This is a genomic window from Streptomyces sp. H27-D2 (assembly GCF_035828615.1).
Taxonomy (GTDB): Bacteria; Actinomycetota; Actinomycetes; order Streptomycetales; family Streptomycetaceae; genus Streptomyces.
This window is the reverse complement of record NZ_JAYMZR010000017.1, coordinates 1-88,380: the sequence shown is the minus strand read 5'-3', so window position 1 is coordinate 88,380 and position 88,380 is coordinate 1. Positions and strand designations below refer to the sequence as shown.

Here is an 88,380-nt window from a genome sequence, read left to right as displayed (position 1 = left end):
GCCGGTGAGCCGGTCGCGGTGGCCGGCGACCGCGCGCGGCATCAGGACGTCCGCGTAGGCGGAGCCCGCCCCGACGCTCGCCGCGGCGGCCGGCGGCTCGGAGATCTCCGGCTCGGTCGACGGCTGGTCGGGCTCGCTGGACGGCGGGTTCGGCGGCAGCGGCGGCTTGACCATGTCCGGGACGATCATGTCGCCCCGGAAGCTGGGCACCGCCTCCAGCAGGCTGGTGAGCGAGTCGCGCTCCTCGTTCTCGGCGGAGCGCGACGGGCCGTCGAGCTCGGGCACCCGGTTCGTGGAGCGGTCGGGCAGGCCCGCGCGGTCCATCGGACGGTCGCGGGGCAGCCGGGCGATGCGCGGCACGAACGGGAAGCTGGGCTCGGGCGCGTCGTCGGTCTCGCCGATGAGGGATCGCGCCTCGTCGTCGACGGCCTGGACCAGCCGCCGCGGCGGGTCGTAGGTCCAGCTCGCCGCGTGCGGCTCGCCGGCCACGCGGTAGACGAGCAGCACTTCCCAGGTGCCGTCGTCGCGACGCCAGGAGTCCCACTGGGCGGTCTCCTTCTCGGCGCCGCGCAGCATCATCCGCTCGGCGACGACATCGCCGAGCTGTGGTCCGGTGGTCTCGCCGGGGCGGCGGACGGGCGTCTTGCGGGCGCGCTCGGCCATGAAGGCGCGCTCCGCGAGCACCGGGCCCTCGAAGCGTCGTACGCGATCGACGGGGATGCCGGCCTGCTGGGCGACTTCCTCCGCGGAGGCGCCGGAACGTATCCGGGCCTGGATGTCGCGGGGGCGGAGGTGGCTCTCCACCTCGATCTCGATCTGGCCGAGCCGGGCGCGGTCGTTGCGGACCGCGGCGCGCAGCCGCTCATCGATGGGGAGGGTGTACTCCGTGCTGTCGGCAGCCTTGAGCACCAGCCGTGTGCCGTCGTTGCTGACGGCCACGACACGCAGTTCGGGCATGGGGACCTCCCGTGTGGTGCCTGCCGACGTCACGTGCGTCGCTGCTTCCGCTAGACGAGTGTGGCCTGTCCGGATGCGGCCCGCCACAACATTGCCGTGTTGCCTGGCGTGTCGGGCTTCGGCCCTGACTCACCGTTATGACACGGTTACCCATTGGCAACGCAAAGTGACCGTATCGGTTGCCCTGCGCAGCGGCTGCCCGTACTGAGGGACGGCGCTCTTGGGGTGAGTGCCATGTCCGCCTCTCCCGCAAGTCCGGGCGGCCGGACGGGATACCGGTGCCAGGGCTCGCCACAGTACTCCATTTGGGCCACCCGGGTGGCCCGCCGCGCCGCCGAAGTTCTCGTGGCGCAAGGGAGTTGAATCCGTTTCGCGCCCGCGCGCGGCCCGCCCCGCGTGGCGTTCTTCACAGAATCGCCAGATCTGGAACTATCCGCTCCGCCCAATGGTCTCTTCCTAGTGCAAGTGGATGGAAAGGGCTATCAAGGGCTGGAGATGCGCGTCAGAGGCGAAAGCGAGACAAATCAGCAGACCAAGCGCCTCGAACTGAGCGTCGCGCAGGTCGCCGGGAGTGCGTTGGCGGCTGTGGCGGCAGCGGTGCTTGCCTCCAAGCTCGGGGTCTACGGGACCATCATCGGCGCCGGTGTGGTGAGCGTGGTGGCCACCGCGGGCGGCACGATCTTCCAGCATCTGTTCAAGCGCACGGGCGAGCAGATACGCGAAGTCACGGTCCAGGTGCACACCCGGCCCAGACCGGACGAGGCGTCCGGGGCCGGGCCCCGCCGGGACACCGGCCAGTCGGCCCGCGCCTCGCCGCTCCTCGACCCACGCCATGACGCGACCACGGTGCTCCCCGCCGTCAGCCGCGATCCGGCCGCGACGCGGATCCCTCCGGCGGGCGGGGACGCGACGCAGATGCTGCCGCGGGCCGGTGACGCGACGCAGCTGATCCCGCAGGCCGGGGAGCACACCCGGCCGCTGGGCCGGGCCGGCGACAAGACGCAGCTGTTGGGCCAGGTCGGGCCGATGCCCGGCGCCGGGCCCGCCGCGTCGGCGTCCACATTCGGTACGGGTCCGGATCTCGGCCCCGAATCCGGCTCCGGTTCTGTCGCCGCCTCCGGTTCCCAAGACGGTCCGGACGAGTTCACCGACGGCACCCGGCACGGCACCCGGATGCGCGGCTGGAAGCGGCCGGCGCTCGGGGCGGCGGCCGTGTTCGCCCTCGCGATGGGCGCGGTCACCGGAGTCGAGTGGCTCTCCGACGGACCGGTGTCGAACGTGTGGGGCGGCGACGACCGCGGCACGACGTTGAGCAACTCGGTCTCTCCCCGGTCGGCCCCCCGGCCCGACCCCGCGCCCTCGACCTCGCCGTCCCCGGACGGCTCGACCGGCGACGGATCGACGGACGGCTCCGCCACCCCCGACCCGGACGATTCCGGATCGGGCGGCACTGGGGAGCCGACGCCCGGTACGAGCGAGCCGGGCTCGACCGGCGGCGACAAGAAGCCCACCCCGACGCCGACGCCGACCCCGACGAAGAGCGGCACCGGCAGCCCCGACCCGGGCAGCACCGGTGGCGCCGGCGACGAGGGCGACAGCGGCACGGGCGCCGAGGACCTGGGCGGCGCCGGACAGAACGGCGCCGGGGCCACCCCGTGACCCGCGCTCAGTCGCCGAGCACGCGCCGCAGGTAGTCGTTGGCGAAGAGGCGCTGCGGGTCCAACCGGTCCCGCAGCGCCGTGAACTCGCCGAACCGCGGATACACCCCGGCCAGATAGTCCGCGTCGCGGCTGTGCAGCTTGCCCCAGTGCGGGCGTCCGCCGTGCGCGGTCATGATCTGCTCGGCGGCGCTGAAGTACGCCTCGTGCGGCGTCCCCCGGTACATGTGCACGGCGATGTACGCGGTGTCCCGGCCGGAGGCGGTGGAGAGGCAGACGTCGTCGGCGGGCGCGGTCCGCACCTCGACCGGGAAGCTGACCCGGAACGCCGAGCGCTCGACCATGCTCTTCAGCTCGCGCAGCGCCTCGACGGCAGCGGCGCGCGGCAGCGCGTACTCCATCTCCAGGAAGCGGACCCGGCGCGGGCTGGTGAAGACCTTGTAGGGGATGTCCGTATAGGTGCGCGCGGACAGGGCGCGGCTGGAGACCTTGGCGATGCCCGGAATGGTGGCGGGAGCCGCCCGGCCCAGCGCGCAGACCGTCTGGAAGAGGCCGTTGGACATCAACTCGTCCTCGATCCAGCCGCTCACGCGGCCGACCGGGGCGGCGGGGCCCGCGCTGCGGTTGTTGCGCTTGGTGTTGCAGTTGCCGGTGTGCGGGAACCAATAGAACTCGAAGTGCTCATTCTCGGCCACGAGTTGATCGAAGTCGGCAGTGACGCGGTCGAAGCTCATCGGCTCCTCGCGCGCGGTCAGCAGGAACTCCGGCTCGACCGCGAAGGTGATCGCGGTGATCACGCCCAGCGCGCCGAGGCCCAGCCGGGCGGCGGCGAAGATCTCCGGGTTCTCCTCGCGCGAGCAGTTCAGCACCGAGCCGTCCGCCGTGACCAGCTCCAGGCCCTGGATCTGGGCGGCGGTCGAGCCGGAGTCCCGGCCGGTGCCATGGGTGCCGGTGCTGGTCGCCCCCGCGACGGTCTGCTCCATGATGTCGCCCATGTTGGTCAGCGACAGGCCGTGGGCGGCGAGGGTCTGATTCAGCCGCCGCAAGGGGGTGCCCGAGGCGACGGTCACCGTGCCGGCCGCGCGGTCGATCGCATGGATGCCGACGAGCCGGTCCGGCCGTATCGACAGGCCGTCGGTGGCTGCCGCCGCGGTGAAGGAGTGACCGGTGCCGACGGCCTTCACCCGCAACCCCGCCCCGGCGGCGGACTTCACCGCCGCGGCCAGCTCCGCGGCGGACGACGGAGCCACTACCCGGGCGGGCCGGGCGGCCACGTTGCCCGCCCAGTTACGCCAGGTGCTGCTGCTCTTTACGGTCATGTGCGCCAGACCCCTCCCGCTGCGGCGCCGGCCGGAGCCGGCGGTAGCCCAGGAACGCGACCGCCGCCGCGACCGCTCCGGCCACCGTCGGCACCGCGTACCCCGCTGCGGCGCCGGAGGCGTCGACCACCCAACCGGCGGCCGACGAGCCGAGCGCCACCCCGACCGACAGTCCGGTGCTCGTCCAGGTCATGCCTTCGGTCAGCTTCGCGCGCGGTACGTGTTGCTCGACGAGGGCCATGGTGGTGACCATCGTCGGTGCGACGGACAGGCCCGCGACAAAGAGCGCCACGGCCAGAAACGGCAGGTTCCCGACCAGTTGGAGAGGGATCATACTCAGGGCCATCGCACACACGCCCAGCAGGAAGCGGCGCGAGGCGGCCCCCTTGAGATGCAGCAGTCCGAAGACCGCGCCCGCCAGGCAGGACCCCGACGCGTACACGGCCAGCACCAGGCTCGCGAGGGCCTGATGGCCCCGCTCCTCGGCGAAGGCGACCGTCACCACGTCGATCGAGCCGAAGATCGCGCCGGTCGCGGCGAACGTGACGACCAGCACCTGGAGCCCGGGGGAGCGGAGCGCGGAGCCCGCGCTGTGGTGCTCGCGCGGGTGCGGCACGGGCTCGGTCGCGCGTTGCGCGGTGAGCCAGAAGACACCGACCGCCAGGAAGCCCGCGGCGAGCAGCGGCCCCGCCTCCGGGAACCAGGCGGTGGACAGGCCGATGGAGATGATCGGCCCGAAGATGAAACACACCTCGTCGATGACGGATTCAAAGGAATAGGCGGTGTGCAGCTCGCGCGGCGCGTCACGGTAGATCGCCGCCCAGCGGGCCCGGATCATCGAGCCGACGCTCGGCACACTCCCCGCCGCGGCAGTGAAGACGAACAGGGTCCAGTCCGGCCACCCCTTCTGCGCGCACAGCAGCAGCCCCGCGACGGCGGCGATCGCGACCAGCGTGGCGGGCCGCAGCACCCGGCGCTGCCCGTGCCGGTCGACCAGCCGCGAGATCTGCGGGCCGAGCACGGCGGCGGACAGCGCGAGCGTGGCGGCGAGCGCGCCGGCCAGCCCGTACCGCCCGGTGAGCTGAGAGACCATCGTGACGATGCCGATGCCCATCATGGACAGCGGCATCCGGCCGAGAAAACCGGCCGTGGAGAACCCTTTGGAGCCGGGTGCGGCGAAAATCTCGCGGTAGGGACTGGGCAAGGAGAGCGCTCCGCCGGTAAGGAATGTAAGTGGCCGGTACAGCTTACGGGCGCTGCGGTCAGCTCTTCATCCTGGTTTCCGGCGTGCGGAGGGCGGATGGCAGGATCAAAAGCATGTCCGATGCTCCGAACCCCGGTCCGTACGACGCCCTGCTGCTGCTCTCCTTCGGAGGGCCCGAGGGCCCGGACGAGGTGGTGCCGTTCCTGGAGAACGTCACACGCGGCCGCGGCATCCCCCGCGAACGCCTCCAGGAGGTGGGACAGCACTACTTCCTGTTCGACGGGGTCAGCCCGATCAACGCGCAGAACCGCGAGTTGCTCGACGCGCTGCGCGAGGACTTCGCCGAGTCCGGGCTGGAGCTGCCGGTCTACTGGGGCAACCGCAACTGGGCGCCGTATCTGACCGACGTGCTGCGGGAGGCGGCCGTGGACGGCCGTCGTCGCGTCCTGGTGCTGGCCACCAGCGCCTACGCCTCCTACTCCGGCTGCCGGCAGTACCGGGAGAACCTCGCGGAGGCGCTCGCCGTGCTGGAGGGCGAGGGGCTGCGTCCGCCGCGCGTCGACAAGCTGCGGCACTACTTCAACCACCCGGGTTTCATCGGGCCCATGGTCGACGGGGTGCTCGCCTCGCTCGCGGAGCTGCCGCGGGACGTACGGGACGGCGCGCACCTGGCGTTCACCACGCACTCCATCCCGACCGCCGCCGCCGATGCCTCCGGTCCGGCCGACGGGCACGGGGACGGCGGCGCGTATGTCGCGCAGCACCTGGACGTCGCGCGGGTGATCGCGGACGCGGTGCGCGAGCAGACCGGCGTCGAGCACCCGTGGCGGCTCGTCTACCAGTCGCGCAGCGGCGCCCCGCACATCCCGTGGCTGGAGCCCGACATCTGCGAGCACCTGGAGACGCTGCACGCCGAGGGCGTCCCGGCCGCGGTGATGGTCCCGATCGGCTTCGTGTCGGACCATATGGAGGTCAAGTTCGACCTCGACACCGAGGCGGCGGCGAAGGCGGCCGAGCTGGGGATGCCGGTGGCCCGTTCCTCGACCGTCGGGGCCGATCCGCGCTTCGCGGCGGCCGTACGGGATCTCGTGCTGGAGCGCGCGGCGGCCGAGCGGGGGCGCGCGCCGGAGCGCTGCGCGCTGGGGGCGCTCGGTCCGAGCCATGACCTGTGCCCGGTCGGCTGCTGCCCGGCCCGGGCGCCCAAGCCCGCGGCCGCGGGCGCCGACAGCGCGTACGCGTGATCCGTACGGCGGCAGCCGACGGCCCGTATCCGGAGCCCGTACGCACCCGTACGCACCCGTATGCAGACGACGAGCAAGGAGCACCATGACCGACCCGCTCAACGCCCGACTGCTCGACATAGCTCTGGAAGCGGCCAGGACGGCGGGGGCGATGCTGCGTGAGCGGCGCCCCGCCGACCTGGGGGTGTCCGCCACCAAGTCCAGCCCGATCGACGTCGTCACCGAGATGGACATCGCCGCCGAGAAGCTGATCACCGGCTTCCTCGCCGAACAGCGTCCGGACGACGGCCTGCTGGGCGAGGAGGGGGCCGACGTGCGGGGCACGAGCGGGGTGCGCTGGGTGATCGACCCGATCGACGGCACCGTCAATTACCTCTACGGGCTGCCCTCCTGGGCCGTCAGCATCGCGGCCGAGCGGGACGGCGAGACCGTCGTCGGCGTCGTCGAGGCGCCGATGCGGCGTGAGACGTATCACGCGCTGCTCGGCTCGGGCGCGTACGCGAACGGGGAGCGCGTGCACTGCCGCCCCACGCCCCCCTTCGAGCAGGCGCTGCTGGGGACCGGCTTCGGCTACCTCACCGAGCGCCGCGCCGCCCAGGCCGACGTGGTCCGCACGCTGCTGCCGAGAGTGCGGGACATCCGGCGCTCCGGCTCCGCCGCGATCGACCTCTGCGACGTGGGCTGCGGCCGGCTCGACGGCTACTACGAGCGCGGGCTCAACCCCTGGGACTACGCGGCCGGCGCGCTGGTGGCCCGCGAGGCGGGCGCCCGCACCGGGGGGCGGCCGGGCCTCGACGCCTCCAACGAGCTGACCGTCGCCGCCTCACCCGGCCTCTTCGCGCAGCTCCAGCCGCTGCTCGACGAACTGGGCGCCTGGCACGACTGACCCGCTGGCTTGCCGGCCCGCTGACCTGCCGGGACGCGCTCCGCAGGGGCGTACAGCAGGGCTTCGGGCGCACGAAAAGGCCCCGGTACCGTGGTGCCGGGGCTTTCGCTCGTGTTCACCAGATCTTCAGCCTGTGCTTCTGGATCAGCCGATGATCCGGATCGGAAAGGGTCAGCCGACCGAAGCTCCGACCTGGACGCCATGATCGGCGGCCAGTCGACGCAGGTCGTCCAGTTCTGCCTGCTCCACCTCGGCGAGGAAGTCATCCCCACTCTCGCGGGCGCGGGCCAGATCGTTCTCGGTGCTCTGTATGCGGTGCAGAATTCCTGCGGTGAACGCGTCCATGGTGCGTGCGCCCCCTCGTCGTGGGTCGAATGGCACATGGGGGTGTGCCGACGGCGGGGCGATCACGTGCGTGGCCCCTGTGAACGGCGGTAAGGCGTGGCGTGCCGTCGACAAGGCGTGATCGCGGGTGTGCATTGGTCGTCCCCAGCCCGCGCGGAGCGGAAACCTCGCTACTCCAGGAAATCTCCGGAATCCCGATCCGGGCGGGCGCCGGCCCCCCTTACCGCCGGTTTATGGCTCGTCGAGGCAGGATGGTGGTCTCATCACCTGCCCGTAAGGGCTCACTGGAAGGACAGCGACGTGCGCGTACTCGTCGTCGAGGACGAGCAACTGCTCGCCGATGCCGTGGCAACCGGACTGCGCCGCGAGGCCATGGCCGTCGACGTCGTCTACGACGGGGCGGCCGCCCTGGAGCGCATCGAGGTGAACGATTACGACGTCGTGGTGCTGGACCGCGACCTCCCGCTGGTCCACGGCGACGACGTCTGCCGCAAGGTCGTCGAGCTGGGTCTGCCCACCCGGGTGCTGATGCTCACCGCCTCCGGTGACGTCAGCGACCGCGTCGAGGGCCTGGAGATCGGCGCGGACGACTACCTCCCCAAGCCCTTCGCGTTCACCGAGCTGACCGCCCGCGTGCGCGCCCTGGGCCGCCGCACCACGGTCGCGCTGCCGCCCGTACTGGAGCGCGCGGGCATCAAGCTCGACCCCAACCGGCGCGAGGTCTTCCGCGACGGCAAGGAGGTCCAGCTCGCCCCGAAGGAGTTCGCCGTCCTGGAGGTGCTCATGCGCAGTGAGGGCACCGTGGTCTCCGCCGAGCAGTTGCTGGAGAAGGCCTGGGACGAGAACACCGACCCGTTCACCAATGTGGTCCGGGTGACCGTGATGACGCTGCGCCGCAAGCTCGGAGAGCCGGCCGTGATCGTCACGGTGCCCGGCTCCGGCTACCGGATCTGATCGCCCATGGCCTCGTCCCCGACGTCGGCCGCCCCGCCGCGGCCCACCCCGCCCAAGCCCACCTGGGACCCCCGCCCCGTCGAGTCGCTGCCCTGGCTGCGGCCGACCATCCGGATACGGCTCACCCTGCTGTACGGCGGGATGTTCCTGATGGCCGGCATGGTGCTGCTGACGATCATCTATCTGCTGGCGGCGGACGCCCTGCACAAGGGCAATGAGCTGCCGTTCCGGATCCTCAACGCGCAGGTGCAGTTCACCAGCGACATCTGTCCCGATCTGAGCGGCAGCAGCAAGAGCAACGAGTTCATGCAGGGGCTCGCCCAGTGCATGCAGGACCAGCGCCGGGTCGCGTTGGAGTCGCTGCTGCGGCGTTCGCTGCTCGCCCTGCTCGGGCTGAGCGTGGTCGCGTTCGCCTTCGGCTACGCGATGGCCGGCCGGGTGCTCTCGCCGCTGGGGCGGATCACCCGTACGGCCCGCCAGGTGGCGGGCTCCGACCTGTCCCGGCGGATCGAACTGGGCGGTCCCGACGACGAGTTCAAGGAGCTCGCCGACACCTTCGACGAGATGCTGGAGCGGCTCGACCGGGCCTTCACCTCGCAGCAGCGGTTCGTGGCCAACGCCTCGCACGAGCTGCGCACCCCGCTGGCGATCAACCGGACGCTGCTGGAAGTGCAGATGGCGGACCCGCAGGCGTCGCCGGAGCTGGCGCAGCTGGGCAAGACGCTGCTGGCCACCAATGAGCGCAGCGAGCAGCTCGTCGAGGGCCTGCTGCTGTTGGCCCGCAGCGAGAACCAGATCGTCGAGCGCAAGCCGGTGGACTTGGCCGAGGTCGCCTCGCAGGCGATGGACCAGGCGCGGGCGGAGGCGCAGAGTAAGGGCGTGGAGCTGCGGGGGGTGCGGCAGCCCGCCTATGTGCAGGGCAATGGCGTGCTGCTGGAGCGGATCGCGCTGAATCTGGTGCAGAACGCGGTGCGCTACAACGTCCCGGAGGACGGCTGGGTGGAGGTCACCACGGCGGCGCAGTCCGGCCAGGCGCTGCTGGTGGTCGCGAACACCGGTCCGGTGGTCCCGGCGTACGAGGTGGACAACCTCTTCGAGCCCTTCCGCAGGCTCCGTACCGAGCGAACGGGCAGCGACAAGGGTGTCGGGCTCGGGCTGTCGATCGCGCGCTCTGTCGCGCGCGCTCACGGCGGCCGGATCACCGCCGAGCCGCGTGAGGGCGGTGGGCTGGTGATGCGGGTGGCCCTCCCGGTCTGAGATGCCGTACATAACGGGTATGCCGGATACAGCTTGGTCACGACGCTCGACCTGTTCGCTTTGGGCGGAATTTTTGTGGTCCGTGCACGCTTCACCCCTGTGTGATCGATCACTAGGGCAAATTTCAGGCCATCAACTCTCCGTAACGGCCAAACTCGCCGAAAAGCCGGGAAGATCCGGGTTTCCGTGAGCCTTGATCACGGGAAGTACACGTGATGGTGCGCGTGAAGTGCGACATTCGGACCGTGTATGGTCCCGATCGCCATCCAAGCCGATCACCTTTCGGGGGTGCGGTTGGGTGTCGATTGAGTAACAGACCTTGATGTGAGGCAAAATCTCCGCCTCAGGTCGGGCACAAGTCCGGCCTCTCACGCGTTACGCGCTGGAGACACCGCACACACCCACGAGGGGGAGAGCGACATGGCCACGGATTACGACACCCCACGCAAGACCGACGACGATCTCAACGAGGACAGCCTCGAAGAGCTCAAGGCGCGTCGGAACGACAAGTCCACGTCGACGGTCGACGTTGACGAGTTCGAGGCCTCAGAAGGCCTGGAACTGCCCGGAGCGGACCTCTCCAACGAGGAGCTGTCCGTCCGGGTGCTGCCCCGCCAGGACGACGAATTCACCTGCATGAGCTGCTTCCTGGTGCACCACCGCAGCCAGCTGGCCGCAGAGAACAAGCTCGGGCAGCCGATCTGCCGCGACTGCGCGGCCTGAGGCACGGGTCGGCCGTGACAGGCTCGGCACCGTTCCGGGGAAAGAAGAACCGCAAGGGCGGCACAGGCCGGGCGGACGGCGCACACTCACCTACTGAGGCGCCCGCCGACCTCGCCGCCCTGTCGGGGAAACGACACGCGACGGACGAGACGCAAGGACCTGCGACCGTCTCTCCGGCGCGGATCGAAGCGAACGTCGAGCGAGGCCGTACGGCCTCGCTCGCGGCCGCGCTCGGCAGAGGGGCCAGAAAAGGCGGCGCGGGCGCGCGAGCGGGACTCGGCGCTGTCGCCGACCGGATCATGGAGAACGCCCCGCGCATCCCGGTCCGCGACCTCGCGACACTGCGGGGGCAGTTCCCGGGCCTCGGCCCGGAACAGATCGCCGACAAGCTGGTCGCCGGCGCCTCCAAGAGCAGCGCGACCGTCGGAGCGGGCATCGGCGCCGCCGCGATGCTGCCCGTACCGCCCGCCATGCCGGCCGAGATGGCCGCCGAGATCGTGGGCGTGGCCTCCATCGAGTTCAAACTCATCGCCGAACTGCACGAGGTCTACGGCATCCGCGCGCCCGGCACCGTCCGGCAGCGCGCCGCCGCGTATCTGGGCGCGTGGGCCGACGAGCGCGGCATCCAGGTGACCAAGCCGGCCAGCGTCAACGCCGCGCTCGGCGGACAGATGAAGCGCGAGCTGCGGCAGCAGATCCTCAAGCGCACGTTCCGCAACCTGCCGATGCTGACGCCGTTCATGGTCGGCGCGGCGGTCGGCGCGGCGATGAACCGCAGGGACACCAAGCGGATCGCGGAAAAGGTCCGTAAAGACTTGCGCGCCCGCCAGGTCCCCTGGGACGCGCTCGACATCACTGTGGAGCGGGCCGACGCCGGGGCCGCCGAGATCGAGAAGAAGACCGGGAAGAAGTCCGAACACAAGTCCGGCAAGCACTTCGGGACGAAGCCCGGGGAGATCGGGGACTGAGCGCCCGCCGGACACCGGGCCGACACGGCCGGGAGCATCAGCCCGCACGGCCGGGAGCGTCAGCCCCGCACGGTCGGGAGCCTCAGGCCCGCACGGCCGAGAGCGCCGCGATCAGCGCCTTCGGGTCGCGCGTCGACAGGTACAGGTACGGCGTCGGGTCCGCCGGATCCACCACTTTCACCCGTACGGCGGTCGGGATGTAGCTGCGCAGTAGCATGAAGGCCCGAGGATCAGCCTTGTAGCTGCGCCAGGCGACCGCCTCCGTGGCGTCCAGCGCGTCGGCGTCCCCGAGCGCCTCCAGGGGGACGCGGGCCTCTCCAGCGACCAGCGAGCCCGCCACCACCCGGATGCGCACCGAGCCGTACGAGCTCACGCCCGCGCCGGCCAGCACCGTGCCGCCGGCCAGTCCGCCGAGCAGCGCCAGCGGCCCGAAGGGCAGCAGCATGAGCGCCACCGCGACTCCGGCGAGCAGGGCGATGAGCCACCAGGAGCGCGGCGCGGTGAGGCGTTCTTCGTAGGGCTGCATGGTCTCCACCATGGCACGGCAGCGACCGGTGGCTACCCGCGCGGGTAGGGTCTCCGGCGTGAGTGGACGAACTACATCGCTGACGCCTCCGGCGGACGCCAAGCCGCCGGTGCGGCACCCCGACGCCCCCGCGCCCGGAGAACTTCTCGGCGCGCACTACGACCAGTGTTTCGGCTGCGGTGAGGGCCAGGCGCACGGACTGCATCTCGCGTCGCGGGCCGGCGAGGGGGTGAGCGTCACCGCCGAGTTCACCGTCAAACCGGCCCATCAGGGCGCCCCCGGCCTCGCCCACGGCGGCGTGCTGGCGACGGCGCTCGACGAGACGCTCGGCGCGCTGAGCTGGCTGCTGCGGGTGATCGCGGTGACCGGGCGGCTGGAGACCGACTTCCTGCGGCCGGTGCCGGTGGACACCGTGCTGCACCTCGACGCGGAGGTCACCGCCGTGCACGGACGCAAGATCTACGGCAGCGCGGTCGGCCGGATCGGCGCTCCCGACGGACCCGTCGCGGTGCGCGCGCAAGCCGTCTTCATCGAGGTGAAGGTCGACCACTTCATCGAGAACGGCCGCCCCGAGGACATCAGCGCGGCACTGGCCGACCCGGACCGCGACAGGGCCAAGCGCGCCTTCGAGGTGAACCCGTGAGCAGAGCTCCCGTCGACGTGCTGATCCGCCGCCTGGACCCGGAGGTGCCGCTGCCCGCCTACGGGCACCCCGGCGACGCGGGCGCGGACCTGATGACCACCGAGGCCGCCGAACTCGCGCCGGGGGAGCGGACCGTGCTGCCCACCGGGGTGTCCATCGCGCTCCCCGACGGGTACGCGGCCTTCGTGCACCCGCGTTCGGGCCTCGCTGCCCGGTGCGGGGTCTCCATCGTGAATACCCCCGGAACGGTCGACGCCGGGTACCGTGGAGAGATCAAGGTGATCGTGGTCAACCTCGACCCCCGGGAGACCGTCCGGTTCGAGCGATTCGACCGGATTGCCCAACTGGTCGTCCAGCAGGTCGAGAAGGTGCGCTTCCACGAGGTGACTGAGCTGCCCGGCTCCGCGAGGGGCCAGGGGCGCCACGGATCCACCGGAGGCCATGCCTCGCTGGACGGACCCGTCGGGGGAAATGAACTCACTTCGGTCGTTGCCGACCGGGAAGGACAGTGACGTGTTCGGTCGTCGCAAGAAGAGCGGTGCCCCCGAGGACGCGGAGGGCAAGGATGAGCTGCTCGCCGACGGTGTGGACTCGGACGAGGCCGCCAAGGACTCGGCGGCGGACACCGAGCAGCGCCGGGTGAACCTGCCGCCTGCCGCGCGGCCCGACGGCCCGTGGGACTCCACCGAGGTCAAGAACCCCGGCGAGGGCCGGGTGGACCTGGGCGGCATGTACGTGCCCGGGGTCGAGGGCATGGAGCTGCGGGTGGAGGTCGCGGGTGACGCGATCGTCGCCGCGACCGTCGTGCTGCGCGACAGCGCCGTGCAGCTCCAGGCGTTCGCCGCGCCCCGCAAGGAAGGCATCTGGGGCGAGGTGCGTGACGAGATCGCGACCGGCATCACCCAGCAGGGCGGTGTCGTCGACGAGGTCGAGGGCCCGCTCGGCTGGGAGCTGCGCGCCCAGGTGCCCGTCACGCTGCCGGACGGCAAGAGCGGTGTGCAGGTCGTGCGCTTCGTCGGCGTCGACGGACCGCGCTGGTTCCTGCGCGGCGTCATCTCCGGCCAGGGCGCGGTGCAGCCCGAGGCCGCGGGGCTGCTGGAGCAGATCTTCAAGGACGCGGTCGTCGTCCGCGGCGACTCCCCGATGGCGCCGCGCGACCCGATCGTGCTCAAGCTGCCGGAGGACGCCCAGATGGTGCCGGAAGGCGTCCAGCAGGAAGAGGCCGAGGGCTCGCGGTTCGCGGGCGGCGTCGACCGGCTGACCCGTGGTCCGGAGATCACCGAGATCCGCTGAACCAGACTGCGGCCGCAAAGGTCCGCAGCGCGTGCGCCGGTGGGCCGTACCCCGTTCGAGGGGTCCGGCCCACCGGCGTTTTCGCTGGTCGGGTGGGGTGCGGGTAAGGAATCGGCCGGGGTGCGCGTAAGGAAGTCGTCAAGGCGGCGGCGCGGGCCGTATGGGAGGCGTCAACGAAACGCTTAAGCCGCCTTGGGCGAGGTTTGCTCCAGAGGTCAGACACATCCGTACCTCTGCTAGGAGCACACGATGGCCGACCTGGCCTTCGTCGTCACCACGATCGCGGTATTCGCGCTGGTGGCTCTCATCGCCAAGGGGGTGGCGAAGCTATGACGGTCGAAAACATCGTCGGTCTCGTCGTAGCCGCCGCCCTGCTGGGCTACCTGGTCCTCGCCCTCGTTTTCCCGGAGAGGTTCTGAGCCACCTCATGAGCCCCATACTCTCCGGCGTGCTCCAAGTGCTCGCGCTGGTCGCGGCACTCGCCCTGGCGTACCGGCCGCTCGGCGACTACATGGCCGCCGTGTACAGCTCCAAGAAACACCTGCGGGTGGAGCGCTGGATCTACCGCTGCGTCGGCGCGAACCCCGACTCCGAGATGCGCTGGCCCGCGTATCTGCGCGGTGTGCTGGCCTTCTCCGCGGCCGGCGTGCTCTTCCTCTACCTGCTCCAGCGGGTCCAGGGCGGCCTGCCGCTCTCGCTCGGGTTCTCCGGCATCAGCCCGGACCAGGCGTTCAACACCGCCGCGTCGTTCGTGTCCAACACCAACTGGCAGTCCTACTCCGGCGAGCAGGCCATGGGCCACGTCGTGCAGACCGGCGGCCTCGCGGTGCAGAACTTCGTGTCGGCGGCCGTCGGCATCGCGGTCGCCGTCGCGCTGGTACGGGGCTTCGTACGCTCCAGGACCGGCGACCTCGGCAACTTCTGGGCCGACCTGGTGCGCGGCACCGTACGCATCCTGATCCCGATCTCGGTGATCGGCGCGATCGTGCTGGTGGCCTGCGGCGCGATCCAGAACTTCGCCGGCATCCACGAGGTGGGCACGCTCACCGGCGGCACGCAGCGGCTCAACGGCGGCGCGGTCGCCTCACAAGAGGTCATCAAGCTGACGGGCACCAACGGCGGCGGCGTCTTCAACGCCAACTCCGCGCACCCCTTCGAGAACCCGAACGCGTTCAGCAACCTCTTCCAGATCTTCCTGATCCTGCTGATCCCGTTCTCGATCACCCGCACCTTCGGCAAGCTCGTCGGCAACGTCAAGCAGGGCTACGCGATCCTCGGCGCGATGGGCGTCATCTGGCTGGGCTTCACGGCGCTGATGATGTGGACCGAGTTCCACCACGGCGGCCAGGCGCTCCAGGCGGCGGGCGGCGCGATGGAGGGCAAGGAGACCCGGTTCGGGGTCGCCTCCTCCTCGATCTTCGCGGTCAGCACCACGCTCACCTCGACCGGCGCGGTCGACTCCTTCCACTCCTCGTTCACCGGCTTCGGCGGCGGGCTCACCCTGCTGGGGATGATGCTCGGCGAGATCGCGCCCGGCGGCGTGGGCTCGGGGCTCTACGGGATGCTCGTCATGGCGATCATCGCGGTGTTCATCGCGGGCCTGATGGTGGGGCGTACGCCGGAGTACCTGGGCAAGAAGATCGGCACCCGCGAGATCAAGCTCGCGGCCTGCTACATCCTCATCACCCCGACCCTGGTGCTCGGCTTCACCGCCCTGTCGATGGCGCTGCCGACCCCGCCGGACTCGATGACCAACACCGGCGCGCACGGCTTCTCCGAAGTGCTCTACGCCTTCACCTCGGGCGCCAACAACAACGGCTCCGCGTTCGGCGGGCTCGCGGCGAACACTCAGTGGTACAACACCACGATCGGGCTCGCGATGCTGCTCGGCCGGTTCCTGCCGATGGTGTTCGTACTCGCCCTGGCCGGCTCGCTGGCCCAGCAGAAACCGGTGCCCGAGACCGCGGGCACCCTGCGTACCGAGAAGCCGCTCTTCGCCGGACTGCTGGTCGGCGCGATCCTCATCATCACCGGCCTGACCTACTTCCCGTCGCTGGCGCTCGGCCCGATGGCGGAGGGACTCTCCTCATGAGCACTACCACCCCCCTACGCCCAGCGGCGCGCGACGAGCGCCCGCCGGAGCAGGAGAGCGCGGGCCGGGTCTCCGGCGGCCTCTTCGACCCGGCCCAGCTGCTCAAGGTGCTGCCGGAGGCGCTCAAGAAGCTGCACCCGCGGGTGATGGTCAAGTCCCCGGTGATGTTCGTGGTCGAGATCGGCTCGGTGGGCACCACCGTCCTGGCGGTCAAGGACCCGGGGGACTGGTTCGGCTGGGCGATCACCGGCTGGCTCTGGCTGACCGTCGTCTTCGCCAACCTCGCGGAGGCGGTCGCCGAGGGCCGCGGCAAGGCCCAGGCCGACAGTCTGCGCAAGGCCAAGACCGACACCGTCGCGCGGCGGCTGAACGGCTCCGCCGAGGAGCGGGTGCCCGGCGCCGAGCTGTGCGTCGGCGACCTGGTGGTCTGCGAGGCGGGTGACGTCATCCCGGGCGACGGGGACGTCGTCGAGGGCGTCGCCTCCGTCGACGAGTCCGCCATCACCGGCGAGTCCGCGCCGGTGATCCGCGAGTCCGGCGGCGACCGGTCCGCGGTGACCGGCGGTACGAAGGTGCTGTCCGACCGCGTCGTCATCAAGATCACGACACGGCCCGGCGAGACCTTCATCGACCGCATGATCGCCCTGGTCGAGGGCGCCGCCCGGCAGAAGACCCCGAACGAGATCGCGCTCAACATCCTGCTCGCCTCGCTCACCATCGTCTTCCTGCTCGCCGTCGTCACCCTGCAGCCCTTCGCGATCTACGCCGGGGCCCCGCAGCCGATGATCGTGCTGGCCGCGCTGCTCGTCTGCCTCATCCCGACCACCATCGGCGCGCTGCTCTCCGCGATCGGCATCGCCGGCATGGACCGGCTCGTGCAGCGCAATGTGCTGGCGATGTCCGGCCGCGCGGTGGAAGCCGCGGGAGACGTGTCCACGCTGCTGCTGGACAAGACCGGCACCATCACGCTGGGCAACCGGCAGGCGGCCGAGTTCGTACCGGTGGCCGGGGCGGGCGAGGAGGAGCTGGCGGACGCCGCGCAGCTGTCCTCGCTGGCCGACGAGACGCCCGAGGGCCGCTCGATCGTCGTACTCGCCAAGGAGCGCTACAGCCTGCGGGCCCGCGAAGAAGGCGAATTGGAGCACGCCGAGTTCATCGCCTTCACCGCGCAGACCCGGATGTCGGGCGTGGATCTGACGACGCCCGACGGGCTCCCGGCCAAGGTCCGCAAGGGCGCGGCGGCGGCCGTCGTCAGCTGGGTCTCGGAGCGCGGCGGCGCCGTGCCGGCCGACGCCGACCGGGCCGTGAGCGACATCTCCGGGGCGGGCGGCACCCCGCTGCTGGTCGCGGTCGAGGACGCCGCCGGCGCGCGGATTCTGGGCGTCATCCACCTCAAGGACGTCGTCAAGGACGGCATGCGGGAGCGGTTCGACGAACTGCGCCGGATGGGCATCAAGACCGTCATGATCACGGGTGACAACCCGCTGACCGCCAAGGCGATAGCCGAGGAGGCGGGGGTCGACGACTTCCTCGCGGAGGCCACCCCCGAGGACAAGATGGCCCTCATCAAGCGCGAGCAGGCCGGCGGCAAGCTCGTCGCGATGACCGGCGACGGCACCAACGACGCCCCCGCGCTGGCCCAGGCGGACGTCGGGGTGGCCATGAACACCGGCACCTCGGCCGCCAAGGAGGCCGGGAACATGGTCGACCTGGACTCGGACCCGACCAAGCTGATCGAGATCGTCGGGATCGGCAAGCAGCTCCTGATCACCCGCGGCGCGCTGACCACCTTCTCCATCGCCAACGACGTCGCGAAGTACTTCGCGATCATCCCGGCGATGTTCACGGTGGCCTACCCGGGCCTCGACAAGCTCAACATCATGGATCTGTCCTCACCGCAGTCGGCGATCCTGTCGGCCGTCATCTTCAACGCGCTGATCATCCTCGTGCTGGTGCCGCTGGCCCTCAAGGGCGTGCGCTACCGGCCGATGAGCGCCGACCGGATGCTGCGCCGCAACCTCGGCGTCTACGGGCTGGGCGGGCTCATCGCGCCGTTCATCGGCATCAAGATCATTGACCTGGCCATCTCCCTCATCCCCGGGCTGCACTGAATCAGGAGCGTGCTGATCACCATGAACAACTCCGTACGCAACACCGCCCGGTTGATCGGGGCAGGGCTCCGCGCGCTGCTTGTGCTGACCGTCGTCTGCGGCGTGATCTATCCGCTGCTCGTCACCGGAATCGCCCAGGCGGCCTTCAGCGGCAAGGCCAACGGCTCCGAGGTCAAGCAGGGCGACAAGGTCGTCGGCTCCGAGCTCTACGGGCAGACCTACGACCTCGCCAAGAAGGACAAGGCGGGGCTCCCGCTGCCGGACCCCAAGTGGTTCCAGCCGCGGCCCTCCGCGGCCGGCTTCGACGACAAGCTGGGCATCGTCATCTCCGGCGCGTCCAACCTCTCGGCGGACGACAAGGACCTGCTCAAGGCGGTGCGGGAGCGCCGCGCGCAGGTCGCGAAGTTCAACGAGGTGACCCCGGCCAAGGTCCCGGTGGACGCCGTCACCGCCTCCGCCTCCGGCATCGACCCGGACATCTCGCCGGCCTACGCACGCCTCCAGGCCGCCCGGGTCGCCGAGGCCAACGGCCTCGACAAGGGCCTGGTCGCCAAGCTGGTCTCGCAGCACACCGAGGGTCGCCTCGCCGGCTTCATGGGCGAGCCGCGCGTCAACGTGCTGCGGCTCAACGCGGCGCTCGGGGAGCTGAAGTGAGCTGACCGGAAGCGCGCCGGGCCGTCCCGGCCCGGCTGCCGCCCGGAAATCGGCGAGTCGCCCTGATCCGCTTCCGCCCGGAAGCGGATCAGGGCTCAGCCGCGCGTCACCACACATCCCCGTCCCGCCAGTCACAGACCAGAGCGCCGGCCGGATCCAGCGGCACTCCGGACGAGGTCACCAGCGCACCGGCGGCCACCCCGGCGTACGCGGCACCGGACGCGCCCCCCGCCGGCAGCACGAACGTGCTCCCGTCGTCCTCCTCGGTGCGCCGCAGGCCGTCCGGGGCGAGCACCGACGTCGGACCCCGCCAGCGCTGCCAGCCGCGCGCCGCGTAGAACTCCGCCGCGCCCTGTGACGCGGACAGCGCGCCCAGCTCGTACGCCCCGCGCAGCACCCGCTCCAGCGCGTCCATCACCGCCGCGCCATGCCCCCGGCCGCGCCGGTCGGCCCGTACCGCCACGCCCTCCACATAGCCGGTGCGCAGCGCCCGCCCGCCGTGCAGCAGCCGCCGCTGCACCACCGAGCCGTGCCCGATCAGCTCGCCGCCCTCGCGCAGCACGGCGTGCACGCCGCCCACGGTGTGATCCCAGTCGGCCTCGTCGAAGTCCCCTTCGAAAGCGGCGGTCAGCAGCGCTCTGATCGCTTCCAGCTCGGCGGGGGCCAGGTCGGCGGTGTGCGCGGTATGGAGCGTGTGCGGGGTGCGTACGTCGGTCATACGGCCCATGGTGCGCGGCCCGGGCGTCGGGCCGGTACGGGTTTTGTGCTGGGGCGGGGGCGTCAGGGCCGCGTCAAGACGCGTCCTGACCCCGCCTCCTGTCCCATTCGCCCTATTCGCTGGCCGTAAGGTCGTCAGTGCGTACGTGGAGTGCATTCGCGATTCGCGTACGGATCCACGGAGCGCGAGGGTGCTCCGCGACGGAAACTTGGGGTCATGGGACGCGGGAAGCTTCGGATCTACCTCGGCGCGGCGCCGGGCGTCGGCAAGACGTACGCGATGCTCTCGGAGGCGCACCGCCGCGTCGAGCGCGGCACCGACGCCGTCGTCGCCTTCGTGGAGCACCACGGCCGGCCGCGCACCGAGGTGATGCTGCACGGCCTCGAACAGATCCACCGCCGCGAGCTCGACTACCGCGGCGGCGTCTTCACCGAGATGGACGTGGACGCGGTCCTGGAGCGCCGGCCCGCCGTCGCCCTCGTGGACGAGCTCGCGCACACCAACATCCCCGGCTCGCGCAACGCCAAGCGCTGGCAGGACGTCGAGGAACTGCTGAAAGCGGGCATCGACGTCGTCTCGACCGTCAACATCCAGCACCTCGAATCACTCGGCGACGTCGTCGAGTCGATAACCGGCGTACGGCAGCGCGAGACCGTCCCCGACGAAGTCGTCCGGCGCGCCGACCAGATCGAGCTGGTCGACATGTCGCCACAGGCGCTGCGCCGCCGGATGGCGCACGGCAACATATACGCCTCCGACAAGGTCGACGCGGCGCTGTCCAACTACTTCCGGCCCGGCAACCTCACGGCCCTGCGCGAACTGGCGCTGCTCTGGACCGCCGACCGGGTCGACGAATACCTCCAGCAGTACCGCAGCGACCACAGCATCCGCTCCACCTGGCAGGCCCGCGAGCGCATCGTCGTCGGCCTCACCGGCGGCCCCGAGGGCCGTACGCTCATCCGCCGCGCCTCCCGGATGGCGGCCAAGGGCTCCGGCAGCGAGATCCTCGCCGTCTACATCGCCCGCAGCGACGGGCTGACCTCCGCCTCGCCCAAGGAACTGGCCGTACAGCGCACGCTCGTCGAGGACCTGGGCGGCACCTTCCACCATGTCATCGGCGAGGACATCCCCGACTCGCTGCTCGACTTCGCGCGCGGCGTCAACGCCACCCAGATCGTGCTCGGCTCCAGCCGCCGCAAGACCTGGCAGTACATCCTGGGCCCCGGCGTCGGCCAGACCGTCGCCCGCGACTCGGGACCCGACCTCGACGTGCACATCGTCACCCACGAGGAGGCCGCGAAGGGCCGCGGGCTGCCCGTCGCCCGCGGCGCGCGGCTCGGCCGCTCCCGGATCATCGGGGGCTGGCTGACCGGGGTCGCGGGCCCGGTGCTGCTCTCGCTGCTGCTGACCGGCCTCGACCCCGGCCCGGGGCTCGCCAACGACGTCCTGCTGTTCCTCTTCCTGACCGTCCTGGCGGCGCTGCTCGGCGGTCTGCTGCCGGCCCTCGCCTCGGCGGCCGTCGGCTCGCTGCTGCTCAACTACTACTTCACGCCGCCCACCCACACCCTGACCGTCAGCGACCCCGAGAACATCGTCGCCATCGCGGTCTTCTTCGCGGTCGCCGTCTCGGTCGCCTCCGTCGTGGACCTCGCGGCCAGACGCACCCACCAGGCCGCCCGGCTGCGCGCCGAGTCCGAGATCCTCTCCTTCCTCGCGGGCAGCGTGCTGCGCGGCGAGACCACCCTCGACGCGCTGCTGGAGCGGGTCAGGGAGACCTTCGCCATGGAGTCGGTGGCGCTGCTGGAGCGGGAGAGCGACGTCGACCCGTGGACCTGCGCGGGCAGCGTCGGCCCCCGGTCGCTGCTGCGCCCCGACGAAGCCGACGTGGACATGCCCGTCGGCGACCACCTGGCGCTCGCCCTGTCCGGCCGGGTGCTGCCCGCCGAGGACCGCCGGGTGCTGGCCGCCTTCGCCGCCCAGGCCGCCGTCGTACTGGACCGGCAGCGGCTGGTCGGCGAGGCCGAACGGGCCCAGGAGCTGGCCGAGGGCAACCGCATCCGCACCGCCCTGCTGGCCGCCGTCAGCCACGACCTGCGCACCCCGCTCGCGAGCATCAAGGCCTCGGTCAGCTCGCTGCGCTCGGACGACGTCGCGTGGTCCGAGGAGGACGAGGCCGAGCTGCTCGCGGGCATCGAGGACGGCGCGGACCGGCTCGACCACCTGGTCGGCAACCTGCTCGACATGTCCCGGCTGCAGACCGGCACCGTCACCCCGCTGATCCGCGAGATCGACCTCGACGAGGTGGTCCCGATGGCGCTCGGCGGGGTCCCCGAGGACAGCGTCACGCTGGACATCCCCGAGACGCTGCCGATGGTCGCTGTGGACCCCGGGCTGCTGGAGCGCGCCGTAGCCAACCTGGTCGAGAACGCGGTCAAGTACAGCCCCGAGGGCGCCCCGGTGCTGGCCGCCGCGAGCGCGCTGGGCGAGCGCGTCGAGCTGCGCGTCGTGGACCGCGGCCCCGGCGTCCCGGACACCGCGAAGGACCGTATCTTCGCGCCCTTCCAGCGCTACGGCGACGCCCCGCGCGGCGCCGGCGTCGGGCTCGGCCTCGCGGTCGCCCGCGGCTTCGCCGAGGCGATGGGCGGCACGCTCACCGCCGAGGACACCCCCGGCGGCGGCATGACCATGGTGCTCAGCCTCAGGGCGGCGGCGGGCCGCCCGCCGGTCCGCGCGGAACTGCCCGACCGGGCCACCACATGAACCCACCCCTGACCAGAACCGCTCGAACCGCTCGAACCGCACGACCAGAGGAAAGGCAGGCCGGGTGATGAACCGGGTGCTCGTGGTGGACGACGAGCCGCAGATCGTACGCGCCCTCGTGATCAACCTGAAGGCACGCAAGTACGAGGTGGACGCGGCCCCGGACGGCGCCACCGCCCTGCGGCTGGCCGCCGCCCGCCACCCCGACGTGATCCTGCTGGACCTCGGTCTGCCGGACATGGACGGCGTGGACGTGATCCGCGGCCTGCGCGGCTGGACCCGGGTGCCGATCCTGGTGCTCTCCGCCCGCCAGACCTCCGACGAGAAGGTCGAGGCGCTCGACGCCGGCGCCGACGACTACGTGACCAAGCCCTTCGGCATGGACGAACTGCTGGCCCGGCTGCGCGCCGCCGTCCGCAGGGCCGAGCCCGCCGGCGCGGGCAGCGCGGGCGACGACGCGCTCATCGCGACCCAGGGCTTCACCGTCGACCTGGCGGCGAAGAGGGTCAACCGCGAGGGGCGCGACGTCCGGCTGACTCCGACCGAGTGGCACCTGCTCGAAGTGCTGGTCCGCAATACGGGTCGTCTCGTCAGTCAGAAGCAGCTGCTCAAGGAGGTCTGGGGGCCGTCCTACGGCACCGAGACCAACTATCTGCGGGTCTACATGGCGCAGCTGCGCCGCAAGCTGGAGGCCGATCCCTCGCATCCCCGGCACTTCGTGACCGAGCCCGGCATGGGATACCGGTTCGAGCTGTGATCCCTCGGGACACCGCGCCGGTACGCTTGCCGGTATGAGTGCCGTACCCCGTTCCGAGAAGCCGACCGGCGGCCGCTTCCGCCGGATGATCGACCGGCTGTCGACCTCGCAGGAGGACCTGCAGGCCGCAGAACTGCAGCAGGACGCCCAGGCGGCGGGGTGCACCCGGATCTGCGACTGCGCCGACCGGCAGGTCGTCACGGTCACCGGCACACTCCGCACCGTCACGCTGCGCCCCCGGGCCGGCGTGCCCGCGCTGGAGGCGGAGCTTTTCGACGGCTCCGCGCCACTCGATGTGGTGTGGCTGGGCCGGCGTTCGATCGTCGGCATAGAACCGGGCCGCATGCTCATCGCCTCGGGCCGGGTCTCCATGAGCCACGGCCGCCGGGTTCTCTTCAATCCCAAGTACGAACTCCGACCACTCGGACAGGAGTAGCCGGTGACGTCTCTCGACAAACCGACCGCCACCGATCAGGACAGCGCCGCGAACAGCGACCCGGACCATGACGCTCAGCGCGAAGCGAAAGCCGTCACCGAGGCCGCCCTGTTCGCCGCCTTCGGCGGAGTACGGGGCATGGTGGAGACTGTTCTCCCCGGCCTGTTGTTCGTCACCATCTTCACGCTCAACAAGGACCTCCACCTCTCGGCCATCGCGGCCCTGGCGGTCTCCTTGCTGCTCGTCGCCGTACGGCTGATCTCCAGGGCCACCGTCAAGCACGCCTTCGGCGGCGTCTTCGGGGTCGCCTTCGGCGTCGTCTTCGCGATGATGACCGGCAACGCCAAGGACTTCTACCTGCCGGGCATGATCTACACCCTCGGCCTCGCAGCCGCCTACATCGGCACCACGCTCGCGGGCGTCCCGCTGATCGGGCTGATGCTCGGCCCGGTGTTCAAGGAGAACCTCTCCTGGCGCACCAGGAACCCCGGACGCAAGAAGGCGTACGCCAAGGCCAGTTGGGCCTGGGGGCTGATCCTGCTCGCCAAGTGCGCGATCCTCTTCCCGCTGTACTGGTGGGCGGACACCGCTCAGCTCGGCTGGGTGCTGGTGGCCCTGAAGATCCCGCCGTTCCTGCTCTGCGTCTACCTCACCTGGGTCTTCCTCGCGAAGGCTCCGCCGCCGATCGACGTGTTCGCGGAGATGGAGGCGGAGGAGGAGACGGAGCGCCGGCGGAAGAAAACCTGAGCCCCGGTGGACGGGTGTCCTCAATCGCCTGGGGGAGGGCTGAATTTAGCCCGTTGGGGGCACCTCCCGGACGAAGTCTGGGGGAGATTGGGGACAGCGTGGCCGTAAGGACGCGTGAAGGCCCCTCCGGCGCTAGCCGGTAACGTCCTCCCGGCGTACCGAAAGCAGGTCCTCCAGCTGTTCCTCCCGCGCCTGCGCAGCGACGAACAGCAGCTCGTCCCCGGCCTCCAGGACGTCGTCCTTGCTCGGCGTGAGCACCCGCGTGCCGCGGATGATCGTGACCAGCGAGGTGTCCTCGGGCCAGTCCACATCGCCGACCCGGGTGCCGGCCAGCGCCGCCTCGGGGGGCAGCGTCAGCTCTACGAGGTTGGCGTCTCCGTGGCTGAAGCGCAGCAGCCGCACCAGGTCGCCGACGCTCACCGCCTCCTCGACCAGGGCCGACATCAGCCGCGGGGTGGACACCGCGACATCGACGCCCCAGGCCTCGTTGAACAGCCATTCGTTCTTGGGGTTGTTGACGCGGGCGACGACCCGCGGCACTCCGTACTCGGTCTTCGCGAGCAGCGAGACGACGAGGTTGACCTTGTCGTCCCCGGTCGCCGCGATGACGACGTTGCAGCGTTGCAGCGCGGCCTCGTCCAGCGAGGTGATCTCGCAGGCGTCGGCGAGCAGCCACTCGGCCTGCGGCACCCGCTCCACCGAGATGGCGGTCGGCGCCTTGTCGATCAGCAGCACCTCGTGCCCGTTCTCCAGCAGCTCCGCCGCGATGGAACGACCCACCGCGCCGGCTCCGGCGATGGCGACTCTCATGAGCGCGTCTCCTCGGGGCCCTTGGCGCAGGCCGCCTCGACCTGTTGCAGTTCGTCGGTGCGCATCATCACGTGCACCAGGTCACCCTCTTGCAGCACGGTCTGGGAGGTCGGCAGCATCGCCTCGCCCAGTCGGGTCAGGAACGCGACCCGTACGCCGGTCTCCTCCTGGATCCTGCTCACCTTGTGGCCCACCCACGCGGGGGAGGTGTGGACCTCGGCGAGCTGGACACCGCCACTCGGGTCACGCCACAGCGGCTCGGCGCCGGACGGCAGCAGCCGCCGCAGCATCTGGTCGGCCGTCCAGCGGACGGTGGCCACGGTCGGGATGCCCAGCCGCTGGTAGACCTCGGCGCGCCGCGGGTCGTAGATCCTGGCGGCCACGTTCTCGACGCCGAACATCTCGCGGGCCACCCGGGCCGCGATGATGTTGGAGTTGTCGCCGCTGCTCACCGCGGCGAAGGCGCCGGCTTCCTCGATACCCGCTTCGCGCAGGGTGTCCTGGTCGAAGCCGACGCCGGTCACCCGGCGACCGCCGAATCCGGAGCCGAGCCGGCGGAAGGCCGTCGGGTCCTGGTCGACGACGGCGACCGTGTGGCCCTGCTGTTCCAGGGTCTGTGCGAGGGCCGAACCGACGCGCCCGCAGCCCATGATGACGATGTGCATCGCGCCCTTACCCCGCACTCTCCGCTAGCGCCATGACCTGCACAAACATCCTGCTCTCAACATCCTTCGATCGCTACGGGGCTCCATCGGGGCGCCAGGCCCCGGATTCGAGGCTACGCGGCACCATGAGTGTTGCCTGCGCGGGCATCGGGGGCAACCGTAGCCGCAGCACCGAACCCGCCGCAGGTCGCGCGCCCCAGGGGGCGCCGGGCGCGCCCCCAGGCGGCTCGGCGTGCCCCGCTACCCCTCGGCGCGCGGCCCCGTTTCGTCCGCCTCCGTTTCGGCCGCCTGCGCTTCGCGCGCCCCCGTTTCGCCCGCCTCCGCTCCGGCCGCCTCCGCGATCCGCCGGGCCATGCCGCCGAACACCACGGCGTGGAACGGCGAGACGCTCCACCAGTAGGCGTGCCCCGCCAGCCCGTGCGGGTGGAACAGCGCGCGCTGCCGGTAGCGGCTGCGCCCCGCGCCGTCCCGCTCGACGGTCAGCTCCAGCCAGGCGAGCCCCGGCAGCCGCATCTCCGCCCGCAGCCGCAGCAGCCGGCCGGGTTCGATCTCCTCCACCCGCCAGAAGTCGAGGGAGTCGCCGACCCGCAGCCGCGCCGCGTCCCGCCGGCCGCGGCGCAGGCCCACGCCGCCGACCAGCCGGTCCAGCCAGCCGCGGACGGCCCAGGCGAGTGGGAAGGAGTACCAGCCGTTCTCGCCGCCGATCCCCTCCACCACCCGCCACAGTGCCTCGGGCGAAGCGTCGACGGCCCGCTGGCGGCGGTCGGTGTAGAGGCTGCCACCCGCCCAGTCCGGGTCGGTGGGCAGCGGGTCGCTCGGTGCTCCGGGCACGGCCGCCGAGGACCAGCGGGTCGCCACGTCCGCCTCCCGGATGCGCTGCAGGGCCAGCTCCAGCGCCCGGTCGATGCCCAGCAGACCGCCGGGCGGGTCCGGTACGTAGCGCGCGATGTCGTGCTCGGCGCAGACCACCTCGTGCCGCAGCGACTCGGCGAGCGGCCGGGCGATCGAGTGGGGCACCGGGGTGACCAGCCCGACCCAGTGGCTGGACAGCCGGGGGGTGAGCACCGGCACCGGCAGGATGATCCGCCTGGGCAGCGCGGCGACCGCCGCGTACCGCTGCATCATGTCCCGGTAGCTGAGCACGTCGGGGCCGCCGAGGTCGAAGGCCCGGTTCACGTCCGGGGGCAGCCCGGCGCAGCCCACCAGGGTGCGCAGCACGTCGCGGACGGCCGTGGGCTGCATCCGGGTGCGCACCCAACTGGGGGTCACCATCAGTGGCAGCCGCTCGGTGAGATAGCGCAGCATCTCGAACGAGGCCGAGCCCGACCCGATGATCACGGCGGCCCGCAGCACCGCGGTCGGCACCCCGGAGCCGAGCAGCAGCCGGCCCACCTCGGCGCGCGAGCGCAGATGCGGCGACAGCTCGCGCTCCGGTACGCCGGCCGGGGTCAGTCCGCCCAGGTAGACGATCCGGCGGACGCCGGCGGCGCGCGCCTGCTCCCCGAAGATCCGGGCCGCGCGGCGGTCGGTCTCCTCGAACCCGGAGCCGGTGCCCAGCGCGTGCACCAGGTAGTACGCGACATCGACGCCGTCCATGGCGGCCCGTACGGAGTCCGCGTCGGTCACATCGCCGCGGACCGTCTCGGCCCGATCGGCCCAGGGATGGTCGCGCAGCTTCTCCGGTGAGCGGGCCAGAGCGCGCACCGAGTGCCCGGCCTCGATCAGTTCCGGGACGAGCCTGCCGCCGATGTAGCCGGTGGCTCCGGTGACCAGGCAGCGCAGGGGTGAGGTGCCGGATGTCATGGCGGTCTCCCGGGTCGGGGCGGGTGGCGGAACGCGGGGGTGAACAGGCGGGGCACGGGCGGTGATTCCCGTCCCGTCCAGTTTGTGTCCACCGCCGGACACCGCAACCGCGGGCTCCGCCGGCGGGCGTTTTCCGGATGACCACGGGTGGCGGGTGAGCGCTGGTCATATGGAACGCTTACGATCCTCTGCGTGTCCAAACTGACCGACGTGCCGAAACGGATCCTGATCGGCCGCGCGCTGCACAGCGACAAGCTGGGGGAAACACTCCTCCCCAAACGCATCGCGCTCCCCGTCTTCGCATCCGACCCGCTCTCGTCCGTGGCGTACGCGCCGGGCGAGGTGCTCCTCGTGCTCTCCGTGGCAGGGGTCTCGGCCTATCACTTCAGCCCATGGATCGCGGTCGCGGTCGTGGTGCTGATGTTCACGGTCGTGGCCTCCTACCGGCAGAACGTGCACGCCTATCCGAGCGGCGGCGGCGACTACGAGGTCGCTACCACCAACCTCGGCCCCAAGGCGGGACTCACCGTCGCCAGCGCGCTGCTCGTGGACTACGTCCTCACAGTGGCCGTGTCGATCTCCTCCGGCGTCGAGAACCTCGGCTCCGCGATCCCGTTCGTCGTCGAGCACAAGACGAGCGTGGCGGTCGGCGTGATCGTGCTGCTGACCCTGATGAACCTGCGCGGTGTCCGGGAGTCCGGAAAGCTCTTCGCCATCCCGACCTATGTCTTCGTCGCGGGCGTGTTCCTGCTGATCCTCTGGGGCGCCTTCCGCGGTCTGGTGCTCGGCGAGAGCATGCACGCCCCCACATCCGACTACACCATCCACGCGGAGCGGGGCGGCCTGGCCGGTCTGGCGCTGGTCTTCCTGCTGCTGCGCGCCTTCTCCTCCGGCTGCGCGGCGCTCACCGGCGTCGAGGCGATCAGCAACGGCGTGCCCGCCTTCCGCAAGCCGAAGAGCAAGAACGCCGCCAGCACGCTCGCCCTGATGGGCGGCCTGGCCGTCGTCATGTTCTGCGGCATCATCGGCCTGGCCATGGCGACCGACGTCAAGATGGCCGAGAACCCGGCGAAGGACCTGCTGCACAAGGGCGTGGCGGTCGGCGCGGGCTACACCCAGGACCCGGTCATCTCACAGGTCGCGGCCGCGGTCTTCGGCGACGGCTCGTTCCTGTTCATAGTCCTCGCCGCGGCCACCGCGCTGGTCCTCTTCCTGGCCGCCAACACCGCGTACAACGGCTTCCCGCTGCTCGGCTCGATCCTCGCCCAGGACCGCTACCTGCCGCGCCAGCTGCACACCCGCGGCGACCGGCTCGCGTTCTCCAACGGCATCGTGCTGCTCGCCGGGGCCGCCGCGATACTCGTCGTGATCTACGACGCCGACTCCACCCGGCTGATCCAGCTCTACATCGTCGGCGTCTTCGTGTCGTTCACGCTGAGCCAGACCGGCATGGTGCGGCACTGGAACCGCCACCTGCGCAGCGAGCGGGACCCGGTCAAGCGGCGCCGGATGCACCGCTCCCGGGCGATCAACACCTTCGGCGCCTTCTTCACCGGTCTGGTGCTGGTCGTCGTCCTGCTCACCAAGTTCACCCACGGCGCCTGGGTCGCCCTGCTCGGCATGGTCATCTTCTACGCGACGATGACCGCGATCCGGCGGCACTACGACCGCGTCGCCGACGAGATCGCCGCCGAGGACGATCCGAGCGACGACGTCGTACGCCCGTCCCGGGTGCACTCGATCGTCCTGGTCTCGAAGGTGCACAAGCCGACGCTGCGGGCGCTGTCCTACGCCAAGCTGATGCGCTCCGACACGCTGGAGGCGCTCAGCATCAGCGTCGACCCGGCCGAGACGAAGGCGTTGAAGGAGGACTGGGAGCGGCGCGGCGTCGACGTTCCGCTCAAGGTCCTCGACTCGCCCTATCGCGAGATCACCCGGCCGATCATCGAATACGTCAAGGGACTGCGCCGGGAGAGCCCGCGCGACGTGGTCAGCGTCTACATCCCGGAATATGTCGTCGGTCACTGGTACGAGCACCTGCTGCACAACCAGAGCGCGCTGCGGCTCAAGGGCCGGCTGCTGTTCACGCCCGGCGTGATGGTCACCTCGGTGCCCTGGCAGCTCGACTCCTCCGAGGCGGCGAAGAAGCGGGCGCGCAGGCGCGCGGACTGGAACGCGCCCGGCGCGGTGCGCCGCGGGCCGGTCACGCTGCCGAAGCGGGACAAGGCGTCGAACAGCAAGAAGTAGCTGCACACAGAGCCGCACACCAGCGGTAGCCGCCGGTGGCCGACCGGAAAGAAGCGGCCAGCCACCGGCGGCGGCCGAGCGACGAGACACGGCCGAGACGCGTCCGAGACACGGCCGAACAACAAGAAGTCATGGGCTGCTGCGGCGGGCCGTACACTGAATGGTTGTCGTCCCGCCGTACCCCCACACCCTCAGGAGCTCGCCCACCGTGCAGACAGAACCCCCCAAGGCAGCATCCCTGGTCGGCGAGGAGTACGAGGTCGAGGTCGGCTCCGTCGCGCACGGCGGGCACTGCGTCGCCCGCACGTCCGAGGGCCGGGTGCTGTTCGTACGCCATACGCTGCCCGGCGAGCGGATCGTGGCCCGGATCACCGACGGTGACGAGGACTCCCGCTTCCTGCGCGCCGACGCCGTACGCGTCCTGCAGGCATCCCCGGACCGGGTCGAGGCGCCCTGCCCGTTCTCCGGCCCCGGCAAGTGCGGCGGCTGCGACTGGCAGCACGTCACCCCCGGCGTGCAGCGCCGCCTCAAGGTCGACGTCATCACCGAGCAGCTCAGCCGGCTGGCCGGGCTCACCCCGGAAGAGGCACGCTGGGACGGCACCGTCGAGCCCGCCCCCGGCGACAAGCTCCCCAAGGGCGAGGTCCCGGCCTGGCGCACGCGCGTCCAGTACGCGGTCGACGCCGAGGGCCACGCGGGCCTGCGCCGGCACCGCTCGCACGACATCGAGCGGGTCGACAAGTGCCTGATCGCCGCCCCCGGCGTCACCGAGCTGGGCATCGAAGGCCGTGAATGGCCGGACATCGCGGGCATCGAGGCCATCGCCTCCTCCGGCTCCAACGACCGGCAGGTCATCGTCGAGCCGGTGGCGGGCGGCCGGCTGCCGATCATCGAGCTGGACAAGCCGGTCTCGGTGCTGCGCATCGACGAGAAGGACGGCGGCACGCACCGCGTGCACGGCCGCGGCTTCGTCCGCGAGCGCGCCGCGGGCCGCACCTGGCGGATCGGCTCCGGCGGCTTCTGGCAGGTTCACCCGCAGGCCCCTGACCTGCTGGTCCAGGTCGTGATGCAGGGCCTGATGCCGCGCAAGGGCGAGATGGCCCTCGACCTCTACTGCGGCGTCGGCCTGTTCGCGGGCGCGCTCGCCGAGCGGGTCGGCGACACCGGCGCGGTGCTCGGCATCGAGTCGAACAAGCGAGCCGTCGAGGACGCCCGGCACAACCTCGAAGACCTCGCGCGGGTGCGCGTCGAGCACGGCAAGGTCGAGACCGTCCTGCCCCGCACGAAGATCACCGAAGCGGACCTGATCGTCCTGGACCCGCCGCGCGCGGGCGCCGGCAAGCAGACCGTCGTCCGCCTCGCGGCCCTGGGCGCACGGCGCATCGCCTACGTCGCCTGCGACCCGGCGGCGCTGGCGCGCGACCTCAAGTACTTCAGCGAGGCGGGCTACTCGCTGCGCCGGCTGCGGGCGTTCGACCTCTTCCCGATGACGCATCACGTGGAGTGCGTGGCGATTCTGGAGCCGACGAAGGTCGAGGCTCTGGAGCCGGTCCAGGCCGAGGTCGGGGCCTGACCTGCGGGTTTCCGGTGTGCGTGATGTGCCCTATGGGTGCTGAGGGCGATATCGCGGCGTTGATTTGACGCTCGTTTGACGCTCATCGATGGGTAGTTGGACAGTGCGAAACCGCCTGTCGGCCGAGCTGTGAAGCTCGGCCGACAGGCGGTTTGCGTCGGAGATGGGTATGCGGGCCGTTGGCGATGATCTGCGCTTGCCGGTCGCTGCCGTGGCGCTGCAACGTGAGCGGCGCTCTGGTCCTGGACAGCGAGGGGCTGGCGAAGGCCGTACGGCGCGATCGAGAGGTTCACGAGTGGCTGACGGCGGCTCGCGACGCGGGCCTCCCGGTGGTGACGTCGGCCGCGGTGCCGGTCGAGGTGATCCACCCGAGGATCAATGACGCCGCGCTGAAGTGGACCCTGTCCCGCCTGCGCGTGGAGCCGGTCACCCAGGCTCTCGCCCAGTCCGCTGCCGCTCTGCTGCGGGGCGCGGGGCTGCACGGTCACAAGTACGCCATCGACGCCATGTCGTGTGCGACTGCTCTGGCGCAGCAGGGTCGGGTGACCATCCTGACCTCCGACGTGGGGGACGTCGGGATGCTCACCGCCGAGCATCCTCGGGTGGTGGCCGAGAAGGTCTGATGCGCGGCATCCCGCTCCGGCGGCACCGTTTGAATGATCAAAGTGGCGAGGGGTTAGCATATGAGCACCGCCTAGCTCGAAAGATAAACCTGTGACTCGCAACGAGGACTCGTTCACCAACTGGAAGAACCGCGAGGAAATCGCGGAGTCGATGATCCCGATCATCGGGAAGCTGCACCGGGAGCGGGACGTCACGGTCCTGCTGCACAGCCGCTCCTTGGTGAACAAGTCGGTGGTCAGCATCCTCAAGACCCACCGATTCGCCCGGCAGATCGCCGGTGCGGAACTCTCGGTCACCGAGACGCTGCCGTTCCTGCGGGCTCTCACCACGCTCGATCTCGGCCCTTCCCAGATCGACATCGGCATGCTCGCCGCGACGTACAAGACCGATGACCGGGGTCTCTCGGTGGAGGAGTTCACCGCCGAGGTCGTCGCCGGCGCCACGGGGGCCAACAAGATCGAGCGCCGCGAGCCGCGCGACGTCGTCCTCTACGGATTCGGCCGTATCGGTCGCCTGATCGCCCGCCTGCTCATCGAGAAGGCCGGCTCCGGCAACGGCCTGCGGCTGCGCGCCATCGTCGTTCGCAAGGGCGCCGGCCAGGACATCGTCAAGCGCGCCTCGCTGCTGCGCCGTGACTCCATCCACGGCCAGTTCCAGGGCACGATCACCGTCGACGAGGCGAACAGCACGATCATCGCCAACGGCAACGAGATCAGGGTGATCTACTCCGACGACCCGACGTCGGTGGACTACACGGCCTACGGCGTCAAGGACGCCATCCTCATCGACAACACCGGCAAGTGGCGTGACCGCGAGGGCCTGTCGAAGCACCTCCGCCCCGGCATCGCCAAGGTCGTCCTGACCGCGCCGGGCAAGGGCGACGTCCCCAACGTCGTCCATGGCGTCAACCACGACATGATCAAGCCGGACGAGCAGATCCTGTCCTGCGCGTCCTGCACCACCAACGCGATCGTCCCGCCGCTGAAGGCGATGGCGGACGAGTACGGCGTCCTGCGCGGCCACGTGGAGACCATTCACTCGTTCACCAACGACCAGAACCTGCTGGACAACTACCACGAGGGCGACCGCCGCGGCCGCTCGGCGCCGCTCAACATGGTCATCACCGAGACCGGTGCCGCCTCCGCCGTCGCCAAGGCGCTGCCCGACCTCAAGGCAACGATCACCGGGAGTTCGATCCGCGTCCCGGTGCCGAACGTCTCGATCGCGATCCTCAGCCTGCGTCTCGCCCGCGAGACCACCCGCGAGGAGGTCCTCGACTACCTGCGCGACGTGTCGCTGGCCTCGCCGCTCAAGCGCCAGATCGACTTCATCAGCGCCCCCGACGCGGTCTCCAGCGACTTCGTCGGCTCGCGCCACGCCTCGATCGTCGACGCCGGCGCTACCAAGGTCGAGGGCGACAACGCGATCCTCTACCTGTGGTACGACAACGAGTTCGGCTACTCCTGCCAGGTCATCCGCGTCGTCCAGCACGTCTCCGGGGTGGAGTACCCGACCTACCCGGCCGCGGTGGTCTGATCCGGGTGGACTGTCCGACGGCCTGGTTGGGAACGCCACTCCGGCGACCGACTCCGGGATGCGCTCCAGCGCGCCGTTGAACGCGAGCAGGTACTCGACGTAGCCCCGCACCTGACCGGGCAGGCGGCAGAACTGCTGAAGCGTCAGATGTCCTGCCGGCTGCGGGCATTCACCTCGGCGAGCTGAGCGCTCAGCAGCTCCGCCCGGCTGACGGGCCTCACGAGCGCCGGGTCCGCGTCCCACCCACGGCCACCGCCGAGCGGGCGGAGCTGGAGGTACGGGCCCTGGTGGCCCATCACCAGCCCCACCCGCTCGCGCCCGCTGTCGAGGACGGCCGCCCCGACGCGGGGGACACCGTCCTCCGTCACCGAGCAGCCCCCTTCATGATCACGGTCGCGAGCTCGTGGGCCACGGGCGCGGAGCAGACGCCGAGATGGACGAGCGCGTACCGGATCTCGCCCGCGCGGTCGACCTCGCGCCGCTCGCCGCGCGTGGCGGCCGGGTTGTGGTCCTGCACCGCATCGGCCCAAGGGGTACGGACGTCCATCGCGGGGAGCTGGATGCCGGCCCGGGTGAGGGCGGTGGCGAGGGCGTCCCGGGCGTCCAGCGCCTCCTTGATCTTGGCGGTCCCGGCCCGTCCGGCCGTGGCGGCGGGAGCGGTGGTCGTACGGGTCCCGTCGTCGTGATGCGTCCTGCGCGGTCCGGTCGTCATGAGTGCCTGCCTTCGGTCGTTCTTTCGCGGATTCCCCGCCCTGGCCACACGCCGTGAACTACCGTGCGTGATGGGCTCATTACGAGAATGGCCCGGTCAGGGGCGCGACACACCGACGGCGGGTGCTGCTTCCCCTGCGGGCGAAGCAAGTTCCACACCTTCCACGGAGGGCGCGATGCCGACGAGGCGAGCGGTCACGGGCCGCAGCAGAGAACCACGCGCGCGATTCGCGGAGGAGTTACGACTCCTGCGCACAGCGCGCGGCCACAGCCTGCGGCAGCTCGGCGAACGGCTGGGCTGGGACTGGTCGCTGTTCGGCAAGATGGAGAACGGCGAGACGGTCGGCGGCCCCGAAGTCGTCCAGGCCCTCGACCAGCACTACGGGACGCCGGGGCTGCTGCTGGCCCTGTGGGAGCTGGCGGTGAGCGACCAGACGCAGTTCCGCGAGCGATACCGGCGGTACATGGCGCTGGAGGCGGAGGCGACGAGCCTGTGGCACTTCGCGGTGAGCGTCCTGCCGGGGCTGTTGCAGACGCCGGGGTACGCGCGGGAAGTACTGGCGGCCGGTGGGATCAAGGAGCCGGAGCTTACGCAGCAGGTTGAGGCGCGGATGGGGCGGCGGGAGTTGTTGGATGGGGCCACTGCCCCGGACTTCCGCACGATCTTGTCGGAGGCCACTCTGCGCACTCCGATGCGTGATGGTGGGGAATGGCGGCAGCAGCTTGAGTACCTGGCCGAGGCTTCGGACCGGTCGAACGTGGCGGTTCATGTGCTGCCGCAGAGTGCCGGGTTGCACGGTCTGATGGGGGCCGACGTGTGGTACCTCCTCCTGCTGGACGGGCGGACCGTTGCGTACACCGAGAATGGATACCGGGGCGAACTCATCGAGGACTCCGGTCCGGTTGTACGTTTGCAGAAGACATACGATGCGGTGCGCGACCTGGCGTTGTCCCCGGCCGAGTCGCGGAAGTTCGTCTTGAGCCTGCTGGAGGAAGTACCGTGCGACCCCTCGACCTGAGCGCAGTGTCCTGGCGCAAGAGTTCGTACAGCAACTCGGACGGCGGCGCGTGCGTCGAAGTCTCCGACGACTTCGTTGCCGCCTGGCGCAAGAGCAGCTACAGCAATCAGGACGGTGGCGCGTGCGTCGAAGTCTCCGACGACTTCGCCGCCGTCGTTCCCGTGCGGGACAGCAAGAACCCGCACGGACCTGTGCTCACGTTCGCGGCGGACGGCTGGGCGTCGTTCGTTTCCGCCCTGAAGGATGGCGAGCTGAGGGCCTGACCGCAGGCGCGCACTGCTTCAACGGGGCGGCCCCCGCAGACCACTTGCTGGTCAGCGGGGGCCGTCGGCGTTTTCGCCCGTGCCGCTACTTCTTGGCCGTACGGCGTCCTCGGGTCGCGGGAACGGGCCGCCGGGCGCGCCGGGCTACCGTCCCTCGGGCACGCCGGGGATCCGCCGTACCAGGCCGGCCTGGGTGAGGCGCAGCGCGCACCAGCGGCAGGTCCCGCGGGTAGATCTCAAGGCGCGGAGTGGCCGCCGCCTGCCAGACCCCGCGAGTCGGCCCGTACCCGGGCGTCGAGCTCGTGCGCCGTCCGCCGGAGCCGCCATTTAAAAGCCACCGCTCAGCATCGCGGGGCAGGGTATGTTCTCGACGGCCAGGATCCAGCACCATCGCCTCGGGAGAACTCATGGACCGAAGAACCCTGTTGAAGGTCGCCGCAGCGGCCGTGGGCGCGCCGCTCACGTCGTTGGCGATGCCGGCCGGCGCGCAGGCCGCCGGTGCCTACCATGTCGCCGTCTGCGAGCAGCTGAAGAACCAGATCCTCATCCACCCGGCCGGGGTGGACTGGACCCCGGCCAACCGGGTGTGGAGCTGGACGCCGCCGGCCACCGTCGAAAATACGTGGGCCCTCCTGTCCGACATCAAGTTCCGCAATACCAGTGCGTTCGGCTGGGTCGCCCTGGTCACTGCGTCCGGGGGCAAGGTCGGCATCGTGAACATGGGTGATGGCGACCAGTTGCTCTGGTCCGCCAGGCCCTACGGCAACCCGCACGCGATCGAACGCATCCCCGACATCAGCGCCATCGTGACCGCCTCGGCAGATCCGGGTTTCCTCAGCGTCTACGGGCCCACCGACTCCGACGACCCCAGCACCCTCACCAAGGTCCAGGAGATCCAGTACCAAGGCGCACACGGGCTCTGGTACGACGGTAGCTACCTGTGGGCGCTCGGCACCTGGACCATTGCCAAATACCGGGTCACCGGCGACCACCTCGCCACCCGGCTCGAAAAAGTCTGGGGGTATGTCTTCCCAACAGCTTTCAACGGCCACAGCCTCGACGCCGACTACAGCGACCCGGCCTATCTGCTCATCACTGGGGGCGGCAGCGTCCAGAGGCTCCACAAGGCCAGTGGTGCTCTCACGCTGATGAAGCCGACGGCGGTCGGGGTCAAGTCCTTCTCGCGGATCGCCTCCGGCGAGTCCTTCTGGCAACAAGCGATTTCGGGCGCGGAGCATTGGAATTCGTATATTCAGTTCTTCGACAGCGCCGGCAACGAGGGCGTCCGACGTCCCCTGACGGGATACGGATATACCGGCAAGTTCTACAAATCCCGTTTGTCGAGCGTCGCCTTCAGCTGACCTTCACGTCTCCCGCGGCCCGAAACGTCCTCCAGTGGCACATCGAAGAGCTGGAGATCGGCCCTGTGCACATCTGCCAGTGATGACCGACGCGCGCCGCCGCAAGGACCGTCTTTCCGCCGAACGTCGCGTTGCCCTGGGAGCACTTGTGTCAGCTCCTTGTTGAAGGGGCTGGTCCGCCGGACAGGACTTAGTCCTTGCGGCCCGTCGCAGCGACGCGGCCTGTGATCTGACCCCTCGTTCGTCGGATCGACCTGTCCGGGGGATCGATCGCTCGCGCTCCCGACTCACCCAGCCTGACGGCCGCGAAGTGCCCACATCACCCAGACGCCACGAGCTGTCCAGGGGTGATCCGCCGGACTCGACAGCGCTCAGCTGTGTCGCTGCGCACCATCTTTGTGCGTTTATCACTAGAATTGCGCCATGCAGATACGCAACGCGCTCCCCGGTGAGGTGGTCCGGTGAAATCCCGCGACGCCACCGACGAGCAGTGGGAGGGACTCGCCGAGGTCGTCCCACTTCGCAGCAGCAATGCCTGGCCGTCCTGGCCCAACCACCGTGCCCTGCCCGAGGAGAGCGCCGACGCGGACCAGCGTCGCTTCGTCGTGATCCGGGTGCAGATCTTCGCCGACGCCCGGGAGGTCGCGGAGTACCTCATGGCGCAGATCCCGGTCCTGCTGGACTTGAGCAGCGCCGACGCGGACGTCGCCCGGCGCATTCTCGACTTCTCCAGCGGTGTCGTCTTCGGCCTGGGCAGCGGGATGCACAGGGTCGACACCAATGTGTTCCTGCTCGCCCCGGTCGGCACGGAAGTGGAGGAGCCCAGACTCGGCGCCGCGCCGCTCGCGTAGCGGGTGGGTCGGGGGCGCGTGCGGGGGGCGCGTCCGGCCGTGGTGAGTCGTTCCAGTCGTAGGACGTCCCCCGATCGTAGTAAGGCTGTGCAGACGGAACGGTTCCTCTGACGCGCGGCTGCATACGGTCCCGGCATGGACGCAAAAAGCGCATGCCCGGACTCCGTCGAGCGGCCGGTGGTGACCGAACTGCGGCTCGCCGCCTTCAAGTCGCACCGCGGCACGACCCTGCCGCTCGGACCGCTGACCCTGATCGCCGGGGCGAGCGGGACCGGGAAGTCCAGCGTGCTGGAGGCGTACGGCGCGCTGGCCAGGCTCGGCAACGGGGACACCCTGGACGAGGCGTTCGAGGCGGTGGCCGGCGGCGCGGCGGCTTGCGTGCCGCAGCACGCGAGACCCGACGCGCAGGGACGCCGCGGCTTCCGGCTGGGCTGCACCGTGGACGGCCCGGCGGGGCCGGTCCACCTCGACCTGGCCGTGCAGGCCGAACCCGAACTCCGAGTGGTCGGCGAGCGGCTGACCGGCGCCGGGCAGATCCTGCTCTCCACCGCGCTGCGCGACCCCGGACGCCGTACGGTCCAAGCCGCCTGGCACACCGCGGGCACCGTCCCGGTCACCCGCGCCCCGCTGCCCGACGACCGGCTCGGCACCGCGCTGCTGCCGCTGCGGGTCGCGGGCAAGACTTCGGGGCAGCGCGTGGTGCTGGCCGCGGCCGAACAGGTCGTCGTCGCGCTGCGGTCCGCCTTCGCCTGCGATCCGCGACCCGAGCGGATGCGGGTGCCGGTCGAGGCCAGGGACGGCTGGCTGCGCGGGGAGTGCGACAACCTCGCGGCGGTGCTCGGGCGCACCAGCACGGAGTGCGTCATCCGGCACGCGGCGCTGGTGCGGGCGGCCCGCGCGGGCTGCGTGGGACCGGTCGAGGGCCTCACGGTGGACCGGCTGGACGGCGGGGTGGTGCGGGCCGTGCTGGCGCGGGGCGAGGAGGCCGCGACACCGCTGGAGCGGTTGGGAGAGGGGGAGTTGCGCTATCTCGCGCTGGCTCTGGTGCTGCTGACCGGGCCCGGAGTGCTGGCCGTCGACCCGGCCGCGGAGGTGCTGCCCGCCCGGCAGGCGCTGACGGTTCTCGCGGACGGCTTCGACCGGAGCCTGGACCGGCGGCAGACCCGGGAGCTGTTGGCGCTGGCGGTGCGGATGTGCGCGCGGGGGCACATCCGGTTGGTGGGGACGGTACGGGACGCGGACTGCGCGGCCGAGGTCTCGCGGGCGGTCGCGGGGGCGGAGGCGGTCGCGGGGGCGGAGGCGGACGGGGCGGTCGGGGGCGGGCGCGCGGGCGGAAGCGGGGGCGCGGGCGGAAACGGGAGCGCGGGCGGAAGCGGGGGCGCGGGCGGGGGCACGGGGGTGACGGTGGTAGACCTTGGTGGTGACCGATGATGTGCAGGAGTTGCAGCGCAGGCTCGCGGATTTCGCGGCCGCGCGTGACTGGCGGCAGTTCCATACGCCCAAGAACCTGGCCGCCGCGCTGAGTGTGGAGGCGTCCGAACTGCTGGAGATCTTCCAGTGGCTGACGCCCGAGCAGTCGGCGCGGGTGATGGCCGACCCCGATGACGCGCACCGGGTGACGGACGAGGTCGCGGATGTCCTCGCCTATCTCTTCCAGTTCTGCGAGGTGCTGGGAATCGATCCGCTGGCCGCGCTGGCCGCGAAGATCGACCGGAATGAGCTGCGCTTCCCGCCGAAGGCGCGGCGGATCGGTGCGCCGGGGGCGGCCGGGGCGGTCGGGGCCGGTGGTGCCGGGCCTGAGACACAGGAGAAGGGGGAAGCGCCACCCCTTGATCGTCACTCTTTGGAGTGAGTGAGTTCTTCACAAAGAGGATGTTGTCCACAAATTCCTGCATCCCTCTGGCCTAACTGCCCCGAGACCATCACTCTGGGTAGTGGAGAACGGAGCGAGGGCGGGAAGGGGCAGCGGATGGACGCGGTTCGACTGATCAGAGCCACGGGGAGCGCCCTGGCGCGGGCCCGGAGCGAGCAGGACATCGTCGCGGAGGCGTGGCAGGCGCAGGCCCTGGCGGGGGCCGTCGGCAGCCATTTGGCGGTCAACGGCCCCCCGGAATTGCGGACCGAGGCGTATGGCCTGAGCGAGTCGGGCACCCGTGCCTGCGGCGCGCTGCACCACCCCGCGCCGCGCGTCGGCGGCGTGCGCGCCGCCCAGCTCTCCGCGGTGTCGGACCTGCGGGCGGCGCTGCTGGGGCTCGGCGGGCTGCTCGGCGAGGTGGGGATGCTGCTTGTCGGCGTCGCCTGCGCCGCCGAGGAGGAGGCGATGTACTGGCATTTCATCGAGGCGATCGACGCCGCCGACGAATCCAGGGACCGGGTGACCGGGATGCTGCGGCAGCTCGCGATGCGGGAGCGGGGCGGGGCGGCGTGAAATCGGCGCGTGCGCTCGCTGTTCGGGCTTGGCGGCTGTTCGCCGGAGCAGTGCGGGTCGGTGGAGCAGCGCGGCTCCGGCGGCGCGCGGGGCGCGCCGTTGACGAGGGGCCGACGGTGCAGGATGAGCGGTATGGATCTGCGTATCTTCACCGAGCCCCAGCAGGGGGCCTCCTACGACACCCTCCTCACCGTGGCCAAGGCCGCCGAGGATCTTTCCTTCAACGCCTTTTTCAGGTCCGACCACTACGTGCCGATGGGATCGGCCGAGGGCCTGCCGGGGCCGACGGACGCCTGGATCACGCTGGCCGGGCTCGCCCGCGAGACCAAGCGCATCCGGCTCGGCACCCTGATGACCGCCGGGACCTTCCGGTTGCCGGGCGTGCTGGCCATCCAGGTCGCGCAGGTCGACCAGATGTCCGGTGGCCGGGTCGAACTCGGCCTGGGGGCAGGCTGGTTCGAGGCCGAGCACACGGCGTACGGCATCCCGTACCCGAAGGAGAAGTTCGCCCGGCTGGAGGAGCAGCTGGCGATCATCACCGGCCTGTGGGCCACCGAGGTCGGTCGGCTGTTCAGCTTCGACGGCACGCACTACCAGCTCAAGGACTCGCCCGCGCTGCCCAAGCCGGCGCAGGCCAAGGTGCCGGTGCTGATCGGCGGGCACGGCGCGACCCGTACCCCGCGTCTCGCGGCGCAGTACGCCGACGAGTTCAACATCCCCTTCGCCTCGGTCGAGGACAGCGAGCGGCAGTTCGGCAGGGTCGGGGCCGCGGCCGAGAAATTCGGCCGCAAGCCCGGGGACCTGGTGTACTCCAACGCCTTGGTGGCCTGTGTGGGCAAGGACGACGCCGAGGTGGCCCGCCGGGCCGCGGTCATCGGGCGGGATGTGGACGAGCTGAAGGCGAACGGGCTGGCTGGTTCGCCGGCCGAGGTCGTCGACAAGATCGGTCGCTACGCGGCGATCGGCGCGTCCCGTATCTACTTCCAGATCCTCGACCTCGAAGACCTCGACCACCTGGAGCTGATCTCCTCCCAGGTGCAGAGCCGGCTGGCCTGACCCGGACGGGAGCAGGAAGCAGACGTCAGCGGGAAGAAGCGGGAAGAAGCACGAAGATGCAGGAAGGGGAGAGCACCCGTGAGATCTGCCGTACCGCTCGCCGCCGCGATCGCCGGAGCCGACAGCGTGCTGGTCCTCGACGGAGGGATGTCCAACCAACTGGAGGCGCAGGGCTGCGACCTGTCCGACGCGCTGTGGTCGGCCGGGCTCCTCGCCGACGGGGCGCGGCAGATCGAGGCGGCGCACACGGCGTACGTCCGGGCGGGCGCACGGGTGCTCATCACCGCGAGCTATCAGGCCACCTACGAGGGCTTCGCGCGGCGCGGGGTCAGCCGCCGGGAGACGAGCGGGCTGCTGCGGCGCAGCGTCGAGCTGGCCCGCTCGGCGGCCGACGCGGGGCCGCGCGCGGTGTGGGTGGCCGCCTCGGTGGGGCCGTACGGCGCGATGCTCGCGGACGGCAGCGAATACCGGGGCCGGTACGGCCTGAGCGTGCGGGAGTTGGAGCGGTTCCACCGGCCGCGCATCGAGACGCTCGCCGAGGCCGGCCCGGATGTGCTGGCGCTGGAGACCGTGCCGGACGCCGACGAGGCCGAGGCGCTGCTGCGAGCCGCTGACCGCTGCGGGCTGCCGGTCTGGCTGACGTACAGCATCGACAAGGACACCACGCGGGCCGGTCAGCCGCTGGAGAGCGCCTTCGCGCTCGCCGCGGGAAACGATCAGGTGCTCGCCGTCGGAGTGAACTGCTGCGATCCGGGTGACGCCGACCGGGCTGTGGAGATCGCGGCCGGGGTGAGCGGCAAGCCCGTCGTGGTCTACCCGAACAGCGGGGAGGACTGGGATGCGGTGACCCGTGGCTGGCGCGGGCGGGCGACGTTCGACCCGACCCGGGTCAGGGCCTGGCGGGACGCCGGAGCGCGGATCGTCGGCGGTTGCTGCCGGGTGGGGCCGGATCGGATCCGGGAGCTCGCCGCGCTGGTCGACGGGCCGACGGGCACCGACCCGGCTGCCGACCCGAAGGGCGAAAACCAGTAGGAGCCCAGGTCGCACCAGGCGATACTCGGGCGTGTGTTCCTGACGATAACGACTTCCGGCAGCACTGAGCGGCCCGCCACCGATCTCGGATTCCTGCTGCACAAACACCCCGACAAGGCGCAGGTCTTCTCGACGTCCCACGGCACCGCGTATGTCTTCTACCCGGAGGCGAGCGCGGAGCGCTGCACAGCGGCGCTGTTGTTGGAGGTCGACCCGGTGGCGCTGGTCCGCCGGGGCAAGGGCCGGGGGCGTGGCGGCGCGCCCGACTCGGCGCTAGCGCAGTACGTCAACGACCGTCCGTACGCGGCTTCGTCGCTGTTCGCGGTCGCTCTGGGCGCGGTGTTCTCCAGCGCGCTCAAGGGACAGTGCACGGCCCGTCCGGAGCTGGCCGAGCGGGCGCTGCCGCTGCGTATCGAGGTGCCCGCGGTGCCGGCGAGCGGCGGCGCCGCGCTCGTCGGGCGGCTCTTCGAGCCGCTCGGATGGACGGTGACGGCCGAACCGGTTCCGCTGGACGAGCGGTTCCCCGAGTGGGGCGAATCGCGCTACGTACGACTCGTGCTGGAGGGGGAACTGCGACTGGCCGACGCGCTGCGGCAGCTGTACGTACTGCTGCCGGTGCTGGACGACAGCAAGCACTACTGGGTCGCGCCCGACGAGGTAGACAAGCTGTTGCGGTCGGGGGAGGGGTGGCTGCACAGCCACCCCGAGCAGCAGCTGATCACCAGCCGTTACCTCGCCCGCCGCTGGTCGCTGACCCGGCAGGCCATGGAACGGCTCGAACTCGCCCGGCTCGCCGAAGCCGACGACGCCGAGGCCGAGGAGCTCGACAACGCCGTGGACGAGGAGGCGGACACCGCCGAGAAGCCGGTGCCGCTGGCTGTGCGGCGGCGCGAGGCGATCCTCGACGTGCTGCGCTCGTCCGGGGCCGCCCGGGTGCTCGATCTCGGTTGCGGACAGGGACAGTTGGTGGGTGCGCTGCTCAAGGAGGCGCAGTTCACCGGCATCGTCGGTGTCGATGTGTCGATGCGCGCGCTGAACGAAGCCGCGCGGCGGCTGGGGGTGGAGCGGATGTCCGAGCGGCAGTCGGCGCGGGTGCGGCTGTTGCAGGGTTCGCTCGCCTATACCGACAAGCGGCTCAAGGGATACGACGCCGCCGTGCTCAGCGAGGTGATCGAGCACCTCGACCTGCCGAGGCTGCCGGCCCTGGAGTACGCCGTGTTCGGCGCGGCCAGACCCACGACGGTCGTCGTGACGACGCCCAACGTCGAGTACAACGTGCGCTGGGACACGCTGCCCGCCGGGCACGTGCGCCATGCGGACCACCGGTTCGAGTGGACCCGTGCGGAATTCCGCTCCTGGGCGGAGCGGGTCGCCGCGCGGCACGGCTACGCGGTGGAGTTCCGGCCGGTTGGACCCGACGACCCAGAAGTCGGACCGCCCACCCAACTGGCCCTGTTCACGGCAGCGGACACCACCGCAACGGCCACCCCGCCCACTCCGTCCGACACCACCCCGTCCGACACCACCGCGAAGGAGGCGGCAGCATGACGAGTGAACGAGTCCTGGCCGTACCCGACCTGTCCCTCGTGGTCCTGGTCGGCAGCACCGGATCCGGCAAGTCCGCCTTCGCCCGGCGGCACTTCAAGCCCACCGAAGTCCTCTCCTCCGACTTCTGCCGCGGCCTGGTCAGCGACGACGAGAACGACCAGAGCGCCACCAAGGACGCGTTCGAGGTGCTGAGCTATATCGCGGGCAAGCGGCTCGCCGCCGGGCTGCTCACCGTCGTGGACGCCACGAGCGTGCAGCCCGAGAGCCGCAAGCAGCTCGTCAAGCTCGCCCGCGAGTACGACGTGCTGCCCGTCGCGATCGTCCTCGACGTCCCCGAGCGGGTGTGCGCCCAGCGCAACGCGGGGCGTCCCGAACGCGCCGCGCTGCCCGAGCACGTCATCCCGCGCCAGCAGCGCGAACTGCGGCGCTCCCTCAAGCACCTGGAGCGTGAGGGGTTCCGCAAGGTGCACCAGCTGCGCGGCGTCGAGGAGGTCGACGGCGCCGAAGTCGTCCTGGAGCGGCGCTTCAACGACCTGCGCCACCTCACCGGCCCGTTCGACATCGTCGGCGACATCCACGGCTGCCGCTCCGAGCTGGAGACGCTGCTCGGCGCGCTCGGCTACGCCCTGGAGCGCGACGGCCGGGGCCGTCCGGTCAACGCCGTGCACCCCGAGGGCCGTACGGCGGTCTTCGTCGGCGACCTGGTCGACCGGGGTCCGGACAGCCCCGGCGTGCTGCGGCTGGTGATGGGCATGGTCGCGGCCGGCACCGCGCTGTGCGTGCCCGGCAACCACGAGAACAAGCTCAACCGGCACCTCAAGGGCCGCTCGGTGCAGCCCACCCACGGGCTCGCCGAGACCATCGAGCAGCTGGCGCGGACGGCCGAGGAGGAGCCGGACTTCGCGGCGGCGGCGCAGGAGTTCATCCAGTCGCTGGTCAGCCACTACGTCCTCGACGAGGGCAAGCTCGTGGTCTGTCACGCGGGCCTGCCCGAGAAGTACCACGGGCGCACCTCGGGCCGGGTCCGCACCTTCGCGCTCTACGGCGACACGACCGGCGAGACCGACGAGTACGGCCTGCCGGTCCGCTATCCGTGGGCCGAGGACTACCGCGGGCGGGCCGCCGTCGTCTACGGCCACACCCCGATCCCGAACGCGAGCTGGCTCAACAACACCATCTGCCTGGACACCGGCTGTGTCTTCGGCGGCAAGATGAGCGCGCTGCGCTGGCCCGAGCGCGAACTGGTCGCCGTACCGGCGGAGCGGGTCTGGTACGAGCCGACGAAGCCGCTGACCAGCGAGGCCCCCGGCGGGGCCGACGGCCGGCCGCTCGACCTCGCCGACGTCACCGGCCGCCGGGTCATCGAGACCGCGCACCACGGCAGGGTGGCGGTCCGGGAGGAGAACGCCGCCGCCGCGCTGGAGGTGATGAGCCGTTTCGCGGTGGACCCGCGGCTGCTCGGCTACCTCCCGCCGACCATGGCCCCCTGCGCGACCTCGCAGCTGGACGGCTACCTCGAACACCCCGCCCAGGCGTTCAGCGCCTACCGCGACGACGGCGTACGGCACGTCGTCTGCCAGGAGAAGCACATGGGCTCGCGGGCGGTGGCGCTGGTCTGCCGCGACGCGGAGGTCGCGCGTGAGCGGTTCGGTGTCACGGACGGGGTGAGCGGCGCGCTGTACACCCGCACGGGCCGTCCCTTCTTCGGCGGCGACCTCGGGGGCTCCAGTGGCTCCGGCGGCTCCAGTGGCTCAAGCGACTCCGGCGGTAGCGACTCCGACGCCTCCGCGCCGTCCCCCGACGTCACCGAGCAGGTGCTCGCGCGCATCCGGGACGCCATCACCGCGGCCGGCCTCTGGGACGAGCTGTCCACCGACTGGCTGCTGATCGACGCCGAACTGCTGCCCTGGTCGCTCAAGGCCGCAGGCCTGCTGCGCAAGCAGTACGCGGCCGTGGGCGCCGCGTCCGGCGCGGTGTTCCCCGGCGCGCTGGCCGCGCTGGAAGCCGCTGCGGCGCGCGGCGCCGACGTGGCCGTCCTGCTCGCCGAGCAGCGCGAGCGCGCCACCGACGCCGCCGCGTTCACCGAGGCGTACCGCCGCTACTGCTGGCCGACCGAGGGCCTGGAGGGGGTGCGCTTCGCGCCCTTCCAGCTGCTCGCCGCCCAGGGCCGCAGCCTGGCCGCCGTACCGCACGACGAGCAGCTCGCCTGGCTCGACCGGCTGGTCGAGCACGACGACACGGGCCTGCTGCGGGGCACCGGCCGGCTGATCGTCGACACCGAGGACGAGGAGTCGGTCGCGGCCGGCACCGCCTGGTGGCTGAAGCTGACCGCCGGCGGCGGCGAGGGCATGGTGGTCAAGCCGCTCCAGGCGCTGGTGCGCAGCGCGGAGGGGGCCAGGCTCGTCCAGCCGGGCGTCAAGTGCCGGGGCCGCGAGTACCTCCGGATCATCTACGGCCCGGAGTACACCCGCCCGGAGAACCTCGCGCGGCTGCGCTCCCGCTCGCTCGGCCACAAGCGCTCGCTCGCGCTGCGGGAGTACGCGCTGGGGCTGGAGGCGCTGGACCGGCTCGCTGCGGGGGAGCCGCTGTGGCGGGTGCACGAAGCGGTCTTCGCCGTGCTGGCACTGGAATCGGAGCCGGTCGACCCGAGACTGTGAGGCGGGCGCTCCGGGCGACATGACCCGAGCCCTCCGCACGACGTGAGCCGCGTCTCAACCTGCCATGCCCCCATTGTCTATGCAACGAGTTGCATAGCAGGATGCGGGGCATGGCACTTGAGCACGCGATCCTGGTCTCCCTGCTGGAACAGCCGGGGTCCGGATACGAGCTGGCCCGGCGCTTCGACCGTTCCATCGGCTACTTCTGGACCGCCACCCACCAGCAGATCTACCGCGTCCTCAAGCGGATGGAGGGCGACGGCTGGATCGACGTGTGCCAGGTGTCGCAGGAAGCACGGCCGGACAAGAAGGTCTACTCCGTCGCCGGGCCGGGCCGTACGGCGCTGGCCGGGTGGCTGCGCGAGCCGGTGGAACCGGAGAGCATCCGGCACGACCTCGCGGTGAAGATCCGCGGCGCGGCGTTCGACGCCCCGGCCGGGCTGATCGCCGAGGTCGAGCGCCATCGCGCGGCGCACGCGGACCGGCTCGCCCGCTATCTCGCGGGCGAACGGCGCGACTTTCCCGCTCCGGACGCGGCTCCGGACGCGGGTCGGGAGCTCCAGCACGTCGTGCTGCGCGGCGGCATCGAGTACGAGCGGATGACCCTCGCCTGGCTCGACGACGTGCTCGCGACCGTGCGCCGGATCGGCGCGGAGAGTACGGCGGGCGCGGATCGCGCCGAGAAGTCCGAGAGCGCCGGCAGCACCGAGCACTGAGCCATGCCCCTCACCCTCATCGCACCCCTCCCTCTCCCAGGAAGGCCCGCACCATGACGGACAACAAGACGGACCAGCTGCTGTTCAACCCCCGTACGTACGACCCCGCCCACTTCGACCCGGAGACCCGGCGGCTGCTGCGCGCCACCGTCGACTGGTTCGAGGAGCGCGGCAAGAAGAAGCTCGTCGAGGACTACCGCACCCGCGCCTGGCTCGCGGACTTCCTGGCCTTCTCGGCGAAGGAGGGACTGTTCGCGACCTTCCTGACCCCCGCGGCCGAGGCCGGCGCCGGCGCTGCCCCTGCGGCCACCGGCTCCGCCCCCTCGGCCACCGGCGACAAGCGCTGGGACACCGCCCGCATCGCCGCCCTCAACGAGATCTTCGGCTTCTACGGCCTCGACTACTGGTACGCCTGGCAGGTGACCATCCTCGGCCTCGGCCCGGTCTGGCAGAGCGACAACGCCGAGGCCCGCGCCCGCGCCGCCGAACTGCTCGACCAGGGCGAGGTGTTCGCGTTCGGCCTCTCCGAGAAGACGCACGGCGCGGACATCTACTCGACCGACATGGTGCTGACCCCGGAGGCGGACGGCGGCTTCCGCGCCACCGGCTCCAAGTACTACATCGGCAACGGCAACGAGGCGGCGCTCGTCTCCGTCTTCGGCCGCCGCTCCGACCTGGAGGGCCCGGACGCCTACGTCTTCTTCGCCGCCGACAGCCGTCACCCGGCGTACCGGCTGGTCAAGAACGTCGTCGACTCCTCGAAGTACGTCAGCGAATTCCGGCTGGAGGACTACCCGGTGCGCGCCGCGGACGTGCTGCACACCGGCCGCGCCGCCTTCGACGCCGCGCTGAACACCGTCAACGTCGGCAAGTTCAACCTGTGCACCGCCTCGGTCGGCATCTGCGAGCACGCGATGTACGAGGCCGTCACGCACGCGCACAGCCGCATCCTCTACGGCCGTCCGGTCACCGCGTTCCCGCATGTGCGCCGCGAGCTGACCGACGCGTACGCCCGGCTCGTCGGCATGAAGCTGTTCAGCGACCGGGCCGTCGACTACTTCCGCACCGCAGGCCCCGAGGACCGCCGCTACCTCCTCTTCAACCCGATGACGAAGATGAAGGTGACCACCGAGGGCGAGAAGGTCGTCGACCTGATGTGGGACGTCATCGCGGCCAAGGGCTTCGAGAAGGACACCTACTTCGCCCAGGCCGCGAGCGAGATCCGCGGCCTGCCGAAGCTGGAGGGCACGGTGCACGTCAACCTCGCCCTGATCCTGAAGTTCATGGGCAACTACCTCCTCGACCCGGCCGAGTACGCACCGGTCCCCACCCGGCTGGACGCGGCGGACGACGCGTTCCTCTTCCAGCAGGGCCCGGCCCGCGGCCTCGGCGCGATCCGCTTCCACGACTGGCGCACCGCCTACGACGCCCAGGCGGCCGTACCCAACGTCGCCCGCTTCCGCGAGCAGGCCGACGCGCTGTGCGCCTTCGTCACCACCGCCGCTCCGGACAAGGAGCAGAGCAAGGACCTCGACCTGCTGCTCGCCGTCGGCCAGCTGTTCGCCCTCGTCGTGTACGGCCAGCTGATCCTGGAGCAGGCGGAGCGCACCGGCCTCGACTCCGAGGTGCTGGACGAGCTGTTCGCCATCCTGGTCCGTGACTTCTCGGCGCACGCCGTCGAACTGCACGGCAAGGACTCGGCGACCGAGGTCCAGCAGCAGTGGGCACTGGGCGCGGTCCGCCGCCCGGTCACCGACGCCGAGCGCTCGGCGCGTGTCTGGACCCGGGTCGAGGCGCTGGCCGGGGCGTACGAGATGAAGCCCTGACGATGCCGCTCCCGCGACGGTCGATCACCGGTGATTCACCGGTGATTCACCTGTGATGCGCCGGTAAAGCCGCGCGAGCCGCCCGGCTCGGCCAGGATGGGGCCATGGCGTTCCATGTGGATTCCGAGGCCGGGCGGCTGCGCCGCGTCATCCTGCACCGTCCCGATCTGGAGCTGAAGCGGCTGACGCCCACCAACAAGGACGCGCTGCTCTTCGACGACCTGCTGTGGGTGCGCCGCGCCCGGCAGGAGCACGACGGGTTCGCGGACGTGCTGCGGGACCGGGGCGTCGAGGTGCATCTCTTCGGGGATCTGCTCGCCGACGCCATGGGCGTCCCGGAGGCCCGCCGGCTCGTGCTGGACCGGGTCTTCGACGAGAAGGAGTACGGGCCGCTCGCCACCGACCACCTGCGGGCCGCGTTCGACGAGCTGCCCGTGCCGGATCTGGTCGAGGCGCTGGTCGGCGGGATGACCAAGCGGGAGTTCCTGGACCGGCACCCCGAGCCGACCTCGGTCCGCTTCCACGTCATGGACCTGGACGACTTCCTGCTCGCCCCGCTGCCCAACCACCTCTTCACCCGCGACACCTCGGCCTGGGTCTACGACGGGGTGTCGATCAACGCGATGCGCTGGCCGGCCCGGCAGCGCGAGACGGTCCATATGGAGGCGATCTACCAGCACCACCCGCTGTTCACCCAGTCCGGCGCCTTCCACGTCTGGTCGGAGGGGCAGAGCGCCTACCCCTCGACGATCGAGGGCGGCGACGTGCTCGTCATCGGCCATGGCGCGGTGCTGATCGGGATGAGCGAGCGGACCACCCCGCAGGCGGTGGAGATGCTGGCGCGCGGCCTCTTCGCGACCGGCTCGGCCCGGACGATCGTGGCGCTGGACATGCCCAAGCGGCGGGCCTTCATGCACCTCGACACGGTCATGACGATGGTCGACGGGGACACCTTCACGCAGTACGCGGGCCTGGGCATGCTGCGCTCGTACACCATCGAGCCGGGCTCCGAGGACCGCGAGCTGAAGGTCACCGACCACCCGCCGGAGCATATGCACCGCGCCATCGCGGCGGCGCTGGGCCTGGACTCGGTACGGGTGCTCACCGCGACCCAGGACGTGCACTCGGCGGAGCGCGAGCAGTGGGACGACGGCTGCAATGTGCTCGCCGTGGAGCCGGGGGTCGTGGTGGCCTACGAGCGCAATGTGACCACCAACACCCATCTGCGCAAGCGCGGCATCGAGGTCATCACGATCCCCGGCAGCGAGCTGGGACGGGGGCGCGGCGGGCCGCGCTGCATGAGCTGTCCGGTCGAGCGGGATCCTGTATAGCGCCGACGGGACCTGTATGGCGCCGAGCGGAATCCTGTACAGCGTCGACCGGAATCCTGTATAGCAATGCGGAGCGTCGTATAGACTTCCAGAGTCCCCCGCAATCGTGACCGAGGAGCCCACACCCATGGCGATAGACCTCACGGGCCGCCACTTCCTCAAGGAGCTGGACTTCACTCCCGAGGAATTCCACCGCCTGATCGACCTGGCCGCCGAGCTCAAGGCCGCCAAGCGAGCGGGCGCGGAGGTCCAGCGGCTCAAGGGGAAGAACATCGCGCTGATCTTCGAGAAGACCTCGACCAGGACCCGCTGCGCCTTCGAGGTCGCCGCCGCGGACCAGGGCGCCTCGACCACGTACCTCGACCCCTCGGGGTCGCAGATCGGCCACAAGGAGTCGGTCAAGGACACCGCGCGGGTGCTGGGCCGGATGTTCGACGGCATCGAATACCGCGGGCACGGCCAGGGCGTCGTGGAGGAGCTGGCCGCGTTCGCGGGCGTGCCGGTCTTCAACGGGCTCACCGACGAGTGGCACCCCACCCAGATGCTCGCGGACGCGCTCACCATCACCGAGCACACGGACAAGCCACTGGACTCCGTCGCCCTCGCCTACCTCGGCGACGCCCGCTACAACATGGGCAACTCCTACCTGGTCACCGGCGCGCTGCTGGGCATGGACGTACGCATCGTCGCGCCCGAGGTGCTCTGGCCGGACAGCGTGATCGTCGGCCTCGCCCGCCAGCTGGCCGCGACCACCGGCGCGCGGATCACCCTGACCGAGGACGTCGCCGAAGGGGTGCGCGGAGCGGACTTCGTCGCCACCGACGTGTGGGTCTCGATGGGGGAGGCCAAGGAGGTCTGGGACGAGCGGATCGCGCTGCTGGGCCCGTACGCCGTCACCATGGACGTGCTGCGCGCGACCGGCGTCGCCGACGTGAAGTTCATGCACTGCCTGCCGGCCTTCCACGACCTCGGCACCAAGATCGGCCGCGAGGTCCACGAGCGGCACGGGCTCACCGAGCTGGAGGTCACCGACGAGGTCTTCGAGTCCGCGCACTCCGTCGTCTTCGACGAGGCGGAGAACCGGATGCACACCATCAAGGCGGTGCTGGTCGCCTCGCTCGCCGGGCAGTGAGCCGGGTGCTCTATCGCGGACTCATGACGACGGTCATACTTCGGTGATAACTTCACTGGGCAGACAACAGCCACTCGGCTGAAGGAGGCCGCGCTCCATGAGCCCGTTCCCGAGCTCCGCACCGCGCACCGAGACATGGCGGCATGTGCGGCTGACCGTGGACCACGGCGTGGCCACGGTCACCCTGGCCCGCCCCGAGAAACTCAACGCGCTCACCTTCGGCGGCTACGCCGACCTGCGCGACCTGCTGGCCGAGCTGTCCCGCGACGGCTCCGTACGGGCCCTGGTGCTCGGCGGCGAAGGCCGCGGCTTCTGCTCCGGCGGCGATGTCGACGAGATCATCGGCGCGACCCTCGCGATGAGCTCCGGCGAGCTGCTCGACTTCACCCGGATGACCGGACAGGTCGTACGGGCGCTGCGCGAGTGCCCCTTCCCGGTGATCGCAGCCCTGCACGGGGTCGCGGCGGGCGCCGGCTCAGTGCTCGCCCTCGCCGCCGACTTCCGGATCGCCGACCCCTCGGCGCGCTTCGCCTTCCTCTTCACCCGGGTCGCACTGGCCGGCGCCGACATGGGCGCCGCCTATCTGCTGCCCCGCATCGTCGGCCTCGGGCACGCCACCCGGCTGCTCATGCTCGGCGACGCGGTACGCGCCCCGGAAGCCGAGCGCATCGGCCTGATCAGCGAAATGGTCGACGAGGGCCAGGCCGACGAGGCCGCCGCGGCGCTGGCCCGCCGGCTCGCCGACGGCCCGGCCCTCGCCTACGCGCAGACCAAGGCGCTGCTCACCGCCGAACTCGACATGCCGCTGTCCGCCGCCGTCGAGATGGACGCCGCCAGCCAGGCGCTGCTGATGGGCAGCGCGGACTACGCCGAGTTCCACGCGGCGTTCACCGAGAAGCGGTCGCCGAAGTGGCAGGGCCGATAGCCGTGCAGGGAACCTCCGCCTCCGCCTCCGCCTCCGCCTCCGCTTCCGTTTCCGCGCCCGCCCCCGCGCCCGCCCCCGACGCCCCGCTGCGCGTCGCCGTCATCGGCGGCGGTCCCGGCGGGCTGTACGCCGCGGCGCTGCTCAAGCGGCTCGATCCGGCGCGGGAGGTCACCGTCTGGGAGCGCAACGCGCCCGAGGACACCTTCGGCTTCGGCGTCGTCCTCTCCGACGAGACGCTCGGCGGCATCGAGCACGCCGACCCGGTGGTCTACCGCGCTCTCCAGGACGCCTTCGTCCGCTGGGACGACATCGATGTCGTGCACCGCGGCCGGACGCTGACCTCCGGCGGACACGGCTTCGCCGCGCTCGGCCGGCGGAAGCTGCTCTCCGTGCTGCATGAGCGCTGCCGCTCGCTCGGCGTACGGCTGCGCTTCCGCGAGGAGGCGCAGCCCGCCGCGGAGCTGGCCCGTACCCATGACTTGGTGATCGCCGCGGACGGCGTGCACAGCGCGACCCGCGCCGCGCACGCCGAGGTCTTCCGCCCGAAGCTCACCACGCACCGCTGCCGCTACATCTGGCTCGCCGCCGACTTCGCCTTCGACGCCTTCCGCTTCGAGATCGCCGAGACCGAACACGGCGTGATGCAGCTGCACGGCTACCCGTACACGGACGACGCGAGCACCGTCATCGTCGAGATGCGCGAAGAGGTCTGGCGGCGCGCGGGCTTCGACGACGCGGACGAGCGGACCTCGGCCGACCAGTGCGCGAAGATCTTCGCCGACGCGCTCGGCGGCCGTCCGCTGCGCGGCAACAACTCGCAGTGGACCGCCTTCCGCACGGTCGTCAACGAGCGCTGGTCGCACGGCAATACGGTGCTCATCGGGGACGCCGCGCACACCGCGCACTTCTCCATCGGCTCCGGCACCAAGCTCGCCGTCGAGGACGCGCTCGCGCTGGTGGCCTGTCTCCAGGAACGGCCCGGCGACGGCGGCATCCCCGACGCCCTCGCCGCGTACGAGAGCGAACGCCGCCCCGTCGTGCTCTCCACCCAGCGCGCCGCCCGCGCCAGCCTCCAGTGGTTCGAGGAGATCGGCGGCTATCTCGACCAGCCGCCGCGCCAGTTCGCCTTCAACCTGCTCACCCGCAGCCGCCGGGTCACCCACGACAATCTGCGGCTGCGCGACCCCGGCTTCACCGACGCGGTGGAGCGCGACTTCGGAGCGCCGGCCGGCACCCCGCCGATGTTCACGCCGTTCCGGCTGCGCGGCCTGACGCTGCGCAACCGCGTCGTCGTCTCGCCGATGGACATGTACTCGGCCATCGACGGCACCCCCGACGACTTCCACCTGGTGCACCTCGGCGGACGCGCGCTCGGCGGGGCCGGCCTGGTGATGACCGAGATGGTGTGCGTCAGCCCTCAGGGCCGCATCACGCCGGGCTGTACGGGCCTGTACACACCCGAGCACGAGGCCGTCTGGCGGCGCGTCGCCGATTTCGCGCACACTCAGTCGCCGGGCTCGGCGATCGGGATCCAGCTGGGGCACAGCGGCCGTAAGGGCTCCACGAAACTCATGTGGGACGGCATCGACGAACCGCTGCCCGACGGCGACTGGCCGCTCGCCGCGCCCTCCGCTCTCTCGTACCGGCCGGGCGTCAACCAGCTGCCGCGCGCGCTCGACCGGGCCGGACTGGCCGAAATCCGCGAGCAGTTCACCGAAGCGGCGGTGCGCGCCGCGCGCTGCGGGTTCGACCTGCTCGAACTCCACTGCGCGCACGGCTACTTGCTCTCCAGCTTCCTTTCGCCGCTGACCAATCACCGGAGCGACGGCTACGGCGGCGACCTCGAAGGCCGGCTCCGCTACCCGCTCGAAGTCTTCGACGCGATACGCGAAGTCTGGCCCGAAGAACGCCCCATGACGGTCCGTATCTCCGCCACCGACTGGGCGGACGGCGGCACCACCGCCGAGGACGCAGTCGAGATCGCCCGCGCCTTCACCGCGCACGGCGCGGACGCCATCGACGTCTCCACCGGCCAGGTCGTGTCCGACGAACGCCCGGAGTACGGCCGCTCCTACCAGACGCCGTACGCGGACCGCATCCGCAACGCCCTCGGCGTCCCGGTCATCGCGGTCGGCGCGATCTCCTCCTGGGACGACGTCAACTCGCTGCTGCTGGCGGGCCGCGCCGACCTCTGCGCCCTCGCCCGCCCGCACCTCTACGACCCGCACTGGACCCTGCACGCGGCGGCCGACCAGGGCTACGAGGGCCCCGGCGCGCCCTGGCCGCTCCAGTACCGCGCGGGCAGCCGCACACCGCCGACGGGCCGCACGGACGGGCCGAAACCGAGGCTGAGACTGGACAGTTGAGGGCGGCGCCGAGGCGGGGAGCCCCGCGCCCGGCTCAGCCCATCCCCGCCGCGACATACGCCGCGCCCGCGTCCCGCAGCCGCACGTGCAGCCGCGCGAAGACCTCCGCCGCGCGCCCGCCGGGCCAGTCGGCGGGCAGCAGTTCGGCGGGCAGGCCCGGGTCCGCGTACGGGAGCCGCCGCCAGGAGTCCAGGGCGGCCAGATAGTCCCGGTAGGCGTCCTCCTCGGGCACCAGCCGCCGCCGCTCCCAGCGGGCCAGCACCGGCTCGTGCACCTCCAGGAACGCCTGGTGGAGTTTGGCGATCGCAGCCAGGTCCCACCAGCGTCCCGCCGCCTGTGCCGTCGGCTCGAATCCGGCGTGCGTGCCACGGAACAGGTCGACGTAGCAGGCCAGTTCGAGCCGTTCCAGGGTGTGCCGGGTCTCCTCGTAGAGGTGCGCGGGGGCGATCCACACCCCCGGCGCGGCCGTGCCGAAGCCCAGCCGGGCCAGCCGGGAGCGGAGCAAGTGCCGCTTGTGCCGCTCCTGTTCGGGCACCGAGAAGACGGCCAGCACCCAGCCGTCCCGCAGCTTGGCCGCCGAGCGGCCGTAGATCCGCCGGTCGCCGTCGTCGAGCAGCTGGCGCGCGTCGGACGACAGTCCGTACCCGGCCGCGCCCTCCGCCGTACGGTCCGCGACGAGCAGCTCGCGCCGCTTGAGCCGGGAGACGGCCGAGCGCACCGACGGAGGGTCCACGCCGACCGCGCCGAGCAGCCGGATCAGCGCGGCGACGGGCACCGGGCCGTACGCCTCGGGCGCGGCCACCGCTCCGTTCCCGGCCGGCCCGCCATCGCGGTCCGCGCCCTTGCCGTCCGCGCCGCTCGCTGCCCCGGGGCGTGCTGACGCGGCCTCCCGCCCGAACGCGCCGTAGAAGGTGACGATGAGGGAGCGCGGGGTGTGCTGCGCGATCTGGTCTGTCACGTGGTCACTCTAGATCGGGCCCGGGGCCCTGATCTTCGGGGCGACCCTGATCGCGCAGCCGGAAGCGCTGGAGCTTGCCGGTGGGGGTACGCGGGAGCGCGGCGCGGAAGCGGATTTCGCGCGGGCACTTGAAGGGAGCGATCTCCGATTTGGTGAACTCCCGCAGCGCGCGCACCGCTTCACTCCCACGGGGCGCACCCTCGCGGAGGACCAGGTGCGCGACGACGATCTGACCGCGCTCCTCGTCCGGCCGCCCCACGACCGCCGCCTCCAGTACGTCCGGGTGGCGCAGCAGCGCGTCCTCGACCTCCGGTCCGGCGATGTTGTAGCCGGCGGAAATGATCATGTCGTCGGCTCGTGCGACATAGCGGAAGTAGCCGTCCGGGTCGCGGACATAGGTGTCCCCGGTCAGGTTCCAGCCCTCGCGTACGTAGACGCTCTGCCGCTCGTCGGCGAGGTAACGGCACCCGGTCGGCCCGCGCACCGCCAGCAGCCCCGGCTCTCCGTCGGGCAGCGGTTCGCCGTCGGCGTCGATCACCCGCGCCTCGAACCCCGGCACCGGCGTCCCCGTGGTGCCCGGCCGGATCGCCTCGTCGGCGGCCGATATGAAGATGTGCAGCAGCTCGGTCGCCCCGATGCCGTTGATGATCCGCAGCCCGGTCCGGTCGCGCCACGCCTGCCAGGTCACCGCGGGCAGGTTCTCGCCGGCCGACACGCAGCGGCGCAGTGAGGTGGTGTCGTACGTCTCCAGCCGGGGCAGCATCGCGCGGTACGCGGTCGGCGCGGTGAACAGCACGGACACCCGGTGCCGCTGCACATCGGCGAGCAGCTGCTCGGGCCCGCCCCAGTCGGCGAGCAGCGCGCAGGCCCCCGCCCGCAGTGGGAAGATCACCAGCCCGCCGAGGCCGAAGGTGAAGCCCAGCGGCGGGCTGCCCGCGAACACGTCGTCGGGCCGGGGCCGCAGCACCTGGGCGGAGAAGGTGTCGGCGATGGCGAGCACATCGCGGTGGAAGTGCATGCAGCCCTTGGGCCGCCCGGTGGTGCCCGAGGTGAAGGCGATCAGCGCGACGTCGTCGCTGGAGGTCGGCACCGCGTCGTAGCCGCCGGGGCGCGCCTCGGCCAGCCGCAGCAGGTCGTCGGGAGTGTCCCCGCCGTACGCGGCGATCCGCAGCTCGGGCACCTCGGCCTTGACGAGGTCGGCCAGCGAGCGGCTGTCGCAGAGCGCGTGCCGCACCTGGGCGATCGAGCAGATCGTCGCCAGCTCGTGCGGGCGCTGCGCGGCGAGCACGGTCACCGCGACCGCGCCCGCCTTCATCACCGCGAGCCAGCAGGCGGCCAGGTACGGGGTGGTCGGGCCGCGCAGCAGCACCCGGTTGCCGGGCAGCACGCCCAGGTCCGAGGTGAGGACGTGGGCGATCCGGTCCACCCGGTCGCGCAGCTCGCCGTACGACCAGACCTCGCCGGAGCCGCTGCGCGTCGCGGGGCGGTCGGGGCCGAGCCGTTCGATGGTGCCGTCCAGCAGCTCGGCACCGCAGTTGAGCCGGTCGGGGTAGCGCAGTTCCGGCAGCTCGAAGCGGAGTTCGGGCCATTGTCCGGGGGGCGGCAGATGATCGCGAGGGAAGGTGTCCACGTGCGCCGAAGGTTTGAGCTCCATGGCTGATGCGCCCCCTAGCGCCGAAAAGGATTGGGGGTCTTGCACGTCCTGCGGGTCCGCCGTCAGCGTAACGTGTTGGTGACGACAGTCAACGGTTCGCGATAAGGGAGGACGGCCGATGCCGGCATTCGCACTGGAACCGGAGCAGCTGAGGTGGTGCGAGGAGCTGCGCACCCTGGCCGCGGAACGCTTGGTCCCGCTGGCCGAGAAGGGTTCGCCCAGCGGTTCACCCGGCCGGGTGAACCGCCCGCTGGTGGCCGCGCTGGGGGAGAGCGGCCTGCTGGCGCACGTCTTCCCGCAGGAGCGGCCCGTACGGGCCCTGGACCTCTGCCTGCTGCGCGAATCGCTCGCCCAGGTCTGCACGGAGGCGGAGACGGCCCTCGCCCTCCAGGGCCTCGGCGCACACCCCGTAGCGGCGGCCGGAAGCCCCGAGCAGCGGGCGCGCTGGATTCCCGAGGTGCGCGCCGGGCGGGCGGTCGCGGCCTTCGCCCTGAGCGAGCCCGGCGCGGGCTCGGACGCCGCCGCGCTGGCCCTGGCGGCCGAGCCGGACGGCGGCGGCTGGCGGCTCAGCGGCGAGAAGTGCTGGATCTCCAACGCTCCCGAGGCCGACCTCTACACCGTCTTCGCCCGCACCTCGGCGGACGCCGGAGCCCGTGGCGTCACCGCTTTCCTGGTCCCCGCCGACCGGCCCGGCCTGAGCGGCGAGCACCTCGACATGCTCAGCCCGCACCCCATCGGCAGCCTCGCCTTCGACGGCGTGCCCGTCACCAGGGACGACGTGCTGGGCGAGCCCGACGGCGGCTTCCGGGTCGCCATGGGCACGCTGAACCTGTTCCGGCCGAGCGTCGGCGCGTTCGCCGTCGGCATGGCGCAGGCGGCCCTCGACGCGGCCCTGGCGCACGCGGCCCGCCGCACCGCCTTCGGCGGCCCGCTCAAGGACCTCCAGTCCGTCTCCCACCAGCTCGCGGAGATGGCCGTGCGCACCGAGTCCGCGCGGCTCCTCGTCTACGCGGCGGCGGCGGCGTACGACAGCGGGGCCCCCGGCATCGCCAAGCGCTCGGCGATGGCCAAGCTGCTCGCGACCGAGACGGCCCAGTTCGTCGTCGACGCCGCCGTCCAACTGCACGGCGCGCGCGCCCTGCAACGCGGCCACCTGCTCGAACACCTCTACCGTGAGGTCCGCGCGCCGCGCATCTACGAAGGCGCCACCGAGGTCCAGCGGACCATCATCGCCAAGGAGCTCTACCGATGACCCTGGAGCGCGTCAACCCGCCCGGACTCTCCCCGCCCACCGGCTTCTCACACGCCGTCACCGCCACCGGCGGCCGCCTGGTCTTCCTGGCCGGCCAGACCTCCCTCGACCCCGCCGGCAAGGTCACCGGCGACACACTCCCCGCCCAGTTCCGCACCGCCCTCGCCAACCTGCTGACCGCGCTGCGCGCCGCCGGGGGCACTCCGGCGGACCTGGCGCGCGTCACCGTCTACGCGACCGACGTCGCCGCCTACCGCACCCACGCCGCCGAAATCGGCCGCATCTGGCGCGAGTTGGCGGGCCGGGACTATCCAGCCATGGCGGTCATCGGAGCGGTGCGGCTCTGGGACGAACAGGCGATGGTGGAGCTGGACGGGTTCGCGGTGCTGGCGTAGGGGTCGCTGACAGGGCGGGGGAGCGGTCGGACGCCGGAGTGGCGTCCGCCGCGTGCCGGTGGAATTTCCGACTGATGAGCAGGCCGAGGCGTACGACGATGCGTAGCGGTATCGGGGCGGCTCAGCTGCCGCAGGCACAGCCCGCAGCCGTCGCAGGCTCGGCGGAGCCGGGCGAAGTGGTGCAGCAAGCGTCCCCGCCGAGGGCGGGGCTCTTGCCCAACTGGTCGGCATCCGCCTTGACGACGTAGACCTCCCAGGGCTCCTTGCCGGGGCCGTGGACCCACACCTTGTCCTGGAGGGCGTAGCAGCAGGAGGTGTCGTTCTCCTCGAACGTGGCGAGCCCCGCGTCCTTGAGGCGGGTGGTGGCGGCGGTGACCTCCTCGACGGTCTCGACCTCGACCCCGAGGTGGTCCAGGCGGGTCTCCTGGCCGGGCTTGCCCTCGATCAGGACGAGCTTGAGCGGCGGGGTGGTGATGGCGAAGTTGGCGTAGCCGGGGCGGCGCTTGGCGGGCTCGACGCCGAAGAGCTTGGAGTAGAAGGCCACCGACGCTTCGAGGTCGGCGACGTTGAGGGCGAGCTGGGCACGAGACATGGCGGTCCTCCACGATCAGGTTGTATTGATATTCATCGATTCAATCTTGCCCCTTGGATCGAAAAACGTCAACATAGAAGCATGTCGAAACAAGAGCTTGTGGTGCTCGGCCAAGACGGTGCCGATGGATGCTGCCCCGCACTGCTGACCGCCCCGCTGGACGGGACCAGGCCGCCGACCTGGCGAAGGTCTTCAAGGCCCTCGGCGACCCGGTGCGGCTGCGGCTGCTGTCGATGATCGCTTCCCCGCAGGCGGGGAGGTCTGCGTCTGCGACCTCACCCCGGCCTTCGACCTGTCCCAGCCGACGATCTCCCACCACCTCAAGCTGCTGAAGCGGGCCGGACTCATCGACTCCGAGCGTCGCGGGACGTGGGTGTACTACCGGCTGCTGCCGCGGATGACCGACTGCCTCGCCGCGATTCTCGCCTGGCCCGACGACGAGCTGCTGCCCGAGCCCGCCCCGTCCGCCTCATCAGCACCGAAGCCACCACCACGGTGGCGCCCGCGGGGCGGTCACCGCCTTCCTCACCCACCTCGCGGGCGAGGCCGTCGAAGTCCGCTCCGCCGGGTCCGCACCGCCGACGCCGTGAACCCGGCCGCCGTGGAGGCGACGGCGGAGGTCGGCATCACCGCGGCAGGGTCTGGGTGACGCGCCACAGGCGGCGGGGCAGGTCGCCTTCTTCGAAGGGGTGGACCTCGTTGAGTGTCCAGCTGTCGGCGAGGGCGTCGACCAGGTCGCGGGGGAAGAAGTGGACGGCGAAGCCGCCATGCTCGTAGATGTCGTCGCCGTGGGCGCTGCCGGTACCGTAGTGGGCGTCACTGGTGTGCCGCACGGTGTAGACGAAGGTGCCACCCGGTCGCAGCACGCGGCGGATCTCGCCGACCAGGGCGTGGATCTCCTTGGTGGACAGGGCCATGCACAGCAGCATGTGCGCGAACACGGCGTCCACGGACGCCTCCGTCAGCGGCAGCGGCTCGCGCACATCGTGTACGGCGGTGGTCACGCGTCCGGCGACGCCCTGGTCGCGGGCCGCATCCCGCAGCTGCGACAGGCCGGTCGGGCTGAAGTCGGTGGCCTGGACGGTGAAGCCCTCGCGGGCGAAGTACAGGGCGTCGCGGCCATGCCCGGCGCCGAGTTCCAGCACGTCCTTGGCACCGGCAGCGTGGAATGCCTGGGCCGCGTAGACGGCCGGAGTGGAGGGCAGCTCGCCGTACATGCCAGGGTGGGCGGTGTAGGTGTCCTGCCAGTGCTGGCGCTGCGTGTCCGCCAGCTCCTGCTCGTGTGCCGCCACGTCTCTCAGCTCCCTCGCGTCCCGGCCTCGTGCCGGCCCACCGGCAAGCCTAGACGTGGCACGACCCCTCGGGCCGAAGGCCACTGGCGGGCTACTTGTCACCTGGTCGTTGACGGCACCCCGATGACCGGAATCTGCGCGGTTGGCGACTCCAAGACCAGCGCTCGGCGCTTGCCGCCGTTCCGTCCCGACACAGGAGTAGCCCCGGAGGAGAGGAGGGTGGGGCAGTCTGTGCGTTGCCCCACCCTGTCGTTCGCTGTCAGAGCTGTGTGTCCGCCGCCAGAGCCGCGAACGCCGACCATGCGTCACGGGACACGGCCAGAGGATGCAGCTGTGTGTCCTTGGAGTCCCGTACGAGGACGGTCTCGGGGCGCACGGCGACCTCGACGCAGTTGTCGCCCCCGCCTCCGCTGTAGCTGCTCTTGGACCAGGCCAGTTCAGTGGTGCCCATAGTGTTCCTCGCTGTCAGAGGTGTGTGTCTGCCACCAGAGCTGTGAAGGCCGTCCATGTGTCACGGGATACGGCCAGATGGGGCAGCCCTGTGTCCTTGGAGTCCCGTACGAGGACGGTCTCGGGGCGCACGGCGACCTCGACGCAGTTGTCTCCGGAGCTGCCGCTGTAGCTGCTCTTGAACCAGGCCAGTTCGGTGGTGCTCATAGTGCTCCTCGCATCTGCTCCAGCAGGCTTACTGTGGCTGCGTGGCCGAGGGCCTGCGACCGCAGCCTGCCATAGCGTTGGAGCATTGCGCTCACGTCTTTCGGACTGGTGATGAGAATGCTCGACTGCTGGCCTTCCGAGTAGCCCACCCACTCATGCTGGACTGTCTCCGCGAGGTACATGAGCCCATCGATACCGGCGTGGTCCTCCTGGCGCAGGGGCATGACCTGGAGCTCGATGTTCCTGTGCTCGCCCTGTTCGAGAAGATGGTTCAGGAGGCTGCGAGTGACCTCCACACCGCCCATGCGGCGTTCGAGCAATGCTTGCTCGATGATGAAGCTGAAGGCCGTGTGCGGGCGTGCCGCCAGCAGCTCCTGGCGCTCAAGGCGGGCAGCTACCTGACGTTCGACCTGCTCTTCCGTGAGGGGTGGCAACCTGCGATTGAAGACCGCCCGGATGTACGGCTCGGGCTGCAAGAGCCCGGGAATCGCCCGGCACTCGTACGAATACAGCGATAGCGCTTCCTCTTCGATGCCCGCCCACTGTCGAAACCATGACGCCAACCCCGCCTTCCGCGTCAAACTCCGCGCCGTAGCCGCAAGCACCCGCCCCGCAGCCGACCCCAGAGCTTCCTCCGCCCGATCCAGCAGCTTCGTCGGCGGGAAGCGCTTCCCCTGCTCGATCTTGGCGATGTAGTGCGCCGAATACCCCACCCGTCCCGCAAACTCCTCCTGCGTCAGGCCCCCTTCGTCCCGCAGAGCCTTCAGGACCGCACCGAAGGTCTTGAGACTGTCCGAGAGTTCCGGTTCGTTGTTGGTCCCGCCGCCGTGGTCCACACTCATCGCAGTCAGCCTCGCCCCTCCGCGCCCGTACACACGCACCTGCCCGACACCCCATGGTCACGGACGGTTACTCACCCAGTCCAGTGCGTGAACCAGTACAGCGCGATCTGTACCAGCGTCGGTCCTGCCGACCAGGGCTCGCGGCCGGAACGCTGGCCTCCATGAAAGCTCCCCACACCCAGGCCCCCGTCACGGTAAGCACGTTCACCCAGCGCTTCTCCGCGACCCTGCGCGGAGCGCGGCTCGCCCGGCTGCTGGCCGCGCATCAGCTCGCCGACTGGGGCGTCCCGTACCACTGCGAAGCCCACGACGCCGTCTCGCTCGTGGTCGCGGAACTCGCCGCCAACTCCGTGCTGCACGGCCATGTCACCGGCCGCGACTTCGAGTTGCACCTCGTGCACACCGGAGACCTCGTCAGCGTCGAGGTCTCCGACACCCACCCCGCGCTGCCCGAACGCGCCGCTCTCGCCCCCGACGACGAGCACGGGCGCGGCCTGCATCTCGTGCAGGCGCTCGCCGAACGGTGGGGTGTGCGGGACAGGGTGGGGCCGGGGAAGACCGTGTGGGCCGAGTGCCTGCTGAACGGTGCGGGGCAGGACGTCTAATGAGCGCCGGGCTTCCGGCCGATCAGCGCGAACCCGGCAGCCGGATGTTCTGTGTCCAGGCGTTCGTCCCGCCCGACGGGGTCGTCTTGCAGGCCGCCTCGTAATAGCGCCAGAACCAGATGCCGCTCGTGCGGCAGCGCCAGAACCAGATGCCGCTCGTCTGGTCGCGGGAGCCCCCTTGGAAGACCCCGCTGTCCGGCGGGGTGGGGGCTCATCCGGCTCCCCCGCCGTGCGACCAGAGCGGGTGCGCCAAGGCCCCCGCTCGGCTGCTTGACCTGTCCAGGGTCAGCCGGTGCGGGGGCCTCCTTCACATGCCCACTGCGCTACTGCGGACTACTCGTCGAGGTACAGCAGCGCGGTGATCGTCTTCTTGCAGACGTCACAGTGCATCGGGGCCTCGATGCTGGCGAGATCGGCTTCGATGGACGTGATGCGGTCCACGACGCCCGTCTCTACCTCGCCCTGCCAGGCGACGTGCCAGCGCTCGGTGTTCTCCTGGAGACGCGACACGTAGCCCCGCGTCATCTCGTAGAACGCCCGGACACCGTGCTCCTTCATGTAGCCCCAGTTGAACTCAAGGCTCCTGAGCACGACGGGGAACGGGTGGAGTGCCTGCGTGCGGCCCCAGGTCTTCAGCACGTCCGGTACGTCGAGCCTGCCGGCCCGCTCGTCCAGGACGTTCCACATGCCCGACTCGTCGTAGTCGCCGAGGACCTGGTCCAGGATTCCGGCACAGCGCCGGAGGTTTGCCTTCTTCGCCTCGAAGACCCGCGCGACCTCGGTGCGGGTCTGGTCCGAGGGCTCCTTGCGCGCGTTGCTGATGGCTCGGGTCAGCTCTGTGCTGAGGGCTGCCTCATCACAGAGCGAGTCCCCGAAGCTGAGCCACGGGTCCGGAAACCCGCGCTCAGCCGTGATCTGGAAAATACGATCGCCTTGCGTTCCCATCCGCTCCTCCTGGAACGGGTCGGCAGCGGCATGGGTCCGCTACACGTCAACTGGATGGTGCGCACCGCCGCGACAGTTCCTCGGCGGCCTCATTGAACGGGACCTGGACCTGTTCGCCAGTCTCCATGTCCCGCAGCGTGACTGTACCGTCACTGCGCTCTGCCGCGCCGTAAATCACACAGAAACGGGCCCCCTGCTCGTTGGCCCACTTCATCTGTTTGGCGAACTTGCCGCTTGACCCGAGATACACGCCTGTGCGTACTCCGGCACGTCGGATCTCGGCTGCCAACCGGAAGCTGTCGGCTGCCTGTTCCTCGCCCATGACGGTGACGGCAACATCAATCTGCGAGTACTTGGCCTCTTCACCCTGGCTGAGCAGAGGCAAGATGCGCTCGATGCCGAGCGAGCCGCCACATGCGGGAGAGTCCTTGCCTCCAAGACGGGAAATCAGGCTGTCGTACCGACCGCCGGACGCGATCGAACCGGGCATGCCAGGGGCGATGACCTCGAAGATGATGCCGGTGTAGTAGTCGAGCCCGCGCACGAGGTTTGGCGTGAATGCGATGCGCTCGGACGGGATCGAGTCCTTGGTGAGTTCCAGCAGCCGGTCCACCTCGGCCAAGCCCGCCTGGCCGGTTTCGCTGGACTTCAGCTCTCCCCTGACGCGCTCGACAGAATCGGGCGCGGTGAGGTCATCGACCAAGCCCTGAGCCACCTCCGGAGACAGGCCACGGCTGTCTACCAGCTCACTCACGACAGCCTCCGGGGAGAGCTTGTCGAGTTTGTCGAGCGTGATCAGCGCGCCGGAACCGAGGTCATCCGGAACGCCGTACGCCTCCAGCAGACCGAACAGAGCGTGGCGGGAGTTCACCAGGAAACGGAACTCCGGCACGCCGAGCGCTTCGAGGGCGTCGTGCAGCGCAAGGACGACTTCGGCGTCTGACAGGGGCGAGGAGGAGCCGACGATGTCCAGGTCGCACTGGACGAACTCGCGGAACCGTCCCTTCCCGGGCCGGTCCGCTCGCCACACGGGCGCGATGGCGTACCGCTTGTACGGCGACGGGAGCTGACTGCCGTACGCGGCTGCCGCGCGGGCCAGAGGGACGGTGAGGTCGTAGCGAAGGGCTAGATCAGCCTCTCCGGTGGCTTCGTGCTCACCGCGCCGGAGAATCTTGAAGATCAGCTTGTCGCCCTCGTCACCGTACTTGCCGGTGAGCACGTCCAGCCGCTCGAAGGCCGGAGTCTGGAGAGGCTGGAACCCGTAGCGGGCGAATACGGCGCGGATGGTCGCGAAAGCATGCTCGCGCCGCTCGCACTCGGCGGCGAGGAAATCGCGGGTCCCGGACGCGGGGTCAAACTGCTTCAAGGAGGCCATGCGGCCATAGTCCCGGAAGCCAGTGTCCCGGGGCAAAACACATGGCCGTGGTGTCTCGTCCGCTCCCGCGCTTGCCCACGCGGCCGGCCGGAGCGGCTTTGGCCGGTGTCCTGTTCGGGTTGGGGTCGGGCATGTTCAGGGGGCCGTACGCTTTCTGGCAACTCGGGCAGGCTTTGATCCTGCCCGGAATTGGATCGAGTGGCCCCCTGGACTTGCCCGACGCGGGCCCCGGGCCGAACAGGTGGGTAGAGCCGCGTAGGCCGGCGGCCCTGGCCACCGGTGGGTGGACAGCAATCCGCGGTGCCCTGTCGGAGGCTTGGCGCACGTCCCGCTCCACACTACAAGGGCCTCTCTGAACGGTCATTTTGCCTGATCAGAGAGGCCATCAGGTCGCGCTCGGCTTAAATGTCGCGAAAGATCTCGATCTGCGCGCCGATCGAGTTGAGCCGCTCCGCCAGATCCTCGTAACCCCGGTTGATCACATACACGTTGCGCAGCACCGACGTGCCCTCGGCCGCCATCATCGCCAGCAGCACCACCACCGCGGGCCGCAGCGCGGGCGGGCACATCATCTCCGCCGAGCGCCAGCGGGTCGGGCCCTCGACCAGGACCCGGTGCGGGTCGAGCAGCTTGACGCCCGCGCCGAGGCGGTTGAGGTCGGTGAGGTAGATGGCGCGGTTGTCGTAGACCCAGTCGTGGATCAGGGTCGAGCCCTGCGCGCTCGCCGCGATGGCGGCGAAGAAGGGGACGTTGTCGATGTTGAGGCCGGGGAACGGCATCGGGTGGATCTTGTCGAGCGGCGCGCTCAGCTTCGAGGGGCGCACGGTCAGGTCGATCAGCCGGGTGCGGCCGTTGTCCGCCGGGTATTCGGCGGTGCGCTCGTGGTCGAGGCCCATCTCCTCCAGCACCGCGAGTTCGATCTCCATGAACTCGATCGGCACCCGGCGGATCGTCAGCTCGGAGGAGGTGATCACGGCGGCGGCGAGCAGGCTCATCGCCTCGACCGGGTCCTCGGACGGGGCGTAGTCCACGTCCCGGTCGATGCGCGCGACGCCGTGCACGGTGAGGGTGGTCGTCCCGACGCCCTCGACCCTGACCCCCAGCTCCTCCAGGTAGAAGCAGAGATCCTGGACCATGTAGTTGGAGCTGGCGTTGCGGATCACCGAGACGCCCTCGTGCCGGGCCGCCGCCAGCAGCGCGTTCTCGGTGACGGTGTCGCCGCGCTCGGTCAGCACGATCGGGCGGTCGGGGGAGACCGTACGGTCCACCTCGGCGTGGTACGTGCCGTCCGTCGCCGTGACGTCGAGGCCGAAGTGCCGCAGCGCGCTCATGTGCGGCTGCACGGTCCGGGTGCCGAGGTCGCAGCCGCCCGCGTACGGGAGCTTGAACTGGTCCATCCGGTGCAGCAGCGGGCCGAGGAACATGATGACGCTGCGGGTCCGCCGGGCGGCCTCGTCGTTGATCGCGTCCAGGTCGAGCTTGGCCGGCGGCACGATTTCCAGGTCGTTGCCGTCGTTGATCCAGCGGGTCCGGACGCCGATGCTGTTCAGCACCTCCAGAATCCGGTAGACCTCCTCGATCCGGGCGACCCGGCGCAGCGTCGTGCGCCCGGCGTTGAGCAGCGAGGCGCAGAGCAGCGCCACGCACGCGTTCTTGCTCGTCTTCACCGCGATGCTGCCGGACAGCTGCCTGCCGCCGACGACGCGCAGGTGCATCGGGCCCGCGTAGCCGAGCGAGACGATTTCACTGTCCAGGGCCTCACCGATTCGAGCGATCATCTCAAGGCTGATGTTCTGATTACCTCGCTCGATGCGGTTCACCGCGCTCTGGCTGGTATTCAGCGCTTCCGCGAGCTGGGTCTGCGTCCAGCCACGGTGCTGCCGGGCGTCGCGGATGAGCTTGCCGATGCGTGCGAGGTAGTCGTCTGTCATAGAGGCGAGGTTATCTCATATTTGAGATGAGAGACGAGCGACGTGCCGAGGGGGCACGTTGCTTTTGGTCGTGGCTTCGGCCTTGTCGCGGCCTCTGCTGCGGCTCTCGCTTCGGGCCTCGCGGCGCACCGCCGGGAATTCTCGGCCGCCATCCGTCACATTTCCTCGCCGTGCGCTGGTAGCGGGGTGGGGCGGCCCGCGCCCGCGCCACGCCCAGGCCCGCGCCACGCCCAGGCCCGCGCCCGCCCAGCCCCCGTCCCCTCAAACCGCCCGTTTTCGGCGAACCCGGCCGAGGATGCGAAGATGCGAGGAGCGGACGCTCCGGCCCGCATTCGTCCGGCTTCGGGAGTCCCCATCGTGAATACGCAGGTCGTTCGCTGGACCGAGGCGGGTGAGGACCGCTCCGCCCGCTGGCGTTCGGAGAGCGGCGCACCGGCGCCCAAGCGCGTGGTGATCGCCGACGACGAGACGACGGCGGACGCCGCGTACCGCATGGCCTGCGAGGGCACCGCGATGCTCTGGCGCGGCGATTTCCACAACGCGCGCCAGCTGCTCCAGGCGATGGCCCGCCGCATCGACCGCAAGCCGCGCCGCTCCAACCCCAAGCCCGGACCGGCCGCCGCCACGGACGCCCCGGCCACCGAGCCGACCCCGTCGGCCGTCGCCTTCCACCGGCACCGCCAGGCGCAGAACCTGCGCGCCCGCACCCTGGGAATGCTGCTGGTGCCGCTCGGGCCCGACCACGCCGTGGAGCTGCGCCGGGCGCCCGACGTCCGGCTGGCCTGCGCGGAGGCGTACGGACCGGCGGACGAGCCGTCGATCGCCTCGCTGCGCGAGCTGCTGGGCCTGATCGGCGCGCACGAGTGGCGCAGGAAGGGCGTGGAGATCGCGTCGCTCGGCGACCGCATCCATCCGCACTACGGCGTCTTCTCGCCGGTGCGCAGCGAATACGTGGACCTGGTGGCGGAGGCGGCGCTGCCCTCGCTGGTCTCGGCCTTCGACATCGGCACCGGTACCGGCATCCTGGCCGCCGTGCTGGCAGGCCGGGGCGTCAAGCACGTCGTCGCCACCGACCTGGACCAGCGCGCGGTGGACTGCGCGGGCGAGAACCTCGCCCGGCTGGGGCTGACGGACCGGGTGAGCGTGCTGCGCACGGACCTCTTCCCGCTGGGACGCGCCCCGCTCGTGGTGTGCAACCCGCCCTGGGTGCCGGCGCGGCCCGCCACGCCCGTCGATCACGCGGTCTACGACCCGGGCAGCCGCATGCTGCTCGGCTTCCTCGACGGCCTCGCGGAGCACCTGGAGCCGGGCGGCGAAGGCTGGCTGTTGCTCTCCGACCTCGCCGAGCACCTCGGCCTGCGCACTCGCGAGGAACTGCTGGCCGCCATCGACGCGGCGGGGCTGACGGTCCTGGGCCGCGCCGACATCCAGCCGACCCACCGTCGGGTCTTCGACGAGAGTGACCCGCTGCATGTCGCGCGCGCCGCGGAAGTGACGTCCCTGTGGCGGCTCGGAGTCCGCTGACGGGCGTACGGCGCGGCGGGCCGGGCAGAAGATCTGTACGGGCCGGATGCGGGCCGTATGCGCGGTCCGGGCGACAGGCCCGCCCGGACCCGGATGCGCGACCCCGGCCTCGACCGGATGGCAGCGTACGGCCGGGCCGGTTCATGACCGTGCCCCAGTGATGTACTAGAGTTATCTCGACATCGAGATAAATTGCCAAGGCGTACCGCGGCCGCCCCAGGTGAGGGTTACCTAACTAAGCCACACCTTAGCGGATCGTCAGGGACCTGTGACGGCAGGATCGCGGTGGTACGCGCGAAATTCATGCATGAAGGAGACTGTCGTGTCGGCGAACAGCTTCGACGCCCGCAGCACACTGCGCGTGGGCGACGAGTCGTACGAGATCTTCAAGCTGGACAAGGTCGAGGGCGCCGCGCGCCTTCCCTACAGCTTGAAGATTCTGCTGGAGAACCTGCTCCGCACCGAGGACGGCGCGAACATCACCGCCGACCACATCCGGGCCATCGGGAACTGGGACGCGGACGCCCAGCCCAGCAAGGAGATCCAGTTCACGCCGGCCCGCGTGATCATGCAGGACTTCACGGGCGTGCCCTGCGTGGTCGACCTCGCCACCATGCGTGAGGCCGTGAAGGAGCTGGGCGGCGACCCGGACCGGATCAACCCGCTCGCCCCCGCCGAGCTGGTCATCGACCACTCGGTGATCGCCGACAAGTTCGGCACCAAGGACGCGTTCGCGCAGAACGTCGAGCTGGAGTACGGCCGCAACAAGGAGCGCTACCAGTTCCTGCGCTGGGGCCAGACCGCCTTCGACGAGTTCAAGGTCGTCCCGCCGGGCACCGGCATCGTCCACCAGGTCAACATCGAGCACCTGGCCCGCACCGTCATGGTCCGAGGCGGCCAGGCGTACCCCGACACCCTCGTCGGCACCGACTCGCACACCACCATGGTCAACGGCCTGGGCGTGCTGGGCTGGGGCGTCGGCGGCATCGAGGCCGAGGCCGCGATGCTCGGCCAGCCGGTCTCCATGCTCATCCCGCGCGTCGTCGGCTTCAAGCTGACCGGCGAGCTGCCGGCCGGCACCACCGCCACCGACCTGGTGCTCACGATCACCGAGATGCTGCGCAAGCACGGCGTCGTCGGCAAGTTCGTCGAGTTCTACGGCCAGGGCGTCGGCGCCGTGCCGCTCGCCAACCGCGCCACCATCGGCAACATGTCGCCGGAGTTCGGCTCCACCGCGGCGATTTTCCCGATCGACGCCGAGACGATCAACTACCTCAAGCTCACCGGCCGCCCGGAGCAGCAGCTCGCGCTGGTCGAGGCGTACGCCAAGGAGCAGGGCCTCTGGCTCGACCCGGAAGCCGAGCCCGACTTCTCCGAGAAGCTGGAGCTCGACCTCTCCACGATCGTCCCGTCCATCGCCGGCCCGAAGCGCCCGCAGGACCGCATCGTGCTGACCAACGCCAAGGCCAAGTTCGCCGAGGACGTACGCAACTACGTCTCCGACGACGAGGAGGCCGGCAAGGAGTCCTTCCCGGCCTCCGACGCCCCGGCCTGCACCAACGGCGTGCCGACCCGGCCCACCACGGTGACCACCCCCGGCGGCCAGACGTACGAGATCGACCACGGCGCCGTCGCCGTCGCCGCGATCACCTCGTGCACCAACACCTCGAACCCGTACGTCATGGTCGCGGCGGCGCTGCTGGCCAAGAAGGCGGTCGAGAAGGGCCTCACCCGCAAGCCGTGGGTCAAGACCACCCTGGCCCCCGGGTCCAAGGTCGTCATGGACTACTACGACCGCGCGGGGCTCACCCCGTACCTCGACAAGCTGGGCTTCAACCTCGTCGGCTACGGCTGCACCACCTGCATCGGCAACTCCGGCCCGCTGGACGAGGAGGTCTCGCAGGCGATCAACGAGCACGACCTCGCCGTGGTCTCCGTCCTCTCCGGCAACCGGAACTTCGAGGGCCGGATCAACCCGGACGTCAAGATGAACTACCTGATGTCCCCGCCGCTGGTCGTCGCGTACGCGATCGCCGGCACCATGAAGCTGGACATCACCACCGAGGCGCTCGGCATCGACACCGAGGGCAACCCGGTCTACCTCAAGGACATCTGGCCCACCGAGCTGGAGGTGGAGACGGTCGTCGCCTCCGCCATCGGCCAGGAGATGTTCACCAAGGACTACGCCGACGTCTTCGCGGGCGACGCGCAGTGGCAGGCGCTGGAGATCCCGACCGGCAACACCTTCGAGTGGGACAGCGAGTCCACCTACGTCCGCAAGCCCCCGTACTTCGAGGGCATGACGATGGAGACCACCCCGGTCTCCGACGTCGCCGACGCCCGGGTGCTCGCCAAGCTGGGCGACTCGGTCACCACCGACCACATCTCCCCGGCCGGCGCGATCAAGGCCGACACCCCGGCCGGCACGTACCTCACCGAGCACGGCATCGAGCGTCGCGACTTCAACTCGTACGGCTCCCGCCGCGGCAACCACGAGGTCATGATCCGCGGCACCTTCGCCAATATCCGGCTGCGCAACCAGATCGCGCCCGGCACCGAGGGCGGCTTCACCCGCGACTTCACCGTCGAGGGCGGCCCGGTCTCGTACATCTACGACGCCGCGCAGAACTACCAGGCGGCCGGCACCCCGCTGGTCATCCTGGCCGGCAAGGAGTACGGCTCCGGCTCCTCCCGCGACTGGGCCGCCAAGGGCACCGCGCTGCTCGGCGTCAAGGCCGTCATCGCCGAGTCCTACGAGCGCATCCACCGCTCGAACCTCATCGGCATGGGCGTCCTCCCGCTCCAGTACCCGGAAGGCGCCACCGCGCTCGCGCTGGGCCTCACCGGCGAGGAGAGCTTCTCCATCGCGGGCGTCACCGGCCTCAACGACGGCGGCATCCCCGACACCCTCAAGGTGACGACGGACACCGGCGTGGAGTTCGACGCGAAGCTGCGCATCGACACCCCCGGCGAGGCGGACTACTACCGCAACGGCGGCATCCTGCACTACGTGCTGCGCCAACTTGCCGGTTCTTGACCTGATGTGAACGAGCGCCCTGCCCCTGCATCTCGCGCGGGGCGGGGCACTCGCGCTCGACGGGGCGGAATACGCGCCTGCGAGCAGGATCGCACGCGATCTGTTCCCGGAGCGGAGCTGCGCATCCTACGACGACGAAGAACCCCGCACCTGGTACCAGGTGCGGGGTTCTTCTGTCCTTGCGAGCGTGTGGCGAACGAGCGCCGCTAGCGGTGGTTTGTTAGACCGGGGCGTAGAGATCAAGTGGGTGGCCTGCGCCGACGGCGTCGATCAGGGCTTGGAGTTCGGGTGGCGGGGGTGCGTTCGTCCAGGCTCGCCAGCAACGTTGGAGGGTGGTCCAGGGGTCGAGCCAGGCCCGGACGGCGCGGATCGCCTTGGGCCAGCTGGCCGGATGGGGCTGGTGGGTTCCGCTTGGGCCCCCTCTCAGCCGGCCCCGCTGTCGGCGTGGCAGTCGGTGGGACCGCTGGGACGATGACGGGCTCACGGTCTGGGGGCCGGGCGAACCAGGTGTCCCAGCAGAACGAGAATGCGCAGGTGACCAGGGTCTGGTGGCGGCGGATCGCGATGTCGGAACGGACCTGGAAGTCGGCCCACCCGAGTTCGTCCTTGACCTGCTTGTAGCTCTGCTCGGTCCAGTGCCGGATGCCGTAGATCCGTACGACTTCGTGCAGGTCGGCGGCGGGTTCGGGGCTGTCGGCCTCGCGGGGGCCGCCGGGGCGGGGCAGATCGGTGGCCAGGTACCAGGTGGCCTGCGCGGGCAGTGTGTCCGGGTCCGCTGTGGCCACGACCAGGCGGACGTTTCCGTCGGGCCCCCACCAGCCGAGGTGGGCGTCGGCGGCCCACCAGGTCTCGGTGTGTCCGTCGCGGAAGGTCCGCTCGACGGCGGTCCAGTCGCCTGGGTGCTCGGGGTCCGTCCAGGTCAGGGCACCGGCGGCGTCGGCGGGGGTGTAGGCGTCCTTGCCGTAGGACCAGGTACCGTGGCTCGGCTTGAGGGCCATGACGAACGGCAGTCCCGCCGCGGCGAGTTGTCTACGGAATCCGTCCTGGTCGCCGTAGGCGCAGTCGGCGGCCACGGCTCGGAAGGCCGCTCCGGCGGCCTTGGCTGTGCGGGCCAGTTCGGCGGCGATCTGCAGCTTGGTGCGGAAATCGGGGTCGCTCTTGCCCCGGGGGAAGTGATGGGCGGGGCTGTAGGGCACGGCGTGCAGCGGGTAGTAGAGGTTCTCGTCGGCCCAGCAGATGGTCACGGTGACGATGCCGTTGTCGGTCTTGCCCAGCCGGCCCAGCCACTGCCGGCCGATGTGCGCGGTCGCTTTTCCGTCCTTGCGGTCTCCCGAGTCGTCGATCACCAGCACCCCGCCAGGGTGCGGCGCGGTCGCGGGATCGGCCAACAGCAGTGCCACCCTGCGGGCGTTGACCTGCTCGTGGTCCCACGTCGACTCGGACAGGAAGAACTGCAGCCGCTGCACCGCAGCATGCTGGGCACCCACGATGGGTTCGGTGCCGGCCAGGCAGGTCAGCGTCTTGTTGCGGTCCCGCGGCAGCAGCAGCCCCGCGAGGTACTCGCGGAACCCGCGGCGCTGTGCCAGCGTGGAGAACAGGTCATCGAAGCGTGCGGCGTAGGCTTCCAGCGGGCCCGGAGCGGGCGGACACGGCACACGGCGGGTCATCACAGCCCCCAGGCGGCGAGGCGACGTTCCTCTGCTACCGGCCTACTACGGCCCTGACCCGCCGTCAACAAACCACCGCTAGAGACACTCTGGCAGCGCCGGGCGTTCCGTGGCGCGTACGGCGGGGAGCCAGGCCGTGGGGGGCCTGGCTCCGGCCGGGAGGCGGATGCGGAACCAGTGGGTGGACCGCCGGTCCGTCTCGTCGATGATGGGTTCCCCATCGGGTACCTGGCAGTCGGCGGTGAGAACGTCGCCGTGCCACACCCTGGTGGGTACGACGTTCTGCGCGGTGTAGGGCCGCATGGGGTCGATCGCCAGACCCAGGCTGCACCGCGGGGCCCGGTCGACCCGCTCCCGGCAGCTCTGCTCTGCGTTGTGCACCCGGATCGTGCCGGGCGTCATGGTGTGCGCACGGCCGGGCGGCGCGGCCGAGGTCGCTCGTACCGCGTCCGAGCACAGGGTCGCGCCGACGATCCCGCAGAGCGCTGTGGCCAGGACGGCGGCGCGCACCCAGCCGCCCGGTCGTCCCGCCCCCGCCACGGGTGTCTCCTGGTGAGCGGCGATGCGGGCGAGCAGGCTGTCGGCGGTGTGGGGGGCGCGGGCCTCGTGGGTCGGGGCGAGGCAGTCGGCGGCCAGCGCGCGCCAGAACGGCGGCACGGCGTGGTCCATGCGCAGCGGCGCACGCCCCTGGCCGTACTCCTGGACCGCGGCGCCGCGAGCCGCGGATGTGGCCCCGGCGAACGGTGAGCCGCCGGATGCGAACACCTCGTGGATGACGATGCCCAGCGCCCAGATGTCCGCGGTCGGCCGGATGCGTACGCCGAGTTCGCCGAGGGGCGCTCTCCAGCGCTCGGGCGGGAAGTAGTCCAGGGTGCCCATGGGGGGCGCGTACCCGTGTGTGCCCGTCAGTTCGGTGGCGAGCCCGAAGTCCGAGAGTTTGACGGAGTGGTCCGTGCCCAGCAGGACATTTTCCGGCTTGAGGTCGGCGTGGACCCAGCCCGAGCGGTGGAGGTGGGCGAGTCCCTCGCAGATGCCCGCGATCAGCCGGCCGCGATCGGCCTCGGGTATCCCGGCGTCGAGCAGTTCCCGCAGACTGCCGGCGGCCCGTTCCATGACCAGCACGATCGCGCCCTCCAGGGAGGGGCGGTCGGGTGCGGTGAGAACGAACGACTTCAGGAGGCCGATCAGCCGGGGATGCCCGGCCCTGCGCCCGAGTTCGACTTCGCGGTGGGCGGACTCCACGATCCTGCGAGCCTGGCGTGGTGCGAGCCCGGCCGTTGGCATGATCTTGAGTGCGACGTCGGTGGGGCCCGGTGGTGTGGCGGCCGTGCCGGTCGGATCCGGGTGTTTGTCGGCCGGTTGCGCCGCGTAGACCGTGGACCAGCCCCCGTAGCCGATCAGTTGGGTGACCACCCAGTCCCCGACCCGACAGCCGGGTGGGAGCAGGTCCGTCCGGTCGCATTCGGTGGTGGCCCCCAGGCCGTGCGGCGGTCTCATCGTGCGGTCTGCCGATTGCGCCCGCCGGCCCCTGCCAGGGGCGGTAACAACGTGAGGTGCTCCTCGCGTATGAGCCCGAACCGCAGCGCCAGTCCGACGATCTCCTCCCGCTTGCCGTTGCGGCGGTCACCCTTGCCGGGCTCGTGGGCATCCGGGACGCCGAGACGCAGCTTCTCCTCGGCGAGGTAGTCGATGTGCGAGCTGACTGCCCGCGCGGTCAGTTCGCCACAGGCGAGGTGTCCCCTGAGGCGCTCGACGATCTGGGGCGTGGTGGGGACCGCCACGCGCGACTGGTCGCGCAGGCGCGGTTCGCACAGCGCGAGCAGGACGAGGAAGTACGTGGCCGCCTCGTTCAGGGAGTACGCGGTGACCGTGCTGCTGCCCCAGGGGGCGCCCATGGCTTCCGGGTCCAGATAGAGGTGGTCGGGAGCGAACACCTGGAAGGAGGTGGTGACGTCACCGCGCGTGGGCAGCACGACGCGCGAGAACTCGAACGGGATCGGCGCCCCGACCCGCCGTGGGGGAACCCTCAGGTATTCCCCCGCTCCCTCCGGGTTCTCCACGAGGTAGCTGTGGGTGGCGCTGTGGTTCGTCAGCTGCCAGTGGTCGTCGGTCACACGAATCTCCCCGGCGAGCCGGGAGATTGCCGGGTCGTCGAGGCGCAGCTCGACGGGGATCGTCGTGGAGCCCCGTCCGAAGCGGGCGACCTCGCCGGGCCCCAGCCGTAACGTCACCGCGTCACCGTGCAGTTCGCCGCCGACGGCGCCACCGCTTCCCTGCGGCAGATGGATGACTACGCCGCTCACCGCGCCCCCCGTTCCCTGCGTCGCTTGTCTGACGAGCGGAACGATACTCATCTCTCGGGGGAGTTCACCGGCGTTACTTCGGCGACGTCGCCGGAACTGGCCACCGGGGGCTGTGGATGTCTCGTTCCGGACCGTGCGCAGGGGGAGAGGGACCGTAAGGGGAGGGCGGGAGCCTGGCCGGGAGAGGCGGTGCGAACGGAGCACCGAAGCCCGGTTCACATGCGAGATCCGCACGCTCCGCTCAGAGAGCGGGGCTGCCCGATACGAGGGGCGCGAACGTGTGATCCCCGAAGGCCGTCCACGGCTGCCACCCGCCGCCCGGCCGGTCCTGGACGCGGGTCCGCATTCGGCTCGCGACGGTGATGGCGAAGACATGCAGGCGCCCGGCGGCGTCGAGGGCCGCGGTGGGCGTGGCGACGAGCCGGATGCCGCTTTCGCCGAACTCCCCGCCGGGATGCGTGGCCCCGCCAGGAGCGACCTGCCAGCGGTGGCCGAGTCGCGCTCCGCCGGGCGACAGGGAGAACGCCTCCAGCCGGCCGTCGGCGTTCACGGCGAACGCCGGGGCGGCGGCGCTCCAGCCGAACAGCGGCAGCCACGCGTCCCAGCCGCCGCTCGGCACGGCCTGCCGCCGGACGAAGGTTCCCACGCCCGAGGGTCCGATCGCGGCGACGGAGAGCCGGCCGCTGCCGTCCCGGGCCACCCGGGGAGCGGCGCCTGCCGCGGTGCCGAATCGGTGCCATGACGCGGTCCAGGGGCCGCCGGGGGTCTCCTGCCACCGGTGGCCGACGCCCGCGCCACCGGGGGAGAGGGCGAACACCTCCAGCCGGCCGTCGGCATTCGACGCGACAACCGGCGGCGCGCCCGCCGCCCCGCCGAATCCGGACTCCCACGGGTCCCAGGCCGCGGACCCGGCCGACTGCTGCCGTCGCCGGGCGACGGAGACGCCGCCGGGGCTCAGGGCGAAGACCTCCAGCCGGCCGCGGGCGTCACGGGCGACGGCGGGGGCGGCGCCCGCCGGGCCGCCGAATTCCTCCCAGTCGTGCCAGCCGCCGTCCGGCCGCTGCGCCCGGTGGTGCAGGTTGGCGCCGCCCGGGGCGAGCGAGAGCACCTCCAGCCGGCCGTCGGTGGTGCGTCCGAGCGTGGGAACCGCACCGGCCGGCCCTCCGAAGGGCTCCCAGTCCGACCACCTGTCGGTGTGCGGATCGAGCTGGACGCGCCGCAGCATCGCGTGGTCGGTGGCGTCGAGTGCGAACACCGTCAGGCGGCCGTCCACGTCGAGGCCGGCCACCGGGTTGTCGGGGCTCTGCCACGGCGGTGGCGTGTCCTGCCAGGACAGGGGCGCCACGTACAGCCCGTTGCGGAACCAGCCCGCGGCGCCGGCAAACCAGGTCTCCCCGTCGCGGACCACCTCCACGGCGTGACCGGGCACATGCCCCGCATATCCGGCGAGCTCGAAATGGAACGGGTCGGTCGACGCGAGGACGTCGGTGCCCTCGTAGCCGTTGCGCGGCCCGATGAACAGGTAGTACCAGCCGTCTCGTTCGACGACGCACGGCGACTCGGTGACCGAGACGGTCGCGTCCGTGCTCGCGTCGGTGAACGCGACGCCGGGCTCGTCCCAGTGCAGCAGATCGGCGGAACGCCGGTGGGCCACGACATGATGGCCGCCCGGGCCGGAGAGTTCGGTGTAGTACATGACCCACTCGCTGCCGATGCGCAGCACCATCGGGTCACGCGCCGCGAGCCCCCGGAACAGTGGGCCGGACGGTTCGCGGGTCCAGGTGAACAGGTCGGTCGACGTGGAGAGGTTGATTGCCGCCCCGCTCGCGCCGCCTGCGGCGTAGAACATCCAGAACCTGCCGTATGCCTCGACGAGGTGAGGTGCCCACAGGTGCTCCTCGCCGAAATACGACGGGTCGACTCTGAGCGCGTCGGGGTGGCCGGTCCACGGTCCGTGCGGGGCCGGCGCGGAGGCGTGGGCGAAGGAGATCTCCGCCGCGCTGTTGGGAGATTCACCGCGCGGCGCGCTGTTGCCGACAATCCCGAACAGGTGCCAGCGGCCCCGGGCCTTGATCAGCGTGTGATCGTTGAGGTATCGGGGGCCTGCGGAGGTGGACGGGTCGTAGACATATGTGAAAGGTCCCGCACCGACCCACTGAGAGGGCGGGGCGTCCTCGGGGCTCGCGGCGGCGAGCGCGGGGCCGGCGCCCAGGAAGGGCAGGGCGCCGACACCGGCCGCACCGCGCAGCAGGCTCCGTCTGCTGAGCGGAAGCATGAATTCCTTCACCGGGACCAGTCGACGGCCGGGCCGGCGGAGTTGTTGAGCCAGAGCCACTCCGACCAGGTGGCGAAGCCGGTCTGCCATTTGTGGAAGGTACCGGCGTGGCTGGTACCGAAGACCTCGATGCGGCCGTCGGCGTTGGTGGCGGCGGTGACCTCGGTACCGCCGGTGCCGAAGGCCGCCCAGTCGCTGTAGGGGGCGTTCATGGCGGTCTGCCAGGTGTGCACGGCTGTGGTGTTGTTCATGGCGAAGACTTCGACGCGGCCGTCGGGGGTGCGTTCGCTGGTGAGCTGCGAGTCGGCGGGGCCGCCCGTGGACTCCCACTCGGACCAACTCGTGGGGCCGGTCTGGTACTTGTGGAAGACTCCGACCGGGCCGGAGGCGAAGACCTCCAGGCGGCCGTCGGCGTTGTGGTCGACCGTCAGGTCGTGGCCGCCCTCGCCGAATGAGTCCCACGCGGACCAGCCGCCGTTGGGGGCGGTCTGGTACCGGTGCTGGAAGGTCGTGCCGTTGAGCGCGAAGACCTCCAGACGGCCGTCGGGCGCCTTGCCCATCTCCACCCGGCTGCCGGCGGGGCCGCCGGCGGGCTCCCATGGCGACCAGCCGCTGTTCGGGGCGACTTGATACCGGTGGAAGAGCCCTGCTGGGCCCGACGCGTAGACCTCGATACGGCCGTCGGCGTTGACACCGGCTGCGGTGTCCCGGCCTCCCTCGCCGAAGGTCTCCCATCCTGACCAACTGCCGGAGGCGCTCAGTTGCCAGCGGTGCTGGAAGGTGTTGCCGTTGACGGCGAGCAACTCCAGGCGGCCGTCGGCGTTCGGCGCCAGGGCGAGTTCGGCGTTGGCGGGCCCGCCGAGCGTTTCCCACTCCGACCAGTTGCCGTTGACCTCCTGCTGCCAGGCGTGGTGGATGCCATCGCCTGCGGCGGCGAACAGCTCCAGGCGCCCGTCGGCCCCTCGCGCCGACACGACCCGCCCCGACTCCGCCGGATACACGAGCGGTTCGGGCTGCGGTCCGCTGCCCGGGGTGCAGGGCAGCACCACGCCGCGCTCCGCGAGGTAGATCTCGGGATCGATGCCGTAGGAGGTGGACGGGTCGCCCCAGATCCGCAGATGGAGGTGTGGGCCGGTGGAGTTGCCCTCGGCGCCCATCAGGGCGATCTGCTGGCCGGCCACGACGCGGTCGCCGACGGAGACGTCCCGCCGGACCATGTGCCCGTACTCGGAAATTTTCCCGTCGGGGTGCAGGACCCGGATCCACTGGCCGTAGTCGCCGGTGTACCCGGAGATGGTCACCTCGCCGTCCCCCACGGCGTAGATCGGCGTCCCGACGACGTTGGCGATGTCGACGCCGTTGTGACCGCTGTGGAAGTGCTGGGAGACGAATCCGGTGGTTGGGCAGGCCGCGGCGGCGGTCCGGGCGGCCGCCGCTGGAGTCGCGGGCAGCAGCAGCAGCGTCGGCAGCAGCAGGGCGGCTGTCGCCGCGAGAACCCAGGTCAGTGCGCGTCTGGAAAGCCTTGGAAGCACGAGTCCTCCTCCCCTTGGCAGTCTCGGGGTGAGTGGGATGGGTGGTCGGGGCCGTGCGGACGGACGGTAGGGAAGCTAGCAACAGGGCGGGCCCGGAAGACCCCGGAAGGTTACGGACTGACAGGCGCGAGCGCGTCGGCTAGGGGCCCGTGGTCGCTGGTCACCGAGATTTCGTCGCTCCTCCTTAGCGTGGCCGTGTTCAGACGACGGCCCGTGCGACAAGGGAAGGACCGCGATGGCACGGAGGAGATCCAGAGCGAGGCTGCCGATGGCGGCCATGGCCGCGGTGGCGCTGATGAGCACGCTGGCGGCCACCGGGTCGACGGCCACCGGGGCGGCCGCCGCCGGAGTGGGGCCGGACAAGCCGACGATCCGCTACACCGAGTACGGCATCCCGCACATCACCGCCTCGAACTGGGAGGGGCTGGGAACGGGCTATGGATACGCGGCGGCCAAGGACAACATCTGCACCCTGGCCGACGCCAATGCGGCCTTCCACCGCAGGTCGCACCGCAGTTCCTGGACCGCCTCGAAGTCCGAAAGTCCCTGCAGCGCCTGCAAGGGTGACCGCTGCCGCGAGGATCTGCGGCGGCATGCTGGGGCGGCCGTTCGCCGAGGGATACAGGTCCGCGAACATCGCCGCCGGGAACAGCGCACCACGGTGCTCGGCCAGGAACGCGAACACGCTTCCTGCCGGGATCAGATCCCGGCAGGTCTCCCACACATCCGGTCCGACGGTCTCCCCGCCCCATTCGCCCATTGCCACGAAAACGAGTCTGGCCCCGCCGCTCGCGCGGCAGGGCCAGAACCCAACATCTTCATCGGTCTTCTAGAGGATCGCGGGGCCGGAATCGTTCAGCCAGCCCCATTCCGACCAGGTGGTGAAGCCGGTCTGCCATCGGTGATAGACGCCGGCCTGGCTGGTACCGAACACCTCGATGCGACCGTCGGCGTTGTTGCTCGCACCGATCGACGTGCCACCGCCACCGAAGTTCTCCCACTGCGAGAATGCCGCGTTCGGACCGGTCTGCCAAGCATGGCTCGCGGTCGTGGCGTTGATCGCGAACACCTCGACCCGCCCGTCGACCGACCGCGACGTGGCCATCTCGGCGTTGGGGTCCCCGCCGGTGCCGGTCCACGCCGACCACGAGGTCGGGCTGGTCTGCCAGCGATGGAACACACCGTCGGCGTTGGAGGCGAACACCTCGAGCCTGCCGTCCTGGTTGTAGCTCGCGGCAACCGCGCGTCCACCGGTGCCGAAGTTCTCCCAGGCCGACCACCCACCGTTGACACCGGACTGGTACAGGTGCTCGAACGTCGAGTCGGACAGCGCGAAGACCTCCAGTCGCCCGTCAGGGGTGTTCTCCATGGCGAGACGCGCGTTGGCCGGGCCGCCGTTGGTGCCCTCCCAGCCGGCCCAGGCGCCGCTGGGCGCGGTCTGCCAGCGGTGGAAGACTCCGTCGGCGTTGGAGGCGAACACTTCGATGCGGCCGTCGGCGTTGTTGCCCGCCGCCAGTCGGTGCCCCCCGGTGCCGAAGTTCTCCCAGGCCGACCACCCGGCACTGGGCCCGGTCTGCCACATATGGTCGAACGTACTATCCGACAGCGCGAACACCTCAAGCCGTCCGTCCGCGTTGGACGCCACCGCCAGCTGGGCGTTGCGCGGACCACCCGCGAACTGCCAAGACGACCAAGCGCCGTTCGCCGAAGTCTGCCACGCGTGATACACACCGTCGGCGCCGGCGGCGAAAGCCTCAAGACGTCCGTCCGCGGACCGCCCGGACACAACCCGACCAGAGGCGTACGGGTGCTTGGGGCCGACGCTCGTAGCGGACCACAACGCGTTGGCGATCAGCGTGGCGTCGCCCGCCTCGACCCCGTACAGGTAGCGCAGGTCCTCTCTCGGCTGCTGCACACGCCAGCACACCTCACCGATCGGCGCGTCGTTCCACGAGCCGCCCCCGTACAGCCCTTCCATCGCGTCAAGAAATGCGTTGGTGGCGTAGGCCGGATCGAGCCGCTGCTCCCGGCTGCCCCACCAGTCCTGCTGCTGGAACAGCCCGATGCTCGTGTAGTCGACGGCCTGGGCGTAGTTGTTCATGCTGGATTCCACGATGATCGTGGCGATGGCGATCGCCGCGGCCCTCGGGTTGAGCCCCCGGTCCTTCACCGCCTGCGTGACCATGCGCGCGCAGGACACCTTGTACGCGTTCAGATAGCCAGCCATCTTCGCGTTGAGCTGCGGGTTGAGCTGGTCGGCCATGACGCCGTCGGTGGCCGACGGACCGGCCGGATCGCACGGCGCGGTCGGAATGGCCAGACCTTGCGGGCCACTGAAATACCGGGAGACACCGAACCGGTCGTCGCCCGGCTTCGGTCTCGGATCCGGTCCGGGTCCAGCGGCGGCGACCGAGGCGGTCATCGAAATGACCAACGCCCAGATACCTGCTGCCACAGCCAGTCTCGTCAATACGCGGTATAAGCCGCTTCTTGTCATCATGTGCCATTCCGTCGTGAACTGCGGTCGATGGGCGGCCCACAGTAGAAAGCGCCGATGAAATGCCCGTGTAATCGGCCGCCCCAGGCGTTTCATCGAGATGTCATCGGCCACTGCCAAGGTCGTCAGGCGCAGACAGACCACTTGAGGAGGATCGAATGCACACGAAGAAACTGGCGGCCGCATCGGCCGGACTTCTGCTGACGGCAGGGCTCTCGGTGACACAGGCGTCCACGGCGCAAGCGGCAGCGGCTCCGTGCGAGGGCACCTACACGATCGTCGTCGGCGGCACGGGAAGCTCGTGGAACAACGACGGCTTCACCGGCAACATCCAGCAGCACGTCGGGTACCCCACCCAGATTCCCAACGGCGCGAGCGCCCGGGCAGGCGTCAACGAGTTGAACCGGCTGGTGCGCGACCAACGTTTCGCGTGCCCGGGCCAGCACGTCAAGATGGGCGGGTACTCCCTGGGGGCCGCGGTGGTGCACACCTGGGTCACCGAGAACTGGCAAACCTTCGACAACGTTAATGCCGTTCTCATCGCGGACCCCAAGCGCCAGGGCGACCCCGGTGCCAACGGAGGATCCGTGCCGTTCGGCGGAATCATCGGCGCTCCGCTCGCCGGCGCCGACAGGTTCTTCGGCAACGTACCGGTCAAGACGATCTGCCACTGGGACTACGTCTGCGACGAGTCCGCCGGCATCTGGACGTACCCGGACAACCACATCAGGAACTACCCCAACGACTTCAACATGGATCACCACAACGACAGCTCCAACGAGCAGTGGTACAACGGCGCCTGGTACCCCGCCGCCTGGTGATCAAGGGCCGGTGGTGGACCCGGCCAAGGGGCCCGGATCGGCCTCGTCACCGCTCAGAATCATCTGGTGCGCCCGCCGCAGTATCCGGCTCGGAGAAACCCCGAGGTCCTCAGCGAGGAGGCGGCGGGCGCGCCCGAACACCGTCAGGGCGTCGGCCTGGCGTCCGTTTCGGTGCAGCGCTTGCATGAGCATCGCGGTCAACGGCTCGTTGAGGGGGTGTGCCGCCGACAGGGCGAACAGCTCGGCGATCGCCTCCGCATCCTGGCCCAGGTACAGCTGCCACTTCAGCTTCCGCTGCACGATGGCGATCCTGCGCTCGGTGAGCCGCAGTCGCTCCAGTTCGGCGAGGGGCCCGGGCAAACCGGCCAGGGGCCTGTCGCGAAACAGCTCCAGTGCCTGGGCGCTGAGGCGGACCGCCTCGAGTGGTTCGCCCGCTCGATCGGCCTTCCCGATGCCGGTGGCCAGTTCCTCCATGCGTGCCACGTCCACGTCGACCGCGCCGGAGACCAACTGGTAGCCACGCGGTCCGCGCTCGATGATCGAGCCCGGACCGCCCCCGATGCGCAGGGCCTTGCGTAATCGGTAGATGTACACCGGTACCACGTTCGCGACCGGCGGTTCCATCCCCCATACGTCATCGAGCAGTTCCTGCTGACTGAGGGAACGCCCCGCGCCCAGCGCAAGGGCCGCCAGGACGGCTTGCTGGCGCAGATGCCCAAGGTGCAGGGGCCGCCCGTCCCGCCATGCCTGCAGCGGTCCGAGCAGGGAGATGTGCACCTTCGGTCCCGCCGCTCGCATGGCAATGGTCCGCGCAACCGGTCTCACCGCCCGTGTGCGGGGGCCACGTCCGGGGACGACCAGACCGCAGTCGAAGGCGTGGACGATGGCGGCGGCCCGGTCGCGCAGACCGAGCTTCACCAGGATCCGCGCGAGGTGCTCGGCCACGGCGTCCTCGGCGATGGCAAGGGCGGCAGCGATCTCGTCGTCCCGCAGGCCGCAGCCGACTGCGGAGAGGACCTGCCGCTCCTGGTGCCTGAGCACGGTGGCGGTAGGGCGGTCGGTGGTGACAGTCGTCGGCATCGCTGCTCCCCGGGCTCCGGACGCGTCGGTCTTGCGGGCGCCGTCGACAAGGTAGACGGGGGAGTGTTGGGCAAGGTATCCGGAACGATCCGGAGTGACACACGTGACCGTTTCCTGTGCCGTCTCGATGGAAGCGAGCAGCCGGCGGACGAAAGTACTGCAGAGCCCGCACGGATACCCATACGACCTGTCCATCACGCCCGGCCGGCGCGGGGGCTGCTGCGCCTCCGGGTACACGACCGATCCGTATCCCGTGGATTGCGGAGCACAGAATCAGCCGAAGGCCGTACCCAGGTCTGGCGATTCCTCATCCGGGCGATCAATTACGGGCCGTCGTTCGAGCCCGGAGGCGCAAGAACACGCTCAGGCCGTAGGAGTGGCTGCTCGCACGGCAATGGCGGGGCGCATCGAGCTGTGAGGGACTCTGTCGGGTGACGGCGGCGAGGCCGCAACGCACGAGGCACCCGTGCCGTTGAGGGAGATGTTCGACGTCCCAACTCATCAGCGCAGGTGCCTCGTTGGTTCCCTAATCCTGCCGCGCTCGACCTGCCTCATGCGCTGGTCGAGTGGGTCACCATGCTCATCGTCACCCGCGAGGATGACCGCCGCTGCAAACTTCCGCCGCACAGGCGCGCGCTCGTCGCTCTGCTCTACCTGCGCAAGCACGACACCCTGGCCCAGATCGCCGCGGGCTTCGGCATATCGGTCGGCACCGCCCACGCCTACACCACCGCGGTCATCGACCTTCTGGCCGACCGGTCACCGGCCCTGCTGAAGGTCCCGCGTGAGACCGACCCGCAGTACGTGCTGCTCGACGGGACACTCGCCGAGTGCGACCGCGTGGGCGACGGCCAGGCCGACTACTCGCACAAGCACCGTCGCCACGGCGTGAACGTGCAGGTCGTGACCGACCCGGCCGGACAGGTGCTGTGGATCTCTCCTGCCTTGCCCGGCCGGTTTCACGACCTGACCGCGGCCCGCACCCACCGGATCATCCGGATCTGTGAACGCCAGGGCGTCCCCGTCCTGGCCGACCGTGCCTATACGGGCGCCGGCTCCTGGGCACGACCGGACGCAGACGCCCACCCGGCGGACAGCTGACCCCGACAGAACGGACGGTCAACCGGGCACTGGCCACGTCCCGCGCTCCCGTCGAACGCGGTATGACACGACTCAAGTCCTGGCGGATTTTCCGAAGATCGCGATGCAGCCCGAACCGCATGACGTCAATCGCCAAGGCCGTCCTCACACTGGAGAGGCAACGCTGAAAACGCTCAGTGAGAGGCGCCGCCAACGCGTCCCGGTCTCTCGCCGCCTGGCCTTCAGCCGTCCGGTCAGGGATCGCAAGGTGCGGTTGGACAGATCATTCGAGGACGGGTAGACAAGCCCGCGAAACTCCTGGCAGACACGGGTGATCTTGGTCGAGAACCCGTCTGCCAGGAGCTTCGTCGTTGTTCAGGCATGTCCAACTCGCGGTCAGCACTGCCGGCTTCACAACTCACTGTTGAAGAATCGGCCGACGAAACAGAACGAAGAAGAACGCGGCAAGTTCCAGGATGTGGTGAAGGCTCTGTGTCAGGCAGCTACAAGCTGGCCAGCGCCCCTGCCATACGGACCGGGCACGAGCTCAGGAGAGACCTGATGCGGCAGGAGAGGGAAGCACGCAGCAACAACGGGAAACCGCCGGCTTCCTCTACGCAGTCCGCTGCGGCCGGTGGGTGAGGCAGTGGGCTCAGTACACCCGTGTGCAGCCGATGCGGGTGCAGAACTCCTGGGCCAGCGCGCTGTTGTTCTCGTCGTACATCGTGATGTAGACGCGCACGACGCCGCCCGGCTGCGGGATATTCAGCGATCCGATGAGGGACTTGTTCGGGCCACCTGCGTACGCGTACGGGCTGCAGATGAGGCCTGACGTCGCGCTGCCGTTCACCCCATAGGCACAGACCCGGCGGCCACCGCTCGCCGCGTGGACGGTGCCGGCCACGCTGGCGGTGTACCCGTCGGTGAAGTGGATCGTTCCGGATGTGGTGCTGTTGCCGTAGGCCATGCTGAAGGGCATGTCCACGGTGTTCACGGTGGCTTGTGCCGGCGCGGCGAAACCGATGGCCGCCATTACGGCCACACCCATCGCTATCAGGGGCTTGCGCATGACTCTTCCTCTCCGTCGGACGAACTGGGAGCAACAGGAGCTTCCACCGTGCCACTTGTGACCGGCCGTGAACATGCAATTACGCGCCAGCGGGTGCGATGTTTCCGCCTTCATCGCAGTGAGCTTTTTGCAAGCTGGCGGTGCTGACCGCGCCGGTGGCCCCGTCCGCGTACCGTTTCGGGGCCGGCGCCTCAAGCCGTATCCGGGCCCGGAAAACGAAGCCGAACGTGCGGCGAACCGTCAGGCCGTCGACGACTACCAGCGCCAGGAAGAGGAAGGTGCCGACTTCCTCGACTGGGAGAAGGAGCTGGCATGACGCTGACCGATCGACATCGCACGGAGAGGTCGGGCCAGAGGGACGCACGGTACTGGCGGGCAAGCAGGAAGTGTCAAGCCCCGGGTTTTGTGGACAGTGGGTTAGCTGGTTTTCAGGGGCACAGGTGAGGTGTCGGTCGTTGCGTTGAGGGCTTCGTACTCGGCGGGCGGAACCTGTCCGAGCTCGCCGTGGAGCCTTCGCTGCTTGAACCAGTCGATGTACTCGGCGACGGCGATCTCGACGTCGTTGATGCTGGTCCAGGGCCCTTTGTTGCGGATCAGTTCGGCTTTAAACAAACTATTGAACGCCTCCGCGAGGGCGTTATCGTATGAATCTCCCTTGGAGCCGACCGAGGCCACCGCGTCGGCGAGTCCGAGGCGTTCGGTGTAACGCAGGGCTCGATATTGTACGCCGCGGTCGGAGTGATGGACCAGGCCAGCCAGGTCGCCGCCGGTACGGCGGCGTTTCCATATGCCCATCTCCAGGGCGTCCAGGGCCAGATCGGTGTAGAGGCTGGTGGCGACCTGCCAGCCGACGACCATCCGCGAGAACACGTCGATGACGAAGGCCGCGTACACCCAGCCGGAGTGGGTCTTGATGTAGGTGATGTCGGCGACCCACAGCACGTTGGGCGCTTCTGCGGTGAACTGCCGTTTCACCAGGTCGGCGGGGCGCATGGTCTCGGGTGCGGGGTGGGTGGTGCGCGGGCTCTTGGCTCTGGATACGCCGCGCAGGCCGGTGGCGCGCATCAGGCGCTCGACCGTGCAGCGGGCCACTGTGCGTCCGGCGCGCAGGAGTGCGGCGTGGATCTTGCGTGCGCCGTAGACGCCGTAGTTGTCCCAGTGGATCACTTCGATCTCCTTGGTCAGCTCCCGGTCCCGCACAGTGCGGACCGCTTCGGGGCGGGCGTGGGCGGCGTAGTAGGTGCTCGGCGCGATCTCGGCATCGGTCCCGGTCAGGGCCTCGCAGATCGGCTGGACGCCGAACTCCTCTTTGTGCTGGTCGACGTAGGCGACCTTCACCGCAGTGGACGGTCCAGCTCCGCCGCGAAGAAAGCCGAGGCGGACTTCAGGATCGAGTTGGCTCGCCGCAACTCGCGGTTCTCTCGCTCCAGTTCAGCGATCCGGGCGGAGTCCTCGCTGGTGGTTCCGGGACGCAGTCCTTCATCGGTCTCGGCCCGCTTGACCCAGGTCCGCAGGGCCTCGGGGTGGACGTCGAGCTGGTCGGCGATGCGCTTGACCGCGCCGGTCCGGCCGGCGGGGTCCTTGCGGGCCTCCACCGCCAGGCGCGTCGCGCGCTCACGGAGTTCGTCGGAGTACTTCCGGGGAGCAGCCATGATTGGGATCCTTCCGGGTCTTCGATGTCTCCATCAAACCCCAATGCCGCGTAGTTAAGGCGGATCGGCGCAGGTCAAGTGGCTCTGGAGAGCGCCAGTTGAGGCGGTGGGACCTCTGCTATACCTCGGGAGTCCGCCAAGACGTCTCAAGATTCAGAGGCCCCCTTGCTGTTCCAGCATTCCACCGCGCACGCGTCCGCTCCGGAGGAATCAGAGCTCGCGGCCGACGCGTTCGGCGCCGGCCATCTGGGCGAGCTGACGAGGTACGTCCCGTTCGATCTGATCGATGCGGTTCTGGCGGATACCGGTCGGGTCCAGCAGCGATTGCGACTGCTGCCATCGCGGGTCGGGGTCTACTTCCTCCTGGCACTCGGGTTGTTCCCACACCTGGGATACGTACGCGTGTGGTCCATGCTGACCAGCGGCCTTCCCGGTGCGACACGGGTTTCAGAGAAAGCTCTGCGGGATGTCCGCCGCCGGGTCGGACCCCGGCCGCTCAGGCGGTTGTTCGACACCCTCGCGGTGCCGCTCGCCGATCCGCGCACCCCGGGCCTGCGCTATCGGCGCTGGCGCACCGTCGCCTTCGACGGATGCGCATCGCTGCACTGCCCGGACT

Annotated in this window: 77 protein-coding genes, 5 pseudogenes and 1 other annotated feature; of the genes and pseudogenes, 51 read left to right on the top strand and 31 right to left on the bottom strand. The window is 70.6% G+C overall.

From position 1 onward, the window contains the following. The coding region (gene sepH, locus QMK28_RS10040; RefSeq protein WP_326436703.1) for a septation protein SepH at nt 1-957 on the bottom strand (957 nt) is incomplete at its 3' end. A 459-nt stretch (nt 958-1,416) separates the two neighbouring features. On the opposite strand from sepH, the gene QMK28_RS10035 reads away from it, so the two are divergent. Then, nucleotides 1,417-2,616 (top strand): hypothetical protein, encoded by a 1,200-nt coding sequence (locus tag QMK28_RS10035; RefSeq protein ID WP_326436702.1) that lies wholly within the window; start codon nt 1,417-1,419, stop codon nt 2,614-2,616. A 7-nt stretch (nt 2,617-2,623) separates the two neighbouring features. Here the strand turns inward: QMK28_RS10035 and QMK28_RS10030 are convergent, their stop codons facing one another. Beyond that, nucleotides 2,624-3,934 carry a D-arabinono-1,4-lactone oxidase gene (locus QMK28_RS10030; protein ID WP_326436701.1) on the bottom strand — a complete coding sequence of 437 codons (1,311 nt, stop codon included), beginning with the start codon at nt 3,932-3,934 and terminating at the stop codon, nt 2,624-2,626. Beyond that, complete coding sequence (locus tag QMK28_RS10025; RefSeq protein WP_326436700.1) at nt 3,903-5,138, bottom strand: MFS transporter; 1,236 nt, start codon at nt 5,136-5,138, stop codon at nt 3,903-3,905. The genes QMK28_RS10030 and QMK28_RS10025 overlap by 32 nt, the downstream gene beginning before the upstream one ends. 113 nt (nt 5,139-5,251) lie before the next feature. Between QMK28_RS10025 and QMK28_RS10020 the strand changes: the two genes are divergently transcribed. Then, nucleotides 5,252-6,379, top strand: a complete 1,128-nt coding sequence (locus QMK28_RS10020) for a ferrochelatase (RefSeq protein WP_326436699.1) — start codon at nt 5,252-5,254, stop codon at nt 6,377-6,379. 85 nt (nt 6,380-6,464) lie between these two features. Then, entirely contained in the window at nt 6,465-7,265 is an 801-nt protein-coding gene (locus QMK28_RS10015; protein WP_326436698.1) for an inositol monophosphatase family protein, read from the top strand. A 171-nt stretch (nt 7,266-7,436) separates the two neighbouring features. Here the strand turns inward: QMK28_RS10015 and QMK28_RS10010 are convergent, their stop codons facing one another. Beyond that, a complete protein-coding gene (locus QMK28_RS10010; RefSeq protein WP_326436697.1) occupies nt 7,437-7,610 on the bottom strand; it encodes a hypothetical protein in 174 nt (57 codons plus the stop codon). A 300-nt stretch (nt 7,611-7,910) separates the two neighbouring features. On the opposite strand from QMK28_RS10010, the gene QMK28_RS10005 reads away from it, so the two are divergent. From QMK28_RS10005 to QMK28_RS09990, 4 genes are all read left to right on the top strand, one after another. Continuing rightward, nucleotides 7,911-8,564 carry a response regulator transcription factor gene (locus QMK28_RS10005; protein WP_326436696.1) on the top strand — a complete coding sequence of 218 codons (654 nt, stop codon included), beginning with the start codon at nt 7,911-7,913 and terminating at the stop codon, nt 8,562-8,564. Between the two features lie 6 nt (nt 8,565-8,570). Then, the gene (locus tag QMK28_RS10000) at nt 8,571-9,821 is read left to right on the top strand and encodes a sensor histidine kinase (protein ID WP_326436695.1); all 1,251 of its coding nucleotides are present in this window, start codon (nt 8,571-8,573) and stop codon (nt 9,819-9,821) included. 420 nt (nt 9,822-10,241) lie between these two features. Further along, complete coding sequence (locus QMK28_RS09995) at nt 10,242-10,544, top strand: DUF4193 domain-containing protein (protein WP_326436694.1); 303 nt, start codon at nt 10,242-10,244, stop codon at nt 10,542-10,544. Nucleotides 10,545-10,558: 14 nt separating this feature from the next. Then, nucleotides 10,559-11,512, top strand: a complete 954-nt coding sequence (locus QMK28_RS09990; RefSeq protein ID WP_326436693.1) for a hypothetical protein — start codon at nt 10,559-10,561, stop codon at nt 11,510-11,512. 82 nt (nt 11,513-11,594) lie between these two features. On the opposite strand, the gene QMK28_RS09985 is transcribed toward QMK28_RS09990, so the two are convergent. Beyond that, a complete protein-coding gene (locus QMK28_RS09985; RefSeq protein WP_326436692.1) occupies nt 11,595-12,038 on the bottom strand; it encodes a DUF3093 domain-containing protein in 444 nt (147 codons plus the stop codon). A 58-nt stretch (nt 12,039-12,096) separates the two neighbouring features. Between QMK28_RS09985 and QMK28_RS09980 the strand changes: the two genes are divergently transcribed. The 7 genes from QMK28_RS09980 (at nt 12,097) to kdpC (ending at nt 18,831) form a co-directional block, all read left to right on the top strand. Next, a complete protein-coding gene (locus QMK28_RS09980; RefSeq protein WP_326436691.1) occupies nt 12,097-12,681 on the top strand; it encodes a PaaI family thioesterase in 585 nt (194 codons plus the stop codon). Further along, the gene (gene dut / locus QMK28_RS09975; protein WP_326436690.1) at nt 12,678-13,193 is read left to right on the top strand and encodes a dUTP diphosphatase; all 516 of its coding nucleotides are present in this window, start codon (nt 12,678-12,680) and stop codon (nt 13,191-13,193) included. Before QMK28_RS09980 ends, dut begins: the two co-directional genes overlap by 4 nt. Nucleotide 13,194: 1 nt before the next feature. After that, complete coding sequence (locus tag QMK28_RS09970; protein ID WP_326436689.1) at nt 13,195-13,974, top strand: DUF3710 domain-containing protein; 780 nt, start codon at nt 13,195-13,197, stop codon at nt 13,972-13,974. A 329-nt stretch (nt 13,975-14,303) separates the two neighbouring features. Beyond that, on the top strand, nt 14,304-14,393 hold the full coding sequence (gene kdpF, locus QMK28_RS09965; RefSeq protein ID WP_326436688.1) for a K(+)-transporting ATPase subunit F: 90 nt from the start codon (nt 14,304-14,306) through the stop codon (nt 14,391-14,393). Nucleotides 14,394-14,401: 8 nt separating this feature from the next. Continuing rightward, nucleotides 14,402-16,066 (top strand): potassium-transporting ATPase subunit KdpA, encoded by a 1,665-nt coding sequence (kdpA, locus tag QMK28_RS09960; RefSeq protein ID WP_326436687.1) that lies wholly within the window; start codon nt 14,402-14,404, stop codon nt 16,064-16,066. Then, nucleotides 16,063-18,177: a potassium-transporting ATPase subunit KdpB gene (gene kdpB, locus QMK28_RS09955; RefSeq protein WP_326436686.1), complete on the top strand. Its 2,115-nt coding sequence runs from the start codon at nt 16,063-16,065 to the stop codon at nt 18,175-18,177. The genes kdpA and kdpB overlap by 4 nt, the downstream gene beginning before the upstream one ends. Nucleotides 18,178-18,198: 21 nt before the next feature. Continuing rightward, the gene (gene kdpC / locus QMK28_RS09950) at nt 18,199-18,831 is read left to right on the top strand and encodes a potassium-transporting ATPase subunit KdpC (RefSeq protein ID WP_326436709.1); all 633 of its coding nucleotides are present in this window, start codon (nt 18,199-18,201) and stop codon (nt 18,829-18,831) included. A 106-nt stretch (nt 18,832-18,937) separates the two neighbouring features. Here kdpC and QMK28_RS09945 read toward each other — a convergent pair whose 3' ends face one another. Continuing rightward, complete coding sequence (locus QMK28_RS09945) at nt 18,938-19,549, bottom strand: GNAT family N-acetyltransferase (RefSeq protein WP_326436685.1); 612 nt, start codon at nt 19,547-19,549, stop codon at nt 18,938-18,940. A 216-nt stretch (nt 19,550-19,765) separates the two neighbouring features. Here QMK28_RS09945 and QMK28_RS09940 point away from each other — a divergent pair, with 216 nt between their 5' ends. The 4 genes from QMK28_RS09940 to QMK28_RS09925 all read left to right on the top strand — a co-directional run bounded on the left by QMK28_RS09940 (nt 19,766) and on the right by QMK28_RS09925 (nt 24,249). After that, a complete protein-coding gene (locus QMK28_RS09940; protein WP_326436684.1) occupies nt 19,766-22,309 on the top strand; it encodes a sensor histidine kinase in 2,544 nt (847 codons plus the stop codon). Nucleotides 22,310-22,376: 67 nt separating this feature from the next. After that, on the top strand, nt 22,377-23,066 hold the full coding sequence (locus tag QMK28_RS09935; RefSeq protein WP_326436683.1) for a response regulator: 690 nt from the start codon (nt 22,377-22,379) through the stop codon (nt 23,064-23,066). A 34-nt stretch (nt 23,067-23,100) separates the two neighbouring features. Then, nucleotides 23,101-23,502 carry an OB-fold nucleic acid binding domain-containing protein gene (locus tag QMK28_RS09930; protein WP_326436682.1) on the top strand — a complete coding sequence of 134 codons (402 nt, stop codon included), beginning with the start codon at nt 23,101-23,103 and terminating at the stop codon, nt 23,500-23,502. Between the two features lie 3 nt (nt 23,503-23,505). After that, nucleotides 23,506-24,249, top strand: coding sequence for a DUF3159 domain-containing protein (locus QMK28_RS09925; RefSeq protein WP_326436681.1), 744 nt, complete (start codon nt 23,506-23,508; stop codon nt 24,247-24,249). Between the two features lie 132 nt (nt 24,250-24,381). On the opposite strand, the gene QMK28_RS09920 is transcribed toward QMK28_RS09925, so the two are convergent. The 3 genes from QMK28_RS09920 to QMK28_RS09910 form a co-directional block, all read right to left on the bottom strand. Next, on the bottom strand, nt 24,382-25,059 hold the full coding sequence (locus QMK28_RS09920) for a potassium channel family protein (protein WP_326436680.1): 678 nt from the start codon (nt 25,057-25,059) through the stop codon (nt 24,382-24,384). Next, nucleotides 25,056-25,724: a potassium channel family protein gene (locus QMK28_RS09915; RefSeq protein WP_326436679.1), complete on the bottom strand. Its 669-nt coding sequence runs from the start codon at nt 25,722-25,724 to the stop codon at nt 25,056-25,058. The genes QMK28_RS09920 and QMK28_RS09915 overlap by 4 nt, the downstream gene beginning before the upstream one ends. A gap of 240 nt (nt 25,725-25,964) precedes the next feature. Beyond that, nucleotides 25,965-27,527: an SDR family oxidoreductase gene (locus tag QMK28_RS09910; protein ID WP_326436678.1), complete on the bottom strand. Its 1,563-nt coding sequence runs from the start codon at nt 27,525-27,527 to the stop codon at nt 25,965-25,967. 192 nt (nt 27,528-27,719) lie between these two features. On the opposite strand from QMK28_RS09910, the gene QMK28_RS09905 reads away from it, so the two are divergent. The 4 genes from QMK28_RS09905 to QMK28_RS09890 all read left to right on the top strand — a co-directional run bounded on the left by QMK28_RS09905 (nt 27,720) and on the right by QMK28_RS09890 (nt 33,507). Continuing rightward, nucleotides 27,720-29,774 carry an APC family permease gene (locus QMK28_RS09905; RefSeq protein ID WP_326436677.1) on the top strand — a complete coding sequence of 685 codons (2,055 nt, stop codon included), beginning with the start codon at nt 27,720-27,722 and terminating at the stop codon, nt 29,772-29,774. 208 nt (nt 29,775-29,982) lie between these two features. After that, nucleotides 29,983-31,347 (top strand): class I SAM-dependent RNA methyltransferase, encoded by a 1,365-nt coding sequence (locus tag QMK28_RS09900; protein ID WP_326436676.1) that lies wholly within the window; start codon nt 29,983-29,985, stop codon nt 31,345-31,347. Nucleotides 31,348-31,571: 224 nt separating this feature from the next. Continuing rightward, nucleotides 31,572-31,970, top strand: coding sequence for a PIN domain-containing protein (locus QMK28_RS09895; RefSeq protein ID WP_326436675.1), 399 nt, complete (start codon nt 31,572-31,574; stop codon nt 31,968-31,970). Nucleotides 31,971-32,061: 91 nt separating this feature from the next. Further along, nucleotides 32,062-33,507: a glyceraldehyde-3-phosphate dehydrogenase gene (locus QMK28_RS09890; protein WP_326436674.1), complete on the top strand. Its 1,446-nt coding sequence runs from the start codon at nt 32,062-32,064 to the stop codon at nt 33,505-33,507. Nucleotides 33,508-33,650: 143 nt separating this feature from the next. Here the strand turns inward: QMK28_RS09890 and QMK28_RS09885 are convergent, their stop codons facing one another. Together QMK28_RS09885 and QMK28_RS09880 are read right to left on the bottom strand one after the other, a co-directional pair. Continuing rightward, nucleotides 33,651-33,875, bottom strand: a complete 225-nt coding sequence (locus QMK28_RS09885; RefSeq protein WP_326436673.1) for a hypothetical protein — start codon at nt 33,873-33,875, stop codon at nt 33,651-33,653. Next, nucleotides 33,872-34,219, bottom strand: a complete 348-nt coding sequence (locus QMK28_RS09880; protein ID WP_326436672.1) for a hypothetical protein — start codon at nt 34,217-34,219, stop codon at nt 33,872-33,874. Before QMK28_RS09880 ends, QMK28_RS09885 begins: the two co-directional genes overlap by 4 nt. Nucleotides 34,220-34,394: 175 nt before the next feature. Here QMK28_RS09880 and QMK28_RS09875 point away from each other — a divergent pair, with 175 nt between their 5' ends. From QMK28_RS09875 to QMK28_RS09795, 17 genes are all read left to right on the top strand, one after another. Further along, nucleotides 34,395-35,237: a helix-turn-helix domain-containing protein gene (locus QMK28_RS09875; protein WP_326436671.1), complete on the top strand. Its 843-nt coding sequence runs from the start codon at nt 34,395-34,397 to the stop codon at nt 35,235-35,237. Next, the gene (locus QMK28_RS09870; protein ID WP_326436670.1) at nt 35,219-35,500 is read left to right on the top strand and encodes a DUF397 domain-containing protein; all 282 of its coding nucleotides are present in this window, start codon (nt 35,219-35,221) and stop codon (nt 35,498-35,500) included. Before QMK28_RS09875 ends, QMK28_RS09870 begins: the two co-directional genes overlap by 19 nt. Nucleotides 35,501-35,907: 407 nt before the next feature. Next, nucleotides 35,908-36,861, top strand: coding sequence for a DUF6528 family protein (locus tag QMK28_RS09865; protein WP_326436669.1), 954 nt, complete (start codon nt 35,908-35,910; stop codon nt 36,859-36,861). 461 nt (nt 36,862-37,322) lie between these two features. Then, complete coding sequence (locus QMK28_RS09860) at nt 37,323-37,712, top strand: cell division protein SepF (protein WP_326436668.1); 390 nt, start codon at nt 37,323-37,325, stop codon at nt 37,710-37,712. Between the two features lie 135 nt (nt 37,713-37,847). Continuing rightward, nucleotides 37,848-39,143, top strand: a complete 1,296-nt coding sequence (locus tag QMK28_RS09855; RefSeq protein ID WP_326436667.1) for an AAA family ATPase — start codon at nt 37,848-37,850, stop codon at nt 39,141-39,143. Next, complete coding sequence (locus tag QMK28_RS09850; protein WP_326436666.1) at nt 39,133-39,564, top strand: nucleotide pyrophosphohydrolase; 432 nt, start codon at nt 39,133-39,135, stop codon at nt 39,562-39,564. The genes QMK28_RS09855 and QMK28_RS09850 overlap by 11 nt, the downstream gene beginning before the upstream one ends. 117 nt (nt 39,565-39,681) lie before the next feature. Next, nucleotides 39,682-40,140 (top strand): DUF6099 family protein, encoded by a 459-nt coding sequence (locus QMK28_RS09845; protein WP_326436665.1) that lies wholly within the window; start codon nt 39,682-39,684, stop codon nt 40,138-40,140. A gap of 132 nt (nt 40,141-40,272) precedes the next feature. Then, nucleotides 40,273-41,196 carry an LLM class F420-dependent oxidoreductase gene (locus QMK28_RS09840; protein ID WP_326436664.1) on the top strand — a complete coding sequence of 308 codons (924 nt, stop codon included), beginning with the start codon at nt 40,273-40,275 and terminating at the stop codon, nt 41,194-41,196. 78 nt (nt 41,197-41,274) lie between these two features. Further along, on the top strand, nt 41,275-42,228 hold the full coding sequence (gene mmuM / locus QMK28_RS09835) for a homocysteine S-methyltransferase (protein WP_326436663.1): 954 nt from the start codon (nt 41,275-41,277) through the stop codon (nt 42,226-42,228). A gap of 33 nt (nt 42,229-42,261) precedes the next feature. Beyond that, nucleotides 42,262-43,776, top strand: coding sequence for a 3' terminal RNA ribose 2'-O-methyltransferase Hen1 (locus QMK28_RS09830; RefSeq protein ID WP_326436662.1), 1,515 nt, complete (start codon nt 42,262-42,264; stop codon nt 43,774-43,776). Continuing rightward, nucleotides 43,773-46,433: a polynucleotide kinase-phosphatase gene (locus QMK28_RS09825; protein WP_326436661.1), complete on the top strand. Its 2,661-nt coding sequence runs from the start codon at nt 43,773-43,775 to the stop codon at nt 46,431-46,433. Before QMK28_RS09830 ends, QMK28_RS09825 begins: the two co-directional genes overlap by 4 nt. Before the next feature lie 110 nt (nt 46,434-46,543). Beyond that, on the top strand, nt 46,544-47,149 hold the full coding sequence (locus tag QMK28_RS09820; protein WP_326436660.1) for a PadR family transcriptional regulator: 606 nt from the start codon (nt 46,544-46,546) through the stop codon (nt 47,147-47,149). 53 nt (nt 47,150-47,202) lie between these two features. Further along, on the top strand, nt 47,203-48,975 hold the full coding sequence (locus QMK28_RS09815; RefSeq protein WP_326436659.1) for an acyl-CoA dehydrogenase family protein: 1,773 nt from the start codon (nt 47,203-47,205) through the stop codon (nt 48,973-48,975). Nucleotides 48,976-49,079: 104 nt separating this feature from the next. Then, complete coding sequence (locus QMK28_RS09810) at nt 49,080-50,306, top strand: arginine deiminase (RefSeq protein WP_326436658.1); 1,227 nt, start codon at nt 49,080-49,082, stop codon at nt 50,304-50,306. A 127-nt stretch (nt 50,307-50,433) separates the two neighbouring features. Continuing rightward, nucleotides 50,434-51,438, top strand: coding sequence for an ornithine carbamoyltransferase (argF, locus tag QMK28_RS09805; RefSeq protein WP_326436657.1), 1,005 nt, complete (start codon nt 50,434-50,436; stop codon nt 51,436-51,438). 97 nt (nt 51,439-51,535) lie between these two features. Further along, nucleotides 51,536-52,363 carry an enoyl-CoA hydratase family protein gene (locus tag QMK28_RS09800; RefSeq protein WP_326436656.1) on the top strand — a complete coding sequence of 276 codons (828 nt, stop codon included), beginning with the start codon at nt 51,536-51,538 and terminating at the stop codon, nt 52,361-52,363. Nucleotides 52,364-52,449: 86 nt separating this feature from the next. Further along, nucleotides 52,450-54,729, top strand: a complete 2,280-nt coding sequence (locus tag QMK28_RS09795; RefSeq protein ID WP_326436708.1) for a bifunctional salicylyl-CoA 5-hydroxylase/oxidoreductase — start codon at nt 52,450-52,452, stop codon at nt 54,727-54,729. 34 nt (nt 54,730-54,763) lie between these two features. Here the strand turns inward: QMK28_RS09795 and QMK28_RS09790 are convergent, their stop codons facing one another. Both QMK28_RS09790 and QMK28_RS09785 read right to left on the bottom strand, forming a co-directional pair. After that, nucleotides 54,764-55,687 carry a PaaX family transcriptional regulator gene (locus QMK28_RS09790; RefSeq protein ID WP_326436655.1) on the bottom strand — a complete coding sequence of 308 codons (924 nt, stop codon included), beginning with the start codon at nt 55,685-55,687 and terminating at the stop codon, nt 54,764-54,766. Between the two features lie 4 nt (nt 55,688-55,691). After that, a complete protein-coding gene (locus QMK28_RS09785; protein WP_326436654.1) occupies nt 55,692-57,341 on the bottom strand; it encodes an AMP-binding protein in 1,650 nt (549 codons plus the stop codon). Nucleotides 57,342-57,459: 118 nt separating this feature from the next. On the opposite strand from QMK28_RS09785, the gene QMK28_RS09780 reads away from it, so the two are divergent. Next, nucleotides 57,460-58,593, top strand: coding sequence for an acyl-CoA dehydrogenase family protein (locus QMK28_RS09780; RefSeq protein ID WP_326436653.1), 1,134 nt, complete (start codon nt 57,460-57,462; stop codon nt 58,591-58,593). Then, nucleotides 58,590-58,988 (top strand): RidA family protein, encoded by a 399-nt coding sequence (locus QMK28_RS09775; protein WP_326436652.1) that lies wholly within the window; start codon nt 58,590-58,592, stop codon nt 58,986-58,988. Before QMK28_RS09780 ends, QMK28_RS09775 begins: the two co-directional genes overlap by 4 nt. A gap of 121 nt (nt 58,989-59,109) precedes the next feature. On the opposite strand, the gene QMK28_RS09770 is transcribed toward QMK28_RS09775, so the two are convergent. Further along, nucleotides 59,110-59,580: an ArsI/CadI family heavy metal resistance metalloenzyme gene (locus tag QMK28_RS09770; protein WP_326436651.1), complete on the bottom strand. Its 471-nt coding sequence runs from the start codon at nt 59,578-59,580 to the stop codon at nt 59,110-59,112. 81 nt (nt 59,581-59,661) lie between these two features. Between QMK28_RS09770 and QMK28_RS09765 the strand changes: the two are divergent. Together QMK28_RS09765 and QMK28_RS09760 are read left to right on the top strand one after the other, a co-directional pair. Further along, nucleotides 59,662-60,049 (top strand): annotated as a pseudogene (locus QMK28_RS09765) (ArsR/SmtB family transcription factor); the annotation flags it as partial. Nucleotides 60,050-60,095: 46 nt separating this feature from the next. Continuing rightward, nucleotides 60,096-60,208: pseudogene (locus QMK28_RS09760) on the top strand (phosphotyrosine protein phosphatase); the annotation flags it as partial. Here the strand turns inward: QMK28_RS09760 and QMK28_RS09755 are convergent. The 4 genes from QMK28_RS09755 to QMK28_RS09740 form a co-directional block, all read right to left on the bottom strand. Beyond that, nucleotides 60,207-60,872, bottom strand: coding sequence for a class I SAM-dependent methyltransferase (locus tag QMK28_RS09755; RefSeq protein WP_326436650.1), 666 nt, complete (start codon nt 60,870-60,872; stop codon nt 60,207-60,209). The pseudogene QMK28_RS09760 and the gene QMK28_RS09755 sit on opposite strands and share 2 nt — an antisense overlap. 259 nt (nt 60,873-61,131) lie before the next feature. Further along, nucleotides 61,132-61,323 carry a DUF397 domain-containing protein gene (locus QMK28_RS09750; RefSeq protein WP_326436649.1) on the bottom strand — a complete coding sequence of 64 codons (192 nt, stop codon included), beginning with the start codon at nt 61,321-61,323 and terminating at the stop codon, nt 61,132-61,134. Between the two features lie 14 nt (nt 61,324-61,337). Beyond that, on the bottom strand, nt 61,338-61,529 hold the full coding sequence (locus QMK28_RS09745; protein ID WP_326436648.1) for a DUF397 domain-containing protein: 192 nt from the start codon (nt 61,527-61,529) through the stop codon (nt 61,338-61,340). Continuing rightward, nucleotides 61,526-62,371 carry a helix-turn-helix domain-containing protein gene (locus tag QMK28_RS09740; RefSeq protein ID WP_326436647.1) on the bottom strand — a complete coding sequence of 282 codons (846 nt, stop codon included), beginning with the start codon at nt 62,369-62,371 and terminating at the stop codon, nt 61,526-61,528. The genes QMK28_RS09745 and QMK28_RS09740 overlap by 4 nt, the downstream gene beginning before the upstream one ends. 161 nt (nt 62,372-62,532) lie before the next feature. Here QMK28_RS09740 and QMK28_RS09735 point away from each other — a divergent pair, with 161 nt between their 5' ends. Next, nucleotides 62,533-62,976, top strand: a complete 444-nt coding sequence (locus tag QMK28_RS09735) for an ATP-binding protein (protein ID WP_326436646.1) — start codon at nt 62,533-62,535, stop codon at nt 62,974-62,976. A gap of 333 nt (nt 62,977-63,309) precedes the next feature. On the opposite strand, the gene QMK28_RS09730 is transcribed toward QMK28_RS09735, so the two are convergent. From QMK28_RS09730 to QMK28_RS09720, 3 genes are all read right to left on the bottom strand, one after another. Next, on the bottom strand, nt 63,310-63,921 hold the full coding sequence (locus QMK28_RS09730) for a hypothetical protein (protein WP_326436645.1): 612 nt from the start codon (nt 63,919-63,921) through the stop codon (nt 63,310-63,312). 46 nt (nt 63,922-63,967) lie between these two features. Then, nucleotides 63,968-65,296 carry a histidine--tRNA ligase gene (hisS, locus tag QMK28_RS09725; protein ID WP_326436644.1) on the bottom strand — a complete coding sequence of 443 codons (1,329 nt, stop codon included), beginning with the start codon at nt 65,294-65,296 and terminating at the stop codon, nt 63,968-63,970. A 401-nt stretch (nt 65,297-65,697) separates the two neighbouring features. Then, nucleotides 65,698-67,227: a UDP-N-acetylglucosamine 1-carboxyvinyltransferase gene (locus QMK28_RS09720; protein ID WP_326436643.1), complete on the bottom strand. Its 1,530-nt coding sequence runs from the start codon at nt 67,225-67,227 to the stop codon at nt 65,698-65,700. A gap of 357 nt (nt 67,228-67,584) precedes the next feature. Here QMK28_RS09720 and QMK28_RS09715 point away from each other — a divergent pair, with 357 nt between their 5' ends. Together QMK28_RS09715 and acnA are read left to right on the top strand one after the other, a co-directional pair. Further along, nucleotides 67,585-68,751, top strand: a complete 1,167-nt coding sequence (locus tag QMK28_RS09715) for a 50S ribosomal protein L11 methyltransferase (protein ID WP_443050616.1) — start codon at nt 67,585-67,587, stop codon at nt 68,749-68,751. A 322-nt stretch (nt 68,752-69,073) separates the two neighbouring features. After that, entirely contained in the window at nt 69,074-71,788 is a 2,715-nt protein-coding gene (gene acnA / locus QMK28_RS09710) for an aconitate hydratase AcnA (RefSeq protein ID WP_326436642.1), read from the top strand. Nucleotides 71,789-72,027: 239 nt separating this feature from the next. Here the strand turns inward: acnA and QMK28_RS09705 are convergent, their stop codons facing one another. The 5 genes from QMK28_RS09705 to QMK28_RS09685 all read right to left on the bottom strand — a co-directional run bounded on the left by QMK28_RS09705 (nt 72,028) and on the right by QMK28_RS09685 (nt 79,565). Continuing rightward, on the bottom strand, nt 72,028-73,455 hold the full coding sequence (locus QMK28_RS09705; RefSeq protein WP_326436641.1) for an IS701 family transposase: 1,428 nt from the start codon (nt 73,453-73,455) through the stop codon (nt 72,028-72,030). A gap of 78 nt (nt 73,456-73,533) precedes the next feature. Beyond that, nucleotides 73,534-74,952 (bottom strand): serine/threonine-protein kinase, encoded by a 1,419-nt coding sequence (locus QMK28_RS09700; RefSeq protein WP_326436640.1) that lies wholly within the window; start codon nt 74,950-74,952, stop codon nt 73,534-73,536. Beyond that, complete coding sequence (locus tag QMK28_RS09695) at nt 74,949-75,758, bottom strand: serine/threonine protein kinase (RefSeq protein ID WP_326436639.1); 810 nt, start codon at nt 75,756-75,758, stop codon at nt 74,949-74,951. The genes QMK28_RS09700 and QMK28_RS09695 overlap by 4 nt, the downstream gene beginning before the upstream one ends. Before the next feature lie 241 nt (nt 75,759-75,999). Further along, nucleotides 76,000-78,033, bottom strand: coding sequence for a family 43 glycosylhydrolase (locus QMK28_RS09690; protein WP_326436706.1), 2,034 nt, complete (start codon nt 78,031-78,033; stop codon nt 76,000-76,002). A gap of 8 nt (nt 78,034-78,041) precedes the next feature. Continuing rightward, entirely contained in the window at nt 78,042-79,565 is a 1,524-nt protein-coding gene (locus tag QMK28_RS09685) for a peptidoglycan DD-metalloendopeptidase family protein (protein ID WP_326436638.1), read from the bottom strand. Between the two features lie 235 nt (nt 79,566-79,800). Between QMK28_RS09685 and QMK28_RS09680 the strand changes: the two are divergent. Next, nucleotides 79,801-80,034: pseudogene (locus QMK28_RS09680) on the top strand (penicillin acylase family protein); the annotation flags it as partial. Between the two features lie 17 nt (nt 80,035-80,051). Here QMK28_RS09680 and QMK28_RS09675 read toward each other — a convergent pair. Next, nucleotides 80,052-80,325 (bottom strand): annotated as a pseudogene (locus QMK28_RS09675) (transposase); the annotation flags it as partial. A 69-nt stretch (nt 80,326-80,394) separates the two neighbouring features. Beyond that, nucleotides 80,395-82,062, bottom strand: a complete 1,668-nt coding sequence (locus tag QMK28_RS09670) for a peptidase M23 (RefSeq protein WP_326436705.1) — start codon at nt 82,060-82,062, stop codon at nt 80,395-80,397. Between the two features lie 158 nt (nt 82,063-82,220). Here QMK28_RS09670 and QMK28_RS09665 point away from each other — a divergent pair, with 158 nt between their 5' ends. Then, a complete protein-coding gene (locus QMK28_RS09665; RefSeq protein ID WP_326436637.1) occupies nt 82,221-82,883 on the top strand; it encodes a cutinase family protein in 663 nt (220 codons plus the stop codon). Here QMK28_RS09665 and QMK28_RS09660 read toward each other — a convergent pair whose 3' ends face one another. Then, nucleotides 82,884-83,963 carry an AfsR/SARP family transcriptional regulator gene (locus QMK28_RS09660; protein ID WP_326436636.1) on the bottom strand — a complete coding sequence of 360 codons (1,080 nt, stop codon included), beginning with the start codon at nt 83,961-83,963 and terminating at the stop codon, nt 82,884-82,886. It lies immediately after the preceding gene. Between the two features lie 576 nt (nt 83,964-84,539). Between QMK28_RS09660 and QMK28_RS09655 the strand changes: the two are divergent. Then, nucleotides 84,540-85,231: pseudogene (locus QMK28_RS09655) on the top strand (transposase). A gap of 464 nt (nt 85,232-85,695) precedes the next feature. Here QMK28_RS09655 and QMK28_RS09650 read toward each other — a convergent pair. Beyond that, a complete protein-coding gene (locus QMK28_RS09650; protein ID WP_326436635.1) occupies nt 85,696-86,112 on the bottom strand; it encodes a hypothetical protein in 417 nt (138 codons plus the stop codon). A gap of 67 nt (nt 86,113-86,179) precedes the next feature. Here QMK28_RS09650 and QMK28_RS09645 point away from each other — a divergent pair, with 67 nt between their 5' ends. Continuing rightward, nucleotides 86,180-86,428: a hypothetical protein gene (locus QMK28_RS09645; protein WP_326436634.1), complete on the top strand. Its 249-nt coding sequence runs from the start codon at nt 86,180-86,182 to the stop codon at nt 86,426-86,428. A 101-nt stretch (nt 86,429-86,529) separates the two neighbouring features. Here the strand turns inward: QMK28_RS09645 and QMK28_RS09640 are convergent. Continuing rightward, a protein-coding gene (locus tag QMK28_RS09640) for an IS3 family transposase (protein WP_443050612.1) occupies nt 86,530-87,764 on the bottom strand; the annotation gives its coding sequence in 2 pieces (ribosomal slippage) (nt 86,530-87,485 and nt 87,485-87,764; 1,236 coding nt in all). Beyond that, nucleotides 87,358-87,486 (bottom strand) — a sequence feature (AL1L pseudoknot). (Overlaps the previous gene by 129 nt.) 246 nt (nt 87,765-88,010) lie before the next feature. On the opposite strand from QMK28_RS09640, the gene QMK28_RS09635 reads away from it, so the two are divergent. Further along, nucleotides 88,011-88,380: transposase domain-containing protein (locus QMK28_RS09635; RefSeq protein ID WP_326436704.1), on the top strand; the 370-nt coding region annotated here is incomplete at its 3' end.

What these genes read in the sequence shown, in the direction of transcription:
- QMK28_RS10015 (WP_326436698.1), top strand. Translation starts at nt 6,465, where the DNA reads ATGACCGACCCGCTCAACGCCCGACTGCTCGACATAGCTCTGGAAGCG.
- QMK28_RS09910 (WP_326436678.1), bottom strand. Translation starts at nt 27,527, where the DNA reads ATGACATCCGGCACCTCACCCCTGCGCTGCCTGGTCACCGGAGCCACC.
- QMK28_RS09770 (WP_326436651.1), bottom strand. Translation starts at nt 59,580, where the DNA reads ATGTCTCGTGCCCAGCTCGCCCTCAACGTCGCCGACCTCGAAGCGTCG.
- QMK28_RS10020 (WP_326436699.1), top strand. Translation starts at nt 5,252, where the DNA reads ATGTCCGATGCTCCGAACCCCGGTCCGTACGACGCCCTGCTGCTGCTC.
- QMK28_RS09810 (WP_326436658.1), top strand. Translation starts at nt 49,080, where the DNA reads ATGGCGTTCCATGTGGATTCCGAGGCCGGGCGGCTGCGCCGCGTCATC.
- QMK28_RS10000 (WP_326436695.1), top strand. Translation starts at nt 8,571, where the DNA reads ATGGCCTCGTCCCCGACGTCGGCCGCCCCGCCGCGGCCCACCCCGCCC.
- QMK28_RS09705 (WP_326436641.1), bottom strand. Translation starts at nt 73,455, where the DNA reads ATGACCCGCCGTGTGCCGTGTCCGCCCGCTCCGGGCCCGCTGGAAGCC.
- QMK28_RS09875 (WP_326436671.1), top strand. Translation starts at nt 34,395, where the DNA reads ATGCCGACGAGGCGAGCGGTCACGGGCCGCAGCAGAGAACCACGCGCG.
- kdpB (WP_326436686.1), top strand. Translation starts at nt 16,063, where the DNA reads ATGAGCACTACCACCCCCCTACGCCCAGCGGCGCGCGACGAGCGCCCG.
- QMK28_RS09775 (WP_326436652.1), top strand. Translation starts at nt 58,590, where the DNA reads ATGACCCTGGAGCGCGTCAACCCGCCCGGACTCTCCCCGCCCACCGGC.
- QMK28_RS09745 (WP_326436648.1), bottom strand. Translation starts at nt 61,529, where the DNA reads ATGAGCACCACCGAACTGGCCTGGTTCAAGAGCAGCTACAGCGGCAGC.
- QMK28_RS09740 (WP_326436647.1), bottom strand. Translation starts at nt 62,371, where the DNA reads ATGAGTGTGGACCACGGCGGCGGGACCAACAACGAACCGGAACTCTCG.
- QMK28_RS09780 (WP_326436653.1), top strand. Translation starts at nt 57,460, where the DNA reads ATGCCGGCATTCGCACTGGAACCGGAGCAGCTGAGGTGGTGCGAGGAG.
- QMK28_RS09930 (WP_326436682.1), top strand. Translation starts at nt 23,101, where the DNA reads ATGAGTGCCGTACCCCGTTCCGAGAAGCCGACCGGCGGCCGCTTCCGC.
- QMK28_RS09750 (WP_326436649.1), bottom strand. Translation starts at nt 61,323, where the DNA reads ATGGGCACCACTGAACTGGCCTGGTCCAAGAGCAGCTACAGCGGAGGC.
- kdpA (WP_326436687.1), top strand. Translation starts at nt 14,402, where the DNA reads ATGAGCCCCATACTCTCCGGCGTGCTCCAAGTGCTCGCGCTGGTCGCG.
- QMK28_RS09995 (WP_326436694.1), top strand. Translation starts at nt 10,242, where the DNA reads ATGGCCACGGATTACGACACCCCACGCAAGACCGACGACGATCTCAAC.
- QMK28_RS09945 (WP_326436685.1), bottom strand. Translation starts at nt 19,549, where the DNA reads ATGACCGACGTACGCACCCCGCACACGCTCCATACCGCGCACACCGCC.
- QMK28_RS09840 (WP_326436664.1), top strand. Translation starts at nt 40,273, where the DNA reads ATGGATCTGCGTATCTTCACCGAGCCCCAGCAGGGGGCCTCCTACGAC.
- QMK28_RS09845 (WP_326436665.1), top strand. Translation starts at nt 39,682, where the DNA reads ATGGACGCGGTTCGACTGATCAGAGCCACGGGGAGCGCCCTGGCGCGG.
- kdpC (WP_326436709.1), top strand. Translation starts at nt 18,199, where the DNA reads ATGAACAACTCCGTACGCAACACCGCCCGGTTGATCGGGGCAGGGCTC.
- QMK28_RS09915 (WP_326436679.1), bottom strand. Translation starts at nt 25,724, where the DNA reads ATGCACATCGTCATCATGGGCTGCGGGCGCGTCGGTTCGGCCCTCGCA.
- QMK28_RS09730 (WP_326436645.1), bottom strand. Translation starts at nt 63,921, where the DNA reads ATGGGAACGCAAGGCGATCGTATTTTCCAGATCACGGCTGAGCGCGGG.
- QMK28_RS09735 (WP_326436646.1), top strand. Translation starts at nt 62,533, where the DNA reads ATGAAAGCTCCCCACACCCAGGCCCCCGTCACGGTAAGCACGTTCACC.
- QMK28_RS09935 (WP_326436683.1), top strand. Translation starts at nt 22,377, where the DNA reads ATGAACCGGGTGCTCGTGGTGGACGACGAGCCGCAGATCGTACGCGCC.
- hisS (WP_326436644.1), bottom strand. Translation starts at nt 65,296, where the DNA reads ATGGCCTCCTTGAAGCAGTTTGACCCCGCGTCCGGGACCCGCGATTTC.
- QMK28_RS09815 (WP_326436659.1), top strand. Translation starts at nt 47,203, where the DNA reads ATGACGGACAACAAGACGGACCAGCTGCTGTTCAACCCCCGTACGTAC.
- QMK28_RS09920 (WP_326436680.1), bottom strand. Translation starts at nt 25,059, where the DNA reads ATGAGAGTCGCCATCGCCGGAGCCGGCGCGGTGGGTCGTTCCATCGCG.
- QMK28_RS09880 (WP_326436672.1), bottom strand. Translation starts at nt 34,219, where the DNA reads ATGACGACCGGACCGCGCAGGACGCATCACGACGACGGGACCCGTACG.
- QMK28_RS10030 (WP_326436701.1), bottom strand. Translation starts at nt 3,934, where the DNA reads ATGACCGTAAAGAGCAGCAGCACCTGGCGTAACTGGGCGGGCAACGTG.
- QMK28_RS09825 (WP_326436661.1), top strand. Translation starts at nt 43,773, where the DNA reads ATGACGAGTGAACGAGTCCTGGCCGTACCCGACCTGTCCCTCGTGGTC.
- QMK28_RS09660 (WP_326436636.1), bottom strand. Translation starts at nt 83,963, where the DNA reads ATGCCGACGACTGTCACCACCGACCGCCCTACCGCCACCGTGCTCAGG.
- QMK28_RS09940 (WP_326436684.1), top strand. Translation starts at nt 19,766, where the DNA reads ATGGGACGCGGGAAGCTTCGGATCTACCTCGGCGCGGCGCCGGGCGTC.
- QMK28_RS09865 (WP_326436669.1), top strand. Translation starts at nt 35,908, where the DNA reads ATGGACCGAAGAACCCTGTTGAAGGTCGCCGCAGCGGCCGTGGGCGCG.
- QMK28_RS09720 (WP_326436643.1), bottom strand. Translation starts at nt 67,227, where the DNA reads ATGACAGACGACTACCTCGCACGCATCGGCAAGCTCATCCGCGACGCC.
- QMK28_RS09855 (WP_326436667.1), top strand. Translation starts at nt 37,848, where the DNA reads ATGGACGCAAAAAGCGCATGCCCGGACTCCGTCGAGCGGCCGGTGGTG.
- QMK28_RS09800 (WP_326436656.1), top strand. Translation starts at nt 51,536, where the DNA reads ATGAGCCCGTTCCCGAGCTCCGCACCGCGCACCGAGACATGGCGGCAT.
- QMK28_RS09690 (WP_326436706.1), bottom strand. Translation starts at nt 78,033, where the DNA reads ATGCTTCCGCTCAGCAGACGGAGCCTGCTGCGCGGTGCGGCCGGTGTC.
- argF (WP_326436657.1), top strand. Translation starts at nt 50,434, where the DNA reads ATGGCGATAGACCTCACGGGCCGCCACTTCCTCAAGGAGCTGGACTTC.
- QMK28_RS09785 (WP_326436654.1), bottom strand. Translation starts at nt 57,341, where the DNA reads ATGGAGCTCAAACCTTCGGCGCACGTGGACACCTTCCCTCGCGATCAT.
- kdpF (WP_326436688.1), top strand. Translation starts at nt 14,304, where the DNA reads ATGACGGTCGAAAACATCGTCGGTCTCGTCGTAGCCGCCGCCCTGCTG.
- QMK28_RS09700 (WP_326436640.1), bottom strand. Translation starts at nt 74,952, where the DNA reads ATGAGACCGCCGCACGGCCTGGGGGCCACCACCGAATGCGACCGGACG.
- QMK28_RS10010 (WP_326436697.1), bottom strand. Translation starts at nt 7,610, where the DNA reads ATGGACGCGTTCACCGCAGGAATTCTGCACCGCATACAGAGCACCGAG.
- QMK28_RS09650 (WP_326436635.1), bottom strand. Translation starts at nt 86,112, where the DNA reads ATGCGCAAGCCCCTGATAGCGATGGGTGTGGCCGTAATGGCGGCCATC.
- QMK28_RS09820 (WP_326436660.1), top strand. Translation starts at nt 46,544, where the DNA reads ATGGCACTTGAGCACGCGATCCTGGTCTCCCTGCTGGAACAGCCGGGG.
- QMK28_RS09985 (WP_326436692.1), bottom strand. Translation starts at nt 12,038, where the DNA reads ATGCAGCCCTACGAAGAACGCCTCACCGCGCCGCGCTCCTGGTGGCTC.
- QMK28_RS09665 (WP_326436637.1), top strand. Translation starts at nt 82,221, where the DNA reads ATGCACACGAAGAAACTGGCGGCCGCATCGGCCGGACTTCTGCTGACG.
- QMK28_RS09670 (WP_326436705.1), bottom strand. Translation starts at nt 82,062, where the DNA reads ATGACAAGAAGCGGCTTATACCGCGTATTGACGAGACTGGCTGTGGCA.